Annotated in this window: 92 protein-coding genes and 3 pseudogenes (1 of these 95 running past the window's edge); 41 read left to right on the top strand and 54 right to left on the bottom strand. The window is 59.7% G+C overall.

Annotated elements, in window-relative coordinates; translation table 11 throughout:
* Positions 1-2,273: the 3' portion of an adenylate/guanylate cyclase domain-containing protein gene (locus AS026_RS33850; RefSeq protein ID WP_062375041.1), read on the top strand. 424 nt of this gene lie to the left of the window's left edge; the window shows 2,273 of its 2,697 coding nt (coding positions 425-2,697); its start codon lies beyond the left edge, outside the window; its stop codon occupies positions 2,271-2,273.
* Positions 2,274-2,676: 403 nt separating this feature from the next.
* On the opposite strand, the gene AS026_RS33845 is transcribed toward AS026_RS33850, so the two are convergent.
* The 4 genes from AS026_RS33845 to AS026_RS33830 all read right to left on the bottom strand — a co-directional run bounded on the left by AS026_RS33845 (position 2,677) and on the right by AS026_RS33830 (position 6,744).
* The gene (locus tag AS026_RS33845) at positions 2,677-3,042 is read right to left on the bottom strand and encodes a DUF779 domain-containing protein (protein WP_062375039.1); all 366 of its coding nucleotides are present in this window, start codon (positions 3,040-3,042) and stop codon (positions 2,677-2,679) included.
* Positions 3,043-3,105: 63 nt separating this feature from the next.
* On the bottom strand, positions 3,106-4,623 hold the full coding sequence (gene adh / locus AS026_RS33840; RefSeq protein WP_062375036.1) for an aldehyde dehydrogenase: 1,518 nt from the start codon (positions 4,621-4,623) through the stop codon (positions 3,106-3,108).
* A 137-nt stretch (positions 4,624-4,760) separates the two neighbouring features.
* On the bottom strand, positions 4,761-5,729 hold the full coding sequence (locus AS026_RS33835) for a helix-turn-helix domain-containing protein (RefSeq protein ID WP_062375034.1): 969 nt from the start codon (positions 5,727-5,729) through the stop codon (positions 4,761-4,763).
* A gap of 241 nt (positions 5,730-5,970) precedes the next feature.
* A complete protein-coding gene (locus tag AS026_RS33830; RefSeq protein WP_062375032.1) occupies positions 5,971-6,744 on the bottom strand; it encodes an SOS response-associated peptidase in 774 nt (257 codons plus the stop codon).
* A 591-nt stretch (positions 6,745-7,335) separates the two neighbouring features.
* Here AS026_RS33830 and AS026_RS33825 point away from each other — a divergent pair.
* Positions 7,336-8,130: a thermonuclease family protein gene (locus AS026_RS33825; RefSeq protein ID WP_062375029.1), complete on the top strand. Its 795-nt coding sequence runs from the start codon at positions 7,336-7,338 to the stop codon at positions 8,128-8,130.
* Positions 8,131-8,479: 349 nt separating this feature from the next.
* Here AS026_RS33825 and dinB read toward each other — a convergent pair whose 3' ends face one another.
* Positions 8,480-9,580, bottom strand: coding sequence for a DNA polymerase IV (gene dinB, locus AS026_RS33820; RefSeq protein ID WP_062375027.1), 1,101 nt, complete (start codon positions 9,578-9,580; stop codon positions 8,480-8,482).
* A 458-nt stretch (positions 9,581-10,038) separates the two neighbouring features.
* On the opposite strand from dinB, the pseudogene AS026_RS40760 reads away from it, so the two are divergent.
* The 3 genes and pseudogenes from AS026_RS40760 (at position 10,039) to AS026_RS33800 (ending at position 15,474) form a co-directional block, all read left to right on the top strand.
* Positions 10,039-10,788 (top strand): annotated as a pseudogene (locus AS026_RS40760) (ImuA family protein).
* Positions 10,709-12,220, top strand: a complete 1,512-nt coding sequence (locus AS026_RS33805) for a Y-family DNA polymerase (RefSeq protein ID WP_062375019.1) — start codon at positions 10,709-10,711, stop codon at positions 12,218-12,220. Before AS026_RS40760 ends, AS026_RS33805 begins: the two are co-directional and overlap by 80 nt.
* Entirely contained in the window at positions 12,217-15,474 is a 3,258-nt protein-coding gene (locus tag AS026_RS33800) for an error-prone DNA polymerase (protein WP_062375017.1), read from the top strand. Before AS026_RS33805 ends, AS026_RS33800 begins: the two co-directional genes overlap by 4 nt.
* Before the next feature lie 30 nt (positions 15,475-15,504).
* On the opposite strand, the gene AS026_RS33795 is transcribed toward AS026_RS33800, so the two are convergent.
* On the bottom strand, positions 15,505-17,283 hold the full coding sequence (locus AS026_RS33795; protein WP_062375014.1) for an adenylate/guanylate cyclase domain-containing protein: 1,779 nt from the start codon (positions 17,281-17,283) through the stop codon (positions 15,505-15,507).
* A gap of 746 nt (positions 17,284-18,029) precedes the next feature.
* On the opposite strand from AS026_RS33795, the gene AS026_RS33790 reads away from it, so the two are divergent.
* Positions 18,030-19,334, top strand: a complete 1,305-nt coding sequence (locus AS026_RS33790) for an MFS transporter (protein ID WP_062375011.1) — start codon at positions 18,030-18,032, stop codon at positions 19,332-19,334.
* A gap of 501 nt (positions 19,335-19,835) precedes the next feature.
* Here AS026_RS33790 and AS026_RS33780 read toward each other — a convergent pair.
* The 4 genes from AS026_RS33780 to traA are packed head-to-tail and all read right to left on the bottom strand — an operon-like array spanning position 19,836 to position 25,478.
* The gene (locus tag AS026_RS33780) at positions 19,836-20,444 is read right to left on the bottom strand and encodes a TraH family protein (RefSeq protein WP_062375005.1); all 609 of its coding nucleotides are present in this window, start codon (positions 20,442-20,444) and stop codon (positions 19,836-19,838) included.
* 15 nt (positions 20,445-20,459) lie between these two features.
* A complete protein-coding gene (locus AS026_RS33775; RefSeq protein ID WP_062375003.1) occupies positions 20,460-21,626 on the bottom strand; it encodes a conjugal transfer protein TraB in 1,167 nt (388 codons plus the stop codon).
* Positions 21,616-22,179, bottom strand: coding sequence for a conjugative transfer signal peptidase TraF (gene traF, locus AS026_RS33770; RefSeq protein ID WP_063805964.1), 564 nt, complete (start codon positions 22,177-22,179; stop codon positions 21,616-21,618). The genes AS026_RS33775 and traF overlap by 11 nt, the downstream gene beginning before the upstream one ends.
* Positions 22,176-25,478 carry a Ti-type conjugative transfer relaxase TraA gene (gene traA / locus AS026_RS33765; RefSeq protein WP_062375001.1) on the bottom strand — a complete coding sequence of 1,101 codons (3,303 nt, stop codon included), beginning with the start codon at positions 25,476-25,478 and terminating at the stop codon, positions 22,176-22,178. Before traA ends, traF begins: the two co-directional genes overlap by 4 nt.
* Before the next feature lie 251 nt (positions 25,479-25,729).
* Between traA and traC the strand changes: the two genes are divergently transcribed.
* From traC to AS026_RS33745, 4 genes are all read left to right on the top strand, one after another.
* Positions 25,730-26,020: a conjugal transfer protein TraC gene (gene traC / locus AS026_RS33760; RefSeq protein WP_062375321.1), complete on the top strand. Its 291-nt coding sequence runs from the start codon at positions 25,730-25,732 to the stop codon at positions 26,018-26,020.
* Between the two features lie 4 nt (positions 26,021-26,024).
* Positions 26,025-26,240 carry a type IV conjugative transfer system coupling protein TraD gene (gene traD, locus AS026_RS33755; protein ID WP_062374999.1) on the top strand — a complete coding sequence of 72 codons (216 nt, stop codon included), beginning with the start codon at positions 26,025-26,027 and terminating at the stop codon, positions 26,238-26,240.
* Positions 26,227-28,152, top strand: coding sequence for a Ti-type conjugative transfer system protein TraG (gene traG / locus AS026_RS33750; RefSeq protein WP_062374997.1), 1,926 nt, complete (start codon positions 26,227-26,229; stop codon positions 28,150-28,152). Before traD ends, traG begins: the two co-directional genes overlap by 14 nt.
* Positions 28,153-28,268: 116 nt before the next feature.
* Positions 28,269-28,532 carry a WGR domain-containing protein gene (locus tag AS026_RS33745; RefSeq protein WP_025662679.1) on the top strand — a complete coding sequence of 88 codons (264 nt, stop codon included), beginning with the start codon at positions 28,269-28,271 and terminating at the stop codon, positions 28,530-28,532.
* A 78-nt stretch (positions 28,533-28,610) separates the two neighbouring features.
* On the opposite strand, the gene AS026_RS33740 is transcribed toward AS026_RS33745, so the two are convergent.
* The 4 genes from AS026_RS33740 to AS026_RS33725 all read right to left on the bottom strand — a co-directional run bounded on the left by AS026_RS33740 (position 28,611) and on the right by AS026_RS33725 (position 31,274).
* On the bottom strand, positions 28,611-28,850 hold the full coding sequence (locus AS026_RS33740; RefSeq protein WP_062374994.1) for a hypothetical protein: 240 nt from the start codon (positions 28,848-28,850) through the stop codon (positions 28,611-28,613).
* A 251-nt stretch (positions 28,851-29,101) separates the two neighbouring features.
* Entirely contained in the window at positions 29,102-29,410 is a 309-nt protein-coding gene (locus AS026_RS33735) for a DUF736 domain-containing protein (RefSeq protein WP_025662681.1), read from the bottom strand.
* A gap of 320 nt (positions 29,411-29,730) precedes the next feature.
* Positions 29,731-30,612 carry a LysR family transcriptional regulator gene (locus AS026_RS33730; protein WP_062374992.1) on the bottom strand — a complete coding sequence of 294 codons (882 nt, stop codon included), beginning with the start codon at positions 30,610-30,612 and terminating at the stop codon, positions 29,731-29,733.
* A 113-nt stretch (positions 30,613-30,725) separates the two neighbouring features.
* Entirely contained in the window at positions 30,726-31,274 is a 549-nt protein-coding gene (locus tag AS026_RS33725; RefSeq protein WP_425349837.1) for an isochorismatase family protein, read from the bottom strand.
* A gap of 344 nt (positions 31,275-31,618) precedes the next feature.
* Here AS026_RS33725 and AS026_RS33720 point away from each other — a divergent pair, with 344 nt between their 5' ends.
* Both AS026_RS33720 and AS026_RS33715 read left to right on the top strand, forming a co-directional pair.
* Complete coding sequence (locus tag AS026_RS33720; RefSeq protein WP_205634503.1) at positions 31,619-32,698, top strand: alkene reductase; 1,080 nt, start codon at positions 31,619-31,621, stop codon at positions 32,696-32,698.
* Complete coding sequence (locus AS026_RS33715; RefSeq protein ID WP_062374984.1) at positions 32,698-33,441, top strand: pirin family protein; 744 nt, start codon at positions 32,698-32,700, stop codon at positions 33,439-33,441. The genes AS026_RS33720 and AS026_RS33715 overlap by 1 nt, the downstream gene beginning before the upstream one ends.
* Positions 33,442-33,675: 234 nt before the next feature.
* On the opposite strand, the gene AS026_RS33710 is transcribed toward AS026_RS33715, so the two are convergent.
* The 3 genes from AS026_RS33710 to AS026_RS33700 all read right to left on the bottom strand — a co-directional run bounded on the left by AS026_RS33710 (position 33,676) and on the right by AS026_RS33700 (position 36,467).
* A complete protein-coding gene (locus tag AS026_RS33710; RefSeq protein ID WP_131815371.1) occupies positions 33,676-33,933 on the bottom strand; it encodes a ParB N-terminal domain-containing protein in 258 nt (85 codons plus the stop codon).
* 190 nt (positions 33,934-34,123) lie between these two features.
* Positions 34,124-35,269, bottom strand: coding sequence for a CaiB/BaiF CoA transferase family protein (locus tag AS026_RS33705; RefSeq protein WP_062374979.1), 1,146 nt, complete (start codon positions 35,267-35,269; stop codon positions 34,124-34,126).
* 10 nt (positions 35,270-35,279) lie between these two features.
* Positions 35,280-36,467 (bottom strand): acyl-CoA dehydrogenase, encoded by a 1,188-nt coding sequence (locus tag AS026_RS33700; protein ID WP_062374977.1) that lies wholly within the window; start codon positions 36,465-36,467, stop codon positions 35,280-35,282.
* Positions 36,468-36,561: 94 nt separating this feature from the next.
* Between AS026_RS33700 and AS026_RS33695 the strand changes: the two genes are divergently transcribed.
* Complete coding sequence (locus tag AS026_RS33695) at positions 36,562-37,473, top strand: LysR substrate-binding domain-containing protein (RefSeq protein WP_062374974.1); 912 nt, start codon at positions 36,562-36,564, stop codon at positions 37,471-37,473.
* 57 nt (positions 37,474-37,530) lie between these two features.
* On the opposite strand, the gene gabT is transcribed toward AS026_RS33695, so the two are convergent.
* From gabT to AS026_RS33655, 8 genes are all read right to left on the bottom strand, one after another.
* The gene (gabT, locus tag AS026_RS33690) at positions 37,531-38,835 is read right to left on the bottom strand and encodes a 4-aminobutyrate--2-oxoglutarate transaminase (RefSeq protein WP_062374971.1); all 1,305 of its coding nucleotides are present in this window, start codon (positions 38,833-38,835) and stop codon (positions 37,531-37,533) included.
* Positions 38,836-38,904: 69 nt separating this feature from the next.
* Positions 38,905-40,410 (bottom strand): aldehyde dehydrogenase, encoded by a 1,506-nt coding sequence (locus AS026_RS33685; RefSeq protein ID WP_082728654.1) that lies wholly within the window; start codon positions 40,408-40,410, stop codon positions 38,905-38,907.
* A gap of 16 nt (positions 40,411-40,426) precedes the next feature.
* Positions 40,427-41,218: an ABC transporter permease gene (locus tag AS026_RS33680; RefSeq protein WP_062374968.1), complete on the bottom strand. Its 792-nt coding sequence runs from the start codon at positions 41,216-41,218 to the stop codon at positions 40,427-40,429.
* A gap of 10 nt (positions 41,219-41,228) precedes the next feature.
* A complete protein-coding gene (locus AS026_RS33675; protein WP_062374966.1) occupies positions 41,229-42,101 on the bottom strand; it encodes an ABC transporter permease in 873 nt (290 codons plus the stop codon).
* Positions 42,098-43,210 carry an ABC transporter ATP-binding protein gene (locus AS026_RS33670; RefSeq protein ID WP_062374963.1) on the bottom strand — a complete coding sequence of 371 codons (1,113 nt, stop codon included), beginning with the start codon at positions 43,208-43,210 and terminating at the stop codon, positions 42,098-42,100. The genes AS026_RS33675 and AS026_RS33670 overlap by 4 nt, the downstream gene beginning before the upstream one ends.
* Positions 43,211-43,295: 85 nt before the next feature.
* Complete coding sequence (locus AS026_RS33665; protein WP_100248228.1) at positions 43,296-44,345, bottom strand: ABC transporter substrate-binding protein; 1,050 nt, start codon at positions 44,343-44,345, stop codon at positions 43,296-43,298.
* 36 nt (positions 44,346-44,381) lie between these two features.
* Entirely contained in the window at positions 44,382-45,785 is a 1,404-nt protein-coding gene (locus AS026_RS33660) for a sigma 54-interacting transcriptional regulator (RefSeq protein WP_062374961.1), read from the bottom strand.
* The gene (locus tag AS026_RS33655; protein ID WP_018860136.1) at positions 45,782-46,954 is read right to left on the bottom strand and encodes a PAS domain-containing protein; all 1,173 of its coding nucleotides are present in this window, start codon (positions 46,952-46,954) and stop codon (positions 45,782-45,784) included. The genes AS026_RS33660 and AS026_RS33655 overlap by 4 nt, the downstream gene beginning before the upstream one ends.
* Before the next feature lie 1,545 nt (positions 46,955-48,499).
* Between AS026_RS33655 and AS026_RS43835 the strand changes: the two genes are divergently transcribed.
* Positions 48,500-48,922 (top strand): diguanylate cyclase domain-containing protein, encoded by a 423-nt coding sequence (locus AS026_RS43835; protein ID WP_245307711.1) that lies wholly within the window; start codon positions 48,500-48,502, stop codon positions 48,920-48,922.
* Between the two features lie 222 nt (positions 48,923-49,144).
* Here the strand turns inward: AS026_RS43835 and AS026_RS33645 are convergent, their stop codons facing one another.
* From AS026_RS33645 to AS026_RS33615, 7 genes are all read right to left on the bottom strand, one after another.
* A complete protein-coding gene (locus tag AS026_RS33645) occupies positions 49,145-50,284 on the bottom strand; it encodes a hypothetical protein (RefSeq protein ID WP_062375317.1) in 1,140 nt (379 codons plus the stop codon).
* Positions 50,285-50,288: 4 nt separating this feature from the next.
* Positions 50,289-51,461 carry a polysaccharide pyruvyl transferase family protein gene (locus AS026_RS33640; protein ID WP_062374955.1) on the bottom strand — a complete coding sequence of 391 codons (1,173 nt, stop codon included), beginning with the start codon at positions 51,459-51,461 and terminating at the stop codon, positions 50,289-50,291.
* 39 nt (positions 51,462-51,500) lie between these two features.
* Positions 51,501-52,679, bottom strand: coding sequence for a polysaccharide pyruvyl transferase family protein (locus AS026_RS33635; RefSeq protein ID WP_062374953.1), 1,179 nt, complete (start codon positions 52,677-52,679; stop codon positions 51,501-51,503).
* A 39-nt stretch (positions 52,680-52,718) separates the two neighbouring features.
* Positions 52,719-55,397: a glycosyltransferase gene (locus AS026_RS33630; protein WP_062374951.1), complete on the bottom strand. Its 2,679-nt coding sequence runs from the start codon at positions 55,395-55,397 to the stop codon at positions 52,719-52,721.
* Positions 55,387-56,853 carry a DUF6212 domain-containing protein gene (locus tag AS026_RS33625; RefSeq protein ID WP_100248226.1) on the bottom strand — a complete coding sequence of 489 codons (1,467 nt, stop codon included), beginning with the start codon at positions 56,851-56,853 and terminating at the stop codon, positions 55,387-55,389. Before AS026_RS33625 ends, AS026_RS33630 begins: the two co-directional genes overlap by 11 nt.
* A gap of 209 nt (positions 56,854-57,062) precedes the next feature.
* On the bottom strand, positions 57,063-58,298 hold the full coding sequence (locus tag AS026_RS33620; RefSeq protein ID WP_062374946.1) for a glycosyltransferase family 4 protein: 1,236 nt from the start codon (positions 58,296-58,298) through the stop codon (positions 57,063-57,065).
* Between the two features lie 44 nt (positions 58,299-58,342).
* A complete protein-coding gene (locus tag AS026_RS33615; protein WP_245307728.1) occupies positions 58,343-58,843 on the bottom strand; it encodes a MarR family transcriptional regulator in 501 nt (166 codons plus the stop codon).
* Positions 58,844-59,111: 268 nt separating this feature from the next.
* Between AS026_RS33615 and AS026_RS33610 the strand changes: the two genes are divergently transcribed.
* From AS026_RS33610 to AS026_RS33570, 9 genes are all read left to right on the top strand, one after another.
* Positions 59,112-60,869, top strand: coding sequence for a type I secretion system permease/ATPase (locus AS026_RS33610; RefSeq protein WP_062374943.1), 1,758 nt, complete (start codon positions 59,112-59,114; stop codon positions 60,867-60,869).
* Positions 60,866-62,266, top strand: coding sequence for an HlyD family type I secretion periplasmic adaptor subunit (locus AS026_RS33605; protein WP_062374941.1), 1,401 nt, complete (start codon positions 60,866-60,868; stop codon positions 62,264-62,266). Before AS026_RS33610 ends, AS026_RS33605 begins: the two co-directional genes overlap by 4 nt.
* Positions 62,267-62,539: 273 nt before the next feature.
* A complete protein-coding gene (locus tag AS026_RS33600; protein ID WP_062374939.1) occupies positions 62,540-63,199 on the top strand; it encodes a calcium-binding protein in 660 nt (219 codons plus the stop codon).
* Between the two features lie 62 nt (positions 63,200-63,261).
* A complete protein-coding gene (locus tag AS026_RS33595; RefSeq protein WP_062374937.1) occupies positions 63,262-65,517 on the top strand; it encodes a glycosyltransferase family 2 protein in 2,256 nt (751 codons plus the stop codon).
* On the top strand, positions 65,514-66,350 hold the full coding sequence (locus AS026_RS33590) for a class I SAM-dependent methyltransferase (protein ID WP_062374935.1): 837 nt from the start codon (positions 65,514-65,516) through the stop codon (positions 66,348-66,350). The genes AS026_RS33595 and AS026_RS33590 overlap by 4 nt, the downstream gene beginning before the upstream one ends.
* Positions 66,347-67,597: a glycosyltransferase family 4 protein gene (locus tag AS026_RS33585; protein ID WP_062374932.1), complete on the top strand. Its 1,251-nt coding sequence runs from the start codon at positions 66,347-66,349 to the stop codon at positions 67,595-67,597. Before AS026_RS33590 ends, AS026_RS33585 begins: the two co-directional genes overlap by 4 nt.
* 8 nt (positions 67,598-67,605) lie before the next feature.
* Positions 67,606-68,328, top strand: a complete 723-nt coding sequence (locus AS026_RS33580; RefSeq protein WP_062374930.1) for a hypothetical protein — start codon at positions 67,606-67,608, stop codon at positions 68,326-68,328.
* Between the two features lie 56 nt (positions 68,329-68,384).
* Positions 68,385-70,598: a hypothetical protein gene (locus AS026_RS33575; protein ID WP_062374927.1), complete on the top strand. Its 2,214-nt coding sequence runs from the start codon at positions 68,385-68,387 to the stop codon at positions 70,596-70,598.
* Positions 70,595-71,914: a glycosyltransferase family 4 protein gene (locus AS026_RS33570; RefSeq protein WP_062374924.1), complete on the top strand. Its 1,320-nt coding sequence runs from the start codon at positions 70,595-70,597 to the stop codon at positions 71,912-71,914. The genes AS026_RS33575 and AS026_RS33570 overlap by 4 nt, the downstream gene beginning before the upstream one ends.
* Before the next feature lie 281 nt (positions 71,915-72,195).
* Here the strand turns inward: AS026_RS33570 and AS026_RS33565 are convergent, their stop codons facing one another.
* Positions 72,196-73,152 (bottom strand): hypothetical protein, encoded by a 957-nt coding sequence (locus tag AS026_RS33565; RefSeq protein ID WP_062374922.1) that lies wholly within the window; start codon positions 73,150-73,152, stop codon positions 72,196-72,198.
* Positions 73,153-73,358: 206 nt separating this feature from the next.
* Between AS026_RS33565 and AS026_RS40755 the strand changes: the two are divergent.
* The 3 genes and pseudogenes from AS026_RS40755 to AS026_RS33550 all read left to right on the top strand — a co-directional run.
* Positions 73,359-73,569, top strand: a pseudogene (locus AS026_RS40755) (transposase); the annotation flags it as partial.
* Between the two features lie 93 nt (positions 73,570-73,662).
* Complete coding sequence (locus tag AS026_RS33555) at positions 73,663-74,331, top strand: VIT1/CCC1 transporter family protein (RefSeq protein ID WP_062374917.1); 669 nt, start codon at positions 73,663-73,665, stop codon at positions 74,329-74,331.
* 12 nt (positions 74,332-74,343) lie between these two features.
* Complete coding sequence (locus AS026_RS33550; RefSeq protein ID WP_062374915.1) at positions 74,344-76,047, top strand: SulP family inorganic anion transporter; 1,704 nt, start codon at positions 74,344-74,346, stop codon at positions 76,045-76,047.
* A gap of 253 nt (positions 76,048-76,300) precedes the next feature.
* On the opposite strand, the gene AS026_RS33545 is transcribed toward AS026_RS33550, so the two are convergent.
* The 6 genes from AS026_RS33545 to AS026_RS33520 are packed head-to-tail and all read right to left on the bottom strand — an operon-like array spanning position 76,301 to position 82,348.
* Positions 76,301-76,963 (bottom strand): flavin reductase family protein, encoded by a 663-nt coding sequence (locus tag AS026_RS33545; protein ID WP_062374913.1) that lies wholly within the window; start codon positions 76,961-76,963, stop codon positions 76,301-76,303.
* Between the two features lies 1 nt (position 76,964).
* Positions 76,965-78,389 carry a M24 family metallopeptidase gene (locus AS026_RS33540; RefSeq protein ID WP_062374910.1) on the bottom strand — a complete coding sequence of 475 codons (1,425 nt, stop codon included), beginning with the start codon at positions 78,387-78,389 and terminating at the stop codon, positions 76,965-76,967.
* Between the two features lie 34 nt (positions 78,390-78,423).
* A complete protein-coding gene (locus AS026_RS33535; RefSeq protein ID WP_062374906.1) occupies positions 78,424-79,257 on the bottom strand; it encodes an ABC transporter permease in 834 nt (277 codons plus the stop codon).
* Positions 79,250-80,077 (bottom strand): ABC transporter permease, encoded by an 828-nt coding sequence (locus tag AS026_RS33530; protein WP_062374903.1) that lies wholly within the window; start codon positions 80,075-80,077, stop codon positions 79,250-79,252. The genes AS026_RS33535 and AS026_RS33530 overlap by 8 nt, the downstream gene beginning before the upstream one ends.
* A 10-nt stretch (positions 80,078-80,087) precedes the next feature.
* A complete protein-coding gene (locus tag AS026_RS33525; protein WP_062374902.1) occupies positions 80,088-81,131 on the bottom strand; it encodes an extracellular solute-binding protein in 1,044 nt (347 codons plus the stop codon).
* A 47-nt stretch (positions 81,132-81,178) separates the two neighbouring features.
* Complete coding sequence (locus AS026_RS33520; protein ID WP_425349836.1) at positions 81,179-82,348, bottom strand: ABC transporter ATP-binding protein; 1,170 nt, start codon at positions 82,346-82,348, stop codon at positions 81,179-81,181.
* A 518-nt stretch (positions 82,349-82,866) separates the two neighbouring features.
* On the opposite strand from AS026_RS33520, the gene AS026_RS33515 reads away from it, so the two are divergent.
* The 4 genes from AS026_RS33515 (at position 82,867) to AS026_RS33500 (ending at position 86,787) form a co-directional block, all read left to right on the top strand.
* Positions 82,867-83,796 carry an ABC transporter substrate-binding protein gene (locus AS026_RS33515; RefSeq protein WP_062374898.1) on the top strand — a complete coding sequence of 310 codons (930 nt, stop codon included), beginning with the start codon at positions 82,867-82,869 and terminating at the stop codon, positions 83,794-83,796.
* A 5-nt stretch (positions 83,797-83,801) separates the two neighbouring features.
* Positions 83,802-84,677, top strand: coding sequence for an amino acid ABC transporter permease (locus tag AS026_RS33510; protein ID WP_062374896.1), 876 nt, complete (start codon positions 83,802-83,804; stop codon positions 84,675-84,677).
* Between the two features lie 68 nt (positions 84,678-84,745).
* On the top strand, positions 84,746-85,876 hold the full coding sequence (locus AS026_RS33505; protein WP_062374894.1) for a sugar phosphate isomerase/epimerase family protein: 1,131 nt from the start codon (positions 84,746-84,748) through the stop codon (positions 85,874-85,876).
* A gap of 167 nt (positions 85,877-86,043) precedes the next feature.
* Positions 86,044-86,787: a GntR family transcriptional regulator gene (locus AS026_RS33500; protein WP_062374892.1), complete on the top strand. Its 744-nt coding sequence runs from the start codon at positions 86,044-86,046 to the stop codon at positions 86,785-86,787.
* Between the two features lie 339 nt (positions 86,788-87,126).
* Here the strand turns inward: AS026_RS33500 and AS026_RS33495 are convergent, their stop codons facing one another.
* Together AS026_RS33495 and AS026_RS42150 are read right to left on the bottom strand one after the other, a co-directional pair.
* Complete coding sequence (locus AS026_RS33495) at positions 87,127-88,722, bottom strand: methyl-accepting chemotaxis protein (RefSeq protein ID WP_062374890.1); 1,596 nt, start codon at positions 88,720-88,722, stop codon at positions 87,127-87,129.
* Position 88,723: 1 nt separating this feature from the next.
* Positions 88,724-89,035: a hypothetical protein gene (locus AS026_RS42150; RefSeq protein WP_062374889.1), complete on the bottom strand. Its 312-nt coding sequence runs from the start codon at positions 89,033-89,035 to the stop codon at positions 88,724-88,726.
* 440 nt (positions 89,036-89,475) lie between these two features.
* Here AS026_RS42150 and AS026_RS33485 point away from each other — a divergent pair, with 440 nt between their 5' ends.
* Positions 89,476-90,210 (top strand): tyrosine-type recombinase/integrase, encoded by a 735-nt coding sequence (locus tag AS026_RS33485; RefSeq protein ID WP_425349835.1) that lies wholly within the window; start codon positions 89,476-89,478, stop codon positions 90,208-90,210.
* Between the two features lie 52 nt (positions 90,211-90,262).
* Here the strand turns inward: AS026_RS33485 and AS026_RS33480 are convergent, their stop codons facing one another.
* The 6 genes from AS026_RS33480 to AS026_RS33455 form a co-directional block, all read right to left on the bottom strand.
* Positions 90,263-91,696 carry an aldehyde dehydrogenase family protein gene (locus AS026_RS33480; RefSeq protein WP_062374887.1) on the bottom strand — a complete coding sequence of 478 codons (1,434 nt, stop codon included), beginning with the start codon at positions 91,694-91,696 and terminating at the stop codon, positions 90,263-90,265.
* A 13-nt stretch (positions 91,697-91,709) separates the two neighbouring features.
* Positions 91,710-92,444 carry an MBL fold metallo-hydrolase gene (locus tag AS026_RS33475; protein WP_062374885.1) on the bottom strand — a complete coding sequence of 245 codons (735 nt, stop codon included), beginning with the start codon at positions 92,442-92,444 and terminating at the stop codon, positions 91,710-91,712.
* A 9-nt stretch (positions 92,445-92,453) separates the two neighbouring features.
* Entirely contained in the window at positions 92,454-93,548 is a 1,095-nt protein-coding gene (locus AS026_RS44715) for an ABC transporter ATP-binding protein (RefSeq protein WP_062374883.1), read from the bottom strand.
* The gene (locus tag AS026_RS33465; protein WP_062374881.1) at positions 93,545-94,336 is read right to left on the bottom strand and encodes an ABC transporter permease; all 792 of its coding nucleotides are present in this window, start codon (positions 94,334-94,336) and stop codon (positions 93,545-93,547) included. The genes AS026_RS44715 and AS026_RS33465 overlap by 4 nt, the downstream gene beginning before the upstream one ends.
* On the bottom strand, positions 94,336-95,199 hold the full coding sequence (locus AS026_RS33460; RefSeq protein ID WP_062374878.1) for an ABC transporter permease: 864 nt from the start codon (positions 95,197-95,199) through the stop codon (positions 94,336-94,338). The genes AS026_RS33465 and AS026_RS33460 overlap by 1 nt, the downstream gene beginning before the upstream one ends.
* 74 nt (positions 95,200-95,273) lie before the next feature.
* The gene (locus AS026_RS33455; RefSeq protein WP_205634502.1) at positions 95,274-96,371 is read right to left on the bottom strand and encodes a polyamine ABC transporter substrate-binding protein; all 1,098 of its coding nucleotides are present in this window, start codon (positions 96,369-96,371) and stop codon (positions 95,274-95,276) included.
* A 113-nt stretch (positions 96,372-96,484) separates the two neighbouring features.
* Between AS026_RS33455 and AS026_RS33450 the strand changes: the two genes are divergently transcribed.
* From AS026_RS33450 to speB, 3 genes are all read left to right on the top strand, one after another.
* Complete coding sequence (locus tag AS026_RS33450; protein WP_026372095.1) at positions 96,485-97,111, top strand: TetR/AcrR family transcriptional regulator; 627 nt, start codon at positions 96,485-96,487, stop codon at positions 97,109-97,111.
* Positions 97,112-97,126: 15 nt separating this feature from the next.
* Entirely contained in the window at positions 97,127-97,519 is a 393-nt protein-coding gene (locus AS026_RS33445) for a YybH family protein (RefSeq protein ID WP_018859531.1), read from the top strand.
* 89 nt (positions 97,520-97,608) lie between these two features.
* Positions 97,609-98,664: an agmatinase gene (gene speB / locus AS026_RS33440; protein ID WP_062374875.1), complete on the top strand. Its 1,056-nt coding sequence runs from the start codon at positions 97,609-97,611 to the stop codon at positions 98,662-98,664.
* Between the two features lie 132 nt (positions 98,665-98,796).
* On the opposite strand, the pseudogene AS026_RS41500 reads toward speB, so the two are convergent.
* The 5 genes and pseudogenes from AS026_RS41500 to AS026_RS33420 all read right to left on the bottom strand — a co-directional run.
* Positions 98,797-98,904: pseudogene (locus tag AS026_RS41500) on the bottom strand (amino acid ABC transporter ATP-binding protein); the annotation flags it as partial.
* A 124-nt stretch (positions 98,905-99,028) separates the two neighbouring features.
* A complete protein-coding gene (locus tag AS026_RS33435; protein ID WP_062374872.1) occupies positions 99,029-100,336 on the bottom strand; it encodes an NtaA/DmoA family FMN-dependent monooxygenase in 1,308 nt (435 codons plus the stop codon).
* Positions 100,333-101,586 (bottom strand): acyl-CoA dehydrogenase family protein, encoded by a 1,254-nt coding sequence (locus AS026_RS33430; RefSeq protein WP_062374871.1) that lies wholly within the window; start codon positions 101,584-101,586, stop codon positions 100,333-100,335. The genes AS026_RS33435 and AS026_RS33430 overlap by 4 nt, the downstream gene beginning before the upstream one ends.
* A 92-nt stretch (positions 101,587-101,678) precedes the next feature.
* Positions 101,679-102,764: a rhodanese-like domain-containing protein gene (locus AS026_RS33425; protein WP_062374868.1), complete on the bottom strand. Its 1,086-nt coding sequence runs from the start codon at positions 102,762-102,764 to the stop codon at positions 101,679-101,681.
* An 18-nt stretch (positions 102,765-102,782) separates the two neighbouring features.
* On the bottom strand, positions 102,783-104,381 hold the full coding sequence (locus AS026_RS33420; protein ID WP_062374866.1) for an ABC transporter substrate-binding protein: 1,599 nt from the start codon (positions 104,379-104,381) through the stop codon (positions 102,783-102,785).
* Positions 104,382-104,732: 351 nt separating this feature from the next.
* On the opposite strand from AS026_RS33420, the gene AS026_RS33415 reads away from it, so the two are divergent.
* From AS026_RS33415 to AS026_RS33390, 6 genes are read left to right on the top strand one after another with little or no spacing between them, the layout of a single operon-like run.
* Positions 104,733-105,911, top strand: a complete 1,179-nt coding sequence (locus AS026_RS33415; protein ID WP_062375310.1) for an acyl-CoA dehydrogenase family protein — start codon at positions 104,733-104,735, stop codon at positions 105,909-105,911.
* Between the two features lie 11 nt (positions 105,912-105,922).
* Positions 105,923-107,281, top strand: a complete 1,359-nt coding sequence (locus AS026_RS33410) for an LLM class flavin-dependent oxidoreductase (protein WP_062374863.1) — start codon at positions 105,923-105,925, stop codon at positions 107,279-107,281.
* Between the two features lie 10 nt (positions 107,282-107,291).
* Positions 107,292-107,633 (top strand): DUF3088 domain-containing protein, encoded by a 342-nt coding sequence (locus AS026_RS33405; protein ID WP_018859518.1) that lies wholly within the window; start codon positions 107,292-107,294, stop codon positions 107,631-107,633.
* Between the two features lie 13 nt (positions 107,634-107,646).
* On the top strand, positions 107,647-108,867 hold the full coding sequence (locus tag AS026_RS33400) for an acyl-CoA dehydrogenase family protein (protein WP_062374860.1): 1,221 nt from the start codon (positions 107,647-107,649) through the stop codon (positions 108,865-108,867).
* Positions 108,864-110,189 (top strand): LLM class flavin-dependent oxidoreductase, encoded by a 1,326-nt coding sequence (locus AS026_RS33395; protein WP_062374858.1) that lies wholly within the window; start codon positions 108,864-108,866, stop codon positions 110,187-110,189. The genes AS026_RS33400 and AS026_RS33395 overlap by 4 nt, the downstream gene beginning before the upstream one ends.
* Positions 110,190-110,211: 22 nt before the next feature.
* Complete coding sequence (locus tag AS026_RS33390) at positions 110,212-111,060, top strand: NADPH-dependent oxidoreductase (RefSeq protein WP_062374855.1); 849 nt, start codon at positions 110,212-110,214, stop codon at positions 111,058-111,060.
* A 22-nt stretch (positions 111,061-111,082) separates the two neighbouring features.
* Here AS026_RS33390 and AS026_RS33385 read toward each other — a convergent pair whose 3' ends face one another.
* Positions 111,083-112,093, bottom strand: a complete 1,011-nt coding sequence (locus AS026_RS33385) for a LysR substrate-binding domain-containing protein (RefSeq protein ID WP_062374853.1) — start codon at positions 112,091-112,093, stop codon at positions 111,083-111,085.
* Between the two features lie 297 nt (positions 112,094-112,390).
* Between AS026_RS33385 and AS026_RS33380 the strand changes: the two genes are divergently transcribed.
* Positions 112,391-114,007 carry an ABC transporter substrate-binding protein gene (locus AS026_RS33380; protein ID WP_062374851.1) on the top strand — a complete coding sequence of 539 codons (1,617 nt, stop codon included), beginning with the start codon at positions 112,391-112,393 and terminating at the stop codon, positions 114,005-114,007.
* Between the two features lie 157 nt (positions 114,008-114,164).
* Here AS026_RS33380 and AS026_RS33375 read toward each other — a convergent pair.
* Positions 114,165-115,343: IS1182 family transposase (locus AS026_RS33375; protein WP_062371485.1), on the bottom strand; the 1,179-nt coding region annotated here is incomplete at its 5' end.

The raw sequence follows: 115,343 nt of genomic DNA, 5'->3' as shown, positions 1-115,343 counted from the left end.
ACGTCGAACAGCGGATGGGGGAGCTCCACGAAAAGCTTGCCTCCTGGCAGCCGCTGACGGATCAGCTCTTCGAGTTACGCAATGACCAGCTTCGACGCGAACCCGCCCTCAAGCTGCTGGTGACGGATGCAAATCCGATGATCGCCACGATTGTCGGGACGGCAACGGCGCTGATCCTGGCGCAGCAGAAGCGAGACGCGACGCCCGAGAACATGGCCTATCTGGCCGACCTCGCGTCCTTCCAGAGCTCCTTCTATGCGATGGTCGCAGGGCTGCGGGGCTATGTGACCACCAGGCGAGACGGCTTCAAATACGAATACGAGGCTAACCTCACCATCAACGATGCGGCTTGGAAGAGCATCACCGACGCAACCGTCGCCCTGACGCCGAACCAGAAAATATTGATCGACAAGCTGTCGAAGACCCGGGCAGTCTTCCTGCAGTTTCCCGCGCAGATGTTTACAGCAGTCGAAGGCGAACACGCACGTGAGGATCTCTATATCTTCCGCACGCAGGCCGTCCCCCTTGCCGAAGGCATGCTTGGAATTCTGGACGAGATCGCCAATGAGGAGCAACAACGGCTGCAGGCGGATCTCGGTGGCGGCCGCGACCAGCTCCAGAAGGCCCAGCGCATTATCCTCCTAGGTGGTGTGGCCGCCGCCATTCTCGGCCTGATCCTGGGGCTGATCTTCCGGGAAAGCATCGCCGGGCCGATCCAGCGCTTGACGGGCGTTGCCGACCGGGTTCGCCAAGGCGATCTTGCCGCGCGCGCGAAGGTGGAATCGGGCGATGAGATCGGCACGCTGGCGACAACGTTCAACGACATGACGGCGCAGTTGGGCTCCAATCTCGGCGACCTCGAGAACCGCCGCAGGGAACAGGAGCAGCTGGCATTGCAGTTTCGCCGGCAGAGCGAATATCTGGGCGCCCTTCACGATACGTCGCTCGGCCTGATTGCGAGATTGGACCTGACCGGACTCCTGTCGGATTTGACGATGCGCGCCGCAGGTCTGCTCGGCACGCAACATGGATACGTCTATCTTGTCGACGAAGCCGGAGAAACGCTTCAGCGCATGGTCGGCGTCGGTGTCTATGCGGGACAGGCCGCGGGTCAGCAACTGGAGAGCAAGGAAGGCGTGGCGGGGACGGTCTGGCATACGCGCGAGGCGCTTGTGATCAACGAATACCAGACGTGGCCGGGGAGGGCGGCCGCCGCCGCCCAGCTCGATGTGACAATCAGGGCGATCATGGCCGTGCCACTCAAATCCGACAACAGGGTGGTCGGTGTCCTCGGCATCGCCTACGACGACGCCTCGGCCCTCGAGTTCGGCACCGAAGAGGTGGAGCTTCTCAAGCGTTTCGGGCAACTTGCCTCGATTGCGCTGGAAAACGCGCGGCTGCACACGGCCACGGAAGCTGCCAAGAGCGAAGCGGAGGAAGCGAGCAGACGGATCGGCGAGCAGAACCGGGCGCTGGAAGCGGTCTCGAGCAAGCTGTCGAAATATCTCTCGCCACAGGTCTTCGCCTCGATCTTCTCCGGTAAGCAGAACGTCGAGATTTCGTCCACCCGAAAGAAGCTGACCGTCTTCTTCTCAGACATCGCCGACTTCACGGCGACGACCGACAAGCTCGAGTCCGAAGAACTGACCGATCTGCTCAATCACTATCTGACCGAGATGGCGAAGCTGGCTCTCACGTACGGCGCGACAATCGACAAGTTCATCGGCGATGCAATCCTGGTGTTCTTCGGCGATCCCGAAACCAGGGGCACGAGGGAAGACGCTGTCGCCTGCGTCAGAATGGCGATCGCCATGCAGAACAGGATGCAGGAGTTGCGCGGGGAATGGGCAGGAGCCGGCTTTGCCCTGCCGTTCCATCTGCGCATCGGCATCAATACAGGCTATTGCACCGTGGGCAATTTCGGCAGCGAGGATCGGATGGACTATACCATCATCGGCGGCGAGGTGAACCTCGCTTCGAGACTGCAGAGCCATGCCGACCTCGGCGGCATATTGCTGGCGGGCGAGACCTACGCTTTGGTCAAGGACGAAATCGAGGCCGAGGAACTGCCTCCGTTAACCGTCAAGGGCTTCGCCTATCCCATCAAGACCTACCGTGTGATCGGCGCTCGAACCGCCCAAGAAGCGAAAAAGGATGTGTTTTCGAACAGGGAGGGCGACCTGCAGTGGGATATCGGCTCGGCACTGAAAGGCGCGGACCGCGACAAGGCGATCAAGGCACTCGAGCACTATCTGGCGACGCTGCGAAAATAGGATCCGCGCCGGCCGAAACCGCTCAGAAGCAATGCGAACAGAATGCCAACCGAACGAAACGCCGCCAATGCTCTGCTATTGCCTTCGACAGGCATTGGCGACGTTTCCGCCCATCTGGGCACATGCAGGCTATGGGACATTGCTAAAAAAGGAAAAGCAAACGCTCGCCATTCTTCCTGCAGCAGACGGTGTTCGCGCGCCAGTGTGGCAATTGTTCCACATCGACGTCGTCGATTGGCCAGCTCCTTCTTCAGGAACGACTTCAATCGAAACCTGCACGTGTGATCGCAAGGCCCTTGCACACCACTGTGTTGCTGCCGCCCCGCGGAAGCCTACCTGCCATTTGTCCGGTGATACCTTGATCCGGCTCGGCTGAAGCATCGCAATTCGGAGCCCGTGGTCTCTACGGAAGCGGTTGGGATGACACCTCGCAAATTGTGGAGCGGATCAGGAAGCGCTGCTCGCGGCCATTGTCGAGGGAGAACATCCCGCCCCGGCCCGGGACGACGTCGATGGTCAATTCAGTGTGCTTCCAGGCCTCGTATTGGGATGCGCTGATGTAGACCGGCGTGTCACCAATGGTGCCGAGAAGGACATCGCGATCGCCGACCATGAAATCATCGCGGGGATAACACATCGGCGAAGACCCGTCGCAACAGCCACCTGACTGGTGAAACAGGACCGGTCCATGGTCGGTGATGATTTCGTCCAGAAGCGTTATCGCCGCCGGCGTCGCGCTTACTCTTCCGAGATAGACTTTGTCCTGCATGGTGACCTCCGGGGATGGGGCGGTGTGGCCGAGATGGCCACACCGCATGCGCTTGGGAGGTTATCAGAAGAAGCCAAGCTTTTTCGGGCTGTAGCTCACCAACATGTTCTTCGTCTGCTGGTAGTGGTCGAGCATCATCTTATGGGTCTCGCGCCCGATGCCGGATTGTTTGTAGCCGCCGAAGGCGGCGTGCGCGGGATAGGCATGATAGCAATTGGTCCAGACGCGGCCTGCCTGGATTGCTCGGCCAAACCGATAGGCGCGCGTGCCGTCTCGGGTCCACACGCCGGCACCTAGGCCGTACAAGGTGTCGTTTGCGATTGAAAGGGCCTCGGCATCGTCCTTGAACGTTGCGACGGAAACCACCGGCCCGAATATCTCCTCCTGAAAGACGCGCATTTTGTTCGTGCCCCTGAAGACAGTCGGTTTGACGTAGAAACCGCCGGCAAGGTCTCCGGCGAGTTCGTTGCGCTCACCCCCGATCAAGACCTCAGCGCCTTCCTTCTTTCCGATGTCGAGGTAGGCGAGAATTTTCTCCAACTGCTCGCTGGAGGCCTGGGCTCCGATCATGGTCGCAGGGTCGAGCGGATCACCTTGAACAATCGCTTCGACCCTTTTCAATGCCCTTTCCATGAAGCGGTCATAAATCTTCTCGTGAACCAAGGCGCGGCTGGGGCACGTGCAGACCTCGCCCTGATTAAGGGCGAACATGACGAAGCCTTCAATTGCCTTATCGAAGAAATCGTCGTCTTCGTCTGCCACATCCGAGAAGAAGATGTTCGGGCTCTTCCCGCCGAGCTCCAGCGTGACGGGGATCAGGTTCTGCGAGGCGTACTGCATGATCAAGCGTCCGGTGGTCGTCTCCCCGGTAAACGCAATCTTGGCGATCCTCGGGTTCGAGGCGAGCGGCTTGCCTGCCTCGAGGCCAAATCCATTGACGATGTTGAGAACACCCGGCGGCAGGATGTCGCTGATCAGCTCGAGCAGCACATGGATCGATGCCGGCGTCTGTTCGGCAGGTTTGAGCACGACGCAATTGCCAGCAGCCAGTGCAGGTGCCAGCTTCCACACGGCCATCAGGATCGGAAAGTTCCAGGGAATGATCTGGCCGACAACCCCCAGGGGCTCGTGGAAATGGTAGGCGACCGTATCGTCGTCGATCTGGGCGATTGAACCTTCCTGTGCGCGGATGGCTCCGGCGAAGTAGCGGAAATGATCGATGGCGAGCGGGATGTCGGCCGCGGTGGACTCACGGATCGGCTTGCCGTTGTCCCAGGTTTCCGCGAGCGCCAGTGTGTTGAGGTTCTCTTCCATTTTATCGGCTATGCGGTTGAGCAGCCGTGCCCGCTCCGCCGCGCTGGTTTTGCCCCAGGCGTCTTTGGCGCCATGGGCCGCGTCAAGAGCGGCCTCGACATCCACCGCTTCCGAACGGGCGATCTCGCAAAGGACCCGGCCGTTGACCGGAGACGTGTTGTCGAAGTACCTGCCTGATTTCGCGGGCGTCCACTTGCCGCCGATGAAATTGTCGTACTTCTTGGCAAACGGCACCTTGGCCGTGCGATGGAATTCGACCTTGTTCATGCTTTCCTCCCAAAACGCGCCGCCCTGCGCGACGCCTTGTGGGAGTGTTTTTCGCTTTCGACGGAATGTCAGCCCGCGCGCGGCAGTTCGGCAGGCCACAGTGTCTCAAGGTTGAGACACTGTGGCCTGCAAAATTCCTATTGAGCGCCCCGCAGACCAAATTTGCCGAGCTTTCGGTAAAGCGTGGCCCGTGAAATCCCGAGGATTTCGGCCGCCGCCGTTACATTGCCGCCGGTATTGGCGAGCGTGCGCTCCAGGACGGTGCGCTCGGCCTGCCGCAAATTTCCGGCATAGCCAGGTTCATCCCCCAGAAGATCAGCGGCTGGAAGGGACCGCATCAGCGATTCCGACGTGATTCCGAATGCGATGCGCGCAGATCGGGTCGCGCCGATCACCAAATCATTGCTGTCGACGGCGAGAAGAGGGTTTGGCATCTTTTCGTTTGTCGAAGCGACAATAATGCGTGCTTCAGGAAAGGCGATACGGAAGTTCTCCGCCTCGATCCTTCGCGCCGCGTCGCGAACGGCCATTGTGATTAAATTGACGAAGCCCTCCGTCAAATCCGCGCGGCAAGAGGACACGTCCAACGCGGCGGCGAGCTTGCCCTCGTGATCGAAAATCGGCGCGGTCGTGCAGGACAGAAGCGTATTGCGGGAGTAAAAATGTTGATCTCGGTGGATGGTCACAGCGCGCTTCTCTACCAAGCACGTGCCGATTCCGTTTGTCCCCTCGCTTTCTTCGCTCCAGACAGTTCCCGTCCAAAGCCCCCATTCCCTGAATGTCTCGTCGTCGGCGACGGCGCCACGCCGCTCAACCGGGATGCCGTCGCGGTCGGCGAGAAGAACACAGCAGCCAATGCCCCCAACCGCATGGTACAGTCGATCAAGGCTAATGCAGGCAGCCCGGATCAGCGGTTCGATTTTCTGGCGAGCAAAGCGCAACTCCAAATCCGTCAGTCGTTTCGGTCGATTGCTCTCGGTCGGGTCGAGCCGGTGAAGGTCTGCCGATCTGCACCAGGATGCGACAAGTGCGGACCTGGCCGCAGCGTTCGAGCCGATCGCCTCTTGGATTAAGTTGGCATGCCGCGCAAATGCTGATGCACTCATCTGCTCCTCCCAGTGCGTTAGTATCCTCGTCGGCCTTGTGTTGCCGACGACAACTTATCGCGATCAATGTCCGCGTGTCCGTTCCCTAGCGCACGGATCAGATTGGTATTCCTGCTCCATTTTCGGCGCGGGACAATTAGACGTTGGTTCTACTTCCGAATCTGCCTTGCGCAGCACCTGCATATGAGAGGCGCTCCAACACTTTATGAAGTGGTCACTGTCTCCCGCGATCAGAGATCTTCTAAAGCACCATCGGTTCGGGAAGCGGCTCGCCGGCCTTGGTTACAATCGTGGACCCGTAGGGCTCCCGTGACGTGATCACGATGCGGTCGTTTGGCAGCGGCCGAGCCAGGTGTCTGGCTTCCTCCCAGTGTGCACGCATCCAGATTTCAATCTCCTCAGCAGTCTGCAGAAGGACCGGCATCGCCTTCTCGTGCACATTCCGGACGATGTCGTTCGGCTCCGTTGTCAGAATTGCGTAGAGATCATCAGTCGTCAGCCCATCCTTGACCTTGCGGACGCTCTTCCATTGCTTCACCCAGAGGCCAGCGAAGAACATGACCGCCTTGTCGGGTCTTGCAGAAAACCACGCGTTTGGAGTCCTGCCGCCTTCTTCCTTGCTCGCCGGGTCTGGCTCAGCAAAGGCCGTCACGGGCACGAGACATCGGCATTCAACGCCGAACCATCGCTTCCAATGGGGTAAAGTCAAGTTACGAATGTTGGTAACGCCGCTGTCCGGCTCCATCCGTAGGAGTTCGTCCATGTCCACTGGAAGGCCCTTTTTACGAAGCTTTTCAGCGCGGGTTTCGGCTGCCTTCCTCTGCAAGTAGATCGGAGAGGGCAGGCCCCATCGGCAGTTCGCGAGCTGTTTCCTACCGTCGGAGGTGTTTCGGATGACGGGTGCCCATTGATCCGGGTTGATCTGATAGGCGGGCATCAGGTTGATCAGGCTCTCAACGTCCTGCGCCCATTTGTTGACCCAGTCGCGATCATCCATGCGGTAGAGATTACACATGCCGTAGTCGCCTCCCTTTTCTGGGGACCGAAGGTCAGCCATTTGGCTCGGACTTTCAAGGCACCACGAAGCGGCTAGGCGTCGAAACGAAGTTGTGTCGGACAAAGTGTCCGGTCATTAAGGCGCTGAACTCAGCGAAACGGAACGACCAATGGAGGAACAGCGCGGAGGTACCGGCGCGGTTTGCTGCAAGTATCCACATTTGCATGGCAGCGTTGCACAAAAAATGTTTTCCAATTGGTCAAAAAATGATCATAACGGTGGCAGCTGATGCATATAGCGGCTTCTCCTCCCAGTTCCGCGCAGCAGCTGTTCCCCTCTGGAGGTTTTCGACCTTCACAACTTATGGGCCACGGTATTCTTGCGTGGCCCCTTTTTTCCTTTCCGATTTGATGAGCGCGATGAAACTCCACTCGAGGGAGGCGTCAGGGCCTTTCCAGCCTGCGTAGCAAGAGGGGCCAAATTCGTTCAGCGTCCGCATTGTGGTTGGACGCGCGCTGCTTACACGTGACTGACTATAAGTCGATCTGCCGCTGAAAGCATCCCTTAGCTGTTTGCGGGCTAAACTCCATCAATCGGCATTGGTGAACGATGGAAACAGCAACCAATCTCAAAAGAGACATCGAGATCGCACTACGCGACCGTCATCTCAATGACTGGCAGCGGAGATTCCTGACCGATATTCTGACGCGCATTGACTGCAGTGGTGACAGGTTCACTCTTACTGACAAGCAGTGGAGAAAGGTCTTCGAGATTCTTGCAGATCGCTCAAACGTGGCCCAATTTCAGTTTCGGGAGACGTTGCCCCGTCATCCTCGCTCGCCGAAGTACCCTCGCTCGAAGTTTGCCAAGCGGCGTTCGCATCGACTGACTTGGAACGACAGACGATTTCTGACGGCAATTGTGGTCCTCGCGTTGATTGCAAGCCTTCAGTTTTTTTCTGGCAGCGAGTTTGCTGCGGTGAGTTCGCCGTCCTCATCGACCAGGACCGAATTTGTTTCGTCGACGTTTTCGGTCACCGATGGCGATACAATTCATGTAGAAGGCGAGAGCAACGGCACACGGCTCGTTGGATATAACGCGCCCGAGGTCTTCAGCCCCCGTTGTACGTTTGAGAAGGAACTCGGCGACCGTGCAACGGACCGCCTGAAGGAACTCGTCGCAGCCGGACCGGTCGAGCTTACGAGGGTTTCCTGCGCGTGCGAGCCCGGGACTGAAGGAACGGATCGATGCAATTACGGCCGCTCCTGCGCCGTTCTCTATGCTGGTGGACGGAATGTCAGCAACATCTTGGTGGGCGAGGGGCTCGCTGTACCCTTCGTCTGTAGTGAAACGAGGTGCCCACAGACGCCGCGACCGTGGTGTGGACGACGAGCCAGGCGCTAGACGATTTTAAATCGATTTTAAAAAGTTGAGCGGAAGAACTAATCGATTTTAATTTTATTATTAAACATTTCATGTTGCGGAGCGAAAGAAACCAAGTCCTAAATGGCGCCCGAAACGTGCCGTACGGAGGAACTTGGATGACTTTTTCGTTTCCGCTTACCGAGAAGCGTAATGTTGTGGAATTGCTGAAACACCTTGCCCAGCATAAGCTTAGCTACCCGGGGAACTGCGTTGTGACGGTGAAACCGCACGTCGCCCACGTACAGTCGATGAATTCGTTCGCGTTGGGTACGGCTCGTACCGCGTGGTAGCGATGCGGGAGCGAAACTGATTGTCAAGCCGCTGCCCATCATAGACGCAGGGCCAGCTGTTCAACGCACGTGTCGGCCAGATGCTCGAGCGAGGAGATTGTCACGCCGAGCAGCCGTATTCCCTTCCTGATAGGAAAGACGGCTCCCAGCAGCACGCAAATGGATTCCTCGATTTCCTCTTTCGATCGGAAACCATGGCCAATCGTCCTTGCGCGGGTGATCTGCATGAAGTCGGCGTACTTAACCTTGAGCGTGACGGTCTTGCCGGTAATCCGATTTGCCTCGCAGTAGTGCCAGACCTTCGCAATCAGGGGCTTCAATCCTTCCAGGGCAGGCTCGTAGGTGTGAATATCCACAGTGAACGTGTCTTCCGCTCCGATAGATTTTCGGACCCTGTTTGGCTTTACCTGACGATCATCGATCCCACGTGCGATGCCGTAAAAATACGGCCCGGACTTGCCGAAATGCCGAACCAGAAACTCGAGATCCCTCTCTCTTAGATCGGCTCCAGTTTCGATACCGAAACGATGCATCTTCTCCGCAGTCGCCGGGCCGACGCCGTGAAACTTCTTGACAGGCAGCGCCGCCACAAAAGCTGGTCCGTTCTTCGGCGTGATGACCGCCTGGCCATTTGGTTTGTTGAGGTCACTCGCCATCTTGGCCAGGAACTTGTTGTAGGAGATTCCCGCCGATGCGTTGAGGTTGGTTGCCGCCTTGATCTTCGCCCGGATTTCAAGCGCGATCTCGGTCGCGATCTCCATGCCCTTCAGGTTCTCGGTGACATCAAGATAGGCTTCGTCGAGCGACAGCGGTTCGATCATTGGGGTGTATTCGGCGAAGATTTCCCTGATCTGAGCTGATACAGCCTTGTAGACGTCAAAGCGCGGCTTCACGAAAATCAGGTCGGGGCATTTGCGCTTTGCCGTCACTGAAGGCATTGCAGAATGGACGCCGAACTTACGGGCCTCGTAGCTGGCCGCCGCCACCACGCCGCGCGCCTCGGAACCACCGACTGCGACGGGACGACCGCGAAGGTCAGGGTTGTCGCGCTGCTCGACGGACGCATAAAAGGCGTCCATGTCGATGTGGATGATCTTGCGTGGGCGCTCGATTGACAGATTTGCAGCGGGATCACTCATCGGGCGTCTCTGTAGTACGCACCAGGCAAGGAAACCGGGCCTGACAACGGTCGATGCCATCCACGCCATTCATTCGCGAACAGCCAACGGCAAGCCGCCGCCGGAGCTGCCGGAAGGACAGGCTCGCTCCATATTGTCTGACGAGGGCCTTCCGGTCGAGATCGGTCGCTCTCTCACACGCAGCGCAGTCGAGGGTGACGACAGAGCCTCGGTAATCTCGCAGCGTTGGTTCATCGCAGAAATTTTTTCTCATCCGGAAGATATTGCACGCCCTGTCGACCAGCGTTTGCTAGCGCATTGAATTCCCTCATGGATCGTCGCGCCGCGCTTCTGTGGATGGCTTGTTGGTTCAAAATCCACCTGAAACGCGCCCGTTGACTCAAAATCCGGAAGGGAACAAATGTAGAACATACTCGCTTTTGAACGAGATGGAACCCTTGAATTGACGAAGGCTACAGATGGCGCAACGAGGCGCAAATCCTGTCATCACCGAACTTCGGGAGCGTATCGCGCACCTCGAAGGTGGCTTAGTGCGTCGCAATCAGGTTCTGCCGTTCGGTGTTCACGAGATCGATGAGCACCTGCCTGGAGGCGGACTGTCCTTCGGTGCGTTGCATGAGTTCGCTGGCGGAGGATCGGGCACCGTCCGACGGCGCGGCAGCCGCTTTGTTTGCCGCCGGGATAGCCGCGCGTACCAAGGGCAAGGTCATCTGGTGCCTGACGAGGCCGGACCTCTTTCCGGCTTTGGCTCAGGCTGGCCTTCAGCCAGACCGCGTCGTCTTCGTCGAGGCGACAAGGAGGAAGACGTGCTTGCTTCCATGGAGGAGACCCTTTCGTTCGGCGGTCTCGGAGCGGTCGGCCGAACTTGTCCGATTGCCGATGACAGCCTCCCGCAGGCTGCAGCTTTCCGCCGAAAAACGGGAACCATGGGTCCGGTCGTTCGACGCTGGCGGCGACAGGCGGAGGCCTCCGACCTCGGCCAACCGTCCGCGTCAGCGACCAGGTGGCGTGTGAGCGTCGTGCCGTCGGAGGAGCTTCCGGTTCGGGGTGTGGCAAGGCCGAGATGGTTTCCGGAACTGATGCGGGTGAAGGCGGGTGAGTGCGCTGAGTTTTTCGTAGGAGCGTGTGATGTCCAGGGTCGTATCCATCTATCTGCCGGAGTTGGCGACGGATCGAATACGTCGCAACGACCCTTCTATTCCCGTTGAGCAACCCGTTGCCGTAATCGCAAAGAGCGGCCCAAAGCGATGGGTCTCGGCGGCCGACGCCGCAGCAAAGAAAGCGGGAGTCCGTGTTGGGATGGCGGCGGCAAAAGCCCAGGCCATCTTCAGGGGCTTGATGCTGATCGACGCCGATCCGGCGGCCGACGCAGCAGCTCTCTCAAGGATCACGCTTTGGGCACTCAGCCAGTATTCCCCGATCGTCGCCGTTGATGAGCCCGATGGCATTGTTATGGACACGGAAGGTGCTGACCATCTTCAGGGTGGGGAGCTGCCGATGTTGACCGGAATAGCCAACCGGTTCCATGGGAAAGGACTGACAGCGCGGGTTGCTGTGGCCGACACTTGGGGAGCGGCACACGCTTGTGCTCGCGCGATCCGAACGCGGACGGTCATAGTTCCAATTGGACAGACGGTCGGGGCCGTCGAACACCTTCCTCTTTCATTGCTCAGGCTTCCGGCCAAGATCGTTAGCGATCTCAATATTCTCGGTTTCAAGTCGATTGGGGAGTTATCAGCAACACCCCGAGCACCGCTGACCCTTCGCTTCGGTCCGGAACTTGGACGTCGCCTGGATCAGATTTTTGATCGGGTCGCCGAGCCGATTGATCCGATCCGGGTACCTGAGCTGATAGAGGTCAGCAGGGTCTTTGCCGAGCCGATCGGTGCCGCAGAAACCATTAACAAATATGTTGCTCGGCTCGTTGTGCAGCTCGTCGCCGAACTGGAGCGCAAGGGTCTTGGCGTGCGGCGAACCGATCTCATTGTTGAGAAAGTTGACGGTACACGCCAGGCAATCCGTGCAGGAACCGCCAAACCTGCTCGCGACGTTGCCTGGCTGTCGAAGCTCTTTCGAGATCGTATTGAAAGAATCGAACCGGGGTTCGGAATCGAAAAGATGACATTGGCGGCGGTTATGACGCAGCCGCTTGAAGGGGAGCAGCGAGCCTCTGACCTGATAGAGGAGCAGGACGATGACATCACGCCGCTGATCGACGTGTTTGGCAATAGAGGGCAACGGGTCTACCGGGTTGCGCCGTTCGCCTCAGATGTTCCCGAGCGCAGTGTACTGCGGATCGCGGCTGCCGCTCCAGATGTCGAGGAAACGTGGGCGCACCACTGGCCCCGGCCTGTGCGATTGCTCGCCCGCCCAGACCAGATCGAAGTTATCGCACTCCTGCCTGATCATCCGCCTGCGAGTATCACTTGGCGTGGCAAACGACGAAAGGTCAAACGCGCTGATGGTCCTGAACGCGTTTTCGGCGAGTGGTGGAAGCGCGACAGTGAACTAGAGGCAGTGCGCGACTACTTTGTTGTCGAGGACGAAGGCGGCGAGCGTTTTTGGGTATTCAGGTCGGGTGACGGGGTCGACTCCGAGACAGGATCCCATCGATGGTTCATGCACGGAATATTCGGATGAGATACGCCGAGCTCCAAGTCACGACCCATTTCAGTTTCCTGCGTGGCGCAAGCAGCGCCGACGAGCTGTTTGCCACCGCAAAGACACTTGGCATCGAGGCGATCGGCGTTGCTGACCGCAACAGCCTTGCCGGGATTGTCCGGGCACTCGAGGCATCGCGCGCGACAGGCTTGCGCCTTGTTGTCGGATGTCGGCTCGACCTGCAGGACGGGATGTCGATCCTTGTCTATCCAACCAATCGCAACGCGTACTCGCGGCTGACCAGGCTGCTCACACTTGGCAAGAGCCGAGGCGGAAAGGGCAAGTGCATCCTGGGGCTCGATGATGTCGTTGCTTATTCAGAAGGACTTTTGGCCATCCTGTTACCCGATCTGCCGGACGCGAACTGCGCTGCCCAGCTTCGCAAGGTGGCAGAGGTATTCGGCAATCGGGCCTATGTGTCTCTCTGCCTGAGGCGCCGACCGAACGACCAGATGCGGCTTCACGAGATTTCGAAGATGGCTGCGCGTCACCGTGTGAAAACCGTCGTCACCAATGATGTCCTGTTCCACGAGCCCGGCCGCCGCCAGTTGCAGGATGTCGTCACTTGCATTCGCAAAAACACCACGATCGATGAGATCGGCTTCGAGCGCGAACGGCATGCTGACAGATACCTCAAGCCGCCCGAGGAGATGGAGCGCCTGTTCCCACGCTACCGCGAGGCGCTGGCGCGGACGATGGAGATCGTCGAACGCTGCGGGTTTTCTCTTGAAGAGCTGAGCTACCAATATCCCGAAGAAGCGGTCGTAATGGGCATGGACGCGCAGCAGTCGCTCGAGCATTACGTCCGCGAATGCATCCCAATCCGATATCCGGAAGGCTTGCCCCAGAAGGTCCTCAGGGCCATAAAACACGAACTGGACCTGATCCGCACGATGAAGTACGCGCCGTACTTTCTGACAGTGTTCAGCATCGTTCGTTTCGCGCGCTCAAAGGGTATTCTTTGTCAGGGCAGGGGATCGGCGGCAAATTCGGCCGTCTGCTACATTCTGGGGATCACCTCGATCGATCCCGAGACCAACGATCTCCTGTTCGAGCGTTTTGTGAGCCAGGAGCGCGACGAACCGCCAGATATCGACGTCGACTTCGAACACGAGCGTCGCGAGGAGATCATCCAGTGGATTTACACGACCTACGGTCACGACAAGGCAGCCCTCTGTTCGACCGTAACGCGGTACCGAGCCAAGGGCGCAATCCGCGACGTCGGCAAGGCGCTCGGGTTGCCGGAGGATATCATCAAGGCGCTATCGGCAGGCATGTGGTCTTGGTCGGATGAACTGGCAAGCGACCGGAGCCTGCGGGAACAGGGCCTTAATCCTGAGGACCGGCGGCTTGCTCTGACGCTCAAGCTCGCCCAGCAACTGATGGGCGCGCCCCGTCATCTCGGTCAGCATCCGGGCGGCTTCGTGCTGACCCATGACCGACTCGACGATCTCGTTCCCATCGAGCCGGCATCCATGGCCGACCGTCAGGTGATCGAATGGGACAAGGACGACATAGAGGCTCTAAAGTTCATGAAAGTCGATGTTCTGGCGCTCGGCATGCTGACCTGCATGTCCAAGGCCTTCGATCTGCTTCGCGAGCACAAAGGCGAGGACCTCGACCTCGCGGGAATCCCCCAGGAAGACAAGGCCACCTATGCGATGATCCGCAAGGCGGACACACTCGGAACATTCCAGATCGAGTCACGTGCACAGATGGCCATGCTTCCGCGCATGAAGCCGAGGACCTTCTACGATCTTGTCATCCAAGTGGCTATCGTCCGCCCGGGTCCGATTCAGGGCGACATGGTCCATCCCTACCTCCGACGCCGAGAGGGCAAGGAGCCTGTCGAGTACCCGACACCGGAACTGGAAGCCGTTCTCGGAAAGACGCTGGGGGTGCCACTCTTCCAGGAGTCAGCCATGAAGGTGGCGATGGTCTGCGCTGGCTTTACCGGCGGCGAAGCCGACCAGCTTCGCAAGTCGATGGCCACATTCAAGTTCACCGGCGGCGTCAGTCGCTTCAAGGAGAAGCTGGTCTCGGGGATGATCAAGAATGGATACTCGGCCGAGTTTGCGGAGAAGACGTTCAGCCAGCTCGAAGGATTCGGTTCATACGGCTTCCCGGAAAGCCATGCTGCCTCCTTCGCGCTGATCGCCTATGCCTCGAACTATGTGAAGCGCCATTTCCCCGACGTCTTCTGCACCGCTCTGCTGAACTCGCAGCCGATGGGCTTCTACGCGCCTGCCCAGATCGTCCAGGATGCGCGTGCCCATGGAATTGAAGTCCGGCCCGTCTGCATCAACCAGTCGCGCTGGGATTGTACACTCGAGCGTATCGAAAGAACCAATCGCCACGCGGTCCGCCTCGGAATGCGCTTGGTGAAGGGACTGGCCGTAGCCGATTCTGCCCGGATCGTCGCCGCCAGGATGAACGCATCCTTCGAAACGGTCGACGATGTTTGGCGGCGATCGCATGTCCCAACGGAAGCGCTTGTACAACTTGCCGAAGCCGATGCCTTCCTGCCGTCGCTGAAGCTCCAGCGCCGGGATGCGATCTGGGCCATCAAGGCCCTGCGTGACGAACCTCTTCCTCTGTTCGCCGCCGCTTCCGAACGTGAAGCACGTGCGATCACCGAGCAGCAGGAGCCTGAGGTCGCACTCCGACAGATGACCGCGGGTCATAACGTTGTCGCAGATTACAGTCATGTCGGACTAACACTGCGCGACCATCCGATTGCCTTCCTCAGAAAGGAGCTGGCGGCACGCCGCATCGTCACGTGTGCCGAAGCCATGAACGCTCGTGACGGTCGATGGTTGATGACGGCAGGTCTCGTCCTTGTAAGACAAAAGCCTGGCTCGGCGAAAGGCGTGATGTTCATCACCATCGAGGATGAAACTGGGCCGGCCAATCTCGTCGTCTGGCCAAGCCTGTTCGAACGCCGGCGTCGGATCGTCCTCGGATCGTCGATGATGGCGATAAACGGTCGCGTTCAGCGCGAGGGAGAGGTCGCACATCTTGTCGCGCAGCAGCTTTTCGACCTGTCCGGTGAATTAGGCGAGCTGACTGATCGCGATCTGGACTTCAAGTTGCCGACAGGTAGGGGCGATGAATTTGCGCATGGTTCGCCAGGCAGCCCAGACTCACGTGATGGGGCGGCCAAGCCGAGGGACATTTTCGTCCCGGACCTGCATATCGATACCTTGAGGGTGAAGGCGAGGAACTTTCATTGATGGCATGGCAGCGGGTTCGCGTTTCGCCCCTCACGCGGGTAGACCCGCAAGCCTCAATCCTTGGCGCAGCCGATCAACGTCCTTTTCTTCTCTGAGGTATGAGACATCTACAAGCCAGTTTACATAGTCAACCGGACCCGCGGTCGCATCTCCGCACCATCGCCTGTTGACAGCATCGAGGAAGACCCGGCCGCATTTCTCTGCATCCTCGATCCGGTTGAGGTAAGCGTAGGCGGCCGCGCGCCACGCCATGTCTCGCGGCTCCCTTTCCGGCGTGGCGAATGTTCGCTGTTCGAGAAGGACGACCGCTTCGCCGTATCGCTCCGTTTGGAAGAGGAGGCGGGATTTATAATAGTTGTACCAACTGGGATATAATGGGTTCAGTCGATACGCGATCTCCGCACCGGCCAAGCCCTCCTCAGCCCGCCCAATCGCTCCTTGCATCCATGCCCACATTATCAGGATGGTAGCATCGTTGGGGTTCATCGACTTCGCCAGGCCAAGATGATGTTCAGCTCGTTTGAAGTCTCGCCACGTCAAGCAAATGTATCCCAGTGTGGACTGAACCCGCGGATCGCTCGGATCGAGGGCGAAAGCGATCTCGGCTGAACGCAGCGCTTTGATCCTGTTCTCATCCTCTTGTCTTGGAATGCCAATAGCACCGTCCGACGCGCGGTTGAGGTATATGTAGGCAAGGCCTGTATGGGCTCTGGCAAACGTCGGATCAATTTTAGCGGCGCGCTCAAAAAGCGCCTCCGCGCGTTCCTGCGCTCCTGGCCTGAAGTCGTCAGAGAGGCGGTTGCCCTGCAGAAAGAGATCATATGCCCGCATGTCTTCCGGTCGCCGGCGTCGTGACGTCAATTCGTTGTCGTCTATGACGCGTTGTGCGACCATGGCGACGATGCTCTGCGCAATCTCCTCCTGAGTGGAAAAAATATCGTCAAGGGATCGGTCATATCGATCCGCCCATAGGTGCGTCCCGCTCGCTGTCTCGACGAGCTGGACCGTAATTCGAACACGGTTACCAGCGCGCCTTACACTCCCCTCTACGACATAGCCCGCGCTGAGCGTCCTGCCGACCTCGCGCAAATCGAGCATTCGGCCGCGTAGCGCAAATGACGAGGTTCTCGCTATCACCATAAGCTCGGTGAACCGTGCCAATTCCGTGATGATGTCTTCAGTTATTCCGTCGCTGAAGTAAGCCTGCTCCGGATCACCGGACATGTTCTCAAATGGAAGTACGGCAATCGCAGGCCCCGTCGATTTTGGAATTTCGGTTGAAGCGTAGGCAGACCCGGTGAGTGGCAAATGGTATGCCTTGATCGGCCGCGCGATGTTCTTGAGGTGCTGCTCACCAGCGTAGTCGAAATTCGCGTCAACCTTTCCAGCGAGCTGTTCGTAGGCTGCCCCCGAAATCAGAAGATCACCCGGATGGCACAACTGCTCCAGTCGGGCCGCAACGTTGACACCATCCCCGAGCAGGTCGTCACCGTCCACCACGACATCACCGAGATTGATGCCTATGCGAAGGATGATCCTGTTTGCGGAACCGGCCGGCTCCTGTTCATTCGCCAGTGTGTTCTGGATCGCGATTGCGCACGAGACAGCCTCAACCACCGAGCTGAACTCGGCGATCAGCCCATCGCCCATCAATTTGACCAGCCGGCCGGCATGTCTTGCAATCAGTGGACGAAACACCGAGGTCTGTAAATTTATCAGAACCGCAAGCGTATTGCGTTCATCGGCTTCGACAAGTCGTGAAAAACCGACGACATCGGCAACTAGGATTGCGGCTAGCCTTCGCTCCAAAGCTTCCCCTCCATTCCCCCGACAGTCGGCCCAGTCAGCTCCCGGCCGGATACCCGCATAGAAAAGCACAGGTCCAAGGCCGGGTTAAGCGAGAATTCCGATGCCGCTCGTTCGTGGCTAACGAGACTCATATTACGCCGAATGCTGCGACAATGCGCTTTTCGTTCCGCGAAGAAGCAGCGTCCCGGGTCACCGCGTTGACCCCATCAGCGGCGCAACGCTACGCGCGGCCTGGTAAGGTGATGGAGGCTGTCGTCAGAATTTTCTCTATAGATCCACCCGGGAGGATCGATCGGGACTTCGGCTATGGCCGCCGGTCGTGCAATGCAGGATTTGCAAAGCTCACCAATCCCAGACGCTGGGCCGAGCCTGTGTTAGTCATTTCTAAATAGAATGCGACTAATGTATCCGCATGCGCGGCTTACTCTTCCTGTTCGGTATCCTGGCTTGCTCGTGGGCGATAGATCGGATCGCATTCGGGGGGCAATACAGTCATGTAGCTTGGCGTGAAGCGACAGACCAGGCCAATTTCTTCCGCCATCGCGTCGAATATTTGATTAAGGGCATTATACCCCTCTCTCGACGGTGATCACCCCGACCTGCCCGTCGCACCCGCGATGGGGTCGTTTATCTCCTTTGAATTCATCGAAGCGAACTTCAGGTTCAGTTCGCGCGAACTCACGTGGAGGTTGATTAGTGCACTAACGCCCTATCTCAGTCATTGGAATGCATACGGAGGGCAGACCGTGATTGTCGAAAAAGAACTCATTTCCAGAATTACGTGGCGACTAATGCCGTTTCTCGGCATCCTCTACCTAATCGCATACATCGACCGCCAGAACGTCAGTTTCGCCAAGCTAGACATGGTCGACGCCCTCGGCATGAGTGAATACGCCTACGGTCTTGGCGCCTCGCTGTTTTTCATCGGCTATTTCATATTTGAAGTACCAAGCAATCTTCTATTGGACCGGTTTGGGGCCAGCAAATGGTTCGCGCGAATCCTGGTGTCGTGGGGTGCGGTTACGATAGCGCTCGCCTACACGCAGAATGCGACGATGTTCTACATCCTCCGTTTCTTGCTGGGGGCATGCGAAGCGGGCTTCTTTCCCGGTGTCCTGTATCTGCTGACTCTCTGGTATCCGTCCGCCTATCGCGGAAGGATGGTCGGCTTGTTCATGATTTTCAGCGCTCTCGCGAATGCCGTCGGCGCGCCACTGGGCGGTATGTTGCTCGATCTGGATGGTCTCTATGGTCATGCAGGCTGGCAGTGGGTCTTCCTGGTGACGGGAATTCCCGCTGTTGTCGCGGGCTTCGTTACATTGATCTACCTCTCAGATCGGCCTGAAAGTGCGACGTTTCTGAATTCCGAGGAAAAGACCTGGCTGAAGGACCGCCTTGCTTTGGAGAACGCTGGCATGGAGGCGACCGCCAGCGATGGCTTCAAGGCGCTCGTCAATCCGCGGGTTCTCTTGATGGCGATCTGCTATATCGGGTTTCCCCTAGCGGCATACGGTCTCAGCTATTGGCTTCCGACCATCGTCAAGAGCTTTGGGGTCGGCAATACGGCCAACGGCTTTCTCAACATCATCCCATGGGTGCTGGTGGCAATCGCGCTCTATGCGGTCCCGTCAGCCGCAGACAAAGCCTCGTCGAAGACGCCCTATATCGTGGTACCAGCGGTTGTCGGCGCCGTTTGCCTGGTTCTGTCCGCCGTGATTCCGAACCATCTGCTTCAGTTTGCCTTTCTCTGTGTTGCGGCAGCGGGCATCTTTGCCGGGCAACCTGTTTTTTGGAGCCTACCATCACGATTCCTTCGAGGGGCGGGTGCAGCCGCAGGTCTGGCGGCAATCAATTCTGTCGGAAACCTGGGCGGATTTATCGCGCAGAACGTCGTGCCGTGGATAAAGGATTCGACCGGCAGCACCATTGCCCCGATGTTCTTCCTCGCGGCCTGCCTGGCTGCTGCAGCAATTCTGGTACTGGTCGTTGGCCGTATGATCGGACGCACGCCGACGTCGAGGGAAATCGGAAAAGCCAAAGTGAACGTGTAGTTGGCCCGTGGACCTCTGTTCAAAGGAAAGCGGGCATGGTGCCGACGAGGCGGGTTCGGGAGGAAGGAGCCCGACAGAAGAATCAATAGGAAAGTACTATTTACGCTATTTTTCTGCACGCCAGACGCATATGGAATTTTATATGCTACATTATTTTATCAATACTTTAACTAAACTCTATTCAAACTGATTTTCATTGAAGCGGATAAAGACTCGAATGTTTGTATTGTCGGTAATTGACCGTGATGATCAACGTGATCTTCTGGTGGCAAACCTCCACCTCAGAGGAAGGTACCTCTATGCCGACGCCTGCGGCGCCAGATATCGCTTTCGAATTCAGGACGTGATCAACCTTTCTCCAGTCAATGACCACATGATTTTTCCACCTATTTCTGCCGCCAGAAGCGCCGGTCTAAACTAGCGCCGCCTGCGACCGTTGTGTTCGAAGGGCAAGTGAATCGCCGTACGCAATGGGTCGTCAAGACTTTCAATGCACGTGACTTACTGGCCAAGGATTCGAGATAGATCGATCCGCATGCCTGCGCGGCCGACTTCGTTTTCACCGGGTGGTTCGGACGAGCTCGATGAGGCGGGCTTTCCTGGATACCCCCCATTTGGATCGTCCAGTTCGCGTTGACCTGCGATCAATCCACTGGGATCTTCGGCCTGAAATACGCTTTGAGCCTCGAACTCGCCCGTTTTCCAGGCATCAATGGCATCCTCGAACACTTGCGGGAAAGCTTCAGCGCTTTCGGGGTTTCCGTACCATTTGCTGACAATGCGAAGAATCTTGGCGAACATTCTCGTTCCCAGGCGCAGGTTCACGCACGGATCGACAAGACCAGACGTCACTTCCGAAATGTCTTTTACGCCAACACCTGCAGGAAACTGCGTGAGGCCGACGCGCACGACTGAATGTCCGACATTCTGCCTGACGATTTCCATTGCTTCCTCGGGTGTTCCAGCCTTCGGAACGAGGACCAATCGCCCTCCCGCTCTCACGGTGACAGCAAGGGGATCGGAAGACCCTGCGGCTTTGACGAACTGCTCGACGATCGCCGGCTTCAAGGAAGGATCGGCACATTTTGTTATGAGGGCAGGATCAAGCATGAAGGGCTCCCGGAACTACGTGTTGACAGAGAAGACAAGCGGCTTGTGGAAGAGACGCGACCAAGCCTCGACACTGGCACGCTGGATGGGCACGATAGACGTGCTGCCTGTCCACCAGCCGTTCCCAACGGCGACGATGATATCAGGGTCGTAAAGCATGGACTGAACGACCGGCCAGACAATGAGTTGCTCGTAGCAAATCACCGGCGCAACCCGTTTGCCTGCGATTTCGGCGACGGGATTAGAGAAGAAATACGCACGTGCGCCGCCGCCGCCATCAATCAGTGACTGCCAGGGCTGCCACATCGAACCGGGTACCGGCATACGCTCGCGGTAGATAATTCGCGCCCCGAACTCGGAAAGTTCCAAGAGCACATTGTCGTAACCGATCTCGTCGACCACGGATGCGCCTGCGACGACCGTCAACCCGCTTGCTCGCAATTCACGCAGCCATAGCCGTTCGACCGTTGGTGTCCAGAAGCCGATCGCACTCTCTGGCAACACAACCACGGCGCCTTTGCCGCGCCTTGCTGCCCGCGCCGTTGCAACAAGGCCACGCTGCCGTTCGAGATTGTTGGTTCGGCCGAGCGACGCTCCAAGTGTAAGCTCGACACCATACCACGAAGAGGGTAGGTGCTGCGTCGTCCACTGTGCAGCGGACCAGAGCCACAAGCCAATAATGGCTATGGCTGCAGCCGGCCGAAGCCTGGTCGTCATGATCAAGAGGCTGGCTGCCATTGCGCCAAGACCGACCCACCCCCAGCCGGGGAACAGAACTCCGGCGGCGGTGATCGGGTGAGCCCAGCCCAAAATCCCAAAGGGCGGCACTGCCATCAAAAACATGACCAAGAGATAACGGATTGCAAGACGCCATCCCGATCTCTCGGTCCACAGGACGGAGTGGACACTGACGAAGGCCGCCGACGCTATCAACCAGAGCAACAGACCGGACAAGAGATTTGAACCATAGAAGGCGACTGCGCCATGCGGCAAACCTCGAGATGCCGCAAGGAAATAGGTCGCCGACGCCATGGCGGCGCTTGGCCGGTCGCGCGCCACGGACCAGATAAACGGAAAGGCGGCAGACATAGGAAGGGCGAGGGGATTTCCGCACCAACCGATCCAGCCAGCCGCTAGTGCCGCGCCCAAAAGGACACTGTTGCGGACCAGGTCACGGCGCATAGGTGAGGACCGCCTTTGCCAGGCCGAGCACCCCGGAGGCAGGCACTGGACCAAAGTAGCGAGAGTCGAAGGACCCGATGAAACCAGAGTGAAGAAACACGTAGCCCGTCGGTACTGTTCCTCCGCTGAATCGCCTCAAGCTCCGACCTCTGCCGTCCCGCGCGGCCGGTGCGGAATGCGGCAATGCAAGGCCGTCGATACTAACCAAGCGGTCAATTTCGATCCTTTGTGATGACACCGCAACGATGGTTTTGATGAGCGGCGCATAGCCACCGGGACAGATCCCCGATCGAAGGTAACCGCGGTCAAACGCTTCTCGCATGGTGGGCGTCGGCGGCGGACAGACAAAGACCAGATCGCCAATCTTGTAGGGTCCTTCCGGCATTTGAATTCGCCAGATCCCGAGAGGTTCGCTCGGCGTTAAATTGATCCGATACCCAAGCGCGCCTCCGGTCACGATGAGAGCTAAGAGAGCTGCAATAAGTGCGACAGGCAAACTCACGCGACGCCAAATTCGCGATGTTTGCCGGCGCTGATCGTGCAAAAGGGTCATTTCAGTGAAAGCCCCTTACTGATCGTTTGCCTCAAGGCCTCGGACTGCTTCAGAGAGGATGTCGATCGCTCTTGGGCGGACAATTGCTGAGCCGCGCGCAGAAGATTCCAGGCCGTCTTCATTTCTGCCTTCTGCAGAGAGTTCATCCCGCTCGTGAGAGATCGATAGGTTTGCCCGCTCGAGTCCCTTGCCGAAATCCCTAGGAAAGTCCGTTCCCCGAAGCGCTCCGCAACAGCCCTTGCAAACCCCTCAAGCTCCAGCCTCACCCTCTCGTCGGCGAGCCCGTGCTCGAGAACTGCGTGCAGGTCACTGCCGTCGATCGAATCGCGAACCTGCTCGAGCGCCGATCTGGCGCTCGGAGAAAGAGCGGGAATATTGATCGCGCTCTTCTGGCGGGCGGCGCACTCCTCTGTCTCATACTCTCGTTTTGTATTGGCGCGAATTTCAAGATAGCGGCCCAGATTGCGCGCCAGCGCAGTGACATTGACGAGCGCCGTATCCCGATCTTGCTCGTCGGATTTGCTGGCGAACAAACCCGTCTTGCCCTTGAGGGCACCGAAGCTACTCGGCTCTTCGGCGATCTTGAGCAGCGTCGCTGACGCCCTCGTCGTGTCAGCCAGCATCGCAGCGACATCGATGGCCTTGAATGCGGTCTCAGGTTGGGCATAGACGAGGTGGAACCGAACGAAGACATCTTCCCATAGCTTTTTTAAACCCGGGTCGGCCGCGAGCCTGTCCTCGACGACCTGCCCGATCGACCTCGAAAAAGTGGTGATCCCGGAAACCATGGGCTCTGCCTCCTTGATTGCGTGGTATTTCATCGCCGGCCCGACCAGGCCGAGTCGGGATCCGACAGCGGCCAGGCGCGACGCGAGCGTGATGAGGTTGTGCTTCTGCCTGACTGTCCAAGCGAGCCGGTCACGAACAAGCGTTCGGGCGACATTGACGGCATGAAGACCGCGTGCGTCAGCAAATCGGAGCGCCTGTCGGTAGGGGCTGCCTTGCGCATAGTCGAGCGTCGTTTCCTTGACGTTCGTGCGGGACAGCAATTCGATGAGGCCTCCAGCCTTTGTGAAGGACCGGCGGCCATAATAGACGCTGAGATCCTCGCGGTGGCGGGTCATGGCGACATAGGTGAGGTGACGGTCGAGGGAAAGAGATGCCAGCAACTTCACTCGATCGACAGTAGCGCCCTGGGCTTTGTGCACCGTAGTGGCATAGCCGTAATCGACATTGTTGTAGAAGCGCTGCTCGACCGCGATCTGGCGGCGACGCTCGCCTTCGCCGATGACGGCAACGATGCGGCCGGGCCCTGCTTGAACGACCTTGGCAAGCATGCCGTTCTTGACACCAAGTGATCCCTCGTTCTTGAGGAAAACGATCTGGTCGCCGGCCGCGAAGTTGCGATCTCCATCGGCTGTCTTGAAGGTAGACCCGCCATCGATGACGCCGCGCTCAATGAGCTTGGCACGCGCGAGCTCGTTCAGCGTCCGGACATCACGACGCAAATGCGCAAGGATCAGGGAAGACCTGGCTGGATCATAGTCGCGGCTCCAATCCGCAATGAGGGTTGAGACCGCGTCAATCTTCAGCTCGGCGCTGATCATCCTTCCATTCGACCGATAGGCTTCGACCGCCTTGCCGATGTTGCCATGCGCAAGATCGCGCGAGGCGTCACGCATCCATTGTTTGCGCTGGCGATATATCGTGTCGAGTTCGGCATAGCCGATACGATTGGCAATCGCTCGGAAGGCAGCGCCCGCCTCGATCGGCTGCAACTGTTCCGGATCGCCGACGAGAACGAGTTTGGCGCCGGCTTTGGTGACTGTTTCAACGAACAGCGCCATCTGCCGCGACGAGACCATGCCCGCCTCATCGAGAACGAAAATCGTCTTGTCGTCGAGCTGATCGCGGCCTTGGCTCCAACGGAGCCCCCACGACGAAAGCGTGCGGGAGATGATGCCTGCTTCCTTCTCGAGACCCTCCGCTGCCTTGCCGGCAAGGGCACCGCCAACGACGCGATATCCGGCTGCTTCCCATGCTTGTCGAGCGGCCTTCATCATTGTGGTCTTGCCAGCACCGGCCCGACCGATCACTGCCGCGATACCTTCGCCACCGGCGACATGTTCGATTGCACTCGTCTGTTCATCGGACAGGCGATCATTGCGCGCAAAGGTCGCGCCGAGCACTGTCTTTTGAACCTTGTGCGACGATCGCTTCGACAACCAGATTGCTCGATTGACCATTTCGGCTTCCAGCCGGATCAACTCACGGGTTGTGTACTTGTCCGGGGTACATTGACCTGTGGCGAAGTCGATCCTCTCCCGATCGAGACGCAGGGTCGCGGGGCTCTGCAGGATGCGAGCAAGAAGGCTTTGGAAAAGGATTGCGTTGTCGATATAGCGATGCAGGAACTTGGCGACATCGCGCTCATCGAAGACGCTCTTTTCCCGCGCAATCAGGTCAAGTACGATCCCCGGATTGCGCTGAATTCGTCGCGCATTCTCGGCCCGGCGCTCATCTTGCAATTCCAGCCGCTCGAGCGGGACCTGTTCGCCCGAGCCTTCCGCCTTCCGTTGGATTGCCTTGGCGCCGACACCGAGATGGATAGTCGGGGTCAGCTCGATACCCTGCTTTTCGAAGGAACGGCCATCGATGCGGATGTCGAGACCGGCAACTGCCAGATGCCGATTCTGGCAGGCAAACCAGCCGTCGCGAAAGACATTGAAATCATCCAGTCTTCCAGCCCAAAGCTCATAGACGATCTTGCCGCTGTCGTTGCGGAGGGGATTGCCGTCCGCTCCGAGCACGGGCACTTTCTTGGCACCGAAACCGTCTTCCGTCAGCGGCCGCAATGTGGTCATCAAATGGACATGCGGATTGCCAGGCGCATCGTGGAAGACCCAATCGGCCACCATGCCCTTGTCGATGACATGCCTTTCGACAAAATCGCGGACAAGCTCGATATTCTGCTTAGCCGAGAGTTCGATCGGCAAGGCGATCGTCACGTCCTTGGCAAGCTGTGCGTCAGAGCGCTTCTCGAAATCCTCGACCTTGTTCCAGAAGGCTTCCGACGCAGATGATACCGAGCGGTTGGCAATGATTTCGCGTAACCACCCCGGCGCGTCGACTGGAATGACAAACTCCTCATGAAGCAGACCCTGCTTCCGGCTGTAGTCGATCGTCCGGGCTTCCCGCTCATATTCCATCTTGGTGCAATGGCGGTAGGCAGCCGACAGCACTGCGCTGCGGCCGGACCCGCGGGCAACGATCGTGACTGAAAAATGCGGGACGGTCACTGTGAAACCAGCTCCTTCGAGCAATCGAATTCAATAAGCTCGTCAGGAGCGGCGGCCCGAAAAGGCCAAGCGCAGAGCGTCGCGTCAGCGACGTATAATTGCGCCCTTCGGATCCGCTCCTTCGGAACGGTCGGGATCATGCTCAAAGGTGTTGGCTGCGCCAACTCGCATATCTGTCAGTAGATCATCTCGCCAATCTGCGGGACCTTTCTGCTTGAGGAAGTCGAAACCGCATGAAGGGCCGATCGGGAATGAAAAAACCGTCTGCAAGAATTCGCGAAGAAATCGTCCGTCTCCAGGAGCAGTTGAAGCAAGCCGAAACGCGGGAGGCCGAGCGCATTGGTCGCGTCGCTCTCAAGGCTGGGCTAGGCGACATGGAAATCGAGGAGTCTGACCTTCAGACGGCATTCGAAGGTCTCGTCAAACGATTTTGCGGGACCAGACCCGCGTCGACAGAAAAGGACAAAAGCGGGGCAGGTGGAACCCCGCAAAGCGCGTCGAACCGACCTGAAGCAGATCAAGTCAGCACTGGCGAGGATTGATCGGATGCAGCGCGCAAGAAACTCGCAAGCGCGGAAGAAGGATACACGCGACAAGATCGAACTCGGGAGCCTGATTGTCAAGGCGGGCCTTCGCTACGAGAATCGCGCACTTCTTCTCGGCGCTCTGATCGATCTCAATCGCCGTCTCGGGATCGACGATGGCGAGCGAGCGCGACTGATGGCCATCGGCAACGAGGCATTCCTCCATGACAGCAAATAGGGTGGTGCTCTTCTTCATACCGATCATGTTGATGATTGGTGTTACCGTTGGCACCACTGGCATCGAGCAATGGCTGGCAACGTTCGGCAACACCGATGCGGCCAAGGCCGCGCTCAGGCATCTAGGTATTGCCGCGCCCTTCGTCGCAAGCGGAGGCGCCGGGGTGATCGTCCTCTTCGCCGCAGGCGGCTCGGTCAACATTCGTTCTGCTGCCTGGGGCGTCGTTGCCGGAGCCGCCGCCACATTCCTGATGGCATTTGCCCGCGAGGTGATTCTCCTTTCTGTTTTTGCAAACCAATTGCCCAGAGGCAGCAGCATGGTTGCCGATCTTGAGACAGGGACGATAGCTGGGGCGGTGACTGCACTGATGACTGGATGTTTCGCGCTGAGGGTTGCGCTTCTCGGAAATGCGGCATTCCCGCGCGCCGAGCCAAGGCGTGTTATGGGCAAACGCGCCCTCCATGGGGAGGCCGACTGGATGACGATGCAGGAGGCGGCGCAGCTTTTCCCGAATAGCGGGGGCATCGTGATTGGAGAGTGTTACCGCGTCGATCGTGACGACGTTGCTTCACATCCATTTCGGGTAGACGATCCTGAGTCCTGGGGCGTTGGCGGCAAGTCGCCGCTGCTGTGCTTCGATGGATCTTTCGGATCGTCCCACGGCATCGTCTTTGCAGGGTCCGGTGGTTTTAAGACGACTTCAATCACCATTCCAACCGCGCTCAAATGGGGCGGAGCGCTTGTCGTGCTTGATTCATCGAACGAGGTTGCGCCTATCGTGATCGAACATCGCCGAAAGGCTGGCAGGGACATTCTTGTCCTCGATCCAAAGCACCCAGACATCGGGATCAATGTCCTCGACTGGATCGGACGTTTCGGTGGCACAAAAGAGGAAGACGTAGCCTCGGTCGCATCTTGGATCATGAGCGAAAATGGGCGAGCACAGGGCGTGCGCGATGACTTCTTTCGTGCTTCGGCACTTCAGCTCCTCACCGCAATCATTGCCGATGTCTGCCTGTCCGGCCATACGAAGAGCGAAGAACAGACCCTTCGCCAGGTACGCAGCAACTTAGCGGAACCGGAGCCGAAACTGCGCCAGCGATTGAAGGAGATTCACGACAACTCCAAATCCGATTTCGTGAAGGAGAACGTGGCCTCTTTCGTGAACATGACACCGGAAACCTTCAGCGGTGTCTATGCGAATGCAATCAAAGAGACGCATTGGCTTTCCTACCCAAACTACGCTGCGCTGGTATCCGGATCGAGCGTTATGACAGATGCGATTGCCGACGGCGACACGGATGTTTTCATCAACATCAATCTCAAGACGCTCGAAATGCACTCCGGGCTTGCGCGCGTCATCATCGGCACGTTCCTGAACGCCATCTACAATCGGGATGGCAGGATGAATACGCGCGCGCTCTTCCTTCTTGATGAAGTGGCACGCCTTGGGTACATGCGAATTCTAGAGACGGCGCGAGACGCTGGTCGCAAGTACGGCATTACCCTGATGATGATCTACCAGTCGATCGGTCAGTTGCGTGAAACCTACGGTGGCCGTGATGCATCAAGCAAGTGGTTTGAGAGCGCAAGCTGGCTTTCCTTTGCGGCGATTAATGATCCTGAAACGGCAGATTACATCTCACATCGCTGCGGCATGACCACGGTAGAGATCGATCAAGTCAGCTTGAGCTCCCAGTCACGCGGATCCTCGCGCACGCGATCGAAGCAACTGGCGCCGAGGCCACTGATTCAGCCGCACGAAGTTCTTTGCATGCGAGCCGACGAGCAGATCATCTTTACCACCGGCAAGCCACCCCTTCGCTGCGGCCGCGCCATCTGGTTCCGACGTGAGGACATGCGGCAATGCGTTCGGGCGAGCCGGTTTTCAGTCGCGTCGGGCGGACCCTGAAGGTGAGCTCGAAATAGCCCGCGTCGCCTTGCGACATCACTGAAATGAATCGGTGAGCCGGAACCGATTCAAAACTGTCGTTGGACCCGGAATCTCCAAAGCGCGATTCTGTGTGCATGATCTCGCAACCCTACAAACTCTACATCGAGCGCACCGATCCGACCCGCAACATGGCTCGCTTTTATGCCATGTCGATTGACGCTACTCTGTTTGGTGACGTTTGCCTCACCCGTCGATGGGGACGTATAGGCGCCAAAGGACAGACAATGACCCACCATTTCGAGCGAGAGCACGATGCGGTGGTGCTCTTTCTGGACCTGATCCGGCTTAAGCGAAAGAGAGGGTACGCCACGGTCGCCAGTGGGCGTCGCTCATCCTGAAGACGACTGAAGAGCAAAGGACCTCGCGTCAGAATTCTGACTGCCAGCTTTAAGCACGACGCGCGGAAGGCATCGTCCCTAATCGCGATGAAACGAGAGCCGCAGCAAATGTGCACCGGGTCGCACTCGAGACGAAAGTGAGCGCCCTAAGGGTGGTGGCTCGACTTGCACGATATCTAACTGTTCGGCCATGGCGACGGCAAGCTCTGCTCTGGCAATTTCGAGCTCGGCTACGATTTGACGACGCCCAGCAGCCCAACCTGCATTGCGGAGTTCGGCGCGCAGTTCTTCGATCTGCTGTTCGATAAAATTGGTCATCGTTTCGTCTCCTGAAGTTCGTGAAGGACGACAACCGCTGCCAGTGAGGCGATAGATGGGGCAGGGGATCGCATCAATTCCGATGCCGCCAGCTGGTGGGAAGCCTATTTCAAGAGGCTCCGCACAATCGGGAAAACCGCTCATTGTCGGGGAGCTGACAGCCGATCAAGCTTTATTGGGCAGCTATACTCCCTCTGTTCGCAGCAACGGCTGGAAACCGGCTCCGCCTTGTGGCGGAGCCGGGTCACTCGCTAGTCCCGGTTCGGGCGGGACCAGATAAGGTGGAGGCCTCCTCCGCCTTCGACTTCGGCGAGTGTCGCGTAAATCGGGGCAGCAAAGCTCGGGTCGTCAAGTTTGACGGAGAGGTAATCCCGGCCCTGCTCGGAGGTCTTTTGCCAAGCAGCGCCCAACTCGACATTTCCAGCATAGATGCGGAAGTGAGGGCCCTTTTCGGAGGGAGTCTCGACCCGGGAGATGCGAGCCTTGAGATTGAGGGCGAGAGTGCGGATCGAACCCGTAAATCCGTTCTCGGTGGAGGTGAAGGTGCCGATGGTTGCCATTCTAAGTTCCTTTCGTTGTTTCCGGCCGCGCCCATCGCGGCCTCGATGACAGTCACGAGTCCGTAGACGATCGGACCGCACCTATTTGGCCGAAATGAAACGGAGGGCGGCAGTCGCATGTTTGTTAGTGGGCGAGGAATGACGTCGAAACGGGAAGGAGTAAGAACACGCGACTGCCGTTGGGGAGATCGATCGAGGCGAAGCCGTTCTAAGGTTAGGCACGTCTCATCGCGGTCGCAGACGGAGCGCCAACAATCCATGAAGGGAACTTGGGTCTGACGGCCTCGAATAAACGGTCTGTTCCGCTGACGACTACCCGCCTATTCCATGTCGCGGAGCCTTTCCTTCACGAATTCGATGAAGCGTTGGGTCTTGGCGGGGAGCAGCCTCGTTTCGGTAACCGCATAGACGGGACTGACGGCCCCGACCCACTCGCCAAGCACCCGGCGCAGCCTTCCTGCCGCAAGGTCGTCCGCCACCACTTTCTCAGGGAGGAACGCAATGCCCATGTTCAATGCGGCGAGCTTGCGGATCATCGCGACACTATTTGTGCGGTAACCGCTCGAGGCGCGCACATCGATGGACTCGCCCGCTTTGTGCAGCGTCCATGTCGACTGCGTTGACATCGCGAGGCAGTGATGCCTTGCCAAGTCCATTGGCGTGCCCGGCTCTCCATGCTTGTCGAGGTAAACGGGAGAGGCATACAGCCGCGGTGACACCCTGGCGATCACCCTTGTGATAAGCCCCGCTGCATCGGGCGCTCCCATGCGGATTGCCAGGTCGAAAGGTTCGCCCACGAGGTCGACGTTGCGCGGCGTAAGGTCAAGGTCGAAGGTGATTCCCGGATATTTCTCGCTGAACTCCGGCAGCAGCGGGGCGATATAGGTTGTGGCAAAGTCGACCGGAAGCGACACCCTCAGTACGCCACTCGGCTGGGCCACCATGTCGCCCAGCTCCTCGTGAGCGATTCGCGCCTCCTCGACGATCCGCCTGCTTCGCTCGTAGTACAGTTGGCCCGCTTCCGTAAGCTCTACCTTGCGGGTGGTTCGATGAAGCAGACGCAGCCCGATCGATTGCTCGAGTATGGCAATGCGGCGGGATAGAGTCGAGTTCGGCATGCCGATCACGTCTGCCGCCCGCCTGAAGCTGTTGGCTTTTACGACTTCCACGAAAAGAGCCATGTCGTCCAGAAAAAGGGCCATTATTCCACCGGTTGAGCAAAGGTGTTTCGGAGAGGCACTTTTATCCCAGAAATAATGGATTGCAACCGCGACAGGGCTGGCATGAAGAGCACGTCCCTGTCGCGGCAGATGCTTCAGGCCGTCATGCCTTCCATTACCACCTGAACGATCTGCGAGCCTTCTGGAGAAGTCCAGTTGCCAGCAAGTTCCGCGATAACCTGGTTGGTGCTGGTCAGGGTGACGCCGTTCTTCTCCATGCGCCGTAGCGCCATGTCGTCGGCGATCTGCGACGGCGACCCGCCCGCGTCGGCCACGACCTGAACCTGAAATCCCTGCGAAACCAACGTCAGCGCCGGGTATACTGTGCAAACGTCGTTGGTGACGCCCGCGAGGATCAGGTTTTTTCTTCCCGTTCCCTTCACTGCGGCCGCGAAGTGTTCATCGTCCATGGCATTGACGATGCCCAGACGCTTGATGCGGCCGTTAAACTCGTTCGGAAGAATCTCACCGAGCTCCTCGAGGAGAGGGCCCTGGGCATATTCCTCCATGCTCGACGTGAGGACGACTGGCATTTTGAGAATCTTCGCTGTCTTGGCGAGCATCAGCGCATGTCGTTTCATGGTTTCAAAAGGAAGAGATTTGACCCAACCCATTGTTCCAACCTGATGGTCGATCAGGAGCATTGCGGAGTTCTCTCCGGTAAAGCGTTCGTACATATCGGTTCTCCTTGCGTAAGATGAAATGCGGCTTGTCCGCTTTCATGAACCACAAGATGCGGTAGCGCGGATCCTAATCAATGTGGGCGAAACTGGATACATTGCTTCAAAAATGGAGCAATTCTATTCTGCGGCCACGCGCCCACGGTTCGGCCCAAAAATGGGTATTGATCCAATTGTGAAGCAGTCTTTTCCAATTTGATAGCTATTATCCCAAAAACGAAATCCCTAACTTGGTGGCAAGACGACAGGAGATCTCCTCGTCTTCAAGCGAAACCATGCCGCCCAACTGTGGTGCGGCCGATAGTTAGATGGAGCACTACATGACCGATATCTGGTCCCCGACTCGGGTAGGAACGATCGACCTCAAGAACAGGCTCGTACTCGCTCCGATGACACGCAGCCGTGCCCAGTATGACGGAACACCCGGACCACTGGCAGCCGAATACTACGCTCAGCGTGCCGGCCTCGGACTTCTCATCAGCGAGGGCACGCAGCCTTCCGACGATGGGCAGGGCTACACCATGACCCCTGGCATCTACAACGATGCGCATGTCGAGGGCTGGCGCAAGATCACTTCCGCCGTGCATGCAGAAGGATCGCATCTCTTCATCCAACTGATGCATGTCGGGCGCACGTCGCACCCGGACAACACGCCGCATCACCGACAGGCGCTCGCACCATCGGCGATCGCGCCGAAGGACCAGATCTTCACCATGACGGGAATGCAGCCCGTTCCCGAGCCGCGCGAAATGACGGCAGAAGACATCCGGCAGACGATCGCCGACTTCCGCAACGCCGCCCGGCATGCGGTCGCCGCAGGTGCAGACGGCGTCGAAATCCACGGTGCAAACGGCTACCTGATACAGCAGTTCTTCGCACCGAACGCCAATCATCGTGCCGACCAGTACGGCGGTAGCATCGAAAACCGGGCGCGCTTTGCCATCGAAATCGCTCAAGCGATCGCAGCGGAAATCGGGCCGGAGCGGACCGGCATCAGGCTGTCTCCCGGTGCCACTCTCGGCGGCCTGGATGAAGGTGCAGACGGTCCCGCTCTCTACCGCTACCTGATCGCGGAGTTGAACAGGCTTAAGCTCGCCTATGTCCACATCATGCATCTGGGCAACGAGCAATTGCTCTCGGACATCCGGCGGCTTTGGCACCAGGCCCTTATCGTCAATCGCCCCGGACGTCCTCTCGACGAGGTTGGCTCCGATGTCGAGATCGGACTGGCAGATCTCGAGTCCTATGGCCAGCATGCGCTTGCCAATCCCGACTTCGCGGAGCGGCTCAAGAGCGGCGCAGTCATGAATACGGCTGACCGAAACACATTCTTCGGAGGGGATGCCCGAGGCTACACCGACTATCCCTCTGGAACGGCGGCCGCGTAATGTTTCACGTCAAGCTAGACCGATCGGTCAAGCGCGGGCACAGGAGCGGGGAGTTCGGGATTGAGGTTCTCTATCCCGGCCTTCCGCTGGACGGCGACGACAGCGGAATTGGCGCGATTGGAAGAATCGACCAGGCCAAAATCGAGCCGGGCGGATTCATCCCGATGCACCCCCATCGCGATGATGAAATCCTTACCTACGTCCGCCAAGGAACGATGCTGCATCGGGACACCGCCGGTCATCAGGAGATCGTCACTAACCAGCGCCTGATGCTGATGAACGCGGGCCACACTTTCCAACATGAGGAACTCATGCTGGGCGAGGAGAACATAGAGGCGCTCCAGATCTTCATGCGTCCGCGGTCTCCAGGCCTCGAGCCGAAGGTTCAGTTCCATGATTTCGGCGAGCCTCTCAGTGTCAACCGATGGCGCATGATTGCCGGCCCGGATGGCGAGGCCCCGTTGGAGTTCCGTACTTCGGCCTGGGTGCATGACATGCGTCTGAAGGAGGCCCAACTTTCCTCGCTTCCCGTGGAACCCGTCGAGGGAGCGGCCAGGCTGCTCTACGTTTTTGCCGGACGTGTGGTCTTAGATGGTGTCGAACTTGTCAGCGGCGAGAGTCTCCTTCTTGACGAACGAACTCTCCAGATAAGCGCGCAACAGAATACGGACCTCTTGCTGTTCACGACGGACATGAGAGCTCCCGTCTTCGCAGGAGGGATGTTCAGCGGAAACGTTCGATGAGGTCTCAGAGCACTCAGTGCCCGGCGTGCCAATCGGTGCGCCGGGCTGCCAGATCAACTTCACGAAAGAGAATGTAATGACACTGGGCACTGCATAAGTTCCGCTTCGATTGCGCTTCGCGTCAGGTATTATTATCGTTTTATTTCAGATACTTATCAAAAAGCGGCATAACAGGAATTATGGAACTTCTTTCTCGCACCGGCGATTCCAAGAGCTTCGGCGGAGCCATTGGTTTCAGCGGTTCCGACCTCCGATCCTTGACGGATGGGCGATCAGTGTCTCGACGATTGCCGAAGCTTCGCCTGGCGCGTTCGAGACGATGTTGAGCGCGCCCGCCGGCCGCTGCAACCCGACCGTCTCAACACTGTCAACAAGCTCGCGAAAAGAGTTCTTGCTGCGCACCCGAGGATTGAGAAGGTTGATACTGTCGACATTGAGAAGGTTGATACTGTCGACGGGGATGATGTCCACCGTACGGGTCTGTTCTTCCATCATGCGACCTCCTTGATAGGGCGTTATGCCAGGGGCAAGAGCGGTTCCAGATCGTCGAAAGGAAGGCGACCAGCATGATGGCCATTCGCCTCCGCCGTGCGAACCTGTCCTATGATCGATCGTACGGTGATGGAACGGGCGCGATCTGACGGCAGTCGCACCAGCGATGGAGAGGGACGGAACCAGAATGTCATTCGTCGGAGGGCCATTCGAACGAAACAAGTTTGTTGTGCTCTCCGAGCCGAGGCGAACGTCGGGTGAGCGAAAGCTCTGCACCGGAAAAGACAATCGGAGTCCTCAATCCTGGGACGCCATCGTTCCCGAGCACCATTTCACGGTGGCGAACCTGCGGATCAGCGAACACGTCGTTTAGTGCATTGATCGGCCCAGCCGGCACCCCGACGGTTTCGAGCACTGACAACAATTCGTCTCGCGTCATCGTCCTCGTTCTATCTTCCAGAATTTGGGTGAGCTCCTGGCGATTTCTCACTCTTTCGGCATTGTTGACGAAGCGCGGATCACCGGCAAGGAACGGCACGTCCAGCGTTGAAGCTAGGCGAGCAAATTGAGCGTCATTACCACAAGCAACTATGACGTATCCGTCGGAGACCGGGAAGACTTGGTAGGGCGCAATATTCGGATGGGCATTACCAAGCCGCACCGGTGAGACACCCGTGGCCAGAAAGTTCATCCCTTGATTTGCCAGTACTCCGACGGTGCTATCGAACAACGCCATGTCGATGTGCTGGCCCCTGCCCGTCTGGTTTCGCATCAGTAACGCAGATTGAATGGCGATTACCGAATAGAGACCAGTAAAAATATCGGCAAACGCGACCCCCATTTTTTGGGGCTGGCCATCTGGTTCACCAGTCAGATGCATCACTCCCGCCATACCTTGCACGATAAAATCGTACCCCGCACGGTGGGCATAGGGTCCAGTCTGGCCAAACCCGGTAATTGAGCAATAGATCAGGCGAGGGTTTTCTCGGCTGACGGTCTCATAGTCGAGCCCGAACTTCTGCAGACCGCCCACCTTGAAGTTCTCAATCACTATATCAGCCTGGGCGATCAGTTCCTTCACCCGTTGCAGATCCGATGGCGATTGGAAATCTGCAACTACGCTCATTTTTCCGCGATTGCAGGAATGAAAGTAGGCCGCAGCTCGTTCGGCCTCAGTGCCAATAAACGGAGGTCCCCATCGACGGGTATCGTCGCCTTCCGGCGCCTCGACCTTGATCACGGTGGCGCCGAGATCGGCAAGCGTCTGCCCTGCCCACGGTCCTGCAAGGATTCGGGCGAGTTCCAGAACACGCAGCCCTTCTAGTGGAGAGGACATTCTTGTTTCCTCAGAAGAAGGCCTGCAGCCCGGTCTGGGCACGGCCGAGTATGAGTGCATGGACGTCGTGAGTGCCCTCGTAAGTGTTGACCGTCTCGAGGTTCTGTGCATGGCGCATTACCTGGTACTCAATCTGAATGCCGTTGCCTCCATGCATGTCGCGCGCCGTACGCGCGATATCCAACGCCTTTCCGCAGTTGTTGCGCTTGACCAGCGAGACCATTTCGGGCGCGAACCTGCCTTCGTCCATCAGCCTACCGACGCGAAGAGAGGCTTGGAGGCCCAGGGCGATCTCCGTCTGCATGTCTGCGAGCTTCTTCTGGAAAAGCTGCGTGGCCGCGAGTGGGCGACCAAACTGCAGTCGGTCCAAGCCGTATTGGCGAGACCGCGTCCAGCATTCTTCCGCGGCGCCCAAGACTCCCCACGAGATGCCATATCTCGCGCGGTTAAGGCATCCAAAGGGGCCTTTCAGGCCCGAAACGTTGGGTAGCAACGCCTCTTCCGTAACTTCGACGCCGTCCAGAACGATCTCGCCCGTGATGGAGGCGCGAAGCGACAGCTTGCCGCCGATTTTGGGCGCCGAGAGGCCCTTCATACCTTTTTCCAGGATGAAGCCGCGAATCTCGTTGTCATGGGCCTGGGACTTGGCCCACACTACGAATATGTCGGCTATTGGGGAGTTCGAGATCCAGGTTTTCGAACCGCGAAGGCGGTATCCGCCATCAATCCTTTCCGCCCTGGTTTTCATTCCGCCGGGGTCTGAGCCTGCATCGGGTTCCGTTAGCCCGAAGCATCCGATCAATTCGCCCGACACGAGCCCCGGCAGGTATTTCTGGCGCTGTTCGTCTGAGCCGTAAGTGTAGATTGGATAGATCACGAGCGAAGACTGCACGCTCATCATAGACCTAAATCCGGAATCCACCCGTTCGATTTCCCGCGCGACGAGTCCGTACGACACATAGTTCGCTTCGGCGGCGCCATATTTTTCCGGCAAAGTGACGCCAAGAAGGCCAGTCTCTCCCATCTTCCGAAACAGCGCGGGATCCGTGTGTTCATGCAGATAAGCTTCGTCAACGATGGGACGGAGTTCGCTGTCCGCGAACGATTTGGCGGTGTCGCGGATCATCCGTTCTTCTTCGGACAACTGATCATCGAAAAGAAGTGGATCGTCCCATTGGAAGTGCGCTTGCGTACTCATTTCAGCTCCCGGTTTGTGGCTCCGAGCCTCCCCTATCCTTCGCCGACGCACAAACCATATTTACTCAAGCTGCTTTGAGTAATATGCAAAACAGATGAGCACTTTTCAGCGCCGCCTTATCCCCTCCACCGCTGCACTCACGGCCTTCGATTGCGTCGCCCGTCTGGGGAGCCTGTCGGCCGCCGCCGCCGCGCTTGACCTCACCCCTGGCGCGATAAGCAGACAGATCGCTTCTCTAGAAGAGCAACTGGGAACTATACTCGTCGTTCGTAACAACAAGGGCGTCAACCTCAGCCAGAAGGGTGAGCAATATGCGAAGGGCGTCGCCGAGGTCATCGAGAAGATCCGATTGATTTCGTTGGAAGCTATGGCTCAGGGCACCGCTAGCACCCTAAAACTCGCGATTCCGCCTACGTTTGGAACAAGGTGGCTCCTGCCGCGCATCCCTGATTTCGTCGAACGGCATCCCGATGTCACGATCAACTTCTCCACTCGTATCGGGCAGTTCGACTTCGGAAAGGAGGAGCTCGATGCCGCGATACATGTGGGCCGACCAGATTGGCCGGGATGCGACTGTCAGCTTCTCCTGAAGGAAACTGTTGTGCCCGTATGCAGCCCGGAATTCCTGCAGCGAAATCCATTCGACGGCCCCTCCGCACTCCTGCGGATCCCGCTCCTGGAAATGGCCTCGCGGCCTCAGGCGTGGAGGCTGTGGTTTTCACATTTTGGTATAACGGAGCGATATCGCGAAGGCATGCGGTTCGAGCAGTTTATCAACGTTTCCCAAGCATGCCGTGCTGGCTTGGGCGTGGCGTTGATGCCATCATTCCTTATCGCCAGCGAGCTCGAAAGCGGCCGATTGGTGAAGGCCCTCGACTTGCCCGTAGACAGTCCGGTGTCCTACTATTTCGTGTGCCCCATCGAGAAGGCCAACGACTCCTCTGTGGGCAGATTTAGGTCTTGGTTGTTCGACCGCGTCGAGGCTTTCAACAAGTCGCCCAAGTGAGTGTCCACCCGCCGCAGGCAGGGTCCGCGACGGATGGACGGAGAGTGCTTCATCCGACTATGCGACCGAAGCCGCTTCCGACGCGATTGCTGCCTCGATCGACTCTTCGATGATGTCGAGACCCTCTTCGAGTATCTCGTACTCGATTGTCAGCGGGGGAAGCAGGCGGATGACGTTCTGGCGCGTGCCGCAGGACAGAAGGATAAGACCACGACGCTCCGCTTCAGCGACAATTCGGCTTGTCAACGATGGCGACGCGGCCTTTGTCTCCCGGTCGTCCACGAGTTCGAAAGCGATCATTGCTCCCAAACCTCGGACGTCACCAATGCGCTCCATTCCCTGTCGCTCCGCCACAGAACGAAGCCGCGTCATAGCTCGACGCCCTATTTCAACCGCGCGTTCGCGAAGCGCCTCATTATTGATTACGTCAAGCACGGCATTTGCTGCGGCTACGGCAAGGGGATTGCCGGCGTAGGTTCCACCCAGACCACCGGGATGGGCGGCATTCATTACGTCGGCTCTTCCAGTCACCGCCGACAACGGAAAGCCGCCGGCTAGCCCCTTGGCCAACGTGACGAGATCAGGCTTTACGCCGGAGTGCTCGATACCGAACATCTTGCCCGTTCGGGCCATGCCGGCCTGCACCTCGTCAGCGATCAGAAGTATGCCGTGGCGATCGGCAAGTTCGCGCAGTTTCACAAGGAATTCGGTCGGGGCGATGTTGAAGCCGCCTTCTCCCTGGACCGGCTCGATAATGAAGGCGGCCACCCTCTCAGGATCCACGTCGGCAGCAAAGAGGCGCTCCAAACCCGAGAGTGCTTCTTCGACCGAGATGCCAACGTAAGCGTTAGGGAATGGCGCATGATATATTTCGGGGGGAAAAGGTCCGAAGTTCTTCTTGTACGGAACGACCTTGCCGGTGAGCGCCATCCCAAGCATCGTGCGGCCATGAAACGCGCCTGAGAATGCGACAATTCCAGAGCGCCCCGTGAAGGCACGGGCGATCTTGACGGCATTTTCCACGGCCTCTGCGCCAGTCGTCACCAGCATGGTCCGGTTTTCAACACCCGTCGGAGCGATCGCGTTCAGATGTTCCGCAAGACGCACATATCCTTCATAGGGCGCAACATGGAAACATGTATGGGTAAACTTCAGCGCCTGATCGGTGACCGCCTGCATCACGACAGGATGCCTATGACCCGTATTGTTCACCGCGATACCAGCTGCGAAATCAATGAACCTGTTGCCATCGACGTCCCAAAGCTCGGCGTTCTGCGCTTTCTCGACGAAGATGTTGCGTGTGCCGACGCCGGTTGCGACGGCCGAGTTCTGGCGCGTTTTTAGTTCCATAGAGGCGGTCATGCCGTGTCTCCAATTTTCGATGAAAAGAAGGAGCCAGAAGGAGGTAGAGTCCGTCTGGCTCTCGAAGCATTAGTCGATGCTCAGCCACACGGACTTGGTCTGACTATACTGCGTAAGTGCCTCCAGGCACTTGTCGCGACCGTTGCCCGTCTGCTTGAACCCGCCCCAGATCGAGGTCATGTCGCCGTGGTCGAAGCAGTTGACCCAGACGACGCCAGCTTCGACGTCGCGTGCGAACCGATGAGCTTTCCCGACATCACGCGTCCATATCGAGGCAGCGAGCCCATAGATCGAGTCATTCGCGATTTCGACAGCTTCTTCCGCGCCACTGACCGGAATGATGGTCGCGACGGGTCCGAAAATCTCCTCACGCGCGATCTGCATCGAGTTGTTCACACTGGTGAACAGCGTTGGCTCGACGTAAGCACCCGCTGAAAGTGACGACGGTGTGCCGCCGCCGAATTTCAGCACGGCGCCCTCCTTCTTACCAATGTCGATGTAGTTCAACACCCGCGCTTGATGAGACGAGGTAACGAGCGGGCCAATCGTGGTCGAGGGATCGAGCGGGTCGCCGAGTACGAAATTCTCGCGCGTCTTGGCTGTGAACCGTTCAACGAAATCATCGTGGATGTTCTTTTCCACCAAGATGCGGGAGCCAGCGTTACATACCTCGCCCTGATTGCCGTAGATTCCGTTCACCGCGTAAGTGACGGCTGTATCGAGATCATCGAAGTCGCCAAGAATGATCTGAGGCGTTTTGCCACCGCACTCGGTGCTTACCCGCTTCATGTTCGACTGGCCGGCGTAGATCATCAGAAGCTTGCCGACTTCGGTCGAACCTGTGAACCCTATCTTATCGATGTCGTTGTGAAGCGCGAGCGCCTTCCCGACTTCTTCGCCGAGGCCATGCACCACGTTGAATACCCCCGCGGGGCCGCCGGCCTCCATGAACAGTTCCGCGAGCAGATTTGCCGAAAGTGGTGACTGCTCCGCCGGTTTGAGAACGACAGAATTTCCGGTGGCAAGCGCCGGGCCGAGCTTCCATGCCGCCATCATCAATGGATAGTTCCATGGGACGATGATACCGACCACGCCGAGAGGTTGGCGGAGAATGTAGTGCAATGCACTGCTGGCAGTCGCGGTCACCGTGCCTTCGATCTTATCGACGGTCTCCGCGAAGAACTTCAACGCCATTACCGAGCCGGGAATGTCGATATTCAACATGTCCATCACGGGCTTACCCATGTCGATGCTGTCCAGCACCGCAAACTCCTCCGCATGCTGCTCGACTAGCGCAGAGAATTTCTCCAGCACTGCCATACGGTTCCTTGGGTCCATGCGCGACCAGACGCCATGCTTGAACGCCTTGCGCGCCACTCTGACAGCGTTGTCGACCTCTACCTGACCGCCTCTCGCGATGTCGGCGATGGTACCGCCGGTCGCGGGGTTGATGGTGGGGAATGTTCTGCCATCCTGCGACGGGACGTAGGATCCGTCGATGAAGTGCAAGGGCCGGAGCTTGAGTGCCCTCACCTTTTCGTGCCAGAAGGCTGTCGTGTAAGTTGCCATGTCCATAGCCGTTCTCCTTTAGCTAACTGTTTATTTTTCGATCTCGTAGAAGGACCACCGAGGCGACCACCGTCACGAACGAAGCTGCTACGATCAACGTGCCGACCGCGTTGATTTCAGGCGTGATCCCCCGCCGAAGGGTCGAATAGATGTAGATGGGAAGCGTCACATCTCGGCCCGTCAGGAAGTACGTGACCGGGATTTCGTCGAACGACAGCGTGAAGCAAAGAAGTGCCGAGCCGACGACCGACGTTTTGATATTGGGCAGCGTCACGCGCCAGAACGTTTCGAGCGGCGCCGCTCCGAGGTCGGAGGAAGCCTCAAGCATACGGCTGTTGAGCTTCGAAAGTCGCGCGAGTACCTGCGACACCACTACTCCCAGCAGAGCCGTGGAATGGCCAATGACCACAGCGAAGAGACTCTGGGGTATACCGATCTGCTTGTAGAAGTTCAGCATCGCAATGCCGGTTACGATACCTGGTAGGCTGAGCGGCAAAAGTATGACGTTCTGGAAAAGCTTCCGCCCTGGGAAGTTATACCTGTCGATCGCCAATGCCGCCGTCACTCCGACGGTCACGCTGACTGCGGTGGCGAACAACGCGACTAGAAGACTGTTCTTTAGCGCGGCCAACATCTGTCCATTCGAAAGAAACGCCTGATACCAACGCAAGGTGAAGCCTGAGAGCGGAAAGGATGTCACTGCGCTATCATTGAACGAGAACATCACGAGGATCGCGATCGGCACATAAAGAAACGCCAGAACGAGAATGCTCACGCCTGCCAGCCCGCGCTGCCACCATTGAAGAGTGCGCATGTTTTCTCTCCTATCGCATGTCGAGCTGGCCGACGCGATCGAACCTGCTGGAAATTCTGAGGACGACGAGCACGAGGATAAGAACAAGCGTCGCGAGCGCAGATCCGAGAGGCCAATTCAGCGCCGCTCCGAATTGTGTCTGAAGCAGGTTGGCGATCATGGTTCCGTCGGGTCCTCCCACCAGGACTGGGGCGACGAAATCGCCAAACGACAGGCAGAAAGTCATAGTCGCGCCGGCAGCGAGACCCCCGATGGAAAGCGGGAAAATGACCCGCCAGAATGTTTGGAATGGCCCGACACCCAGGTCTTCGGACGCCTCAACGAGAGCTTTCGGGATATTGTCCAGTACCGTAAACAGCGGCATCACCATGAACGGTATAAAAATGTAGACCAGCGTGATGACCATCGAGGTCTGGTTATACAAGAACGCAGACAGTGGCTCCCGGATAAGTCCGACGGAAATCAGGAGCGAGTTCACAGCGCCGTTCGTGCCGAGGATAATCTTCCAGGTGTACGCTCGAAGCAGGTAGGAAACCCATAGCGGAACGATCACCGACATGTAGAGCAGACTGCGCAAGGCGCCGGAAGTAACAGTGAAAACCAGGAAATACGCAAGCGGGTAGGCGAGCATCGTCGAGAGGATCGTGACGAGTGCGGCGATCTTCAACGTCCGGAGAATTACAGTCACGTATTGCGGGTCGCTGAAGATCTGGGAGAAGTTCCCCCATTGGAAGTCAGGCACGAACAACGGAAACTGCCGCGTCCAGAAACTCACGGAAATCATGATCGCGTAGGGTATGATCATAAAGATTAAAGCCCAGGCGAACGGGCCGGCGAACAGTGCGGCGAATGACCGGAAGTTTCGGCGAACCACCATGTTCATCGCGCTTCCTCCAGGAAGAACATCACATCGCGGGGCTCTACGTGAAGCTTGACGGGGGATCCCGGTTCCAAGGCGAAATATCGTGCAGCAGCACGAGGAACGTCGGCAAAGAAGGGCTTGGTGTCGTCCACGAGCGTGAATTCGAGACGCACCCTGTCGCCGTGAAAAAGGCTGTCGACCACTCTTGCTTCGATCTCATTTGCTCCGGCCACCGGATCGAGCCGCAGCCGTTCCGGCCTTATTCCGAGTTGGACGCGCGTGCCCGGACATGCGGCGACATCCGCCTGGCCGGCGATGCGCTCTCGCTTTAAGATCAAGCCGTTTTGAAGAGTGAATGCTTCCGTGTCTTTCGATCGTGACTGGAGCGTCGCGGGAAACAGATTGGATGCGCCGATGAAGTCCGCGACGTAGGTCGTTCTCGGATTATCGTACAGGTCGGTGGGCGCTCCCGTCTGCACGATACGCCCTTGTTGCATCACGACGATGCGATCAGAAAGAGCGAGTGCCTCATCTTGATCATGGGTCACCATCAAGAATGTTATCCCGAGCTCGCGATGTAGCCGTTTTAGTTCGACCTGCATGGACTCGCGGAGCTTCACGTCAAGAGCGGAGAGCGGCTCGTCCAGAAGAAGCACTCTCGGGCGCCTAACGATAGCTCGCGCCATCGCCACGCGTTGACGCTGCCCGCCGGAGAGCGCACCGGGACGCCGCGAACCGAACGCCTCCAAGCCCACGAGGGCGAGGGCCTGCTCGACACGGTTCGCGCGTTCCGCTCTGGGGACATTGTTCGATTTTACGGAGAGTCCGTATCCGACATTTTCCGCGACCGTCATGTGCGGGAACAGAGCGTAGTCCTGAAACACTGTATTGACGGGACGGCGATAGGGCGGGCTGGTGGTAACGTCTGAGCCGGCTATGGTAACGGTGCCAGAATTGGCCTGCTCGAAGCCACCCACCAGCCGCAGTGTCGTGGTCTTGCCGCAGCCGGACGGTCCCAGAAGAGTGACGAATTCGCCCTCGTTCAATTCCAGGTTGGTCTCATGCAGGGCAGTGAAATGGCCATAGGTTTTGGTCACGCCGTTCAGCGTCACGATTGGTCGCGAAGTCATGCGTTTTTCCGATTGATGAATAGAGTGGGATTCCGCATGCCGAGGAAGACCTCTCAGCATGCGGAATTTTCGACGTCTCAGCCCATCACGGAGCAGCCTTTACAGCGTTCCAGACCTCGAGATACTTGTCGAGCCGCTTCGGCTGCTCCCACATCACCAGGCTTTTCACGAAGCCGATGTTGCCGACCTGCCGCTCCTTCTTCAACGTTTCGTCCATGCATGACGAGACGGCCTCCGGATTCACGGGGAAGTAACCGGTAGACTGAGCAATCCCGCACTGGCCCTCTGGCGACTGCATGAACGAGATGAACTTGTAGGCGCACTCGGTGTTAGCAGACCCCTTCGCGATCATCATCGAGTCCATCCAGCCTTCCGACTTTTCTTTTGGAGTGAACTCAACCACTTTGAAGCCCTTGTTGAGGCCGTTGACGTCCTTGCTGGTGAGCCCTGTCCACGCGTTCGACACGTAGACCTCCTCATTGGCCATCAACTCGGTGAGTTCGCCGGCCGAGGCCCAGTATTTGCGAATGAGCGGCTTCTGTTCGATCAGCTTTGCCTTCACTGCTTCAAGCTGTTCATCCGTAAGGTCGTAGATGTCATTGTAGCCGAGATATCGTGCCGTCCAGTAAAGGGCCGACTTATCGTCCCACAACGAGATCTTGCCCTTGTATTTCGAATCAAACAGCACGCTGATCGAATCTGGAGTTCCAGCGACCTTGTCGGCACGATAGATCAGCGACACGGACCCCCAGATCAACGGTACGGCCCATGTCTCGCCTTCGGCGGTGACTGCGCTGGCTTTAGAAAATTCCGGATAGACTCCGTTGTACCCCTCGACTTTCGAAGTATCGATCGGATCAACAAAGCCGGCCTTCTGCATCATCGGAACGGTATCGAGCGACGGGGTGATAATGTCGTACACTCCACCGCCCGCTGCGAGTTTTGCTGCGAAGTCATCATTCGAACCGACATAGGAGGCGGTCACCTTGCAACCGGATGCCTTCTCGAACTTGGGAATGAAAGTGTCCGCCGCGTAGCCTTCCCAGGTAAGAATGTTGAGGTCTCCGGCATACGCAGTGGCCACCTGTGGCAATATTGAAGCAGTGGCTACCAACGTGGCTATTACTGTTTTCATTCTATTCATTCTTCGTTCCCCTTGTTGTTTAGAACGTCATTGAATGCGCTTGGTCTTACGAACAAGCGTGGCGACATCGATGCCGAGCGCCTTGGCGGCGCTTCTTTTGCTTCCATTCTCGGCGATGGACTTCTCGAGAACCCAGGTCTCGAACTCGTGGACGAGATCTTTGAAGGATCGCGCCATAAACGCACCTGATGCCGCTTCGACCGCGCCGGGATTCGCGCCCGCAGACGTCGCGCCCTCCAGCGGCACGCAGAAATGTTCCGGAAGCGCCACGTCGTCTGCTGCCGCGGCTGCGTTATCAATTATGTTGACTAGCTCCCGCATGTTGCCGGGATAGGGATGTGCGAGGAGGCGGTCGCGGAAGCCCGAAGACAATTTGAGCGCGGGACTTCGCCCTTGATTGATCCGTTGGAGGTGACGCTCGATAAGCAAATCAAGCAGCTCGCGATCTCCGGCCAGAGTCGGGAGAGGAATATTCACGACCGATATTCGATAGAAGAGGTCCTTGCGGAATTTTCCGGCCTCGACGAGCGCGTTCAGATCCTCGTTTGTCGCCGCGACCAAGCGTATTCGGATCCTGCGTCGCTGAGACGATCCGGCACGGCTGAAGGTCTGGGTTTCAAGAAGCGCAACGAGCTTCATCTGCGCGGAGTGGGGCAGATCGCTGATCTGATCGAGGAACAGAATCCCGCCGTCCGCCGCCTCTACGTAACCCAACTTGCCTCTTGTTGATGCGTCGAGCTCGGATCCGGGCTCGATACCGAACATTTCAATGTCGAAATTTTCAGCCGACAGCATACCGCAATTAACATGCACGAAGGGGGTGGAGTCCGCCTCGGACCGTAGAGAGAGATGCCGGGCGAACTCGGTCTTTCCAGTGCCGCTATCACCTGTCAGAAGGACCGGACTGCCGCGATCAATCGCTTTGGAGGCCCGTCTCAGCAGGTCGCCCAGGCGTTCAGTTTCAACGTACTGCGCCACTTCCGTAAGCGGCAACTCGGATTCAAACCGGAACCCTTCCGAACCTGGGGCTTTCGTAGCGCGTGCAGACTCACGCATCGTCAAGAGCGCGCCGTAGGCACCACCATCCGATGTCCTAAGGATACTGACAGACGCCACGACGCTACGCTGTGAATTTAGAACTCCGGAAACCTCGATCCGCTTTAGCTGTTGCAGCGATGCCGCCAGCTTCTGCATAACAGGTCCGGCCGTCTTGACATGCTTTCCGAGCGCCGTTCCAACCATCGCGCTCTTGGCGAGATTGAGCAGAACCTCGAGCTTGGTGTTGACCAACTTGATCGTACCGTCAATTTCAAGAAGGGCCGCGCCGTCCGGTAGAGCCTCGAGGAAGCTGGCCATCTGCGGATCGTCGATGAACGCGGGCCGAAGGCGACGGGGGGAAAGAGTTGCGACGTCGTTGCCATAAAATTTCATCGTCCGTCCTCCATCACGGCGGTACGCGCACGGCGACGGGCCTTGCGACGGGCTGTAAGAACGTAGCGACGTATCTCTCCCTCGATGCCTGCCGCCCGAAAGCGCCATATCTCCTTCGAGCCATCGGCAGCCGTCACCGCAAGATCGCAGCCGTAGTCCTCTTCGCTTCCGTCAACCGCTGCCTGCCGCAGCCGTGCTGCCACATCCCTGCCCTCGACAAAGTGATCGACAGGCTTGCCTAAAATCTGTTCTGCCGACCGGCCCCAAGCAGACTCTGCAGCAGGATTCGCGGCAAGGACCTTCCCCTCCTCGGACATGACGAGTATCGGATCCGGCGTGGCGCTCAGGATGTCGAGCATCGTAGCGGCCCTATCGGAGAGTTGCTGCTCGCGGCGACGATGTGGACCAATATCGCGTGTTGTTCCCCACAGGCGCACGAGGAGACCGTCCTTGATGGCTGCCCGGAAGTCGTTCTCGACGAGCATCTCAGAGCCGTCGTGCCTGCGGTCGATCGCCGCGGCGTGATCGAGGCGATAGTTCGATCGCACCAGGTCGCGGATCATCTGTCGGTTCACATTGGTGTCCGGAAAATAGCGCGATACCGGCTGTGTGTTGAAATCGAGAGACTCAGGCACGCCATAGAGTCGAGCCATGGCGTCGTTGCACGCTCGCCAGCGGCTTTGATTGGAGAAAACGCGGTCCACTATCTCATCTTCGGCGAGCGAGACGTCGATTGGCTCGAGGAACTCGATGCACCAACACGCCTCGGTAGCCGCACCAATCATCTGCGAGAGAATTTCGATCCGTTCAGCAAGTTCCGGAGCGGTACCCAGAGCCGCCGAAGTCAGGGCCTGCTTGACAATGGCAATCCCCCGCTCCTTGTCGCGAAATGCCGTTGCGACCATCGGCGTCTCATCATACGCCGACGCGTTGACCCAGACCGGAAAGCTATGTGCTTCCTGTACGCCATCAGCCGCGAGCAACCGTAGGAAACTGGCAGACTCGCTGCTGTAGATTTGCTCGAGAGCAACACCGCCGTCCGCGTCGGTTGGCTCAATGGAGAGTTCGCGCGCCTCGTAGGCGTTCATTTTGACGATCCGGCCCTTTTCATCGATCCAATCGATGAAAAGCGGCACTCCATTCAAAAAGTGTGCGTTTTCTTCTGACATCATTTCTCGCTGTCGGGTCCGGTGTTGCAAGATTGCCCGGTCGACCTGGCCAACATCCAGCCATTGGTTCCGGTAAAATCAACCGCCTTCGCATAAAATCTCGAAAAATGCGTTTCCAGGGGCAAAGACGTGCGCAAAACTGCAACGAAGTTCTGCAATACTGCAACACTTTTCAAGACTTTCACATTTTTATCGGAGAATGTGCGCCGATTTTGAGTGCCCGGAAGACGAGCGCCGCAGTCGTTTCTCCTTTAAAACAGCTCAACCTTCGACCGAGAGGCGGCGTGGGTCCGGGCATCAGGTCATAGGGATGCATCCATCCGGGCCATGCCCCGAGTCTCTCCTTCCACTGAGCAATCCTGGCGCAACGGCCTAGATCCTGTGCCCTCAGGCATGAACACGTATCCGGCTAAGGATAGATCCGCGATCGTTGGCCTCTCTCTGAGAAAGAAGGCTGTGAGGGGACATGGCCAAAGCGGCGGTGACCTGCCGTCGACTGGCGGGGTGGAGTAGCTCGCAGGTAAAGGGGATTGAGGGGAAGGTTACGCCAGGATGTCGACCATCTTACGGTCGCTGCCCGGTTTCGGGAGCAGATATCACTATATGGCTTGTTTGCTGCGCACGGCTTCCGAAGGCATAGGCGCGCCCGCGTAGAGTGGATTGTGGAGAATCTGCAGACGCTGTGGTGGCCGGCGCCTTCCTGAGCGGCGAGACCTGCCAGCCTGTTCTCCTCCTTCCTCGCACAGATGGATGTGCTGGACTTCATGGAACGCCATTTCGTTGCCGAATTAAACGCAGATTCCATCGAGAAGCTGCCCATCGGTGAGCAGACACAGCGTCCAAAAAGAAAAAGCTCCTCGACGCTTATGCGGAGGAGCTTCGGTGCAAAATCCGGAGGTTAGAGAATTTGCAGATAAATCTGGTTGCGGGGGCCTGAGCCCACAGAGCCTTGTTTTTTCTCACGTCAATGTCAATCGAACCGGGGCTCCACGGATTCATGTGCTAGGAGCAAACATTCAGGATGCCAACGTCGAAGTGCGAATGGGTATTTTGAACGAGCGCATATGCCTTGGCCTGTCAGGCCGCGATCAGTAGGCGTGACCATAAAATTTTGGGTGGCTAAAGCTAAAATGCCGTCGGATTTATTCACCTGCTATTTTCGGCGAATCTGTCAAATATAGCGACCACTGTAATGGCTCCGTTTTACCGATGACCCTGCAATTTCGATTTCGCCCAGCCGCAATAGTCGCGCATATCAAGAGCGCAACGCTCGGCGCCCTTACCTCGGCGGCTGGGATGACCGCGGTCGTTTGCTTGTTAAGCCTGCTTGTCCCCGAACGTCCGTTTTGGGTAGAATTAACGGCTGTGGCGTTGATATCGGTGGCTGTTACATTTCCGCTGCAATTTGCGCTTCAACGACGCAAAAAAGCGCTTCGTGATCTCCAGAAAGAACTTCAAGACGCCCTCCACCATGATCCCATCATAGTCACACTGTGCGCCGACTCAGTTGCGACCCCCGTCGAGCATGCGATAGACCGCAGGCGCGTGAGCACCGGGGAAAACCCGGATGGCGTCATTCTCGTTGTCAGGGTCGGCAACTTTGATGAGATCGGTCGTCGCTATGGACCGCAATGGGCAGATACACTGCTTCAATCGATTGCTTGGATCGTCCATTCTTCCGTGCGCCATGGTGATCTCGTCGCCCGCGTTGCCTCCGACGAAGTCGGGATCTATCTGCCAAGTGCAACAATGGAAAATGTCGACAAAATCTGCGAGCGCATCCGCGCTCGGGTATACGAAACCACCTTCATAGCCGGACAAGAGCGGCAGATATCCGTGACGGTGCGGTTTGGCGGCACCAGGGTCGAGGACCAATCCGCCTTCCAGGCACTCAGCGAGGCTGCCAACAGCGCGGCCCTCGCGGAGGAAGAGGCTGGCCCCCTCCTTTTCCGGGAGTTGTTTTCGTGAGAGGGCTTTCGGGCCGCCGGGCATATTCGCGTTAGCAGCCTGTCGACGGCGCGCCGCGGAGTTTTGGGCGAGACGGTTCGCCGCCCCGGCGACTGCCGCGCCGCCAACCGCGTTGATCCCATAGACGCCGGCAGGCTGGTCTCGGACCGGGCCGGATCAAACTCTGGGGGTCCCAAGGTAAAAAGCTCGAGTCAAAGCGAGGCGACCTGGCCCGGTTCCCGGCTATGGCGATCCTCTTGCCACCCCACCACCGGTATTGGTTTCGGTGGCCGCGACTCCGGCTGGGCCTAAGACGCCGCAGCGCCAAACGCTGTAGACCGGTTGCGTGTCCCAGTCGTAGTAGAAGGCTGCTTCCAGCCTCCCTTCCTCCATCATCTCAGAGAAGCCGCGGCGCACGGCACGGACCGCCTCTTCCCGCTCACGGTCGTCGAGAGGGCAGGACAGCGCGGTGTTGGCAATGCCCCATTCGGTCACCCAGCACGGCCTGCCCTGCCCTTCGGACTGGCAAAAATCGAGGACCGTCGTCACGTAGCGCGCAAGTGCCGCGTTGCCTTTGCGCCCTGGGTAGACATGGATGCCGTAGCCATCGACCAGCGCGTCAATCCCCCGCCCCCGCAGCAGCGAAATAACCGCGGAGGGATCGAGCCGTTCCATGCCACGGCGATCTGCCTCGGCAGTGCCGACGTCGGAAAGCCCGGCTGAAATCAGAAGCGCGTCGCGGCTGTGGGCCGTCGCTTGCAATTCTTCCCGGGTCACGCGGACGGTGCCGATATAGGCGTCGAGGCCGCGCTCGAACGCCGAGCGATTTGCGACTTCCGAAACCCTGCGCGGCGTGCGCCGTCCGGGTTTTTCGTAGACCACGAGGTCGCCATTGTAGGCGCTGAAATTTATCTCGTTTCCGGGCTCGACGGCGTCGATGCGGATGCCCATGCCGTCGATCCGGCGAAGCGCCGCGCGCAGGTGCGCACGGTAAAGATCGAGGTCGAGATCCGAAAGCCGTTGAACGTCCCAGACGCGGCCGAAACCGGCCCGAGGGCGCGTCTCTGGCGGATAGTAGTCCTTGTTCCCGAGCTGGATCTCGAGGAGGATCTTCAGCCCGAGCCGATCCGCAATTTCGAGCGCTTCGATGCTTTTGCCCACCGGTCTCGACAGTGAAAGCCGGACATGGGTGATGCCGCTTGCCGCTATCTCCTTCAGCACCCGCTCCTGATCGGCGCGGGAAAGCCAGGCAAGGTTTACCCGGTTTATGCCGATGCGACCGGCGAGCGCATCCTCCGCGTCCGCCGGCCGCGCCGGGGCTAGGGCCCAGAGCGCTGCCAGCGCGCAAGCGAGTAGCGCGCGCAAGCGCAGCCTCGCCGTCATCTGCTCAAAGTCCGATCTGCCCCAGAGCATTTCGGAAATTCGCCTCGCAGGCGGAATAGCGGTCAATCACGGCCTGCGTGTCGATCTTTCCGAGGAAATTGGAGAGATAAGAGCGCTTGTCCACCTCCCTGTTCCAAGTGGCCGCCTCGATATAGGGGAAGCCGATGAACTCCAGCATTTCCCGCATTCGGTCATCGACCGCGATCATGAGCGCGGGCGTGCCGGCCTGCATGCCGATAATGCAGCCGTGGAAACGACGACCGAAGCAGAAATCGCGCTCGGACATCGCGGTTCGCCACTGGTTCGTGTCGAAATAGACCAGCAGCTCGTGTTTCCGCTGCCATTTCTCCGAATGCTTGTATTCTGTCCCCCCGGTGATACGCCCGCTCGCCCGATCATAGACGATGTCGTTGTCGTCGCCGGTCAGAGAGAGATTGTAAGCAACCACTTCGTCCTGGACGACATAGCTTGCGACGCTGTCGGGTTTGAGAAGCGCGTGGGCATCGACGATCGTATCGGCAACGCTGCCGAGATAGCCGCCAAAGGCGATTTTCTGGGCTTCAGACAGTCCCGGATTGGCAAGCGCCGAGAGCGAGCGCTTCATGTCGTTCGGCGAGAAGTAGAGCGACGGGCAGCCGGTTGGCTTGACGAACTTCATTCCCTGCTCTCTCAGGAACTCGGCGGTGAAATAGCCCCGCGTGAGGAAGAAGCTTTCCTTGTTTCTCAAGACCTCCAGGAACTTTAGCGTGCCAGCCGGCAGCTGCTCCTTGAGGCCCTCCTTGCGCTGAATGCCGATGCCCATCACCACGACCGGCATCTTCAGCTTGGCGAAGATCTCCGCTTCGAGATCGGCGGAATAACCCGGCCGCAGGAGATTGGCGGAGGCGAAGACACACAAGTCGAATTCGCGGTTCACGCGTTCGTAGAGCTCGTTCGAATCCCGATTGTTGGCGAGATGCCAGAACGGCAGATAGGTAACGTCATGGCCGCGCAGGCTTTCGGCCGCGCCTTCGCCGATCAGGTAGTTGCCGGTGTTGGCGATCTTCCTGACCTGCGCGATCAGGCCTTTCCTGGTCCTGGCCTCGTCGAAATAGGGCCGATAGATGACGGTCGTGCCGGAGACGTCCGCAATCGTCCGCTGCAGGTAGGATGGGATTCCCGTAAGCAAGATACGCATAGCTGTCCTCTGAACCGAAAAGAGATGGCCCTGGGGCCGCTAGAGTCCGATACCGATTTCACGTAGCGTGGTGCGGAAGGCGCGTTCACGGTCGGAGTACCGGTCGACAAGTTCGCTCGTGTTGAGCTTTGCCAGATGATCGGCCACGAACTCGGCGCGGTTCTCCGCCTTGTCGATCTCGTTGATGTCGACGGCGGGCAGGCCGGTGAAGCCGAGCATCTCACGCATGCGGTCGTCCACCGCCACCATCAGGCTCGGCACCGCCGCCTGCATGGCGATGATCGATCCGTGGAAACGACGGCCGAGATTGAAGTCCATCGACGAGGCCCAGGCGCGCCACTGGTTGGTGTCGTAGAAAGTTCGAACCTCGAACCGCTGCTTCTCCCGCTCAGTGCCGGGGTACGCCAGATCACCGATCATCAGGCCCGATGCGGAATCATAGACGCGACCCTCTTCGTTGGGCTCCACCTTCATGTCGAAGTGGAGAAACTCGTCCTGAACGACGTATTGCGGAACTGTGTCCTGTGGGGCCAGCGCATTGGCGTCGAGGATCGCATCCTGATTGCCGCCGAGGTAACCTGAAAAGATCGTCCGCGCCTTGCCGATCTTAACGCTCGACAGCTTCGTCATGGACCGGCGCATGTTGTCCGGCATGAAATAGACGGAAGGGCAGCCGGTCGGGCGCACGAAGGAGAAGCCCTGGTCCTTCAGGAAGCCGGCCGACTCGTGGCCGCGCGTCAGGAAGTAGTGCTCCCGCTCCTTCAGGATGGCCAGGAGCCGCTTGGTTCCTTCAGGAAGATTGTTCTCCAGGTCCTTGCGGTTTTGCAGGCCGATGCCCAACATGACGATCGGCATGTTGAGCCGGCTGAGGACCTCCGCCTCGGCGTCCGCGGAGAGCCCCTTGCGCAACAGGTTTGCGCAGGTAAAGACGCAGATGTCGAAGTTGGCGTTGAACTCGTCGAACCCGCCGCCGCTCTTGCTCAAATTGTAGAGATGCCAGAAGGGAACCTGCTTCGCATGCGGCGCAAGTGCGCGCAGAGCGCCCTCGCCGATGAGGTAGTTGCCGGTGTTGCTGATGTTGCGCAGCTCCTGCAGGAAATCCTCTTTCGATTCCGGCTGCTTCTGCCGCTCTGCATAGGAGACGGACAAGCCATGGGCGCCATTGGCAAGGCGCGTGTAGTGACCAGGAATACCCGTCACGAGAATTCGTGGACGCATTCGACTAGACCTTTCTGTTTCAGGGGGGCGGCCCGGCAATCAGCCGATCGCCGCAACCTCGGGATTTGTCACTGGCGGCTCGCGAAAGACTGCGGCGCGGGACAGTGATGAGTTATTCACAGAGCGATCGCTCCACGCGATGAAGTCCGAGAAGGAGGAAGCCCATGACCGGCGCGCTGCAGTCCGGAGGCAGCCCTCCATGAGCGGGGCGAGCCTCTCGCGATCGTGCGCGACCTCTTTAATGATCCGCGCCATCTCCCTCACCACCTGAGGATCGGAAGCCGCGTTGACGAGTATACCGTCCTCGCCGTCGGAAATGAGTTCGTCCACGGCGCCGACCGCAGTCGCGATTGGCACGCAGCCGAGCTGTTGCGCCTCGGCGATCATCAGCGGCGCGCCCTCCCAGCGTGACGGCATGACGAGAATGTCGGCCCAGCCCAGCGCTTTGATCAGATCCTTGCTGGCGAAGACGGGCGGACGCACGTCGACGCCGAGGTCCTTCAATCGCTCGCTCCAAGACAAGCTGGAATCGGCAAGGATTTCCCCTCCAATGGCCCGGGCGTCGAAGGAAACGTTGGAGGCTCGCAGTTCCGCGAGCGTCGACGCCAGTCGATCGATGCCCTTCTGCTGATCGAGCCGCCCCATATAGAGAAGCCGCAACCGGTCGTCCTTGCGCTCGATCCGCCTGACCGCCAGAACCTCCGCCAGGGCTTTGGGCGGCACCGTGAAACTCGCCCCATTGGCAACCGCGAAAACTTTCTCATGCGGGACGCCGTAGCTGTGCAGATAGATCTTGAGCTGTTCGGAGCAGGTCAGGAAGGCATCGTAGCAATGTTCGTGGGCAATCGCTGCGAAGGGCTGCCCAGCGGGCCTCTTGAAGGCCGTATTGTCGACAACGTGAAGATAGCAGGCGGTGCGCGTGCCTTCGGCGCGCAGTCGTGCGATGAGGGGATGGACGGCCATCACGTGGTTGTTGATGACCAGGTCGAACCCGGAAAGCTGTCCCTTCAGCGCCTCCCAATCGACCGCGTGCCCCTCGGCGATAAAGTCCTGCCCCAGGAAGGAACCCGACCCTCCCCAGGCCGGAATTCCCGCGTCCCAGAAGTGAATGTAGTCGAAGCTGGAATCGAACTCATCGATCACATCCATCCGGGACGTGCCGAGCACGAAGAGATGGGTTTCGTAACCCGCCGCCTTCAACTCCCGGCCTGCCGCGTAGACGACTTTCTCGGCCCCGCCGAAGGAGGCGTTCGGCACGAGTAGTGCTACGGTCCGCTTGCCGTCGCTGTGACCGAGCGGTAGAACCGGTGATCCCCCAATTTCCTTGCGCAGCGCCTTGTGCAGATCGGCGTAGGGCACGAGCCGTGCCGGGCGCCAGGTCCACCGCCTGCCCGCCGTCTCGCGCAGGGGGCTCGCGGAAATCGCGTTGACGCAATTGATCATCACCTGCTGAGGCGTGATGAGAGACCGGCGCGGGAGACTTCTTGGAAACGGGAAGCGCACTTTCAGTACAGTCGATGTCGGCCATACTTGCTGGCTGCCAATCGAAGCGAACCAGTCCACCGCGTTGTTCTGGACCACGTCTTGGATGAGCCGGGTCGAAAGGAAGATGAGATCGGCGGAACCGATCCGTTCTGCGCCCGCTCCATGAACGATCGGCTCGAGCTTGCGCTGGGCGGCATCGTTGGCAAGTTGGACGAAGACGACGTTGCTGCTCTCGCTCAGGCGCTCAAGATGGGCAAGCACGTTCGGCAGCATGCGCGAACGCCGGAGCAGGTCGAGCGCCGCGCCGCTTCCGGCGACCATGAATGGCGGGAAGTGTTCATTGTCGGGTTCGCCGATGTTGGCCCAGAACGCCGGGATGATGTCGTCGAGGCGAAGCATCGCCGGTGGCTTGGTGGGATCGGTGAAGAAGGAGATCGCAGTATCTTCCGTTCGCGCAAACAGGTAGCGCGGGCACTCCTCATGCTCGAAGTCCACCAGCATCGGTCGCTGGAATAGTGATTTGTGGCGCTTGCGCAGGAAGCTCACCGACGTGGCGCGGTCTCGGTTCGCCTCCTTGAAGCGGCTTTCCGCCCGCAGCCTGTATTCGAAGACCGTGTCATGGCAGGGCGTGCCGACGAAGCCATGCTCGATGCAGGACAGCCAGAACTCCCAATCCTCGAAGCCGTTCTGCCTGTCGTCGTTGAAGCGGACGCCCGACTGGAAAACGTCGATCGAGATCATCGATCCCGTGTCGCAGATATTGTCGGTTATGCAGTGGACCAACCGCGAATAGCGGTTGCCGTAGTGGGCGCGCCAGCTGACGGAAAACGTGTCGATATTGGTGTAGACCCACCCGCAACCACTGGCTTGGAGCTGCCGGTAAAGCGTCTGGATGGTGCCGGGAAGGACGCGATTGTCGGCATCCAGGAAATAGACGGCCTTCGCCTCGGGAAAACACTCAAGAACGTATTCGATGGCGCGATTGCGTGCGCCGCCCGGACCGGCGTTCTGGCCGATCACGACATGGACGCAAGGATGGGCAGCGGCATAGAGCAACAGTTGGTCGAACGTCTCATGCCGCGGATCGCCGTCGACCGAGATGACAATGACGACCCGGCAGCTACTCAGATTCGAGGCAAGGACGGACTCGATCGCCTCCAGGGCGAGTGCCGCGTGACCATAGAGGGGCATAGCCACGGCGATCAGTTCGGGGAGCTCCTTGTTACCGGACATCGGCGGCTTCCATCGATTGCTTGACCAGCCTGAAGCCGGACACCTTGAGCCAGGAGAAATCGACCGAATCCGTCACTGCGCGGCTGAGGATCATGAGATCCATCGGGCCGCGGACCGGCTGTTCCAGCTGGATGTTGATGTTGACGACCTGATTTGACGTGACTTCGCGCCATCCGCTGAAGAATGCTGATGGCCTGGCCGCGCCCTTTCGCGCGAGCTCGGCCACTTCGGAACGCGCATTCGAATTCGCCGGGGCGAGCAGGAAGCTGACCGCCGCGGGCTGACCTTGAGGATGATCAATGACTGCGCTTGCCGAGAAGGATATCGTTCCGGGCTCGATGGCGCGGCTGACCGCGCCCGCGGATATGCCGCTCGGCAACGGGTGGCAGACGATCGCATGCTCATGTTCAAGGAAGCGCACGGTCTGGAATTCCGGGACGATTGGTGTGACCGAAACGTCCGCGATCTGGCTCAATGTGTCGACCGGCAAACGATAATCGACGATGAACTGACCTTCTAGCAGATTGCTCGGCGCAATCATGTTGAGTGCGTTGGCGGGCTTGACGCCGGGCAGTCCCGTAAACACCTTGAACGCCAGCGGGCGCAGGTCGAGATCCGGATGCGGAAGTTCCGACCGCGCCGAATAGCGCTCGCCGGCGATCGGATAGCCGAGCGAAACGCCGACGGTCTCGGGTCCGGTCGCGGAGATTCGCAGCCGAAGCGTGCGCGCTGCCCCTCCGCAGGCACGGGGCAACGAGAAGAAATTCCAGTTCGGCACGAGTTGCGCATAGGGCACGGTCCACTCGGCCACCCCTTCGCCGCTTTCGAGGTAGCTCAGCGCGACGACGAGCTCTCCACTGACCCTCGGCACCGAATGCAGGTGAAGAGCAAAACCGGCCACGCCAAGGCTGGATACCGGCAGCAGCTGCTCGACAAAGGCGGTGGCAAGCAGCTGCCCGATCCCGTCGTCCTTTGGATCGGCATAGGGATCGTGGGAGAAAATCTCGGAAACCGGCTCCCAGTTTCGCGCCTGGAACGCATCTTCAAGGGCCCTGTAGTTTTCCAGCAGCGTTTCACGCTCCCGGCGCAGGATCGCGAGCTCCGAGGTGATCGAGGCGCTGTACTGGGCGAGCCGGCCGACGCCACCCTCGGCCAGCGCCCGCAGAAGCGCGAAACTGTCTGACTTGTTGACGGGATCAAGCCGCTGGAGGGGAACCGCGGGGACCGTCCCCAGCGATCCAAGCAGCGCCAGACGCTCCTGCAGATCCGCCTCGCCATCGTCGGAAAAGGCGACGGCGATCAATGGAAATGCATTCTGCAATGTCGCTGAAGAGTAGCCATTCTCGAGGTGAACGATCAGATGCTCGATATCGCTGCCTTCGAAGCATGACCGATCCCGATCCGATGCTGCTATCAGCTTTCTCGTCGCCAGTCGTTTTCCAATGCCGGAGGACATCAACTCTCGCACTTACGACCTCTGAAGAATTGTTTCGGAACAAAAACCAAAGACACCAGACAATCAGCTTCTTTCTCAAATCATCGCGGCGTCACGAGCAAGAATCTAACAACTACGATTGCGGTGCACAATAAGAAAAAGCGACGACTTATAAGAAAAGAACTTCAGATATACTTTAAAATTCAAAGTAATAACTGATTATTTTCCATTCATGAGCGACGGATAAACGATTTTCCGATCATCCCTTCGAGAATACCCCATTGCCGATCGAGACAGTCCGTCAGCCGGAAGCGATTTTCGACCGTCCGGCGCGCCGCTGCGCGTATCCCGAAATAGCGTTTCGGCTCCTTCAGGGCGTCGAGAATGGCCTTGGCAAGCGCGTCTGTGTCAAAAAATGGCACCAACAGGCCGTTCCGGCCGTCGCGTATGACTTCCTGGACAGGAGCGGTATCCGACCCAATGACCAGGGCTCCGCACGCCATTGCCTCCAGCACCGACCAAGACAAAACGAATGGATAGGTCAGGTAGAGGTGCGCGGACGAAATCTGGTAAAGCCGCCGCAAAACGGAATGCGGCACCACGCCGGGGAAGAGAATATTCTCCCGTGGCATATCCAGCGTCTTGAGGAGATGGTCCTTCCAGGCCCCACCGCCTGGCGGAGGCATACCATAGCTGACGCCATCTCCGCCGACGAATACGAAGAGCGCATCCCGACACTGCCGCGCAACCTTGGCGGCAGCCTCCAAGGCCTGTGGAAATCCGCGGTACGGCTCGAGGTCGCGCGCGACGAAGGTGACAATGGGAGGCCCGCCTGCAGTGAGCACACGTCCATCCGGAAGCGTCACCGATGCTGTCGGATCCGGTCGAAACCGCACCGTATCGATACCCTCGTGGCACACTGAAATGCGGCCCTGGGCATCGACGGGATACAGGCTTTTCTGCCAATGGGTGGGGCTGATACCCGCCTCAATGGCCTCGAGGGACAAGAGCTGCGCGATGTTGCGCAGGCGCAGCCTCTTGCGCGTCTCCAGATCAGGCTGATCGTCGGGCGAAAACCCGATGTCGGCGCCTTCCGGCCGGTAGAAGAACTCGCAATATCCCAATGCGGGCACCTGTGGCAGCACGTCTTTCAAGAACATCATGCTGCCCCAGCCGATATGGCCGACGACTACGTCCGGCGCTAGCCCTTGCCGCACCATGGCATCGAGCGTTTCGGCAACACGATGGCCGATCCGCGCGTGGTGATCGGGAATACCCATGTGCCGGGCCATGTGCGGATTTGCGCGCGGGCCTGGTTCCGTTCGATGTCGAACGACCCGAACGGATGGGATCTTCCTGTCTATGGTCTCGGTGATAAGGCTGACCTCATTGCCCGCCTGCGCGAGTTGAGTGGCCAGGGCAGCGAACTGGCCGAAGCCCCTGCGATGGACAAACGCCACATGCATCGCGTCTAGTCCGCTTTGGCCAGTCCCGCGGCACCACTCACCGCTTAGACGCCGAATCGTGAAGCGTTGGCCCAGGCCAGTTCAAGCTCGTGCAGCGTCTGGAAGGCCGTCTCAAGCATCCGTTGATCCTGATCACCACGTTTCACCGCACGCTCGTAGGCCATCGCCGCGTCGCGGAGATTTGCCCTAAGCTGGCTCCCCTTCTCCGTCAGCTTGATGCGTGCGGACCGCTTGTCGCGCTGGGAGGCAACGCGATCAATGTAGTCGCCGTCGGCAAGCTGCTTCAAATAGTAGGAAACATTGGAACCAACATAATGCCCACGTTCCAATAGCTCGGCGACCGAAAGCTCCGAATCGCCGATTGCGAGCAGTATCATCGCCTGTGCCGGGCCAACATCATCTACACGAAGCTTGGTGAGCTCCGCGCGGATCAAGCCTGAAAACCGTCGACTTGCTCGCTCCATCAAACGAGCGAGCTCGAAATACGTAATCTGCCGGAGGTCACCGAACTCGAGATCTTGAGCATGCCCGGGATCTGCTTGCACAGCCCGCCCCCTATTTCCAATGCTCAGATCGTCATTCAGATCGGAAAGATTAAGCACACTATCGTCGTTCACTATATTCTCCGCGTTGGAAAAATACTTCAAAATTAGAAGTAATATTCAAATATGTCCATCGACCCCAATTAGTGTGACCTTGCACACCCCCGCCCTTCTATGCCAGATTGGCCGAAGCAATACTACACTCCCGCCCGGTTATAACCAATTCCGTCCTCCAGCAGATAGCCATAACGTTAATTCGAGGCAAATCGCCATGCGTGATACTGTTCAAAATGAGACAAGAAGCAAGGGTCAAATATTGGGAGGCAACGACAAAAACAACCCAGGCTTGCTGATCGCTCAAGCAAAGCGGGTATTCCTGTCCGGGCTAATTTATGCGGCGGCGCTAAGCGTGTGCCTGAATTTGCTACAACTTACGATGCCTCTGTTCATGCTGCAGGTTCATGACAGGGTACTCAACAGTCAGAGCATGGAGACGCTGGTCATGCTCATGATTTTGGCGATCGGCGCGCTTGTGGTGCTCGGGGTCCTGGAATTCATCCGCGCCCTCTCCTTCCAAGCCATCGGTGGCGCACTCGTGCGCCGTTTGAACATGCCAGTCCTTGCCGCCGCCGTTCAGGCCTCGGTCGACCAGGGACTGTCGCGAGCGACCCAATCGCTTCGGGACATCACGGAACTGCGAAGCTTCCTGACCTCGTCAGCGGTGACAGCGCCTCTCGACGCAGCCTGGTCGCCGATCTTTCTCGGCGCTCTTTTCGTTCTGCATCCGCTATTCGGCCTCATCGGGGCCGTCTCGGCGGCGCTGCTCGTTTGCGGTGGTCTGATCACCGACATGCTGACGCGCCAACTCACGAAGGAAGCGAACCAGACAAATGTCGAAGCCATCTCGAAGATTGGCGCATCACTCCGGCATGCCGAGGCTATCGAGGCAATGGGCATGCTGCCGGCGCTGGCAAATCGTTGGCGCGCCTTGCAAATGCAGGCTCTCGACGGCTTTGAAGCGAGCGGGAGCAGGAGCAAGGCGATGTCGTCCGTCACCCGCAGCCTCCGCTATTGCATCCAGATCATCACCCTTGCGGCCGGAGCGTTCCTGGTGCTGGAGCAGGCAATCACGCCCGGCGCGATGATGGCATCGAGCATCCTTGTCGGACGCCTCCTGATCCCTTTCGATTCGGTCATCGACAATTGGCGGCAATGGGTGCTGGCGATCGCAGGCTGGCGTCGCCTTCAAGCCACCCTCAAGGCCGATCTTGCCATCCGCCAAACGATGCCGACGCCGCACTCGTCGGGCGACATCGTCGTCGACAAACTGGTATACGCAGCCCCTGGCCTGGATGTACCGATCATCAAGGGCATTTCGTTCTCCCTCTCTCCAGGCGAGGTTCTGGGTGTGGTTGGTCCCTCCGCGGCGGGCAAATCTACCCTCGCCCGGCTGCTCGTCGGTATTTTGCGCCCCACGTCCGGCGGCGTCTTCCTCGACGGCAACAACACCTATCTCTGGGAGCGCAGTTCGTTCGGTCAGGTGGTCGGATATCTTCCGCAATCCGTCTCCCTTCTGGAAGGCACGATTCGAGAAAACATCGGGCGGATGGCGGACAGCGATCCATACAAGGTGCTGGACGCGGCGCGATCGGCCGACATCCACGACATGATCGGCCGCCTGCCACTCGGCTACGATACGCCTGTCGGCGACGGCCACCTGACGCTTTCCGGAGGACAGCGGCAGCGCATAGCGTTGGCGCGTTGCCTATACAACCGGCCTCGCTTCATCGTCCTCGACGAGCCCAACGCAAATCTGGACGCGATTGGCGAGCGGGCCCTTATCCGCGCGATCCGGCACGCGCGTGACGACGGCGCAATCGTCATCATAATCGCTCACAGGCCAGCCATCATGCAGGTCGCCGACAAACTGCTCGTGCTTGAAAACGGCCGCGTCGCTCAGTTCGGTCCGCGAACGGACGTGATCCCAGTCCCAACGCCCGGCGAAGTACGCGAGGTGGCCGCGAAATGACGGAGAATAAGCCCCTTGCAGCCCGCCCCGACCTTTCCGAACGTCGTCTACAGACGCATCAGCCCGTGCCGCTGAGTGTCAGCCCTCCGCACCTGGAATTCGAGCCATTCGATAGCCGCTCGCCGCTCCGCCGCCTTGTCATCGCAGGGATAGCCACGATCCTTTTGTCCTTTGGTGGATTCTTTGCCTGGGCACTTTCGACAGAACTCAGCAGCGCGACGGTCGCCAGCGGCACGGTCATCGTCGATTCGAAGCGAAAGACCGTCAGCCACTTTGAAGGCGGCGTCATGAGCCGGTTGCTGGTTCAGGAGGGCGACAAGGTGGCCGCCGGCCAGCCCCTGATCGAGCTGGAGGATACACGCGCCCGTTCCAGCCTGCGGTCACTCCAGATCCGGCGCATCGGCCTGATTGCCAAACTGGCGCGATTGAAGGACGAACAGACCAACATGCCGCGGGTCACCTTTCCCCAGGAACTTGGCGATGCAAAGGACGTCGCCGTCGACGACGCCATCAGGGCGGAGACGGTGTTTTTCGAAAAGCGGCGCGAGATGCAGGCGGGGCGGATAGAGGTCCAGAGAAAGACCATCGAGGAGCACCTCGAACAGGCGAAGTCACTCGGCGTTCAAATCCAGGCGACCGACCAGCAGCTCGGCCTGCTTGACGAGCAGCGGGCGGCGATGGTGACATTGGAGAAAAAAGGCGCCGTTTCCCGCACGCAACTCATCGAGATCGAGGCCCGGCTCAGCGGGGTGACACGCGAGCGGGGCGAGCTCGCAGGCGACAGGGCCCGGGCGGAAAAGGCCGGAGCGGGCGCACAGCTTGCGCTGACCGGAATAGAAAGCGAGTTTCAGTCGACGATTGCCGGCGAAATAACGACGGCGCGCGTCGAGCTCGCTGATGTCGAAGAGCAGATCACGGCTTCAAACGACGTGCTGCGGCGTCTTGAGATCCGCTCTCCGCAAGACGGGATCATCAGCAACATCTTCCTGCGCACCCCTGGCAGCGCGGTCACGCCCGGTCAGGCTCTGCTCGAGATCGTTCCGGAAAATGAGCCCCTCCTGATCGAAATGCGCGTCAATCCTCGTGACATCGACAGCATCGCCGTGGGCTCCAAAACGCAGATCCGGTTGACAGCCTACAATCAGCGTTCCCGCCTGCCCATGGAAGGCGCCATCACATATGTGGCCGCGGACCAGTCGGTCGATGAGAAGTCAAATTCGGCGTTTTTCGTCGCGCGCGCCAAAATCGACCCGGCATCGTTCAAGGCCAACCCCGATGTCCGCCTCTATCCCGGCATGCCCGCGGAGGTGCTGATCATCCACAAGTCACGCCTTGCAATCGAGTACCTTACCTCTCCCGTCGTCGAGAGTTTCAATCGCGCCTTCAGAGAAGATTAGGAACTGAAAATAGATTCAGGACAAACCGTATGTATTTTGTTTCGATTTTTGAAGTTCTTTCCAATTAATTTGCTGAATTTTTACTTCATAAACTCCGGTATTTACGAAACAATGTACCAATATGACGTAAAATAGGAAATTTATTTCTCAAAAATAGACGTTTTCTCTTCATGGGACGCTTGCGTTGTTCTTTGTTGCAATGCACATTCCTGGCGCGCAATTGCCGCACCCGTGCGAGCAACGCGTGCATAGAAACCCGAAGAGGAGAGGCAGATGGCAACATTGGAAGGCGGTGCATACAACGACGCCCTGTTCGGCTCCCGTTTCAACGACTTCATTCGCGCCCATGGGGGCGATGATTTCGTGAGCGGCGGCAACGGACACGACATCGTGTTCGGTGATGATGGTGACGACCTGCTGTTCGGCGGAAAGGGACACGATACCCTGTTCGGCGGCGAAGGCAGCGACCTGCTGAACGGTGAAGACGGCAACGACAACCTCGTCGGCGGCTGGGGTGATGACCTTCTTTACGGCGACAAGGGCCACGATACCCTGTTCGGCGGACAAGGAAGCGACCTTCTGTCCGGCGGCAAGGGCAACGACATCCTCTATGGCGGTGACGGTGCCGACATTCTCGACGGCGGCGCCGGCAACGATGTGTTGGCAGGCGGTGCTGGCCATGACGTCTTCGTCTTCGACGGCGGCGGCGGCAATGACGTCATTCTCGACTTTACCGCGGGCGAGGATCTGCTGCAGATCTCGAAGGGCATCAATGGCCTCGACGTGTCTTCGCCCGACGACCTGGCCTCGCGCATCACCCAGGTCGGCGGCAATGTCGTCGTGGATCTCGGACATGGCGATACGCTCACCCTGGTCAATGTCGATGCCGACGACATCCAGGCAAATCCCGAGCACTACTTCACAGTTCACTGAGCGTGAACCGCGCGCCCTGCTTCCTCCCGTGGGGCGCGCCATTCCAATTCAGAGGATAGCGTGTGACGTTCGACGTATCGATAGACGCCACGGGCGATTTCAGGAATGCGGAGATTTTTCGGCTCGGCGCCGACCTGGCCGTCCTTATCTCGGATCTCCCCCCAGCCCTTCCCGCCGCCACAAGGTGCCTGTTGTCCATGGACCAGTCACCGGTACCGCTGGTCAGCATGACGCTCCCGCTTCGCAACGGGAGGCAACGCATGTTCTGGGCGATGAGGCCGGGAAACCAGCCAGCGAACGTGGATATCTGTACTGAAGACGGCTGCACCATTGATACCATCGTGATGCCGCCCGCGCGCACACTTGCGCCACTCGATATTGAGGCATTGTTCGCTGATCTCGCGCCAGATGCTCGCATCAAGTTCGTCAACAACCTCCTGACTGTGTGGCGAAGCGCCTTCCGCATTGCCAGCGACGATCTGTTCAGCATGGTGGTTGAAGACGCCCTTCACCTGCTCGTACCCGAACCGCAACCCGCCAGCATCGTGTGCCAGGTTGTGCAAGGGCGCCATCTGATCGAGACGACCATCAATCCGGATCTGGGCGACATCACAGCAATCTATGCCGTCGGCGCAGCGTCGATCACACGCTTGGCCGTAAGGGTCGTCCTTGGGCGGAATGGGAAACACGGCTCTCGGTCGTGCCATTTCATCACTGAGGCGCCGTCCCCCTCCCCTCCGTTTCTCATCGTCCTTCTGAGCAAGAATGGCGTTGCCATCCGCCAGCTCGCCGACAGCAAGTCTCGCTATTCCGGCCTTCAGAGTTGGTGGGATAAAAACCTGCAAGCGGTCGAATTGCGCGAAATGATTGTCCGTCGGCTCGCCACCTTGCCGGAAGGCGGCGCCGCCACGGCGATCGACCTGCAAGTTCGCGCACCGCTGGCGCCAAGCCGGATCGCCAAGTCATCGATGCATCCGTCCGGAGAGGTCGATCTTGCTCTGGCGCTCGACGGCGGCCTTTTGGCCGGCGGCTGGTTCCATGCGCCGTCAACCGCGTTCGCCGGCATCGATTACGTCAAAGAGGACGGTACGGCCGTGCCCCTCGACGGGAACAGCTACGAATTTCCGGCTTGGGCGCAAGGGACCGAGGAAAAGAGCAAGACCGATGTGACCGGTTTCGTTGCCTGGGTCCCTCTGACGGAATCGCCGGGGCCGCTCCTGCAGCCCCGATTTCAGATGCGCCTCGCTTCCGGAGCAGCAAGGCCTCTCGTGCCGAATCCGCAGGCCTTCGAGGCAGCAATGCAACGAAACCACGTCCTGCGCGCCGTACCCCCACAGCATGCGGTCGACCGCGCCTTCCGTACAATCCTCGCCCCCGCCTTGCAGACCGTCGAGGCCCGATTGGGCAAGTCCATCGAGGTCGACCGCACCAAAGACTACGGCACTCCAAAACGTGCGCCGCTCGTTTCCATCGTAGTCCCTCTGTACCGGGTCCTCGACTTCCTGCGTTTCCAGCTGTCCGGGATGGCGACGGATCCATGGCTCGCCGAGAACGCAGAAATCATCTACGTCCTTGATTCCCCGGAAATTCAGGACGAGACGGAGCACCTGCTGGGTGGCCTGCACCTGTTGCACGGGCTAGCGATGAAGTTCGTGGTGATGAACCGCAACGGCGGCTACGCGCGCGCTTGCAATGCCGGCGCACGTTTTGCACGTGGCGCCATTCTGGTGATGCTCAATTCGGATGTTGTGCCGTCCGCGCCAGGCTGGCTGCAGGTGTTGTCGCGTCCGTTGCTGGAACGCCCAAAACTAGGCGCGATCGGCCCGAAGCTGATCTTCGAAGACGGATCACTGCAGCATGCCGGGCTCTACTTCGGCCGCGACCAGCGCGGGATCTGGCTGAACCACCATTTCCACAAGGGCATGCCGCGCGACTACGCGCCGGCGCAACATGCTCGCGAGGTTCCCGGCGTCACCGGTGCCTGCCTGGTGAGCCGCAGGGACACTTACGAGAGCGTTGGCGGTTACACCGAGGACTACGTGATCGGCGACTATGAAGACAGCGATCTGTGCCTCAAGATCCGTCGCCTCGGGCTCCAGATCGTCTATGAGCCCGCAGCGTGCCTGTATCATTTCGAGCGTCGCTCGATCCGCCGCAGCCAGGACTACATGCGCGGCGTTGCAAGCCAATACAATTCGTGGCTGCATACCCAGCGGTGGGATGATGACATCACCGAGCTGATGGCGAACCGATTTGGCAAAGACCCGGATCAACCCGCCAGCGCGGGTAGGAGAATCCGGGAGAGGAACGCGGCATGACGCAAGTGGCACTCATGCATCCCGCGCCGGCGCGGCTGATCGATGAAGACCGTGTTCGCTGGCTCCTCGAATCCATTCGGTGCAATCGTTTTCTGCCGCAACCGGATTCGACCGACGTCGTCGTCGGAGACGGTGATTTTCGCGCGATAGGGTCAGAGTTCCTCGGTTACTTCATTCGCATCGGCGGCCTGCGCGAAGACAGCCGCGTGCTCGACATCGGTTGCGGTATCGGCCGGATGGCCGTGCCGCTCACCCAGTATCTCGATCCGCAAGGGAGCCGCTACGATGGCATCGATCCGGTCGAGGGCGGCATCGGCTGGTGCCAGCGGACGATCACGCCCGTCTACCCCAATTTCGCCTTTCAGCGACTGGATATCGCGCACGAACTCTACAACCCGAACGGCAAGATCAACGGAAGGGCGTTGGCGTTGCCCTTTCCCGATCGTCATTTCGACTTCGTCATCATGACGTCCGTCGTCACTCATTTGCCGCCCGCTGAGGTGCTTGTCTATCTCGCCGAGGTCCGCAGAGTGCTTTCACCCGGGGGGCGCTTGTTCATGACCGCGTTCGTGGTCGACGGCATCGCCGCGGCAAACGAAACCGGACGGCGCGATCCGCGTCTTGCTTTCCGTCGCTATCGCGAAAGCCCATGCTGGTTCGTACCCAACCAGCCACCGCTTGCCGCGATCGGGTTCGAAGATGGCTTTCTGGACAAGGCGCTGGAACGGGCCGGTCTCTCCGTCGCGCTCAAATCGCTTGGCCGTTGGCGCGGCACAAGCGCTGGCCACCATCAGGACTTCATCGTGGCGAAGCGCCGGGGAAATGGTCGATGAGCAAGCGCATTCTGGTGGCCGCCCATAACCATCCGTCGCTCCATCCGGGTGGAACGGAGATATTCGCCCACGACCTGTTTCGCGCCTATCAGCGCGCGGGTAATGAGGCTCTGTTTCTCGGTGCCACGAACCAGATCCATCGCGAGGCGAGGCCGGGCACGAGCTTTCAGGGCATCGGCCCGGCAGGAGACGAGGTCCTGCTATGGTCGGGACACTTCGACCATTTTTTCATGAGCCAGATCGACCTCTATGGCGTGGTGCCGGATATAACGGAGTTGCTGCGCGAGTTCCGGCCGGATGTGGTCCACATCCACCACCTGTTGCTGCTTGGCGCTGAGTTTCCTCACATTATCCGCCGCACCCTGCCCCACTGCCAGATCGTCATGACGCTCCATGACTACTATCCGATTTGCCATCATGACGGGCTGATGGTGCGTACCGGCAGCAAGGAGCTTTGCCATCAAGCCAGCCCGGACCGCTGCCATGGCTGCTTCAAGGACATTCCCCTCGATCGTTTTGTCCTGCGCGAACGGCACCTGAAGGCCCTTATGAGCACGATTGACCACTTCGTATCACCAAGCGCTTTTCTAAAGGATCGCTTCGTGCAGTGGGGATTGGACAAAGATGCGGTCAGCGTCATTCCGAATGGCATCCCGATCCGAAAGGCCGGCGCGCAACGGGAGCTGCTCGAAGGCGGGCGGCCTATCTTCGGCTATTTCGGAAATCTCAATCCCTGGAAAGGGGTGACCGTATTGCTCGACGCCGCGCGCCAGCTTCTGGCCGATGGCCACGAATTCGAGCTGCGCGTCCATGGCGGCGCGCCATTCCAGAGCAAGACCTTCGTCGACGAGGTCGATCGCCGCTTCGCCGAAACGGCGGAATGCGTTCAGCCCCGGGGTCCTTATCGACGAGAAGATATCGGCGACCTGGTGGCCGCGGTCGATTGCACCATTGTTCCTTCCATCTGGTGGGAGAACGCGCCGCTGGTCATTCAGGAGGCCCAGGCCAAGGGGCGTCCGGTCATCGCCAGCAATATCGGGGGCATGGCTGAAATGATCGAGCACGGAGTCAACGGCCTGACCGTGCCACCCAACGATGCGCGAGCACTCGCCGCGGCTATGCGGAGCATATTGGAACAGCCGAACCTGCTGCGCCAGTTCGCCGAAAATGCTCGCAAGCCCGATGACATCGATACGACCGCCCGTCGCTACCTCAAGCGGATCGAGCCGGCACTGCTTCCGGCATAGGAGAACTCATGGCAAGTCCCGCTGAACGACCGGATGCCGCATCCGAACAGGACAACGCCAAGCCGATGAACGGCCGGGTGGATGCCATCGACATGGGCCGGATCTTCGGCTGGGCGTTCGACCCGGTTTCGCCGGACCAACGACTGACCATCCGAGTCCTGCTCGATGGAAAGGTGATTGCCGAAACGGTTGCCGATCGCAATCGACCCGACCTGCGGCGCAACGGTATTGGCGACGGCAATCACGCATTTGAAATAGCACTTCCGGATCCCGTCCAGTCGCGCACGAACGATCTCGTGGTGGTGGCACGAAACGGAAGCGGTTCCGAGCAGCCCTTGCGCGTTCCCCAACCGGACGAGCAGGCGGCCGAAGCCCTGATCGCCGCGCCGCTAGCGAAAGTGCTCGACAAGCTCGACCTATTGATGGCGTCCCAGCGGCAACTGCAAGTCTCGCAGCGCGCCCTACAGCGCGCACCTGATGTGGACCAGACTGAGACCGGCCTGACCGACGTCAGAAATGCCGTCGAAAGTCTCTGGGTGAATATCGGCCAACGGCTGAATGATCTCGATGTCCACCTGATGCGGCTGGATGGTGTGGTGGCGGGATTGGAGAAGAACCTGAGCGTGTTGCAGAAGCGCAAGAACGGCGAGTTGAAACCCTTGCTGCTGTTGCTGTTCGCTCTTGTGGGATTTGCCGCGGGCGCCGGCCTCGCGCTGATGGCCAGGATCTGACACGGGGAGTTTAAGGCGTGCTGGTTACAGAACAGTCCCCCGCGGTTGCGAACCCCATGGCGGTCAAGCATGGCGCCAGCAGGACGTTGCGCCCTGGAAAGGTCATTGGCTGCCGCGTAGACGAGACCACCTTGCTGATCATCGGTCTCGGTCGTGTCCTGGCAGGCGAAGCGGTGGCCGGCGAAGTGATAGTCGGCGTCGACGGCGATCAAACGGGCACGCGAAGCGCGTTTGTCTCGGAATGGCGACTGACCGCTCCTTCCCCAAGGGCCAAGCACGGGTTCGCGGCTCTTCTGCCGACCGAGGGCACAGACCGCGCCATGACTGCGATATGGTTCGGCGAGGAGGAAGCGGGCATACGCTATATCTTTGCGCCCCGACTTGCCTCCGCGGAGGAAGCAGCCGCGATCGTGGCCGAAACCGCTGGACCTCAGTCAGCCGCCGTCATTGACCGCCTTGTGGACGTTATGATGGCCGGCAACCCTAACCGCCGTGGACTTCTGACCATCGCCGCGCTTCTACAGGCAGCCCACGCAAACGATGGTTTCATCGAGTTGATTGGTGAAAGCCATGAAGGCGCGACGTTCCTGCAGGGCTGGAGCCGCGGCATGGTGCCCGGTCCTTGTCGGGTGTCGGTGGTTGGCAACGCGACACCGGTGGCCTCGGAGTGTGGCATCGCCGTCTTTTCCCGCCAGGATGCGCCCGATGGCGCCCCGGGTTTTGTCGGTCTTCTCGCGGCAACCAAGGATGTCGGCGCGCGCGACATCGAAGGTCTGGTCTTTCGGGGGCGCGCCGGCTGGAGGTATGCCCCAGTCCACCCCCGAAAGCGCATCCTCGGCCCGCTGGAGACGCCCGAACACGTCAGGTTAATCCTGCCGCGCGCACACGGTGCGCCAGACATGCTCCTATCCCTGCGAGCGACCGCTAACAGCTTTGATGGCAAAGAAACCGTCTCCAGCCTGCCGTTTCCCGTCCGGATGGGAATAGACAATATGTTTGAGGCCGATGGAGGAAAACTTCTCGTCTCCGGTTGGCTTTATGATCCCGACGCCCACGTCACGGCGGTAAGACTTCGCAGAGGTGACGGCGCGGCTTGCCTCGACGAACGCTGGACGCGCCTCGATCGCCCCGATGTCACCGACAGTTTCAATGACCAGCAGCACTTCGCGCCGAGCATTCGAGGTGAACAGCGTGCCCATGGGTTCATCGCCCACGCCCATCTGCCGAGTGACGATCATGGTGCGCCTCTCTACTTCGAACTGACGCTACGCGATTCGCGTCGTGCGTTCTTGCCAGTCAAACCAACGCGGGTTTCGGCGCGCCTGGCGGCATTGCGCCAGATCGGTTCCATCGATCCGACGAACTGTGCGTTGGCTGCGATCGTCGACGCACAAATTGTACCGTTCCTCAGCGGATCCGCACGGTCGACGCCGGTCACCGACGCAGTCCTGGACGCTGGCGCCTTCGATCAGGAGCGCAGCCCGCCGATCGTCATCGGCGCTGGGGAGGGAGAGGAGAACATCGCCCCGCTGCTGGCCTTGCTCGCGCTGGATCCGGAGACCCGACGCGCGCCGATCGTGATCGCCATGCCTGCCGATCGCTTTCGCAGACAAGCCGCCCGCCTCAAGGAACTCGTACGATTCTATGGCCTCTCGGCCAGGTTCGTATCGGTCAAGGGCGCAGGCGACTTCTACGACATGCTTGAAGCAGGCACGCAGGCACTCTCCTGTGAAACGGTCGTGTCGCTCTCCGCCTCACTGGTCCCGCGCGGGACAGGCTGGTACGGCAAGCTCTTGGCCACGGCTTTGACCGTGAAAGGAAGCATCATCTCGCCTGTCCTGGCTTACGAGGACCATTCCGTTCGCTGGGCGGGAAACTGGATCGATGTTGACAACGGCGATCAGCAAGTTGTGGGTCGCTATGCCGGATATCCGCTCAAAGCAGTGACCGAAATGAAACTGATCCGCATCGCGGCGGCCTCGCTCGAATGCTGCGTCACGCCCCGCGACGCCCTGACACGCTTGGGCGGTTTTTCCGGTGGCTATCTGGGCGTGCAGGAAAAAGGCCTGGATCTCGGTCTCCGTCTCAGTCGGTCCGGCATCAACTCCTATTTGCTGCCATCGGTGCAGATATGGGGCTGCGACGACGCATGCGACTGGAAAAGTCCGGCAATGGCGGCTCTGGTGGCAGAGATAGATCAAAAGATCTTCAAGAGCCAATGGTCGCCTGTCCTCGTAGGTGAAAAACGCCCAGAAAAGAGGCCTGCATGAACGAGCAGCTTCGTGTCCTTGTCGTCTCGCATGCTCACCCGACAGTGTCGCTCGGTGGGGCAGAAATCGCTTCGCACAACCTGCATCGTGGCCTAAACGCATTGCCGGACGTTAGGTCGGTTTATCTGGCCCGGGTCGGCCACCCGGTACCCCGGCATGCCGCGTCCGCGCTGATGAGCTATCGCCTTGCCGAAGATGAGTTACTATTTCACACGGACGACTACGACCACTTGTTGTTGTCTAATGGCGATACGCAGGCGATCACTCGGGACCTGTTGCGCTTCGCGCGGGATCTCAGGCCCCATGTCGTGCATTTCCATCATGTTCTCGGTATCGGTCTCGAAGCGCTCTATGCCCTTAGAGAGGCATTTCCTCACGCGGCCATACTGGTCACGTTCCACGAATACCTTTCGATCTGCCACAATCACGGGCAAATGGTGAAGCGACCTTCCGGCCAACTCTGCGAAACGGCCTCCCCCATCGCCTGCCACGGCTGTTTTCCCGACATCCCTGTCTCGCATTTCCTGAAGCGGGAGTTGTTTGCACGCGGGATGCTTGGCCTTGCCGACGCCTTCGTTTCGCCCAGCCGGTTTCTTGCAGAGCGCTACATCAAATGGGGCATTGATAAGGACAAGCTCTGCGTGATCGAAAACGGGATCGCTTTGGAAGCTGTTGCCCCCGCGCGCGAACTGCAAGGTCTCAAGCCGCGTCGCAACCGCTTTGCCTATTTCGGCCAGATGACCCCATTCAAGGGTGTCGACGTCCTGATTGACGCTATTTTGCGCATCCCGAAGGACATATGGGGCGACGACTCCTGCCTGATGATCTTCGGCGGCAACCTCGAGCGACAGCCGGCCGAATTCCAGGAACGGATGAAGAAGCTTATTGCAGACGCCGGCCAGCGCGTCCGATTCTATGGCGCTTACCAGAACGCGGACGTACCGCGCCTGATGCGTTCGGTCGACTGGGTGGTTCTACCGTCCGTCTGGTGGGAAAATTCACCCGTTGTGATCCAGGAGGCCCTGCTACATCGCAGGCCGATGATCTGCTCCGACATCGGCGGCATGGCCGAGAAGGTGCGGAATGGACAAGACGGCCTGCACTTCCGCGCAGGAAGCAGCCAGGATCTCGCGGACCGCATCGTTGAAGTATTGGGCGATAACCAAACCTGGGATCGGCTACGCGCGTCCATGCGACAACCCGCCGACCACCTCGGTTGCGCGCGCGAGCACTTCAAGCTCTACCGCACGCTGCTGCGGCAGAAACGCGATGCCGCCGTGGCGGAAAATCCTGCGCTTCTTTCGCACGCGCTTTGACCACGCTCACCCGCGCCAACGTCGGCTCCTCCGTCAGCATGGAGATCGGGCCCCTCGCCGCTAGGTGGCCTCGGTCACCCGAACAGCGCATTCGAAGGACGTCGCGTTTGAGGATCACGGGATCTGCTTCCGGTCTTTGCCCTTTTTGCTCGTAGTTCTAAAATCCAGTGCACTCTTTTGGCAGACCCGCATTGGTCAGAAGGCCAGCCCGCGGGTGGATCGGAGATGGGCTTCACCCACCGCGAAGGCCATCTTGTCTTTTAGGCTTGGCAACATTTGGATCACGAAAGCGCGGTGCCATCCGCCCTGCGGCTGCGTGCAATACGACCGTCCAGTTCCGTAAGCCGGCCGGCGAAGCCAGCATTTTCCGGCTGACACGTCATGGCGTCCACAAGCATGGTCCGCGCTGTCGCGAGCTCGCCGTCGCGAATATGACGGTTGGCCCGATGATAGAGGAAGTTTGCTCGCTCGACCGGAGAAAACGACGAACCGAAGCGCGCATTAAATCGGTCGGCCCACGCAGGATGGCGGGCTATCGCCGTCACAGCGATCTGATAGGGTCGCATCGGCGCCGCCACGCGGGCAGCTCGGGCCAGAGCGCGTAGCCCCCGAAGATCGTCTCCGCGGCAGGCCTCGATCAACGACAGCGCGCGCTCGGTCCCGGTGAAAGCCCGAACGGTGCCATGGCCGGTCATGTGGACCGGCACGAGGTGCGTCCTCTCCTGCAGCGTCGCGATCCGCGCGGCGTGGCGGTGGTCAACGGCGTGGAACGGATCGAAGAAGAGATAGGCGCGCCCGGCCGCGTGATCCGGAGCGATCCCCATATTGGCGTGCAGGTCGGGCGAGAAATGCCGTGTGAACCGCCCGTCGAAGGGAGCCACCTTCGGATCTATCGAAACTTGCGGGCAAAAGGCGATGGCAACGGAGGCGTTGAAGCGCCCACGGTAGCGCAACGCCGCGTAACCGCCCTGCGAATGCCCGTAAAGTACTCGCTCCGGCGCCGCGCGAAGAATGGGCGCGGCCGCTTCGACTGCCTTGACGATGCTCGCTGCCGGAAACCAGTTCGGGCGTCGACTGATGAAGCCCAGCGCCGAAATATCGGCTTTCTCGCAGAATCGCTGCGCCCAGAACCGGCTCCCGTTCGCCCTCATTTCCATCTCATTAAAGGTGACCAGAAGATATGGAGATGATCCTGGACGATGTATCACCTCAAGGTTCTCGTCCGAAAATATGCGCATACCATCCACCCAAACAACATATCCAACAAATATACTTCAATATTTGAAATATACTTACTATTCCTACAACTAGACAGAAACTCTATTACGAAATCAACCCGTTTCGTCGCTGAAGTGCATGTGGATTTCATCGGCAAGTTGGAGGCCGGCGAGCTCGACACGGAGTAGAAACAAACAAAAGCACCCCGACGCTTACGCGGAGGAGCGACGAGAGCGGCGTCACCTTTCGCTACAAGGACTATCGCCGCGACGGCGCCGATCGCCAACAGGTCAATGGCCCTCGCAGCCGACGCGTTCATCCGCCGCTTCCTGCTCCATGCCCTGCCGCGTGGTTTCCATCGTATCCGCCACTACGGCCTGTTCGCCGGCTCCGCCCGCAAGGCCAGACTCGCCCGCAAGGCCAGCCTCGCACCTCCAAAGCGTCAGCAACCTTTTACCGAATCATTCGAAAACCTAAACGTGCTCTATTTATAGCTGGTGGTGTTAAATGACGCCTTGGGGCAAGTCGCGATGAACAACGGGACACCAATCCACCGCCATCTCGATCCAGGTGACAGTCTGGGCGAGGTTCTGTTCGGACTCATCATGGCGCTTACTGTCACTCTAGGGGCGCGCCTGGCCGCAACGAGCGCCCCGCTCAATGTGCATCAGCTGATCGCAACGATCATCGGTTGCAACTTAGCGTGGGGAGTGATTGATGCGGTGTTTTTTGTGCTCGGTGGCCTGTTCCATCGAAGCCGGCGTGCGCGTTTCTATCGCATCCTGAAAAGCTCAGGCAACGATGTCGAAGCCTTGGCCGCACTGGAGGAGGAATTCGGTCTGGAAGATGAACCCCTTGCTGTGGGCATTCAGGATCGAGCCACTCTCTATCGAGCCATGCTGGCCGTCACCACAAGAGCTGCCCCTGCCCGTGCGCGCCTGCAACCCCGCGATTTCCTGTCTGCGTTTGCCGTCTTTCTATTGGTGTCGGCGGCGGCGCTGCCGGCGGTGATGCCGTTTATTCTCGTTGAGGTTCCCGATCTCGCGCTTCACCTGTCGAACATGCTGCAGATTCTGTTGCTGTTTCTGGTGGGCTACTGGTGGGGGCGCTACACGGACGCAAATCCGTGGCTCGTTGGACTGACAATCATGCTGCTTGGGGTGGCCATGGTTTCCGTCGCCATCGGGCTCGGTGGATGAAGGATAGAGACGATGCCTTCAGGCGCCCACCCAGCCACCATCACAAAGCGGCAGCTGCCCTTCCTCGGCTGGATTCGTTCCTATCGCCGTGACTGGCTGTTGCCCGATTTCATGGCCGGTCTTGCCCTCTGGGCGGTGATGGTGCCGGAGGGCATGGCCTACGCCGGGATCGTCGGGGTGCCGCCAATCATGGGGCTCTATACCATCGTCCCGCCATTGATAGGCTACGCGCTGCTCGGCACCTCGCGCCTGCTGGTCGTCGGACCTGACACCGCCACCGGCCTCATCTCAGCCTTGACCGTGGGCGCAATTGCAGCCCGGGGGGCTGCGGAATACAATGGACTAACGTCCACGCTGGCGATCTTGATCGGAGCTTTGTTCCTGCTCTTCGGTGCACTGCGGATGGGTTGGGTGGCGGCCTTTATCCCGACGCCAGTGATGCGGGGGTTCATCGAGGGCCTCGTCTGCGTCACCATCATCGGCCAGGTGCCACATCTGCTTGGCATCGCCGGAACGTCCGGTAACTTCTTCACCAAGCTTTGGTTCGTGGTCCGCCATCTCCAGGATGTCGCGTTGGCGCCCGCGGTGTCCGGATTGCTGAGCCTAGCTGCGATGTGGTTGCTTCGTTCCCTCGTGCCTCGCATACCCGCTGCCCTGGTTGTCGCGGCCCTTGCCACGATTTGCGTCGGTCTGCTCGGCGGTGAAGCCACCGGTATCCAGGTGATCGGCGACCTCCCATCCGGCCTGCCGCCGCTTGCGTTGCCACAGCTTGACCCTGCAACACTGTGGACACTAACGCCCGGTGCTCTCGCCATCGTGCTGGTCGGCTATGCCGAGGCGCTCGGAGCGGCGAAGGCCGCAACAGTGCAGGGTGGCGGTGACATCGAACCAAATCAAGAGCTGGTCGCACACGGGGCCGCCAACGTCCTGAGCGGCCTTTTCGGTGGCTTCCTCGCGGTCGGCAGCCTATCCAAGACCTCCGTGGCCATCGCCGCTGGAGCTCGCTCCCAACTGGCTAATCTCGTCGCCGCGATTTTTTGTTTTTTAACTCTGGTTCTGCTGACGCCCCTGTTTCGAAACATGCCGCACCCTGCGCTTGGCGCAATCGTGATCGCCGCCATGCTGCACCTCTCGAAACCCGACTATTTGCGCGTTCTGTATGCGAGGAGTCGTTCCGAGTTCGCCGTGGCAGCGATCGTCATCGCTGGGGAACTGACCCTTGGCGTTCTGCAAGGTATCGGGCTTGGCGTCATGCTGGCGCTGCTTATGCTAATTTATCGAGCAAGCCATCCGCAAGGCGCGGTGCTCGGCCAACTGCCCGGCACGGAAGCCTATCGCGACGTCACGCTGCACCCCGACGCGTTGACCTTCCCCGGCCTGCTGATTTGGCGCGCTGGCGGCGACCTGTTCTTCGCCAGCATTGGTCACCTTGACGCGGAGCTGAAGACAGCCCTGGCCGCGAGCGGCCCGGCAGTGAAGCACGTACTCGTCGACGCAGGCTCGGTAGACTTCATTGACACTAGCGCCTGCGATGCTCTGCTCAATGCCATTGCTGAGTTCCAACGGCAGGGCATCACTGTTGCCTTCGCCCGCGTGCGTGACCAAGTACGAGAGGGAATGCAGTTGGGAGGAGTGGAGGCTGCGGTGGGTTCGACGAACTTTTATGAACGTGTGACCGATGGCGTGCGCGCCTGGCACCAAGGCCGTCAGGGTTGAAGCGCGGTCAGCCTGTTCGCGAATTTGGACTGACGCACATGAGCCAGGCTGAACGCCTACCACGCGAGCCATTGCTACAGCGTGGCAAGATCAAGGAATTGCCGCACACCCGTGGTTCTCGGGCTTGACCTATCAGGCGTCCTGCCTCCGCCGTAGTGAACAGCACCGTGTAGTTTTGGCGGATGACCTCCCTTCCAAGCGCGATCGCGATGCCGAAGTCTCTGTATGGACAGCAGTGGCGCTCAGCATCCGCTTATTCAGCCGCGGCCTTCACGCCAGCCTTCCGGCCTTCCCACTCCTGTGGCGTGAGCGTCTTGATATCAAACTGGTCACGCGTTCGGGCATAGGTATGGCCACCCATGCGGCCGACGGCGTCCATCATCTGCTGGTCGATATGCAGGTTCGATGCATTGATCGCATCGCTACGAACGAAGACGCCGACGACCTCGCCGAGGATGATCTCGCGGGCCGGGCCGACCTGCAGGGTCGTGTGGCGGCGGCATTCCAAGGCTGCAGGGGCTGCTAGGATTCGCGGACTGCGGACCATCTGTCCAGGCACGGTCGCAAGGCCCGCCTCCTCCATCTCGTTTACCTCGGGGCCGAACTTGATGGCGCAAACCTCCATCTTGTCGACAAGTGCATTGTCGCAGATGTGGACGGTGAACTCGCCGGTCTCGCGGATGTTGCGGGCGGTGTCTTTGAAGCGCATGTCGGCGTAATTCTCGACGCCGATGGCGACGATGGCCGGATCGTGGGTGAGCACATTGAAGAAGCTGAAGGGGCCGGCGTTCGGTTGGCCGTCCTTGCTGACCGTCGTCACCAGCGCGATCGGGCGCGGGATCACGGTGCCGATCAGAATCTTGTAGCGCTCGCGCTCGTTGAGACTGGAGAAGTCGAAATGGACGTGATCGTACATATCAGCCCTCTGCAGCGATGCGGTGGGTTTCAAGTGGGGTGTGGCGGGAGAGGTTCTCGAAGCCATCCTTGGTGACGACATAAATATCGCCGACATTGCAGCCGGCCGACAGCGGCTCCAGCCACTGGGTATGGAGCACGAAGACCATGCCCTCCTCCATCCGGTCGTAATTGTGGGAGGAGATGTTGAAGCTGTTCTGCCCGCCGGCCATGCCGACCGAGTGGCCGAGATTGGGGTTATGCGGCCCGTGGGTCGCCGGGTAGACATGCATGAGTTTGCGACCCTGAGCCTCCCAGTCGATGTTCTTCACATATTGGCGCGGGATGAGGCGCGCGCTGCCATCGTCCATCGGGGCCCAGTTGTAGGGCATACTGCGAGCCTCGGGCGAGCCCAGCATGCCGCGCTCGATCATCGGCTCGAAGGCGGCATTGTTGACGTCGCGCATCAGGGCGCCGGGGCGGATCAGCTTTTCGGCACGCTTGACGCCTTCGGTGCAGGCTTCGAGCACCTCTTCCTGCCGCTTCGTGATCGGGCCGACGGCGATCATGCGGGCGGTCTGGGCCGTATAGCCGCGATAGGTGACGTTGGAGACATAGAGGTTGATCAGGTCGCCCGTCCGGACGACATGGCCGTAGGGCTTGCCGCAATGGGTGCCGAACTCGTTGATGCCGATCTGGTAGCCGTCGCCGGTCTCACCGCCATGGGAAAGCTGCGCCTGGGTGAAGGCGGCGTAGATTTCATGGTCCGTGACGCCGGGGTTGGCGACGTGATAGGCCGCCTGGGTGGCGATGCTGATAAGCTGGGCGGCGGCGCGGAACATGGTGATCTCGCGCGGTGAGCGGATCTTCTGCATCCGGTCGACAATGGCATTGTCGGCGACGAACTTGGTCTTCGGCATCAGTTCGTCGAGTGCCGCCCAGAAGGTCAGCGACGTGCGGTCGCCGATCCGGCCGATCTGCGCCTTCGCGAGCCCCATGCCGGCCAAGAGTTCGGCGCATTTCTCGGCCGTCTTGACGATGCTGTCGCCCGGACGGTCGGCATATTCCCGGCCGATCGGGCCGATCTGCCAGATGTCCTCGACCAGCACCGGTTCGCCGCCCGGCGGCAGCAGCACTGACTGGGTGAAGAAGGATAAGAGCGTCAGCGGCTTGTCGCGGTCGGTCGGGATGATCAGAACGCCTTCGCGCATCCAGTCGCAGATATAGCGCAGATAGTGGTTGGACGTGTGGAACCAGCCGACGCCGCCGGTATGGACGATCAGCGCATCGTGCCCGGCTTCCACGGCCTGACGACGGATGCGGCGCAGGCGATCCTCGAACTCTTCGACCGGCAGCGGCAGGGGCGCGTCGAAGTCGAAATCCGGCTGGAAATCGGCAAGCAGCGAACCGACGCGGTAGGAGCCTGACTTGGTTGCGCTAGGGGTCATGGGTGTTTCCTTCCAGATTATTCTTGAGTTTTTGTCAGGCCTGCCGCGGCGCGAGAACGCGTCTTGCGACGAGCATGACGATCAGGGTGAGGCCGATGAGGATGCCTGATATCGCGGCGACGCGAACGTCGAGCGATTCCTCAATCAGCGCGAACATCCGGAGCGGCAGGACAGTCGTTTCGGCATCCGCGAGGAAGAGCGAGATCGAAACATTGTCCAGCGACTGGATGAAGACCAGGAACGCACCGGCGAGAATGCCCGGCATCAGAAGCGGCAGCGTGACGCGGCGAAGCGTGGTGAACCAGGATGCGCCCATGACGGTCGATGCCTCGGCGAGCGACGGATTGAGGCCCTGCGCGACGACGGAGGCGGCGCGGTACATCAGCGGCCCGAAAACGACGACATGGCCGGCGACGGTCAGCAACAGCGATGGCTGGAAGCCGATGGAATTGGCGACGATCAGCGCCGCCAGACCATAGACGAGGCTGGGCAGGACGAGCGGCGACAGAAGCAGGGGCTCGATCGCGCCGACAGTGCCCTTGCGCATTCGGCTCATGCCGATGGTCGCTGGCACGGCAAAGAGCAGCGACCCCAGAACCGCAAGGCCTGCGATCTTCAGCGAGTTGATGGCGGCCGCATGCTCCGTCGCAGAGCGAACGGGATCGAGCAGCGCCTCGTACCAGCGGAGCGAAAAGCCCTCCGGCGGGTATTTCAGGGTCTGGCCCGAGGTGAAGGACATGGTCAGGGCGATGACGATCGGCGCGACGAGATAGATCACGGCGAAGACGCCGAAAGCGAAGACGAAAAGCTTGTAGAGCAGACCAGGGATGGGATTTTCGCGCCTGTGATTGAGCTTGGGATTAGCCATGGCCGACAAGCCTCCTGTGACGGGAAATCATGGTCATCGCGACCAGCAGGCAACCGGTGGAGAGCAGCAGGACGACGGCGATCGCCGAAGCCAACGGCCAGTCGAACAAGGTCCCGACCTCGCGATAGATCAACTGCGGAACATAGACGTTACGCGCGCCGCCGATGACGGCCTGCGTAACGAAGGAACTGCTGGTGCTGGCAAAGACCAGAATCCAGCCGGCCAGCAGACCCGGCAGCATCAGCGGGATGAGTACGGTGACGAAAATGCGCCAAGGACCCGCGCCGGAAACCTGTGCGGCTTCGGTATATTGAACCGGCGTGCGGGAGAGGATCGCTACCAGCGGCAGGATGATCAGCGGCAGGTCGATCTGGCACATGGCCATGACGAGACCGAATTCGGTGAACATCAGGGTCATCGGCCGGCCGATCAACCCGAGCCAGAGCAGCGCCTCGCTGATCGGACCCTGCCGGCCGAGGATGACGATCCAGGCGAAGGTACGCACGACGTTGCTGGTCAGCATTGGAATGAGTGTCAGGAAGATGATGAGCTGGCGCGCCGTCTTGCCGCTATGCCAGTAGAGAAGCGCGATCGGCACCCCGAGCAGCGTCGTGGCCACAACGGTTAACAGACCGAGCCGTGCCGTGTTGAGCAGGACGCGGAAATTGAACGCGTCCCCAAAGAACCTGATGTAGTTAGCCAGCGTGGCCCCGTCCGGGCCGGTGAAACTGAAACCGACGAGAACGGCGAGCGGCGTCGCAAAGAACGCCACCGAGAGCAACAGCATCGGTACAACGTATGGAAAGCCGCCCGCCTTCATCGTGCTCTCCTCAGCCTGCGACGAGAGCGTCGAACTGGCGGATCCAGTCGGCGCGGCTCTTGTTGATGGCGACCCAGTCCGGATAAACCATGTTGCCGAGCTGCTCGCGCGTCACATAGGCCTCGATCTCGGGCGTCAGCGCGACGTCCTTGTTGGTCGGGAACATCTCGGTCGGCGGCAGCTTCAGCTTGTCCTGGGCAGCCTTGGAGATGGCGGCGTCCATATAGGCATAGGCAGCATCGAGGTTCTTAGCGCCCTTGGTCAGGTGGATGTTGACCGGCGCTGCCGGCGCGCCGCTTTCCGGAGCGACATATTCCGCCTTGAGACCCATCGACTTCAAACGGGCGACGTTGCCGGTCGAGCACATGAAGACGGCGATTTCGCCCTGCTGGAATAGCGTCATCTGGTGGTTGGTGCTGTCAACGACGCCCTTCAGATGTTCCGGATGCTCCTTGAAGACCTTGAAGACCGCGTCCATGTCATCAGGGCCGGAGCCGAAGATCTTTGCCATCTCCGTATAGGCCATGACGGCGGTGTTGGAGCCAAAGCCGGTCCAGGAAACCAGACCGCTATAGGCCGGGTTTTCAAACAGGTCGCGGTAGCCCTTCGGGCGCGGCACGAGATCGGGATTGTAGGCGATACCGTTGACTTCGATCGTGACGGTCGGGCCGTATTCGCCCTGGAAGGCCGGATCAAGCATGCCCCAGTTCTTCAGACGGCTCGGGTCGATCTTCTCTATGATGTCGTTGTCGATGGCGACGGCCATCTGGCCGGGTGACATCAGCAGCGCGTCGTAGGGCGGGTTGCCGGGGCTCGCCATGACCTTGGCGAGCTGGTCCTGCGCCATCGAGGGGGCGATCGTCAGGCCGTAACCGGCTTCCTTGACGAGCGGGCTCAGAACGGTGCGATAGCCATCTTCCCAGTTGCCCGGAAAGGTCGCGGCGACCGCGGTTTCGCCTGTCGCCGCCCGGGCAGCGAAGGGTATTGCGGAGGCTGCGGCGACACCGGCAGCGAGGAGGCCGAAATGGCGGCGGGTCATTTTGAAGTCGTTCATGCTCTCACCTCTGTTGGTTGTTGTTGATGTCATTCAGTTATTGGCATTCACTGGATGCTTTCCGGTTCAGCCGGAAATACGTGACACCTGCGGGTGTCGATCTCTGCGAAAAGCTGGGCGCCGATTTCCGGAATGGTGGTGCTGGGACCGCGCACCTCGGAGGCGCGCAGGCCCGTGCCGCCGTCAAGCACGAGATCGTGGATCAGCGTCGGCCCGAGCGGTACGGACACGGTGATCTGTGCGGCAAGCGCGTTCACGCCCGGCTGCGTCATCAGGCGCACCTCTTCGGGCCGGAAAGTGATGGTGACATCCGAGCCCGCGGTGAAGCTCAGACGGCGCGGCAGAACGAGATTTTCGCCGCTCTTCAGGGCGATTACGGTGCTGTCGTCACCAAGCGCGGCAACGGTTCCGTGGAGAAGGTTCGTCTGGCCGATGAAGGTGTTGACGAACAGGGTCTTCGGCCGGTCGTAGACGGCAATCGGCGAATCGATCTGCTCGACATTGCCCCGGTTCATCAGAACCAGGCGGCTGGCGAGGCTCTGCGCCTCTTCCTGGTCATGAGTGACGATCAGCGTGGTGATGCCGAGCGTCTTCTGGAGATGGAGGAGCTCGACCTGCAGGTCGAAGCGCAGTGCCCGATCGAGCGCGCCGAAGGGTTCATCGAGAAGCAGGAGCGACGGGCGGCCCGCAATTGCGCGGGCGACGGCCACACGTTGCTGCTGGCCTCCGGAGAGTTCACGCGGCAGGCGGTTGCCATAGCCATCGAGCCGGACAAGCGAGAGCATCTCCTCTACCCGTGCGTTTCGTTCGGCGCGCGGTACCTTCTGGCAGGCCAGCGGATAGGCGATGTTTTCCGCGACGGTCAGGTGCGGGAACAGCGCATAGTTCTGGAAGACCATGCCGATTCCTCGCGCACGGGCGGAAACATTGGCAAGGTCGTCATCGCCCAGCACTATCTTGCCCGTCTTCGGCTGGATGAGGCCGGCAATCGCCCTCAGCACCGTCGACTTGCCGCAGCCGCTCGGCCCCAAAAGCGCGATGATCTCGCCCGCCTCGATATCGAAGGAAATGTCGCTGACGGCATTCTGCCCGCCATAGCTATGGGTAACGCCCCGAACACTGAGCCGCTTGCGATCGGCCGTCCTTGCGATGTCTAGCATGTCGCTTCCCTGATCTTGCTGGTTGTGACGAGCGCTCCGACACCGGAGCATGTTCATGCAAAGGCAATTGCAAGGGCTGTGCCAGATCCGAAATCTGGCGAGATGGATAAATTCAAGTATCTGATTATAATAATCTTTTTATGATTTACAAAGTTTCGCATACTTCGTATTGTATCTTTCCGATATTTTTTTCGGAAGTTTGTTTGTCTAAAGTTTCGCCATGAAGGCTCGATGTCGTGCAGGATTCTGCTCATTTATAGACCGCTGGCACGGCGCGACCGGCATGAAACACACAATTCCGCGGGCGGCTCGCCATCGCGAAGGGAATGAGGATGAAGAGAAGGGCGAGACTTCAGGCAAATTTCGCTCAGAAAATCGACGGAGGGATGATTTTTTAATCACTATTATTTCGAATAATCATACGCAATAATATGCGAAACTTTGTTCGGACAGTTTTGATAGAAGAATTATTTGTTCAACTTCAATTACTTGATGCAGGGAAGATAAGACTGGCACGGTGATTGCTTGGATGGTCCCAGAAAATTCACGCACAGCAAATCGAAAAAGGGGATCCCATGAAAAACGTGCAGACACTTCTGAAGACCAGCATCGCCACCGCGCTCGTTACCCTCATGTCGCTGTCCGCCTACGCAGCGGAGAGCGCGGCCGAGAAGATGGACGCGGCTGACGTCGCCAAGCTCCCCGGCGTGGTGCTGACGAAGAAGCTGGCGGACGGCCTTCCTGCTGCGATCAAGACATCAGGCGTTCTGAAGGTTGCAACGGATCTGACGCCGCCCATCAGCTTCCACGATAATGACGGCAAGCTAGTCGGCATCGATGCCGATATCGCCTCGGCCCTCGGCGTTATCCTGGGCCTTGATGTGCAGATGACCGACGTTGGTGCCGGCGCTGCCATTGTTCCCGCTATCCTGTCCAAGCGCTTCGACATGACAATCTCCGGCATCAATGACGATGTCGAACTGGAAAAGCAGGTCGATGTCATCGACTACATGTACGACGCCACCACCATCATGACGATCAAGGACAACCCGCTCGGCATCAAGAGGATGGAAGATCTCTGCAGCAAGAAGGTCGCCGTTCCGGTCGGCACCTTCCAGGGCAAGATGGTCGAGGCCGCCTCGGCGAAGTGCAAGACGCCGATCGACATCATGGCGATCCCGAAGATGCCCGACGTATTGCAGGCCGTGCGCACCGGCCGCGCCGACGCCACCGTCAACGGTTATGCGACCAGCGTTTATACGACCGAGCATCAGACCGGCAATGGCAAAGGTCTGCAGGCGCTTCCCGATATCCGTCTCGCCGTCGGCTATCTCGGCATGCTGACAGCAAAGGACAATCCGAAGCTCCGTGACACCGTGGTCGCCGCCCTGCAGCAGATGGTCGACAGCGGTGCCTACGAGACGATCATGAAAAAGTGGAGCCTCGGCCCCCTCGCCGTCAAAACCGTCAAGGTCAACGACGCTGCCAGCATGCCGGCGGAGTGAGGCTCATGGCACTGTTCACCACGCAGACAACGACAATCAGCCTGCCGCCACCGGCCATGAGGTCGATCAAGTGGGGACAGTTCGCAATCGGTGCCAGCGCGATCCTCGCGCTGGTGCTCCTCGGCAGCGTCGTCGCGCAGAGCCAGAGCGTTCAGTGGTCCGAGATTCCGCGCTATCTCGTGCATCCCTCGATCCTGCGCGGCGTACTTCTGACGCTGGAGTTGACGGCCGGCGCCATGGTCTTCGGCATCGGCCTCGGCTGCCTTCTCGCGGTCATGGCAACCTCGACCAACATCGTTCTGAAAGCGATCGCAGCAGGCTTCGTCTGGTGGTTTCGCGGCGTGCCGCTGATCGTGCAGATCTTCCTTTGGTTCAATATTGCGCTCTTCATTCCGCAGGTCGGGGCAGGACCCTACAGCATCTCGATCAACGACCTCGTCACGCCAGCGCTCGCGGGCTTCCTGGCGCTCGGGCTGCATGAAGCTGCCAACATGTCGGAAATCATCCGCAGCGGCCTTCTTGCCATCGACCGCGGGCAGCGCGAGGCGGCGACGGCACTCGGATTGAAGCCCCGTCAGACATTTCGGACGATCATCCTGCCGCAGGCGGCGCGCCTCATCGTCCCGCCGACCGGCAACCAGGCGATCGGCATGCTGAAGGCGAGCGCCATCGTCTCCGTCATCGGCATGCAGGACCTGCTGACGCAGGCGCAGGTCATCTACGCGCGCAACTTCCTGGTGATCGAACTGCTGTTCGTCGCCTCCATCTGGTACCTCGCGATCACGACGGTAGCCTCGATCGGCCAGCACTATCTCGAAAAGAGCCTCCAGCCAAAGTACCGCCACGGCGCGGACAAAGCCCGAAGCGCGAAACGCGCCTGAGCACCAACCAATAACCAAGGGCCTCGCCAGAGCAGCGAGGCCTGTCAGGAAACGACAAGGAGCACATCATGAAGCTTGGAATCGACAATATCAAACTGCCGGAATCGAAGAAGCGCGGCCCCCTCGGCAGCCTCGATCACGTCAAGGAACTCGGGCTTTCGGGCATCTTCTTCTCGACGGCGCTGGACATGAGTCCGACGCTCGACATGGGCGAACTGCTCGACATCAGGGCGAAGGCCGACGAGCTCGGTCTCTACCTCGAAAGCGGTGTCGGCAAGATCAATCCCTACTGCAGCGCCGAGGAGCCGGCGCTCAGGGCTGCCGGCGGTGGCGACATCATTGCCGGTTTCACGCGGATGATCGAGGCGAGCGCCGCCATCGGCTGCTTCGAGCTCTGGGTCGCCCCCGGCAACTTCAAGTCCGAATATCGTGGCCGGCTGGCCAATGACCGCTTCCGGACTGACATCACCTGGGAAGACCAGTTGATCGGCATCGAGAAGGTGCTGCAGAAGCTTGCGCCGGTCGCCCGCGCGCATGGCGCGCACCTAAACATCGAGACCCATGACGAGATCACCTCCTTCGAGATCCTGCGGCTGATCGAGAAGGTCGGTCCGGATTGCATCGGCGCCGTTTTCGACACCGCCAATGGTCTGCAGCGGGCCGAGCATCCGGTCTTTGCGGCCAGGCGCCTCGCCCCCTATGTCCGTCAGACGCATATCAAGGACGCCTATGTCGGCCGCGCGCCCGGCGGCCTCGACTTCCAGACCCGCCCAGTCGGCGGCGGCATCGTCGATTTCGATACGATCCTGCCGATCCTCGCGGAAGCCAACCCTGCGCTCAACCTGTCGCTGGAGGTTGCTGCCTCCGTCGCCGACAGGCCGCGCAAGGTCAACCCGCGCCAATGCATCCAGATCGACGATCCGATCTGGCGCGCCGGCCATCCCGATCTGACAGCCGAAGAACTCGACGCCTACATGGCACTGGTCAATGCCTACGAACAGCGCGTCGCATCCGGCGATGTTCCGGACTGGGAGGCCTACGAAGCCAGCCAGTACGGCTATCCGAGCTACGAACATCAGTCCTACGGCTTCGACGAGGCAATCGCCTTCATCAAGCAGTCGGCACGTCATATCGAGACGGTCTGCAAGGACAAGGGCATCACGTTGAATTCGGCAACTGCTGACAGGAAGGCCGCCTGATCGCCTGAAATGGCGGTGGGCTTCGGTCGCCTGATATCACCGGCTTACGCTGGAAATATCAAGTTGCGCACAAACTTTCTTATGGAAAAAATTACAACGCACCGATATCGGATATGTCACGGCTTCCGGTGCGACTCGGAGGCTGCCGCTAAGCCTGGAGAGGAATGATGAAGAAGACGCGTCGTCAAAGCCTGAAACCGTCCACGACCGCCAACGGCGCTGCGGACACTGTTGACAACGACGACGTGTCCGAACGCATTCGCAACACGCTGGCGGCGGCGATAGGCGAAGGCGCGCTCAAGCCGGGAACCAAGATCCTCGAAGAGGCGATCGCCGAGCATTTCGGGGTCAGCCGCACCGTCGTCCGCGGCGCACTCGGCGTGCTCGAAAGCGACCATCTGCTGGAACGCAAGCGAAACCGCGGGACTTTCGTCGCAGAGCCGAGCATCGAGCAGGCAAAGAGCCTCTTCGAGGCACGGCGCAAACTGGAACGACTGCTGCTTGAACTCGTCATCATGCGCGCGACACCGGAGCAGCTCGATGCGCTGGAGCGCCTGACGGACGAAGAAGAGCACATCCATCATCATGGCGACGAGAAGTCGAAGACAGTGCTCTCGGGGAAGTTTCACATCGTCCTCGCCGACCTTGCCGGCAATTCGGTGCTGACGGAAATGCTCTCCAAGATCGTCGCGCGCCTCTCCCTCGTCATGTCGCTCTATGAAGAAGACCGCAAGGACGACTGTGGTGCGGACCACCACCGCATGATCGTTGCGGCGCTTAAAGCGAAGAACCTGACCAAGGCTCAGGATCTGATGGATCACCATCTCGCGGACATCGAAGGGCGAGTGCGACTGACGGAGGGACAAGGCGATCGGCACACGTTTATGGCGGTGCTGGAGAACTTTTCATGACCCTGCCTGTTTCCGGCCGTCAGCGAAATGACCTCGGCTGGCAAGCATGCGCAGTATGTGATGGCTTCACATGGGCCTGCCTCCCCGAGCTACTCATGGACTTCAATGCGTCATTAGCTCGGCAACCAATTGCCTGACACCACACATGGAGGGGCAGCATCGACTTTTTGTAAGCGCTGTCTGCCTCGCACGTTGACCAGGAGCGTCTTGCCGTTTCGAGTTATACCGCCGTGACAGAGATGGCAGCAATGCGCCAGAAGCGGCCAGGCTGGTGTCACCCCGCCATGGATGGCGGGGGCGACACTCGCCGTCAATCGAATCAATGCGGTTCAGCTACAGCTATGCCGCGGCGCGGATGCGGTTGTGAGATGTGATTGCGCCAACCTTGAAGCGTCGGATGAGTTGCTCAAGGACGTTCGCCTCACCGGCGACGAATCCAATGGCGGCCGCAGATTCTTCGACCATTATCGCATTTTTCTGGGTGTTTCGGTCGATATCGGAAATCGCATTACCGATGCCGTTGAGCTCGGTAGACTGCTGGCGCGAACGTTCAACGATCTCCGCGATGTGGCCACTGATGGCCGCGACATCTCCAGCAATTCCGTGAAGCGCCTGGCCCGTCTTGTCGACCAACGCGACGCCGTGCTTGACGTGATCGGCTGATGCGCTGATCAGCGTCTTGATTTCGCTGGCAGCGGAAGCAGAACGCTGAGCCAATTCTCGGACTTCCTGGGCAACCACTGCAAAACCCTTGCCAGCCTCTCCCGCACGCGCCGCCTCCACGCCTGCGTTCAGCGCGAGAAGGTTCGTCTGGAACGCAATGTCGTCGATCACGCCGATAATTTGGGTGATCTCCAGCGAAGAGCCTTCAATCTTGAGCATTGCGTCAACGGCGTGGGCAACGATAGCGCTCGAATCTTCGGCGCCGTCTTTCGCCTTGCGCACCATTGAACCAACAGTTTCCGCAAGTGCGCAGGTCTGGCGGACCGTCTCCACCGCATGGGAAAGAGATGCGGCGGTTTCGGATAGGGAGGCCGCCTGATTTTCCGTCCGCTGCGACAGATCGGAGTTGGCACTGTTGATCTGCGCAGTACCGTTGCGCACAGAATTTGCAACGTCGCCCACCTGCCTCAAAACAGCGTCGAGCTGTTCGACGGATTCGTTGAAGGCATGACGCAAGTCATTCAAATCACCCTCGAGCTCTTCCGCGATACGCACGGTCACATCGCCCTTGGACAGCTTGGAGAGCGCCGAGCGCAGGCAGGTAACCGCAAAGGTGACTGAATCATGCGCCTTGGCGCGCAGCTCTTCCTGGGCCTCGCGCGCCGCTGCCGCTTTATGGTCAGCGTGCCGAGCGATTTCCGCCATTTCTGTCGCCTTGCGGCCCGCCGTCTGAGCCTGCGCAACGGACCGCTCCGCTATTGCGAAGGCTGAGACCATGGCCGACGTGAGAGCGATCAGCGCGCCGGCCTGCAACACAAGAACGGTAGCATGGAGAACCACCCTATTGAAATGCGACTCTCCGGGAAACACAGCGAGAGGAACGGCGACATAGAGAACGAGGTGATGCAGCGCCACGAGCCCGGCAAAGGCGACGATCGCGCGCCAATCGACCCATGCCGCGCAAATCGCCAACGCCGCGAAGAAATACATATGCAAGTCGATCTGCAGCGACGAGCCTTCGAAGCCATAGACGAGAAAGCCTACGCTGGTGGCCATTGCCATGGAGGTGATAATTCGGGTTGCTGGCGCTGAGCGGTCACGCCACCAGATAAAGCTGGCGATGATCGTTATGATTGCCGCAGCGACCACCGAAGGCAGGTCGAAGCTTTCCGCTCTGACCAGATTTCTGACAGTCAGCGCGACAAGGTTGATCCAGAGCAAACCAACAATCCCGAACGAGGCGCGCGCGCGCAGTTTTTCCAAAGCATCCATCTTAGGCTCCTGCCCGGCAGCCGACTGCCAGAATGTGATTGAGAACGAGAATGGCGCCGGCGCTACGCAAGCGCTCGGGAAAGCCGGCCGTGTCCGAATAGGCGACAGCGAGCCAAGGTCGGGCACCAGCGAGGACAAAAGCTCCTCCTGCCTGGCCGACAACATCCATCATATGAGACGGAGGCAGACGCGGATCCGTCACCACCAAGACAAATGGCCCGCGCGGCAGCGAAAGTGCACCGAGGAATAAACCAGCAAAGAGAAGGGTGTAGAGGGCGATCTGTCGCCAGCAGGATTTTTCGGCATGCGTCATTCAAGTAGTCATGTGTTCGCATCGGCGCTCGCTTCGCACTCGCGGTTAATGCCACTCAACTGGCCCGCGCCGTGCCCTCAAATTAGCGAAATATGGTTGACGACGTCTTAAGCCGGTGCGCGATGCCCTGATGAGGTCCCAGTTTGACAAGTGGCCCAGCACTTGCGAGCCGCCTGTCTCAAGCAAGTCGCCCAAGTTTTTCAGCGACACTGGCTCTCCCGGAGAACGTGTCGGATAAACGGCAATGCGTTTGTCCGCAAAGGGGCCGACGAACGAACCCGCTGCGCGGGAGGGCGCGTGGGTTGAGGTAGAGGACACGAGACGGGCGTCGCGCTCGCGTTGTGCGTGGTTCTGCGGGGGCAGAGCATGACGGGCTTCTTTAACAAGGAGCCTGACTATGCAACATCCCATTCTCGATGCCCCTCGTTCCTGTTCCGACCATGAACAGCATCGTGTCGGCGCAGCGCTTCTTCTTCACCCACACGCTCGACCGCCCGGACCTGGCGCGCAGGCTCGTCCGTCTGGCGCATCCGCGCAGGCTGCCCGTGGTCTTGATCCGCGACGAGGTGGCCCGGCTACTCAACGCCACCACCTGCCTCAAGCATCAAGCCGCATTGTCGGTCGTCTATGGCGCGGGCCTGCGCGTCGCGGAGGTAGCGATGCTGAATGTCGCCGACGTCGACAGCGAGCGCATGCTGTTGCGTGTCGAGCGTGGCAAGGGCGGGCGCTATCGCAATGCCATGCTGTCCGAGGACCTGCTCACGCTTCTGCGGCAGTGGTGGAGGGTCGGGCGGCAGCAAGGTGTGATGCATCGCGACGGCTGGCTGTTCCCCGGCCAACACGCGATGAAGCCGATCAGCACGCGGCAGCTCTATCGCATCGTCGTCGAGGCGGCGCAGGCCGCCGACATCGGGAAGCAGGTCGGGCCGCACACGCTGCGCCACAGCTTCGCCACCCACCTTCTGGAGGACGGCCGCCAACTGGCTGGACGCATGGGCTCGCACCCATCAGACTACCTTTCCCTCAGATACGCGACCGGGCGTCGAACTCCTATATGTAATCTAAGACGACGGGAGCCAACACGCGGGCTATTTCGACGCCCTGACCCGATGAAGAATGTGATACAATGGCCGGCCCTCCCCCAGCAACGGAACCGCGAACAGCTTTCGCAGTGATCGGCACGCCAGGTCAGTCACGGCCGACTTCACGACTGAGCCAGCCATTAGATTAAGCAGCGTCGGGACGGTGAAGTGTTTTCACCTCTAGAAAATCTTCCAATCCGAACACCCCGCCTTCGCGGCCGTTGCCCGACTGCTTGTAGCCGCCGAACGGGCTCCCATAGCGATGGGGCGCGCCGTTGATATGAACCATGCCGGCGCGCAGTCGTCCTGCCACACGCTCGGCGCGGGCTGGATCGCTGGTCTGCACGTATGCAGCCAGCCCGTAGCTGGTATCGTTGGCGATTGCGATCGCCTCCTCTTCGGTCTCAAACGGCATGATAGCCAAGACCGGACCAAACACTTCCTCCCGGGCAATCCGCATGGAGTTGTTGACGTCGGCAAAAATCGTCGGCTTGACGAAATAGCCGGTTTCGAAGCCTGACGGCTTGCCGGCACCACCGACGAGGAGGCGCGCGCCCTCCGCGATGCCGGCCTCGATCAATGCCTGCACGCGGCCATACTGGACGTCGCTGACAAGCGGCCCGATGTGGCCACCTTCCTCCGCAGGGCTTCCCACGGTGGCACTGCCGCCGACGCGTTGAGCGATCTCGACGGCCCTGTCATAGACCGATTTCTGTACCAGTAGACGAGTTGGTGCGTCGCAGGATTGTCCGGAATTGTTGAAACATTCGAGGACGCTGCCAGTGACGCGGTCTTCGAGATCGGCGTCCTCAAAGACGAGGTTGGGAGACTTGCCGCCGAGTTCCAAGGTGACACGCTTGACGGTATCCGCTGCGTCCTTGCTGACGGCGATGCCAGCACGCGTCGACCCGGTGAAGGACATCATGTCGACGTCCCTGTGCCGAGAAAGGGCGGCGCCGGCATTAACACCGTCGCCATTGACGAGGTTGAAGGTGCCGGCTGGGAAGCCCGCCTCATGTACCATCTCCGCATAGAGCATGGCGTTGAGCGGAGTGAACTCGGAGGGCTTCAGCACGCAGGTCGAGCCTGTTGCCAACGCCGGGACCACCTTCAGCGCGATCTGGTTGATCGGCCAGTTCCAGGGGGTAACGAGGCCGCAGACACCGATCGGCTCCCGCAAGAGCACGTCTCCGTTCGACAACACGTCGCGCACCTTCAATTGCTTCAGCGCATCGATGAAGCCCTGCAGGTGACCCACGCCGACATCTGCCTGCTGCTCGCGGCTCATGGTGATCGGCGCGCCGAGTTCGAGCGTGATCGTCTGTGCCATCTCCTCATAGCGGCGCTTGTAGATGTCGAGCAGCCTTTCGAGAAGCGCAAGTCGTTCCTCCACGCTCGTGCGACTGTATGTGGCAAACGCGGATTTCGCCGCAGCAACCGCACGATCGATATCGGCGGGCGTGCCCATGGAAATCACCGCGACCGGCTTCTCGGTCGCCGGATTGATAACTTCCAGATCGTTGGCAGCAAGCGGCGCTACCCATTCGCCATTGATATAGAATTTGCGCTTGTCGAGCATGTCGTCACTCCCGTCATACTTTGTTCTGTTTTGCGTTCAGCCAGTCCGTGACCAGGCGGCGATACTGCTCACCGCTGAAACTTGGAAAATGGCCGCCGTGTACCGTTCTGGCCGGAATTCCCAGGAGCCGCTCCATCGATGCGAGGTAATCATCGGCGTTCGAGTGGTAGGTGTCCTCGATCAACGGCCCGTCGTAGAGGATGTCTCCCGAAAACAGCGTTTCTGTTTCGGCTTCCCACAACGCGATTCCGCCTGGTGAGTGACCCGGCGTGTGGATAACCTCGAACCTACGGTCGCCGAGATCGATCACATCGCCATCTTCCAGAATACGCGTGGCCGGCGCCTTTTTCACGCCATAGCACTTCGAGCAATAGGGCTCGGGCGGCAGCGCGTCGAAGATATCGTCGGTCACGTAAGGATCAGCAAGCGTGTTTTGCCGGGTAGGGTCGGCGAGCAGATCGGCCTCCGCCGAATGGACGGCCCGGCATTCAAACTCGTGATGGCAACCGATATGGTCGAAATGGGTGTGGCTCGCGACGGCAATGAGATCCCGCTCGGTGACGAGCGGCACCCATTCGCGCAGCGAAACGACGCCCATGCCGCTGTCGACCAGCATATCGCGATCACGTCCGCGCACATGCCAGATGTTGCAGCGATAGAACTCCTGGATGAAGGGCTCGGAAATCTGCGTGACATCGTCGGCCAGCCGCTTCAGCTCATACCATTTGTGGGCAGCGATCCGTTCCATCGTCTGTGCCTATGCCTGTTTCGACGGCAGGGCGACGATATCACCAACGCTGACCGCAAGCGTGAGCACTTGACCTTCGGCGACGACGGTTGATTGCGGCATATGCGCGACGATGCTGATATCAGGAGCGCCATTGGGCGCCAGGTGGCATCGATAGTGGGTTCCGAAGAAGGCGCTGTTGGACACCGTGGCCTGCCCGAGCGCCGTAACGGCGCCATCGCCTTCGCCGGCACGGCGGAAATGTTCCGGCCGGATGCAGAGCATTGTCCCCTGCCCGGCGGACGGCGAGCCAGCCGTGAAGCAGGCTTTCGGCAATGTGACCTTCCCCAGCGCTGTTTCGACGACTGCCCCGGTGCCATCGACATCTCTGATCTTGCCGGGAACGAAGTTGACCTCGCCCATAAAGCCTGCCGCAAACAACGAGCGTGGCCGCATGTAGATTTCCGACGGTGGTCCGAAGTCTTCGATTTTACCCTGGTTCATCACCACGATCCGATCGGCAATTGCCATGGCCTCTTCCTGATCGTGGGTTACATGCACGAACGTCGTGCCGACACGCTTCTGGATGGCTTTCAGCTCATCCTGCATCTGCCGGCGAAGCTTGAGATCAAGCGCGCCGAGCGGTTCGTCGAGCAACAGGACGTCAGGGTCGACGGCGAGGGCCCGGGCAAGTGCAACACGCTGGCGTTGCCCACCCGAAAGCTCATGTGGTTTCTTGTCCGCTGAAGCCTTGAGCCCAACGAGGTCGAGAAAGTTCTTTGCGCGCTCCTCGCGCTCGGCCCTGCCGATGCCGCGCATTCTGAGGCCAAACCCGACATTGTCCTTTAGCTTCATGTGCGGGAACAGCGCGTAGTCCTGGAACATCGTCGTCGTTGGACGTCTTGCCGGTGGAACGTGGGTCATTTCCTTGCCACCGATGGCAATTCGACCGCTGCTCGGCGACAGAAAGCCTCCGAGAATGGACAGAAGCGTCGTCTTGCCACAGCCGGACGGTCCCAGCAGAACAATGAATTCGCCTGCAGCAATGTCGAGAGAAACATCGTCGAGAGCGGTGAAACTGCCGAAAGTCTTCGTCGCGTTTTCGATTAAAACCGGAGCGGTCACGATTTTTTCGTCCTTTTGAACAGGAACAGTTCAAGCATGATCAGCAAGGTGACAGAAACGAGGAACACCAGCGATCCGATGGCATTGGTCTTAGGATTGAGGCCCGAACGAAGCAGGCTCCAGATTTCGACCGGGAGCGTGACGTCGAAGCGCGACAGCAGAAAAGCGATGATGAATTCATCCCAGCTAAACGTCATCGACAGGAAGAAGGAGGCGAGCAGCGACGGCAGCAGCATTGGCGCCGTCACCAGCACCATCACCTTGATATCGCTGGCGCCGAGATCGCGTGCGGCGCGTTCAATGTTGATGTGATGGTCCCCCATCGACGAGTAGATGATTGCAAAGCACAGCGGCAGATTAATCACCACGTGACCGATACCGACCGTCCATAGCGATAGGCCAATTCCGAACGCGTTGAGGACGGTCAGCAGTCCGAGCGCAATGATGAGGTAGCTGACTGTCATTGGCGCGATCAGCAAGCCGCGCTGCCAGGCCGACCCCGGCAGCTTGAAGCGGGCCAGCGCATAGGCCGCCAGGAAGCCGAGGAGGCACGCGACGAACGACGATATCGTCGCCACCAAGAAGGAGTGCAGCAGTGCCGACATCAGCTTGCGATCGGCAAAGACTGCTTCATACCATTGCAGGGAAAAGCCATTGAATGGCGGTACCGGCAGGCGCCCATCCTGGAACGAAAATAGCACCAGCACGATAACAGGCAAAAAGATGAAGCCGAAGATCAGAACCGCGTAGGCGCTGCAGGCGATACCAGTGATCCGGTTGCGTATCATCACGTTCTCTCAATCTTCAGCCAGCGCGCGCAAGCGACATAGGCTGCGGTGACCGCTAGCATCAGAATGATCGAGAGCGCGGCCGCCATCGGAAAGTCCGCGCGGCGACCAAGTTGCAACATGATGATCTGAGGCAAGACAAGTTCGTTGTTGCCGCCCAGGATCTGCGGCGTGACATAGTCGCCGATGCAGAGCACGAAGGTGAGGAAGGCTCCCGTCATGATGCCCGGCATGGTCAGGGGCAAGATGACGTGCCAGAACGTCTGAAATGCATTTGCGCCGAGGTCGGCAGCAGCGCGGCGGTAATTTGGCGAGAGCTGCACAAGGTTTGCGTAGATCGTCAGCGTCAAAAGCATGACGAAGAAGTGGACGAAGCCGATAACGGTCGCCGTACGGTTGCTGGCAAGCTCCAGCGGCTCGCTGATCACGCCGATGTTCATGAGTGCCTGATTGATGACGCCATTGCGCGACAGCACGAGCAGCCACGAATAGGAACGGACAACGTAAGAGGTCCAGAACGGCAGGACCGCAAGAATTAACGCCGTTCGCTGGAACCTTTGCGGCACCCGCTCTGCAATGATCCAGGCCAGGGGATAGGCGAGCAGGATGGAGAGAGCCGTCACGATCGCGGTGATCTCGAGGGAATTCGTCAGCCCACGGAACAGCGCATCCTTCTCGAAGAAGGCGATGTAGTTGCCAAGGTTCCAAACGCGGACGATCGAGCCGCCCTGTTGCGCCCAGAGGCTCATTGCCGCCATGAACAGAAAAGGAGCAACGAAGAAGACGATCGTCCAGACGAGCGCCGGTGCCACGAAACCCCAGGCCTTTCGACGTTCGGCATCTTCAAGTGAATGAGCAGCCACAGGCAAGTCTCCGACTTCCCTCTCCCATCCACGGGGAGAGGGTCTTGTGGTTCAGTATAGAAGGGTCGAAGCTGTCAGTTTTGCAGCATTTCGGTCCAGGCGTCCTGCATCTTTGCGTCCAGTTCCGCGCTTGGGATCGGATAAAGCTGCGTGCGCTTGAGATAGTCGGCCTGCTCGTCCCAGCGCAAAGCGGTTTTCTGTTCGGCACTCAGCAGGTTGCCGGCCTTGGCATTTGCGGGCATCGCCCAATAGCAAGAGGATGTCGCAAGTCGCGCCTGCCCTTCCGGGCTTACAATGTACTGCACGAATTTGAGGGCGAGGTCCTTTTTCGTGGAGTCCTTCATAACGCCGATCGACTGTGCCCAGCGCACTGCGCCCTGCTCAGGGATGACCCACTCGAGGTTGGGTTTGTCTTTCACCAGACCGGCCGTCAGCCACTCGCCTCCGCCAAAAACGATATCAACCTCGCCTGTCGCAAGTGCCGTTTGCGACGAGACGACGTCGCTCACCTGCTTGGCGTTGGCCTTGAGAGCAAACAGCTTGTCCTTGATTGCCGGCAGGTCGGCGTCCGTCAGGCTGGCCGTTGCCTTGCCCAGATCGATACCGGTCAGGCCGATCATCGGCAGGTAGTAGTCATAGACCGCGATGCGGCCCTTGTACTTGTCGGACCAGAGCTTCGACATATCCTTCATGTCGGCCGGATCGACTTTTGTCTTGTCATAGGAAACCGTGTTGTAGCCGAACTTTTCGGTGACCGCATAGGTCTTGCCGTCGCGGGTGTTGTTGGGTTCCATGCGAACTTCAGGGAAGATATCTGCATTAGGAAGCGCGTCGGCCGGCATCTCCGCGAGAATGCCCTTGTCGACCGCGCGCTGCACGTCGACGCCATCGATAACGAGCACATCCCAGTCTCCCGGGCGCGACTGGTCGATGATGGAGAGACCCGCACCGGTACCCTCATATTCCTTCAAATTGACCTTTACGTTGTTCGCCTGCTCAAAGGGCTCGATCAGTGCGGGATCGGTGTGATCGCACCAGACAAGCGCATTCAATTCCTCCTGCGCCATTACCGGCGCCGGGGTGATCGTTATTGTTGCGGCACCCAATGCGAGGATGGCAGCGGAGGCGAGGAGTCTGCGCGCAAAAGCGCCTTCGGCAATATCAATCATCATGTGGCCCTCTGTCGGTGACGCTCATTTCGGCGCCTTCATGAAAAAGATTGAATGAGTTCATTTTTTTAGTCAATATGATTTTTGAGGACATTCATTATTTGAGAGAGTCGCAAATGACGGGACTGCGCGCCAAGCAGAAAGCCGATCGCAATCGCCGCATACTGGAGGCGGCGACGAGCCTTTTCCGGGAGGTCGGATATGACAGCGCCCGCATCGAAGACATTGCCGAGCGCGCGGAAGTGTCGGTTGGCACGTTCTACAACTACTACGAAAACAAGGGCGACATTCTCGTCGCCACCGTTTCGATGGAAGTCGAGGAAGTGTTGGCGTCCGGCAAGGACATCGTTGAAAATCCGCCGACCACTACGCTCGAAGCCCTGCAAGTACTGATCGACCAGTATTTTGACCATTCGCTGGTCTATCTCAGCAAGGAGATGTGGCGTACGGCCATGGCGATCTCCATCCAGCAACCCGAGAGCCCATTCAGCCGTCGATATACCGAACTCGACGGGCGCCTGTGCGATCAGGTTTCGACGCTGGTCCAGAAATTGCAGCTTCGCGGCGCTGTCATGCCTGGGATCGATGCGATTGCGGTGGGCCAGATGGTCTTCAATAACCTCAACATGATGTTCCTTGAGTTCGTCAAAGACGAAGCGATGACGCTGGATAGGCTCAAGGAACGCGTAGCACGGCAGAACCGGCCGCTTGCCGTCTTAATCAGCAGCCCCAAAATTCAATAACAGGGAACATCAGGGATGGAACACCAGCAACAAGCTGTGCTTGCCGCAGCGGATCGCCTCGTCGAAGCCTTTGGCAGGCATGATCGTGATAGCTACTTCGCGGCCTTTGCGCCCGCCGCCACCTTCATATTTCACAATCTCGACCGCCGCCTTCATACGCGTGCGGAATATGAGGCCGAATGGGCATTGTGGGAAACGCGCGACGGATTTCGTGTGCGGGCCTGCCGTTCCAGCGATCAGGATGTTCAGATTGCCGGCTCCGTCGCCATATTCACTCATTCCGTCGAGACGGATCTTGCTTTCAACGGTGAGCCGTCGACAAGCACCGAGCGCGAGACGATCGTCTTCGAGAAGCAGGCGAGCGGAGAATGGCTGGCGATCCACGAGCATCTTTCGCCGCAGCCCTGAGGCGACGATCGGAACGCCCACAACGCTTTTTACCCAGGTCTGCGCCCCTTGGTCGTATTGCCGGGTAATTTCATAGGAAAGACAGAACGATGGTTGACTTGAAGAAGCACCTTGAGGATCTACGCAAGAAGTTCGCCGATAGCGCCGAATTCTTCGATCCGCGCTTTCGCCGTGTGGCCGAGAAGATCTTTAGGGGCGGCACACGCGCTGCACCTTATTCGGGCATTTCGACCTTCGCAGGCTTGCCCTACAGGGAGGTCAATTTCGCGGCCCCTGACTTCGGCGACCTGCAGGTCGCGGCAGTCGGCATTCCGATGGATCTCGGCGTCAGCAATCGGCCGGGTTCGCGATTTGGACCGAGGGCTGTGCGCGGCATCGAACGCATCGGTCCCTACAATCACGTGCTCGATTGCGCACCGGCCTATGATCTACGCGCTGCCGATATCGGTGATATCCCGTTCGGGAGCCGCTATCGGTTGGAGCAATGCCACGAGAATATCGAGGCAGCGATCCGCAAGATCGTCGAAGCCGGCGTCATTCCGCTCTCCGTCGGCGGCGACCATTCAATCACACACCCGATCCTCAAGGCAGTCGGCGCCAGAGAGCCCGTCGGCCTCATCCATATCGATGCCCACTGCGACACGGGGGGCCCGTTCGACCAGACGAAATTCCATCACGGCGGCCCGATGCGCAACGCCGTTCTGGACGGCGTCCTCGATCCGACCCGCACGATCCAGATCGGCATTAGGGGGCCTTCCGAATATCTCTGGGAGTTTTCCTACGAGTCCGGAATGACCGTCATCCACGCCGAAGAGGTCGGTGGCATGGGTATTCCCGCCATCATCCAGAAGGCCCGAAAGATCGTCGGAGATGGCCCGACCTATCTGTCCTTCGATATCGACAGTCTCGATCCTGCGTTCGCGCCGGGCACCGGGACGCCAGAAATTGGTGGCCTGACGAGCCGTGAGGCGCTGGAACTGCTGCGCGGCCTCAAAGGTCTCAATTTCGTCGGTGGCGATGTCGTGGAGGTGGCTCCGCAGTATGACAATACCACCAACACCGCACAGGCTGGTGCGCAGGTATTGTTCGAGATCCTGAGCCTATTGGTTTTCAGCCCGGCTGTCGCGAGCGGGGCTGCTGCTTGACTTCCTTACTCACGGGTGACGGCGTCCATGACGTCGTCACCCACAATGCCACTGTTATGTGGGTTTGCCCTGCGGCCATCGCATGAAGAGACTGGACGGCGCGCCTGCCAGGTGCACTAAGCACTATTTTCCTCAAAGCAACATCAACGCGCCACGATCAGGATAAGTACCGAGAAACTGCTCCAGACGAGCATGGCGTGGTTTCCGAAAGACGTCTTGTGGTGCGCCGGCAAAGAGAATTATCGGGAAGAAATTACAAGTTTGTTTTGGTTGCGGGGGCCTGATTGCACGGAGACTTGCAATGTTTACCGGCAGAGGAAAACCTCACGTATGCGCCCGGAAGCAAGTTTCGCTCTCTTTCGTTTCACTGCGGATTGGGCAGACCGTAGCGGTCGCGTATCGTCTGCCCCTCGTATTGGCGGGGATACACGTTTCGATCCTGAAGGATCGGGATGATCTTGTCTACGAACTCAATGATGTCGTCCGGCGCCCGAGGCGGTTGCAGAGTGTAGCCATCGACCGTGCCGTCTTCCCAAAAGTCTATCATTTCGCCTGCTACCTCCTCCGGAGTGCCGAGCAAAAGCCGATGATGCCCCTCTGAACGACGTATGGCCTGCCGCGCAGTCAATTTCTCGTGGCGCAGCAGGTCGGATAGACCAAGCCCCATTCCCACTGCTTGCTGCCTGTTCGGGTCGGGGACGAAGCGTTCGTAGTCCAACACGGCATCCGGATCGAAACGGTCACGGTCCAAGCCATGCTCGCGCACGAAGCGTTCAAGCAGGCCATCTTCCGATCCGGTGCCGCTGTAAAGCTCATGCTTGCGAAGAGCCTCTTCCCGATTCGGCCCCAGGATGACAACAAGGCCCGGAACGATACGAATCCCGGATGGATCCCTGCCGAGCACAGCAGCTCTGCCGCGCACCTTGTCGCCGAAGGCTTTCCCTGCGGGTTTGGAAAGGATGTTGCAGTAGATGATCTCGCCGTGCCGCGCCGCAAGCTCGATGCCGCCGTCCGATGCGCCGGCCTGGGCAATCACGGGATGTCCCTGCGGTCCGCGCGGCACATTGAGCGGCCCGCGCACCTGAAAGAATTCGTCCTCGTGATTGATCGCGATTGCGCTGGCGCTATCCCAGAAGCGATCGGAGGCAACCTCACTCTCGCGGCGTGGGTCCCAGCTCGACCACAGCTTCTTCGCCACATCGAGAAATTCGGTCGCACGCGCATAGCGCTCGTTGCGTGGCGGAAGCGCCGCGCTGCCGAAATTGGCGGCGACGTTGGGATTGAACGAGGAGACGATATTGACGATCAGGCGCCCGCCCGAAACGATATCGAGCGACTGGACGCGCCGGGCGAAGTTATAGGGCGAATTGTAGGTAGAGGAGACCGTGACGACAAAGCCGATATCAGGTACTTGAGCGGCTAGCGCCGTACACAGGATCAACGGATCGATCGTGTGGAAGGGGCGACCGAGCGGTTCCGTCATCAACGCGGGATGGTCAGAAAAGAACACGGCGTCGAACAGCCCCTTGCGGGCGATTTCCGCCAAGCGCCGGTAATAGGCGGGATCGTTGATGTCATGCCGACCACCGCTACGATATTTCCACGCATTCGCGAGATAGCCGGTGGAATTCAGCCCCACGTTTAGGTTCATGCGACGTTTTTCAATGCTCATGCGTCAGTCCGTTCTGCCTCTTCTTCTCTTGCAACGCCCACGCCCGCCTGCGGGCCCGGGATCGTACCGTTGACGGCGAAATCACCGACAATGCGATCGTGGTAGATACGTGGATTGTGGGACGCGATCGTGCGGGCGTTGCGCCAGTGGCGGTCGAGACCGTGGCCGCGCTTGGCGGCGGATGCTCCCAACGCGTCGAACAGCACCGTGCTGGCGTCAAGGATCAGCGAGGTGACGACGGTCACGGACTGGCTGACCTCGAGTTCGGCATTGCGACCGGCCAGCGCGATCTGCTCCTGATCGCCGCCCTGGTTGGCCTCATGGGCCCGCTGCAGGGCCCTTGCCGCCTGCAGTACGATCGCACCGGCACTGTAGGCGGCGCCCCTCACCTTCCCCACGACCTGCTGGACCTGGGGGTCCTGTGCCGATCGGGACGCATTGCCACGGCTATAGACCCTTTTTCTCGCCACGACATGCCGCGCCAGATCGTTTGCCGCAGCGCGGCCGATGCCGGCGAGCGAGGCGAGATGGACCAGTTGGAAGAACCCGCCGGAATAGCTGAATCGCACCGCGCTTGGCTTGATCAGATCGTCGGCGATCTCGACGTCGCGGAAACGGGCAGTGCCGCTCGCTGTCAGCGACTGGCCGAAGCCATCCCAGTCGTCGATGATTTCGACGCCCGGCGCCGATGTCGGCACCAGCGCGCCGATCGGCTGCCCGTCCCCGTCGATCGCACCGAGCGTGATCCAGTCCGCGTAAAGCGAGCCGGTGGTGTAGAATTTCTCGCCGTCGAGCCGCCAGTTGGCGCCATTGCGGACCAGTCGCGTCGAATAGCTGCCAAGCGGCGTGTCGCCGACTTCGGAGAACCCGCTTCCGATCGTCTCGCCCTGCCCAAGCCTCTTCAGCCAAGCATCGCGCCAGGCGCTTTCGGGTGCATTCAGCAGATCCTCGGTAAAGCCGAAGTGGCTCCGATAGGCATTGGTGAGGTTCGGATCGGCTGCAGCGAGCTCGATGATGAGGCCGAAGAGTTCCGGCAAGGTCGCGCCTAGGCCACCGTTCGCGACTGGTAGCCGCAATCGCGAAAAGCCGGAGGTTTTGAGCCACTCATAGGCATCGAATGGCAATTCGTGCGCGAGGTCACGATCGACCGCACGTTCGCCAATCCGGGCGAAAACCGACCTGAAGGTTTCTGCGAGCCGCTCGAAGCGTTCGCTGGGCGGCGCGCCCCAGGCCCCATTGATATCAGTCATGACGTTGTTTCCTGTTCAAAGCCGCACTACCGCCGGCTGACGACGGCGGTATCCGAGGCTCGGTTACCGTTCCGGCCAAGGCGAGCCTCGCCTCAAGCGGCTGCCCGCTTCTCCGCCTCGAAATCGTGAAGCAGGATCACGATTTCGAAGCCGCGGCGGGCCAGCCAGTGGGCGACGATGCGGGCACGAGATCCCAGCAGATCGTCGATCAACACGACGCGGGCGCCGCGAACGGCGATTGTCCTATAGGCTACGCCGAGAAGCTGCCCGCCCTCGGACGAGATCGATCCGGGAAGGCTCGCGCGCGCGAATTCCTCCGGCGTGCGAACATCGAGCAGGTAGGTCGTGCGCGCCGGATCGGCGTTCCATCGCTCGGCAGTCTGTCGATCGATGAACGTCAGGCCGTCCTTTGCAGAAAGGCTATCCCCGCGCTCAAGCGCAAATTGGCGCGCCTCTTCGCTTGGCTCACCGTAAGAGGCGGTGCGCCCGGTCTCCAGTTCGAAACCCGCATCCGTCCAGCCACGCGTGCCGTCATCGAGATAGGAGACGGGGTTTGCAACGCCGGCATCGATCAGCGTCTGGGCTCCGAGAATGGCGCGTGGCAGGCCGGCGCAGGAAACGACGACCTTTGTTTTCGCCGAGGGGACGAGGTCCTGGAAGCGCAGCAACAGTTCGGCCCCGGGAACGCCGACGGCGCCCGGCACATGAGCCTTCTCGTATTCGGCGAGCGTGCGCGTATCGAGGACGATGACGTCCTGACCCTGATCGCGCAGCGCTTTCAGTTCCACAGCGGACGTCACCGGCGTCTTCTTCTCCTCACGCACCCTGGTGACAAAGGGAACGCCGGGAATATCGAATGTCGGAAGCTCTTCGCCGCCTTCCACCCAGACGGGAATGCCCCCTTCCAAGAAGTGAATATCCGTCCAGCCCGCTTGCCGCAAACGGCTGACCGCCGCTTCGGCATTGCCGTCGCCGCCATCGGCCAGAACCGTGCGAACACTACGGCGCGGCACGAAGCGGTCGAGTTCGACGTCCAGGCGTGCGGCCGGCAGGTTCGTCGCAAACAGCGGCGACGCATAGCCGACGTCTTCGGCCGGGCGGATATCAAGCACCGCCAATTCCAGCTCATCGCCCAGCCAATCGATCAATGTGGCCTTGTCTATCAAATATTTAGACATGTTTCCTGCTCCTCGATATCAGGCGTTCGGATCAAGCCACAGATCGCCAAAGCTCCAGTTGAGCCCCTGCGATCCCGTGACGTAGTTCTTCACCCGCTTGTTCGCGACGATCTGTGCGCCGGCGGCGACGAGGTCGACAGAGGCGACTTCGTCGTGGATGAGGTGCTGGAACTTGCTCCAGACCTCCCAGCGCTTCTTTTCGTCAGGCTCGGTTGCGGCCGCCTCGAGCAGCGCATCCGCCTCTGCATTCGTGTAGTGGCTGGCATTCGAGAACGGCAGGCCGATCTTGAAGTTCTTGCTCCAATAGGCGCGCTGGATGCCGAGCGACGGATCGAAGGTGTTGGAGAGCGACTCCACGACGAGATCGAAAGCGCGGTCGGTGTAGACTGTCTTCAGGAAGGTCGGCAGGTCGTATTTCCTGATCTCGATTCCGATACCGATCTTTTCCAGCTGGCTTTTCAGCACATCGGCATAGCCTTGCGGCAGGTACGAGTTGTAGGTCAGCCGGAGATCGAAGCGCTTGCCATCCGCCTTGCGGGGATAGCCTGCCTCATCCAGCAGCTTTTCGGCTGCGGCCGTATCGTAGGGATGGGCAACGACGCTCTTGTCGTACCACTTCGTCAAGGCCGTGCTGACCGGGCTCGGCGACACCTGCGCGTAGCCATAGAGCGCGACGTCAACGATTTCCTGCAGGTTGATGGCCTGTGCGATGGCAAGCCTGACTTCGCGCTTGGCAAACAGCGGATTGTCGTAGTTGAAAAACAACTGCTGTTGCGGACCGGAATAGGCGTAGGTGGTAGTGTCGACCACGAGATGTGGATCCTGCTTCAGCCGGTCGAGATCGGCAAGCGGCACTGGATTGTCGCCGATGTCGGCCTCACCTGTCTCCAGCGCCGCGGACCGCGCGGCGGGATCCGTGACGACACGCAGGATGATACGATCGAGATAGGGTTTGCCGGCATCCCAATAGTCGGGATTGCGTTCGAAGATCAGATGGCTGCCGGCCACCCATTCCGTCAGCTTGAAGGGGCCTGTGCCGATCGCCGTCTGCAGCGTCTGCCCGTCACCCGGCGCCAGTTTCTCGAAGATGTGCTTCGGCACGATCGGCGACTCCGAACTCGACTGCGCCGAGAGCAGGAAGGGAGCAGGCTTCGACAACACGATAACCGCGGTGAGCGGATCCGGCGTCTCCACCGCCACCACGTTCTGATAGGTGATGCGACCGCGCGGATGCGCTTCCTTCAGCCGGAAGATGGAGAAGGCGACGTCTTCGGAGGTGAAGTCCTTGCCGTCGTGCCACTTCACGCCCTTACGCAGCTTGAACGTGTAGCGAAGATTGTCATCGGAGACCGCCCATTCCGTTGCCAGAAGCGGCTGCGGCCTGACATCGAGGTCGAAGGTGAGCAGGCCCTCAACGATCTTCGGGCCGATCGCCTGGCCGGTGCCCGACGACGTGTTGATGGCAAAGAGAGCATTGCCCGGATCCACCCGGTAGAGCCAGTTCAAGGTGCCGCCCGTCGCCGGTGCAGCGCCTTGTCCAAAGGAGATCGACGGGAGCAGGGTGCTGGCGCTTGCAAGCAACATCAGCTGGTTGAAACTGCGACGGTTGATGGACACGCGAAGAGCTCCTCTCGGGTTTGGATTGTGGTCCGCTGAGGGGAAGCTTCAGTTCTGTGCCTCGAAAGCCGAAGTGAAAGTTTCTTCTCGTCCGGGAAAGAATAATTGCGTCTGAACGATTGTTCGAAGTCGGCGCACCACAGAGGAACAGCTACTCAATTTCCGCGATTTGACGGGATGATGTTTTCGTCGATGAGCACCCCGACGAAACGCAGGAATTGAGCGCGCCGGCGAAAGAATTTCTTTCCGTGAAATCAAACAGATATTTCTGGACTTGAACCGCCGGCCAGCCAACCGTTGACGGGAAATAGAGGGGTGAACGCCCCTTTCACCGTCATTCCCGGAGGCAAAATGCCGTTCGAAACAAATGCTGACGACACGCTGCTGGCAAAAGCGGCCGAGCTGCGCCAGGCGTTCCACCGTGATGCCGTCGAGAGAGACAAACAGGGCGGCAGCCCCGTCGAGCAGATCAGGCTTCTGAAGGCTAGCGGCCTGCCCTCCGCGCAGATCGCCAGGGAATATGGCGGCCAGGGCGCCTCATGGCTGACGATCCTGCGTATCGTCCGGGAGTTTGCCAAGACCGACGGTTCGCTCGCGCACCTGTTCGGCTACCATCATCTGCCGCTCAACCTCATCCTGTTTCGCGGCTCGGCGGCGCAGAAAGAGAAATGGCTGACCGGCTCGGCGGCCGGCGGCTGGATCTGGAGCAATTCCGGGAACGCCTTGTCGAAGACGTCGAGCGGCGAACGGACGGCAACGGGCTGGATCATCAACGGCAGTCGCCCATTCTCCTCGGGCACGCATATCGCCGATTACATCCAGATCTCCTGGGAAAATGCCGACGGCGCCCGGCTGACCGCCGCAGTTCCCGCCGACCGGGAAGGCATTGTCATCGTGAATGACTGGGACGGCATCGGCCAGAGGCAGACCGGCAGCGGCACGGTCCGCTTCGTCAATCTTGAGGTTCACGACGACGAACTGATCAGCTCGCCCGACGTGCCGCTGACGCCCTACTCCTCCCTCACATCGCTCCTCCAGCAGAGCGTGCTCCTCAATGTCTTCGTCGGCAGTGCGCAGGGTATACTGGAGGAAGGCCGCGGCTATACGGCAACGAGTTCGCGGCCATGGGTCTATTCCGGCGTCGAGCGGCACACCGACGACCCCTGGATCAAGCGCCAATATGGCGACCTCTACATTCGAACGCTGGCGGCAACGGAGCTGGCCGACAAGGCGGCGCGCAGCCTCGATGTTGCCTACGCCGAAGGGCCTTCGCTGACCGCCGCGGGCCGTGGCGCAGCCGCGATCGATGTCGCGACGGCCAACGTCTATTCAGGTGAAGTCGGACTTGCCGTCTCCAGCGAGATCTTCGAGGTGATGGGCGCCCGCTCCGCGACCAATGCCAACGGCTTCGACCGCTTCTGGCGCAACGTCAGAACGCACACGCTCCACAATCCCGCCGAGTACAAGAAGCGCACCGTCGGCACATGGCTGCTGACTGGTGAATTTCCCGTGCCGGCCATCTATCGCTGAAAGGGACCGCAATGGCGAGACGCAAGGACAAGATCAAACTCGGCGCATTTCTACTCTTCACCGGGCATCACGTGGCCGCATGGCGTCATCCGAAAGCCTCCGTCGGCACCGAATTCGAGAACTATGTGGAACTGGCTAAGCTCGCCGAAGCGGCGAAGTTCGACACGATTTTCTTCGCAGACGGTGTCGCCGCGCGCATCAAGGATGTCGAGGCTGCGAGCCGCAAGGCTCACAGCGGTGTCTATCCCTTTGAGCCGATCACCCTGCTCTCCGCGCTGTCCTGCGTTACCCGCAATATCGGGCTGATCGCCACCGCCTCCACCAGCTACTCCGATCCCTACAATCTCGCGCGGCAATTCGGCTCGCTCGACCGGCTGAGCGGCGGCCGGGCCGGCTGGAACCTCGTGACTTCCTCCGACCCTGACGCCGCCTTCAATTTCGGCCACGAGGCTCAGATCCTCCATTCCGACCGCTATGAACGAGCCGAGGAATTTGCTGATGTGGTGCTCGGCCTCTGGGACAGCTGGGAAGACGATGCTTTCTTGCGGGATCGCGAAAGCGGCCGCTATTTCGACCCGGCCAAGCTGCATCGCCTCGATCACAATGGAAAGCATTTCAAGGTCCGCGGCCCGCTCAACATTCCGCGCTCGCCACAGGGGCGACCGGTTGTCGTCCAAGCGGGCGCCTCCGAACCCGGCAAGGAGCTTGCCGCGCGCACGGCGGAAGCCATCTTTGCCGCCCAGATCACGCTGGAGGAAGCGACGAGCTTCTACGCCGACGTCAAGGGACGGCTTGCCAAATACGGCCGCTCGCACGACGATCTGAAGATTCTACCCGGCATTTTCCCGGTCGTCGGCCGCACACAATCGGAGGCCCAGGAAAAGTTCGAATCCCTTCAGGAACTCATTCAGCCGGAGGTCGGGCTGAACCTGATTTCCCAGCTATCCGGCGTCGACCTCAGGGATTATCCGCTCGATGGACCTGTGCCCGAAAATCCGCCTGCGACGAATGCCGGCAAGAGCCGTCAGGCGCTGGTTCTGGACCTCGCCCGGCGTGAGAACCTGACGATCCGGCAGCTCTACCTCCGCATCGCCGGCGCGCGCGGTCATTGGCAAGTGGTGGGAACGCCAACTGACATTGCCGATACGCTGGAAGAGCGCTTCGAAAACTATGGCGCCGACGGCTTCAACATCATGGCGCCGATCATGCCGGGTGGCCTTGCGGATTTCATCGAGCTTGTGGTGCCGGAACTGCGCCGCCGCGGTCTTTTCCGCCATGAATATGAGGGCACGACGTTGCGCGAAAACCTCGGCCTCAAGCGCCCCGATAACAGCCATGCTGTCAATCGCGGCTCAGTCGCGGCCGAGTAAGGGGAAACACATGAGCCGCGACACTCTCTTTCTCATCGCCCCCGGCTTCTCGGATCCGAAGCACCCCGGCCAGACCTTCGTCTGCCCCCATTGCAACGCGATCGAGGGCTTGCTTTCGAGTTTTCCCGAGCTTGCTGCCCGCATCGAGGTTCGGAGAGTTCCCTTCCCTCGCCCGCGCACGCAGGTCATCGAGGCGGTGGGCGAGGAAAACCAGTCCTTGCCGGTGCTGGTCCTCGCATCCAACCCGCCGCCCGATGCTGCCGACTGGAAAGGCAAGCGCTTCGTGTCGAAGACCAGCCGCATTCTCGAACTGCTTGCCGAGCGGCATGGTTTTCCGCGACTTCACGACTGATGGAGTAAAGACGATGACCGTAAAGCCCTCAGGCTTCGAACCAGCCTTGCTACCTCCCGTTCTCTTCGAGCCGGACCAGAACGATCCCTATCTCGCCAAGGCGGTCGAACTCAGGAACATCTTCGCTGTCGATGCCGTCGAGCGGGATCAACAGGGCGGGCGGCCGACAGAGCAGGTCCGGCTTCTCAAGGAGAGCGGTCTCGTCAATCTGCTCATTCCCAAGGAATTCGGTGGCGAGGGACAGCCCTATTCGACGGCTCTGCGCATCGTGCGGGAATTCGCCAAGGTCGACGGCTCGCTTGGCCACCTGTTCGGCTATCACTTCAGCCCGATCCAGAATGCTCTGACGGGGGGTAGCGACGAACGATCGGCCGCGATCCTGCGGCAATCGGCCGAGGGTCGGTGGTTCTGGGGCAACACCACGAACAGCTTCTCCAAAAGCCTCTTCGGCAAGAAGGTCGAAGGTGGCGTCCTCTTGAACGGCTATCGGCCATTCGCCTCCGGCTCGCATGTCGCCGACTATTTGATGGTCGCATGGGAAGACGAGGAAACGAACGCGCGCAGCTTCGCCTACATCCCCGCCAATCGCGACGGCATAACGATCGCCGACGATTGGGATGGCATCGGCCAACGGCAGACCGGCAGCGGCCGCGTATTTTACAAGGACGTCACGGTGAAGGATGAGGAGATCTCGTCGGAACGCCCCAGGGATCCGGCTGCCCTTCTCATACCGCAGCAACAGCAGAGCGTTCTCCTCAACGTCTTCATCGGCAGCGCGCAAGGGGCCCTGATCGCAGCACGGGATTATACGATCACGAAATCTCGGCCGTGGATCTATTCCGGTGTCGAACGCCACTCTGACGATCCATGGATCAAGCGACAGTACGGTGAACTCTGGGCCAAGGTGCAGGCCGCTACCGCACTGGCTGACAGAGCCGCGGTCGCCATCGATACGGCCTATGCCAAAGGCCCGGCGCTTACGGCTGAGGAGCGCGGCGCGACCGCAATCGCCGTGGCTTCCGCCAATGTCCTGGCGGGCAAGGTGGCGCTCGAGGTCACCAGCGAAATATTCGAGGTGATGGGCGCCCGTTCGGCCGTGCGCCCCTACGGCTTCGATCGTTTCTGGCGCAACGTCCGCATCCATACGCTCCACAATCCGGCAGAGTACAAGACCCGCAATGTCGGCTCCTGGTTCCTGACTGGCGACTATCCCGAGCCGGGGATATTCCAATGAGCCGACGGCAGCTTCATCTCAACATCAATATCCTGCACTCGGGGTTCTCCCCGGCGGCCTGGCGCATGGAAGGCAGCGACCCGCGAGCCTCCTTCGACATCAACCACTACATCAAGGTCGCTGGCATCGCGGAACGAGGCACCTTCGATGCCGTCTTCCTGGCCGACCAGGCGGCCATATCGGACCGCATCGACTTCCGCCCACTGACTTCGCTGGAGCCGACGATCGTGCTTGCGATTGTTGCGGCCAGCACGGAAAGGATCGGGCTGATCGGCACGGCCTCCACCACTTACAACGAGCCCTACAATATCGCCCGGCGCTTCGCGACGCTCGATCATGCCAGGGGCGGGCGCGCGGGCTGGAACATCGTCACCAGCGCGGATCTGGCGCAAAGCCGGAATTTCGGCCTCGAAAAGCCCGTGGACCATGCGAGCCGCTATGAGCGGGCCGGCGAATTCGCCGCCGTGGTCAAGGCGCTCTGGGACAGCTGGGAGGAAGAAGCCTTTGTCGGCGACGTTGCGACCGGACGCTTCGTCGATCCCGGCCGCGTGCATCCGATCGCTCACACCGGCAAGCACTTCTGCGTGCATGGGCCGCACAATATTCCACGCCCGCCACAGGGGCACCCGGTTCTCGTGCAGGCGGGCGGATCAGACGACGGGCGCGCGCTCGCCGCCGAGCATGCCGAGGCCGTGTTCTCCGCCTCGCAATCCTTCGAAGAGTCGCTGGATTACGCCAGGGATTTGCGCCGTCGCGCCACGCGTTACGGTCGCTCGGAAAACAGCATCCTTGTGCTCGCGGGCCTCGCCACCATCATCGGCAGCACGGAAGCCGAAGCGAGGCGCAGACAGGAAGAGCTGCGCGACCTCATTCCGCTGGAGTACAGCCTTGCCCGGCTGGCCGGCGTCCTGCAGGTCGATCAGAAGAAGCTCGAACTCGACAAGCCATTACCTGAGGCCATACCGCTGCCGGCTGACGGCGGGCACACGTTCTTCCACGCCACGTTGGCGCTGGCGCGGCGGCAGGGATTGACCGTTCGAGGCCTGATACGCGCGCTCAACGGCGGCACCGGGCATCGCACGATTGTCGGAACGCCTGCCGCGATCGCTGACGATATCGAGACATGGTTCACCGCCGGTGCGGCTGATGGTTTCAACCTCATGCCTGATGTGCTCCCGCATGGGCTTGAAGTCTTCGTCGATGAAGTGGTCCCGATCCTGCGTCGCCGCGGTCTGTTCAGGCACGAATACACCGGTCGCACATTGCGCGATCACCTTGGCCTAACGCGGCCACACAACCCCTACGCCAGCGCGGCGGAATAGCGACCCGGAAAAGGACACACCCATGACACCATCCCTTGCGGCAAAGCCAACCGGCACCGACCGGCTGGCGGCGCTATCAGCCGAACGCTATCGCCAGGCGCAGCACCTCGGCAGCGACTGGAATGAAACGATCGATACGCTGCTCTCCCACCGCAGCGTGCGCAGCTATTTGCCGGATCCGGTCCCACACACCGCTGTCGAACTTGCCGTTGCCGCCGCGCAGTCGGCTGCCAGCTCCTCCAACCTGCAGGCATGGAGTGTCGTCGCCGTCGAGGACCCCGAGCGGCAAAGCCGCCTGAACGCCGTTGCCGGCAATCAGCGCCAAATCGCCCAGGCACCCCTCCTGCTCGTCTGGCTCGCGGACCTTGCCCGGCCTCGGGCGATCGCAGCGGACGGCGGCTCGGCGGGAGAAGGTCTCGACTATATCGAGAGCTTTCTGCTTGGCGTGATCGATGCGGCTCTTGCAGCACAGAACGCGGTCGTTGCTTTTGAATCGCTCGGGCTCGGGACCTGCTACATCGGCGCGATCCGCAACGATCCGGAAGCGGTGGCCCGGGAACTCGCCTTGCCGGACGGTGTCTTCCCGGTCTTCGGCCTTACTGTGGGGTTTCCCGATCCGGCGCAACCTGCCGGCGTAGAGCCACGCCTTCCGCAATCGACGGCCCTGCATCGCGAGCAATATGCGGATGGCGCCCGGGCGCGGGATCTTACCGGCTACAACAAGGCATTGAGAAGCTTTCAGGCGGAGCAGGCGATGCCGGCGATCGACTGGACCGATCAGGTCCGCAATCGTATTGGCACGGTCGAGGCGCTGAAGGGCCGGCACGTGCTAGCCGCGGCCGCGCGCAGGCTGGGCTTCCCACTCAAGTAGAGGCAAGGCGTCTGGGACGACGTTACTCGGCCGCCATCATGTCGGCGGCCGGCCGGATGCGGCGCGCGATGATCTCGTCCATTGTCTGCAAGGCCCGCGATTCGGCAAGCAACCACTCGCGAAACAGATCGACGCGCATCAGTCGCGCCGTATGCGCCGTGGTGGCGAAGAAGTAGGAGGAACTGACCGGCTGCGGTACGCCAAAGGGGCAGACCAGCCGCCCGGAGCGGATCTCTGCTTCTGCCAGCCGGATCTTGCCGAGCCCCAGCCCCTGCCCCGCCAGCGCTGCATCAAGGACGAGGGAGGACTGGTTGAGACGAAAACCACCCTGCGACGGCAGGTAGGAAAGCCCGGCGGCGCGCAACCATCCACCCCAATCCGGGCAGGATTGATCATGCTCGGCGCCCTCCTCATGCAGCAGCGGCACGTCTTCGATCGCCTGCGGCTTGCCCCACAGCCCATGCGTATCGGCAAACTCCGGGCTGCACACTGGCAGCACGGCTTCGGAAAAGAGATGGTCAACGATGAGCCCCGGATATGGACCTCTGCCGTAGCGGATCACGCAATCGGCGTCGCCGGCATCGAGGTTCGTCAGCTGGGTCGACGCGTCGACCAGGATCTGAAGGCCCGGAGCGGCTCGCCGCAGCGCATCGAGGCGCGGGATCAGCCATTTGCTGGCGAAGGACGGGGCGACCGAAACGCGGATCGGCTGTTCATGATCGCTCTGCACGAAATGAGCCATGGCGGCCAGAACAGCATCGAAGGCACCGGTCAATCCGGGCACCAATGCCAACCCGGCCGGCGTCAGATGCAACTGGCCACGCACCCGGTTGAAAAGCGGCTGGCCGAGATAGTCTTCCAGCAGGCGGATCTGTTGACCGACCGCAGCCGACGTCACATGCAACTCTTCGGCAGCACGAACGAAATTCAGATGTCGCGCCGTCGCGACGAAGGCCCGCAGCGATGTCAGCGGCGGCAGCCGCGCAAGCGTGGGCTGGATTGCTTTTCTGCGGGAGTCGGCAAAAGTGCTCATAAGATGATTGCACCACAAACCTGCCTATGAAGACGAGAACCGCCTTTCCTTCCAACCCTGCCGGCGGAACATTTTCTTGCGCTGCAGACCTCGATCAGAGATGCAAAAACTCATTTTTGGAAATTGTATATATTTTTAGTAGATTAAAGGGATCGGCTACCTACCGACGCACTGGCGCGAAGTTTTCCTTTCCCGGACGCGGAGAAAAACATTCTTCCAATTCTGCTCCACGCTGCCCGATGATTGCCGCGACGATGCTTCGACAGAGGCATTCTAATCGCAATTCAGGGGGTATTCATGGACATCAGCAGACGCCAGCTCAACAAACTTCTCGCCGCGACGGGCCTTACCGCATTCCTGCCGCTCAGCGCCTTCGCCGAGACTGCGGCCCCGACAAAGGGCGGCACGCTAAATTTCATCGTCGAGCCGGAGCCGCCGACGATCCTGACGCTGGCCCACACCGCGGGCGGTACCCAGAAGGTCAGCCCGAAGATCACCGAAGGTCTTTTGACCTACGACTTCGATCTGACGCCGAAGCCACAGCTCGCCACGGAATGGTCAATCAGCGACGATGGACTGAACTACACCTTCAAGCTCCGCCCGAACGTGAAGTGGCATGACGGCAAGCCCTTCTCATCGGACGACGTTGCTTATTCCATCGAGCTTCTGAAGCAGGTCCACCCGCGTGGCCGCGGCACCTTCGCCAATGTCACGAAGGTCGAAACGCCCGATCCGCTGACCGCCGTGATCCGGCTTTCCAAACCGGCGCCCTATCTGCTGAGTGCTCTCTACGGGGCCGAGTCGCCGATCGTGCCCAAGCACGTCTATGACGGCGTCAAGATCGCTGACGTCCCAACCAATCCGAATGGCAGTGCCCCGATCGGCACGGGGCCATTCGTCTTCAAGGAGTGGGTACGCGGATCGCATATCATCCTCGAGCGTAATCCTGATTACTGGGACGCCGGCAAACCCTATCTCGACCAGGTCATTGTGCGCTTCGTGCCTGATGGCGCGGCCCGCGCCGCCGGTTTTGAGACCGGCGAATTCGATATCGGCGGCGACAATCCCATTCCGCTGAGCGATCTCGAACGTGTGAAGGCACTGCCGAACATTGCCGTCGATTCACGCGGCTACGAAACCAAGGGCGACCAGACGCAGCTGATTTTCAATCTCGACAACGAGTATCTGAAGAATGTCAGCGTTCGCCGCGCGATCGCCCACGCCATCGACCTCGACGTCATCCTGAACACCGTCTGGTACGGCTACGGCCATGTTTCGCCGACCCCGATCAGCACCTTCCTGCCGCGCTATCTCGACACCTCGATCAAGCCCTACGCCTTCGACCTGAAAGCCGCTGAACAGCTGCTCGACGAGGCCGGCTACAAGCGCGGAGCGGACGGCGTCCGCTTCAACCTGCGACTGACCCACAATTCCTACAACGAAGGCTTCAAGCGGGTCGCCGAATATCTGAAGCAGAACCTGACGCGCATCGGCATCAACGCCACGATCGATTCCTACGACTTCTCCACCTACATCAAGAAGGTCTACACCGACCGTGCCTTCGACGTGACGGCCGAATATCTCGGCAACCAGTTCGATCCAACGCTTGGCGTGCAGCGCATCTACTGGTCGAAGAATTTCAAGCTCGGCCTGCCCTTCTCGAACGCCAGTCACTACAACAACCCGGAGGTGGACAAGCTGCTCGAAGCCGCATCCGTCGAGATCGACGATGCGAAACGCAAGCAGCAATTCTTCGCCTTCCAGAAGATCGTTGCCGACGAAGTGCCGGTGGTGAACCTGATTTCACTGGAGAACGTCACCGTCTTCAACAAGCGGGTCAAAAACCACACGATCGGGGCCGAGGGTGTGCAGTCCAACTTCGCTGATGTCTACATCAAGGACGGCGAAGGCTGAGGTGCGGCGGCAGGACCTGCACAGGAAAGGGGCGCATCGTCGATGCGCCCCCAGACCGCTGACAAACCCGTCGATATTTTCGGCGGGTTTGTTTTTTTGGACGTTGGTTGTTTTAAGTTGGGTTCTGCGGCGCGGCGAAGTTGGCGGTCTCTGGCCCTCATGCCATGGCTGGTCTGGGTGGCTTGGTGAGCGCCATTGCGATCTTCTTGATGTTTTGGGCGGCTGCGGCCAGCAGGCACTGGCATGCGACACGGGTGAGACTTCGGAAGCGGGCATAGCGATGGCCGTGAAGCTGCTTGGCATCGGCAAACGAGCGCTCGACCGTCTCCTTGCGGCGCTTATAGATTGCCTTGCCCCAAGGGGTCAGGCGGTTGGCGTCGGTGCGCTGGCGCGCATCGGCCCAGACATGGCGGGTGATGGTGCGCACCGCCTTGGTGTTTGATGTGCAGGAGGCGAGCAGCGGACAGGTTTGGCAGATCGCCGGGTCGGATGTGTAGTGGCGATAACCGTTGCGGTCGGTGGTGGCATAGGCGAGCAGTTGGCCTTCGGGGCAGCGATAACCGTCCGTCTCGGGCTCATAGTCGAACTTCGACTTGCGCATCATGCCATCTTTGGGTGGGGTCGGATTGCGATAGCCGGTGACGCCTAGGATCTGGCGGTCCTCCAGCCCCTTGGCGATGCCGGACGTGGCATAGCCGGCATCCAGGCCGACGGCGCCGACCTCGAAGCCGAACCGCTCCCGCTGCCGGTCGAGCCGCTCGAGATAGACGATACTGTCATGCACATTGGCCGGCGTCACATGGGTGTCGGTGATGATCGCAAGCTTGCCGTCGACCGTGCGGTGGTCGAGATAGAAGAAGCCCTTCGGCTTGCCGTCGCGCACCATGTAGCCGCTGTCGGGATCGGTGCGCGACACCTTGATTTCCTTCACCTGCGGCTCACGCTCTTTGTCCTTCAGCGGCTTTTGCCCGTGCAGCGTCCGCTCCGCCTCGATCGCCCGGTCGAGATCGGCCCAATAATCGGCCCGCGACTTTTCGATCATCGCAAGATCGTATTTGCCCTTGTTGGCATTCGCCTTCAGATGCGTTGAATCCGTGTAAAGCACCGTGCCATCGACCAGCTTGTGGGCGATCGCCTGGCTGACGATATGATCAAAGATGTCCTGGGCCACCGACGTGTCGTTGAAGCGCCGGCGGCGGTTCTGCGACAGGGTCGAGGCGTCGAACACGGGATCCGTCAGCTTCAGCCGCAAGAACCAGCGGTAGGCGACGTTGACCTCGATCTCGCGCACCAACTGACGCTCCGAGCGCACGCCGAACAGGTAACCGATGAACAG

This window comes from Rhizobium altiplani (assembly GCF_001542405.1).
Lineage (GTDB): Bacteria > Pseudomonadota > Alphaproteobacteria > Rhizobiales > Rhizobiaceae > Rhizobium > Rhizobium altiplani.
This window is presented reverse-complemented; position numbering and strand designations above follow the sequence as displayed.

Bases quoted from the DNA above. Each gene is read 5' to 3' on its own strand.
- AS026_RS33845 (WP_062375039.1), bottom strand. From the start codon at position 3,042: ATGCAGGACAAAGTCTATCTCGGAAGAGTAAGCGCGACGCCGGCGGCG.
- adh (WP_062375036.1), bottom strand. From the start codon at position 4,623: ATGAACAAGGTCGAATTCCATCGCACGGCCAAGGTGCCGTTTGCCAAG.
- AS026_RS33835 (WP_062375034.1), bottom strand. From the start codon at position 5,729: ATGAGTGCATCAGCATTTGCGCGGCATGCCAACTTAATCCAAGAGGCG.
- AS026_RS33830 (WP_062375032.1), bottom strand. From the start codon at position 6,744: ATGTGTAATCTCTACCGCATGGATGATCGCGACTGGGTCAACAAATGG.
- AS026_RS33825 (WP_062375029.1), top strand. From the start codon at position 7,336: ATGGAAACAGCAACCAATCTCAAAAGAGACATCGAGATCGCACTACGC.
- dinB (WP_062375027.1), bottom strand. From the start codon at position 9,580: ATGAGTGATCCCGCTGCAAATCTGTCAATCGAGCGCCCACGCAAGATC.
- AS026_RS33805 (WP_062375019.1), top strand. From the start codon at position 10,709: ATGTCCAGGGTCGTATCCATCTATCTGCCGGAGTTGGCGACGGATCGA.
- AS026_RS33800 (WP_062375017.1), top strand. From the start codon at position 12,217: ATGAGATACGCCGAGCTCCAAGTCACGACCCATTTCAGTTTCCTGCGT.
- AS026_RS33780 (WP_062375005.1), bottom strand. From the start codon at position 20,444: ATGCTTGATCCTGCCCTCATAACAAAATGTGCCGATCCTTCCTTGAAG.
- AS026_RS33775 (WP_062375003.1), bottom strand. From the start codon at position 21,626: ATGCGCCGTGACCTGGTCCGCAACAGTGTCCTTTTGGGCGCGGCACTA.
- traF (WP_063805964.1), bottom strand. From the start codon at position 22,179: ATGACCCTTTTGCACGATCAGCGCCGGCAAACATCGCGAATTTGGCGT.
- traC (WP_062375321.1), top strand. From the start codon at position 25,730: ATGAAAAAACCGTCTGCAAGAATTCGCGAAGAAATCGTCCGTCTCCAG.
- traD (WP_062374999.1), top strand. From the start codon at position 26,025: ATGCAGCGCGCAAGAAACTCGCAAGCGCGGAAGAAGGATACACGCGAC.
- traG (WP_062374997.1), top strand. From the start codon at position 26,227: ATGACAGCAAATAGGGTGGTGCTCTTCTTCATACCGATCATGTTGATG.
- AS026_RS33745 (WP_025662679.1), top strand. From the start codon at position 28,269: ATGATCTCGCAACCCTACAAACTCTACATCGAGCGCACCGATCCGACC.
- AS026_RS33740 (WP_062374994.1), bottom strand. From the start codon at position 28,850: ATGACCAATTTTATCGAACAGCAGATCGAAGAACTGCGCGCCGAACTC.
- AS026_RS33735 (WP_025662681.1), bottom strand. From the start codon at position 29,410: ATGGCAACCATCGGCACCTTCACCTCCACCGAGAACGGATTTACGGGT.
- AS026_RS33730 (WP_062374992.1), bottom strand. From the start codon at position 30,612: ATGGCCCTTTTTCTGGACGACATGGCTCTTTTCGTGGAAGTCGTAAAA.
- AS026_RS33725 (WP_425349837.1), bottom strand. From the start codon at position 31,274: ATGCTCCTGATCGACCATCAGGTTGGAACAATGGGTTGGGTCAAATCT.
- AS026_RS33720 (WP_205634503.1), top strand. From the start codon at position 31,619: ATGGAGCACTACATGACCGATATCTGGTCCCCGACTCGGGTAGGAACG.
- AS026_RS33715 (WP_062374984.1), top strand. From the start codon at position 32,698: ATGTTTCACGTCAAGCTAGACCGATCGGTCAAGCGCGGGCACAGGAGC.
- AS026_RS33710 (WP_131815371.1), bottom strand. From the start codon at position 33,933: ATGGAAGAACAGACCCGTACGGTGGACATCATCCCCGTCGACAGTATC.
- AS026_RS33705 (WP_062374979.1), bottom strand. From the start codon at position 35,269: ATGTCCTCTCCACTAGAAGGGCTGCGTGTTCTGGAACTCGCCCGAATC.
- AS026_RS33700 (WP_062374977.1), bottom strand. From the start codon at position 36,467: ATGAGTACGCAAGCGCACTTCCAATGGGACGATCCACTTCTTTTCGAT.
- AS026_RS33695 (WP_062374974.1), top strand. From the start codon at position 36,562: ATGAGCACTTTTCAGCGCCGCCTTATCCCCTCCACCGCTGCACTCACG.
- gabT (WP_062374971.1), bottom strand. From the start codon at position 38,835: ATGACCGCCTCTATGGAACTAAAAACGCGCCAGAACTCGGCCGTCGCA.
- AS026_RS33685 (WP_082728654.1), bottom strand. From the start codon at position 40,410: ATGGACATGGCAACTTACACGACAGCCTTCTGGCACGAAAAGGTGAGG.
- AS026_RS33680 (WP_062374968.1), bottom strand. From the start codon at position 41,218: ATGCGCACTCTTCAATGGTGGCAGCGCGGGCTGGCAGGCGTGAGCATT.
- AS026_RS33675 (WP_062374966.1), bottom strand. From the start codon at position 42,101: ATGAACATGGTGGTTCGCCGAAACTTCCGGTCATTCGCCGCACTGTTC.
- AS026_RS33670 (WP_062374963.1), bottom strand. From the start codon at position 43,210: ATGACTTCGCGACCAATCGTGACGCTGAACGGCGTGACCAAAACCTAT.
- AS026_RS33665 (WP_100248228.1), bottom strand. From the start codon at position 44,345: ATGAAAACAGTAATAGCCACGTTGGTAGCCACTGCTTCAATATTGCCA.
- AS026_RS33660 (WP_062374961.1), bottom strand. From the start codon at position 45,785: ATGAAATTTTATGGCAACGACGTCGCAACTCTTTCCCCCCGTCGCCTT.
- AS026_RS33655 (WP_018860136.1), bottom strand. From the start codon at position 46,954: ATGTCAGAAGAAAACGCACACTTTTTGAATGGAGTGCCGCTTTTCATC.
- AS026_RS33645 (WP_062375317.1), bottom strand. From the start codon at position 50,284: ATGACGGCGAGGCTGCGCTTGCGCGCGCTACTCGCTTGCGCGCTGGCA.
- AS026_RS33640 (WP_062374955.1), bottom strand. From the start codon at position 51,461: ATGCGTATCTTGCTTACGGGAATCCCATCCTACCTGCAGCGGACGATT.
- AS026_RS33635 (WP_062374953.1), bottom strand. From the start codon at position 52,679: ATGCGTCCACGAATTCTCGTGACGGGTATTCCTGGTCACTACACGCGC.
- AS026_RS33630 (WP_062374951.1), bottom strand. From the start codon at position 55,397: ATGTCCGGTAACAAGGAGCTCCCCGAACTGATCGCCGTGGCTATGCCC.
- AS026_RS33625 (WP_100248226.1), bottom strand. From the start codon at position 56,853: ATGTCCTCCGGCATTGGAAAACGACTGGCGACGAGAAAGCTGATAGCA.
- AS026_RS33620 (WP_062374946.1), bottom strand. From the start codon at position 58,298: ATGCATGTGGCGTTTGTCCATCGCAGGGGCTTCGGCCAGTTCGCTGCC.
- AS026_RS33610 (WP_062374943.1), top strand. From the start codon at position 59,112: ATGCGTGATACTGTTCAAAATGAGACAAGAAGCAAGGGTCAAATATTG.
- AS026_RS33605 (WP_062374941.1), top strand. From the start codon at position 60,866: ATGACGGAGAATAAGCCCCTTGCAGCCCGCCCCGACCTTTCCGAACGT.
- AS026_RS33600 (WP_062374939.1), top strand. From the start codon at position 62,540: ATGGCAACATTGGAAGGCGGTGCATACAACGACGCCCTGTTCGGCTCC.
- AS026_RS33590 (WP_062374935.1), top strand. From the start codon at position 65,514: ATGACGCAAGTGGCACTCATGCATCCCGCGCCGGCGCGGCTGATCGAT.
- AS026_RS33585 (WP_062374932.1), top strand. From the start codon at position 66,347: ATGAGCAAGCGCATTCTGGTGGCCGCCCATAACCATCCGTCGCTCCAT.
- AS026_RS33580 (WP_062374930.1), top strand. From the start codon at position 67,606: ATGGCAAGTCCCGCTGAACGACCGGATGCCGCATCCGAACAGGACAAC.
- AS026_RS33575 (WP_062374927.1), top strand. From the start codon at position 68,385: ATGGCGGTCAAGCATGGCGCCAGCAGGACGTTGCGCCCTGGAAAGGTC.
- AS026_RS33570 (WP_062374924.1), top strand. From the start codon at position 70,595: ATGAACGAGCAGCTTCGTGTCCTTGTCGTCTCGCATGCTCACCCGACA.
- AS026_RS33565 (WP_062374922.1), bottom strand. From the start codon at position 73,152: ATGCGCATATTTTCGGACGAGAACCTTGAGGTGATACATCGTCCAGGA.
- AS026_RS33555 (WP_062374917.1), top strand. From the start codon at position 73,663: ATGAACAACGGGACACCAATCCACCGCCATCTCGATCCAGGTGACAGT.
- AS026_RS33550 (WP_062374915.1), top strand. From the start codon at position 74,344: ATGCCTTCAGGCGCCCACCCAGCCACCATCACAAAGCGGCAGCTGCCC.
- AS026_RS33545 (WP_062374913.1), bottom strand. From the start codon at position 76,963: ATGTACGATCACGTCCATTTCGACTTCTCCAGTCTCAACGAGCGCGAG.
- AS026_RS33540 (WP_062374910.1), bottom strand. From the start codon at position 78,389: ATGACCCCTAGCGCAACCAAGTCAGGCTCCTACCGCGTCGGTTCGCTG.
- AS026_RS33535 (WP_062374906.1), bottom strand. From the start codon at position 79,257: ATGGCTAATCCCAAGCTCAATCACAGGCGCGAAAATCCCATCCCTGGT.
- AS026_RS33530 (WP_062374903.1), bottom strand. From the start codon at position 80,077: ATGAAGGCGGGCGGCTTTCCATACGTTGTACCGATGCTGTTGCTCTCG.
- AS026_RS33525 (WP_062374902.1), bottom strand. From the start codon at position 81,131: ATGAACGACTTCAAAATGACCCGCCGCCATTTCGGCCTCCTCGCTGCC.
- AS026_RS33520 (WP_425349836.1), bottom strand. From the start codon at position 82,348: ATGAACATGCTCCGGTGTCGGAGCGCTCGTCACAACCAGCAAGATCAG.
- AS026_RS33515 (WP_062374898.1), top strand. From the start codon at position 82,867: ATGAAAAACGTGCAGACACTTCTGAAGACCAGCATCGCCACCGCGCTC.
- AS026_RS33510 (WP_062374896.1), top strand. From the start codon at position 83,802: ATGGCACTGTTCACCACGCAGACAACGACAATCAGCCTGCCGCCACCG.
- AS026_RS33505 (WP_062374894.1), top strand. From the start codon at position 84,746: ATGAAGCTTGGAATCGACAATATCAAACTGCCGGAATCGAAGAAGCGC.
- AS026_RS33500 (WP_062374892.1), top strand. From the start codon at position 86,044: ATGAAGAAGACGCGTCGTCAAAGCCTGAAACCGTCCACGACCGCCAAC.
- AS026_RS33495 (WP_062374890.1), bottom strand. From the start codon at position 88,722: ATGGATGCTTTGGAAAAACTGCGCGCGCGCGCCTCGTTCGGGATTGTT.
- AS026_RS42150 (WP_062374889.1), bottom strand. From the start codon at position 89,035: ATGACGCATGCCGAAAAATCCTGCTGGCGACAGATCGCCCTCTACACC.
- AS026_RS33485 (WP_425349835.1), top strand. From the start codon at position 89,476: ATGAACAGCATCGTGTCGGCGCAGCGCTTCTTCTTCACCCACACGCTC.
- AS026_RS33480 (WP_062374887.1), bottom strand. From the start codon at position 91,696: ATGCTCGACAAGCGCAAATTCTATATCAATGGCGAATGGGTAGCGCCG.
- AS026_RS33475 (WP_062374885.1), bottom strand. From the start codon at position 92,444: ATGGAACGGATCGCTGCCCACAAATGGTATGAGCTGAAGCGGCTGGCC.
- AS026_RS33465 (WP_062374881.1), bottom strand. From the start codon at position 94,336: ATGATACGCAACCGGATCACTGGTATCGCCTGCAGCGCCTACGCGGTT.
- AS026_RS33455 (WP_205634502.1), bottom strand. From the start codon at position 96,371: ATGATGATTGATATTGCCGAAGGCGCTTTTGCGCGCAGACTCCTCGCC.
- AS026_RS33450 (WP_026372095.1), top strand. From the start codon at position 96,485: ATGACGGGACTGCGCGCCAAGCAGAAAGCCGATCGCAATCGCCGCATA.
- AS026_RS33445 (WP_018859531.1), top strand. From the start codon at position 97,127: ATGGAACACCAGCAACAAGCTGTGCTTGCCGCAGCGGATCGCCTCGTC.
- speB (WP_062374875.1), top strand. From the start codon at position 97,609: ATGGTTGACTTGAAGAAGCACCTTGAGGATCTACGCAAGAAGTTCGCC.
- AS026_RS33435 (WP_062374872.1), bottom strand. From the start codon at position 100,336: ATGAGCATTGAAAAACGTCGCATGAACCTAAACGTGGGGCTGAATTCC.
- AS026_RS33430 (WP_062374871.1), bottom strand. From the start codon at position 101,586: ATGACTGATATCAATGGGGCCTGGGGCGCGCCGCCCAGCGAACGCTTC.
- AS026_RS33425 (WP_062374868.1), bottom strand. From the start codon at position 102,764: ATGTCTAAATATTTGATAGACAAGGCCACATTGATCGATTGGCTGGGC.
- AS026_RS33415 (WP_062375310.1), top strand. From the start codon at position 104,733: ATGCCGTTCGAAACAAATGCTGACGACACGCTGCTGGCAAAAGCGGCC.
- AS026_RS33410 (WP_062374863.1), top strand. From the start codon at position 105,923: ATGGCGAGACGCAAGGACAAGATCAAACTCGGCGCATTTCTACTCTTC.
- AS026_RS33405 (WP_018859518.1), top strand. From the start codon at position 107,292: ATGAGCCGCGACACTCTCTTTCTCATCGCCCCCGGCTTCTCGGATCCG.
- AS026_RS33400 (WP_062374860.1), top strand. From the start codon at position 107,647: ATGACCGTAAAGCCCTCAGGCTTCGAACCAGCCTTGCTACCTCCCGTT.
- AS026_RS33395 (WP_062374858.1), top strand. From the start codon at position 108,864: ATGAGCCGACGGCAGCTTCATCTCAACATCAATATCCTGCACTCGGGG.
- AS026_RS33390 (WP_062374855.1), top strand. From the start codon at position 110,212: ATGACACCATCCCTTGCGGCAAAGCCAACCGGCACCGACCGGCTGGCG.
- AS026_RS33385 (WP_062374853.1), bottom strand. From the start codon at position 112,093: ATGAGCACTTTTGCCGACTCCCGCAGAAAAGCAATCCAGCCCACGCTT.
- AS026_RS33380 (WP_062374851.1), top strand. From the start codon at position 112,391: ATGGACATCAGCAGACGCCAGCTCAACAAACTTCTCGCCGCGACGGGC.